Source organism: Pseudoramibacter alactolyticus ATCC 23263 (assembly GCF_000185505.1).
GTDB lineage: Bacteria > Bacillota > Clostridia > Eubacteriales > Eubacteriaceae > Pseudoramibacter > Pseudoramibacter alactolyticus.
In genome coordinates, this window is record NZ_GL622359.1 from 1,534,176 (window position 1) to 1,649,182 (window position 115,007).

Here is a 115,007-nt window from a genome sequence, read left to right on the forward strand (position 1 = left end):
TTTTTATTGGTGCATTTCTCTATCAGATCCGCCAAAATCGCCTTCAACAGACCTTTTCAACCCAGCCGAAGCTGTCTTCCACAATGCCGCGCTGAATGCCGCAGAGGGTGTCATAAACCTTCTGCGCGTAGGGACCGATCTGATCATCGTTAAAAACCATATCCTCGCCATTGTAGTTGAGTTTGCCGATAGGCGCCACAACGGCCGCCGTCCCCATGCCAAAGACTTCTTCAACTTTGCCCGCATGATAATCGGCTACCAGCTCTTCGATGGGCAGCACCCGTTCTTCGACGGTTTCGCCCCAGCTTCTGAGCAGTTCGATGATGGACTTGCGGGTGATCCCCGGCAGGATGGTGCCCGTCAGCTTGGGCGTAACAAACTTGCCGTCGATGCGGAACATCACGTTGCAGGAGCCGACTTCTTCGATGTTTTTGCGGGTGGCCCCGTCGAGCCACAGGGTTTCTTCATAGCCTTCGGCGTTGGCTTTTTCGGTCGCCGCCAGCGATCCGGCATAGTTGCCGCCGCATTTGGCTTCCCCGGTGCCGCCGACCACCGTCCGGGCATAAACCTGCTCGATATGCATCATCGCCGGTTTAAGGCCTTCTTCGTAATAGGCGCCGACCGGGCAAAGGATGATGAAAAATTTATAGCTATTGGACACGTGGACGCCGATGTATTCTTCCGTTGCAAATACAAAGGGGCGGATATAAAGCGCCGTGCCGGGAGCGGTTGGGATCCAGTCCTGGTCAAGCGCTACCAGCTGCTTGAGGGCATCAAGCACGAAAGCCTCGTCAATTTCCGGAATACACATCCGCTTGTTGGAACGGTTCATCCGCGCGAGATTTTCCGTCGGGCGAAACATCTGCACATGCCCTTCCGGCGTCTTATAGGCCTTCAGCCCTTCAAATACTTCCTGGGCGTAATGAAAAACGCAGGCGGACGGTTCCAGCGTGATCGGGCCGTAAGGCTCGATCTGGGCGTTGTGCCAGCCTTTTCCGGCATCATAATCCATTGTGAACATGTGGTCGGTAAAAATCCGGCCAAAGGGCAAATGATTTTGATCCGGCTTTTCTTTGGGATGGGTCGTTTTGGTAACCTTGATTTCCATGATGGTTCTCCTCTTCGTTTATCAGATTCGCCAAACGGCGACAGCTTGTCGCATGGTGATTTATACATTGTTTTTATTGTATCAATCATGTATACAATCGACAAGTCCTCCTTTGCATTTTTATGTATTTTTTGGCGTACATGATTTTCGATAAACTCATCTTAAAGATGCAATCATCAAAAAAACCATCGGACGATTTGATGAAAACCGATGGTTTTATGAGGCGGTGCCTGCCGGGTATTCCCCGAAATTTATATGGATATGGAGGTGTGATTCCTATCCGAACATCCGGCACGGTGGTGTGTGGACTGCGCCGGGTGATTCGCTAAGCACCATGTCAATATTATTTTTTCAAAAGGTCTGCAGCCGCTTGATGCAGCTGCAAAACCAAAATACGGTTTGTCATTGCCAGTCCGCCGGATAAACAAAATAGGCAAAACGCGCCTTGTCGGGCGAACGAAAATGAATATGGCTGCCTTTGGGGATATAAAGTATATCCCCGGCCTCTCCGCACACGACCCGTTCGTCGATCACAATTTCCAAGGTTCCTTCGAGAACCATGTCATATTCGTCGTAGCTTAATGTCCATTCAAAATCCGTATGGTCGACTTCCATGACGCCGGCCCCCATGCGCGGCGCCTCCTCAAGCGTCATCACGTCTTTTAAGCGCACATCTTCTCTGCCTTCAAAAGGTTCACATTTCACGGTTGATACTTGAATATGGGTTATCCCGCTGGGATCCCTTTCTTTCTTAAAGGGCTGATCGCCCTGAAGAAAATCGCCGGCTTCCATTACCCGATGCACAATATCTGCAATTAAGGCTTCTGTTACGTTCATTGGTCACCTCCCGTTTGTTCCGTTGCCGAGTCTGCTGTTTGACCGCCTTGAATTTTCCCCAAAAGTTTCGGCGCTAACATATTGGCCAGTATGAGCGCGGTGATCCCGGCAACAAGCTTGCCCACAATCACCGGAAAAATCATCTTCGGATTAACACCGGCTGTAAATCCCAAATGATCGCCGAAAACAAAGGCTGCCGACACGGCAAAAGCCACGTTGAGCAGTTTGCCTTTAGCGTTCATTTTATCCATGATATTAAACATCGCAATGTTATTGGCCAGATTGGCCACTAAGCCGGCGGAACTATTTTCGTCAATACCGAGTTTCTGGCCGACCTTCTGTAGCGCGCCGCCAAAAGTATCCGTAATCCATTTGACCATCGGAAAAGCGCCGATCAGCACAATGGCAATCGTCCCGCAGACCAATAGGCCCGATTCCAACGGAATCGTCCCATTCGCATCCGGTTTGACCATCAGATTCATCAGCGGGAAACGAATACCGGTTTCATATTCAAAGACGGCCACCGCCGTAAAAAATGTGATAATGATAGTCACGGCCTTACCAAAAACATTAAACCCGTTGATCATCTTGTCGGGCTTAAACCACAGCCCAATCACGATGAGTCCGGCGATGATAATAACTGGAATCAGATTAACCAAAATCGTTCCGATACTGATTTTATATTCTGTGAGGTTCATCACCAATCCCCCCGCAATACAGCCGATGGGAATCGTGATCAAGCCGGCTAAAATACCAGCGCCTAAATAAGGGCGATCCTGCTTTTTAATGATGGACAAAGCCACCGGAATGGTAAAAACAATGGTCGGTCCCATCATAGATCCCAGAATCAAACCTGAAAAATTTCCAAGCGTCGCATTTGCTGCCATCTTCATGGCTAATGGATATCCGCCCATATCACAGGCGAGCAAGGTTGTCGCGAACATCGACGCATCCGCCCCGAAAAACCGATAAATCGGCACGATGATGGGCTTGAGAATAATGGCCAGCACCGGGGCTGCCGCGACGACGCCCGCCATAGCCATCGCCAAAGGCCCCATCGCGTTGAACCCTTCTTCAAACTGTTCGCCGTAGCCAAGCTTGTTGCCCCGCATTTTGTCAACGGCGCCGATGATCATGAAAATCATCATGATCATGATGATCACCGCATTGATCGATAAGTGCGACACCCAATGGCTGACGCTTTTTGTGAAAACCGCCGTATTGGTCAGATTGCTCACTAACTCATTAAACATCTCTTTGTCCTCTTTCGTTCTCTATGTTATTTGCTTTCACGTCACATTAAGGCATCGGTTAAAGGCATGGCCGGCCGCGGAATCACGGTGGTTTCCACCAGCAGATCCCGATCGTCTTCAGCGGCAGACACCGCTGCCTTGACGGCTCCAACATCCCCTGTGAGGGTTACGAATCCCTTGCCGCCAATCGCGTAGCCGATGCGAACTTCTATCAACTGAATCTGAGCCGCTTTGGCTGCGGTATCCGCAGCGGTAATCGCCGATGCAATGGAATAAAATTCCAAAACGCCAAGGGCCTCGGGCTTAACGACTTGTGTCGTTCCCATCAACGCGGGCACCAGTTGCTCGTGGATATTCGGAATTAACAGTGTATTAACCGTGTATGCCGCCGCCAGTTGTTTGCCGGCTTTCATGGATGCTTCTACCTCACCGACCTCCCCGGCAATAATGACGATGTATTTACCGGGACATACGGTTAATGATCGCACCAGATCAACCTGAGACGCCTTGAGCATTTCGTCCGTCGCGCGGATTCCCCGAGCAATGCTGTTTAATTCGATCATACCAAGCGCTCGTCTCATCGGTCTTCTCCTTTTCTTCGCATCTCTTTTTCTTTGGTAATGGTTATGCGGCATTCATCGATGGCTGTCACGATGCCATCAATGCTGCTGTGAACATTGGCTGAAACGGCACCCGTCGCTTCGCCAATCAATGTTCCCCGAGCCACTTCTTCTCCCAAAATAACCACCGGTTTGGCCGGTGCGCCAATGTGGGTATTGAGCGGGATCCGCACTTCATTTGGCTTATGGTCCGCCACTTCGAGATTTTGTCCTTGGTATTCCGAAAGGCCCAGGCGCGCAATCAGCCGATTTGTCGGCACGCGTCTGAAATCAATCATCGGGCTGGCCTTCGGCGTCTGACTGAATTCCGGCGCTAATTTGCGTTCCCGCAGCTGGCCTTTGAAATAATCGTTGATGCGTTTGGGCGACAGCCCCATCGGGCAGGCAAACATCTCGCAGACGCCGCATCCGCAGCAATTGACCACGCTGCCGTAAGCCGACAAATAATCGGCATCAGCCGTCAGCGCCGCCTCTTTAAAAGCGTTGCGCATCACACGGTGAGGCGTCACCCGATGGCCGATCAATTGCCGCGGGCAAAGATCGGTGCACATCCGGCACTGAATGCACGCGGCCATCGCCTGTCGTTTCATCTGGCGAATAGAAAGTTGACGATGCGCCGCCAAAAAATGATTTTTCGGAAGCACCAGCAGGTTGCCCAGCGTTTTGCTTACCACTTCTTCAGCAAGGGCGTCTTCTTGCCAAATCATTCGCCCCATCATCGGGCCGCCGAGAATCACCGCGGCCCCTTTCGGCATCCCGCCGGCAAGGGCCAGACAATCCGTCACCGGTGTTCCGATCGGCACCGTTAAAATCAGCGGCTTGGGCACTGCGCCGATCACGGACAGCGTCTTTTGGGTGACCGGCGCTCCCGCGGCTGCCTGGGCAATCCCGCAAACAGTCCCCACATTATCGACTACCGCCCCGACAGCTGACGGCAATCCTCTTTCAGGGATGCTTTTTCCCGTTACCGCCTGAACGACAATCTGCTCATCTCCGGCCGGATAAAAGGGCGCCATCTTAAAAAGTTCAATCGACGCGCCGGCTGCATTAATCGCTGCCTGCAAGCTTTCGATTTCTCGCCGATAGGTTTTTTTGAGGGCGATCACAATGTGCTGGGCGTTCACAGCCGCTGCAGCTAAGAGGGTGCCCGCCACGATCTGTTCGCTTTGTTCGCGGCAGCAATATTTATCCACGGCAATAAGGGGCTCGCATTCGAGTGCGTTGACGATAAAATATTCGGCCGATGCCCCAAGCTTGACATGCGTCGGAAAGCCGGCCCCGCCGGCGCCGATCACGCCGGCCTGTTTAACTTTTTCCAGTAAATCCATGGTTTTTTTCCTTCCAGCAAGCCGCATCCACATCCATATCGTCAATAATGCCCACGACCGACGCGTCCACCGGCGTGCGATTGTCACCAGTCGCGCTTCGCGCCGAGCTGCCGGAAACGACAATCACCCATTCGCCGATGCCGGCGCCCACCATATCGGCGGCTACAAATGGAACCGCCGTCGGATTTTTTTCTGCCGACAGCATTGGCTGAACGAGCAAAAGCTTTAGCCCGGAGAGCCGCGGCTCTTTTTGCGTGGCCCAAACGCTGCCGATAATCTTGCCGACCTTCACTGTCTCACCCCCGTTTTACGATGGCGATATGATGATCCTCCAGCAATTCTTCGGCCATATCTGTCACGATTGCATTCGGGGCGATGATAACAGCGCGGATATCCCGCCGCTCTGTCAACGGAATGACCGCCTGCTCTGTAATAATGCGCCGCGCGATTATAATCTCGCCTTCTGCTGCGGCCTTTGCCGGTTCGTCGGCCGCCGGCGCTGCTTCTTTCTCCGGTGCCGGCGATACCCGTTTGCCCCGGGAGGCTTGCATCACGTCGCTTTCAAAAGTCGGCTGTTCCCCACCGAGTAAAACTGACGGCAAATCCTTCTTCGCACAGACGGTCACGCCGTTTTGCATCAGTCGATGATACGTTTCTTCAAAATGACGATAAAAATTAATCGGCGCGCTGGCCTGGTAGGTCATAAAGCCCACCCCTTCCTTCAATACGATGACGGGCTTGCCAGACAAAAGCGCATCGATCACCCGATTGGCAAGCGCGCTCCCGCCAATCCCATCAACAATGCGGCACATATCCGTCGGCGGCAGTTCTGCGACCACCAACCCCTGAGATGCATCCGAGGCTTCGCTAACCAAACGGTATGCCGCATTCAGTTCGGCATCCCCGGCCAATGCCGCCTGGAGGGATTCCGTCGCCCCGCACAATTCCCAAACGCAACGCGTATCCGACTGCCCGGATGCTTCAGCGGCCGTCGGCTCTTGAATGTCGACAAGCCTCGCCTGCACGCGTTCGGCAATTTGAGCGATCAGCCTTTCCATCTGCTCTGATTGTGCCGCAGATTTATCCTTTGCCATGCTTTCTTCCTTTCTCTAATCCGCCGGCGAATCATTATACCAGCCTGCCAGATAACGGCACATGATGATGTGCAAAACGCTGGACAGCCGATTAAGCCCTTCCACAATGTCACTTCGATTCATCCCGCCCCCTTCCCGATAGGCCGAGACCGCGGCAATTTCCGTTCGTCGGATCGCCGTCCTCAAATGATTGAGCCTGGCATAGTCGGCGCCAAGGCTCTTGTCCGGCAGAACCATCTGCTTAATGTTGTAATGGCGCATCGGATGGTGAGAATGCTCCCGAATCTCGTCGTGGTTTAACCCCAGGATGGTTTTCTTCTCGAAGGATTCGTCGAGCACGTCACAGCGCATCATCATCCGCAGCGTCTGAAGGACTTCCTCCAACGCCGAGGCGAGCTTTTCGCTTCCCCTTTTACTAATAATCTCTGTCTGCACCAGAATCACCTCGGCCTGCACCGCATCGAGCATGCCCCGAAATATAATTCTGGGATGGTCTTTTGATACCAGTTGATTGCCGAAAAGCTGGGTCATGTGTTCAGGTTTTCGGGTATAGAAAGCGCCGCTTTCAAAATCGATATAAGCGGCTTTTTCCGTAGCCGCCTCTTCTGCCCTTGGCATCGTCTTTTTTTGTTCATCCGGCGAGACGATCGGCCGCTCTTCTTCAGGCGGTTTGCCGGCCGTACGCTCCTGAACAATGGCAATTTTCCGATCTGTCAGAAATTCTCTTGCAGCCGGCGACAGGATTTTGTCCTTTTCAAGGACAAACCGGCGCGCATCACTTCGAATGATTCTTCGAAGCGATGCTTCCGTAATAACCTTCATTCCCGTTCACTTCCTGATTTTATTTAAGGCTTGGCAGGATTTGCTCGACTTCTTCGTGGGGTCTCGGAATGACATGAACCGAAACGACATTCCCGACTTTATCCGCTGCTGCCGCGCCGGCATCTACCGCCGCCTTCACCGCCCCCACGTCGCCGCGGACCATCGTGGTCACCAGCCCGCTGCCGATTTTTTCGACACCGATCAGCGTGACGTTGGCCGCCTTGACCATCGCATCCGACGCTTCCACAGTGCCCACAAATCCTTTGGTTTCAATCATACCGAGTGCCTGTTTTTCGTTAACTGCCATTATTTTGTTCCTCCTTTAGATGCCTGTTTAGGGGCCTGTTCTGCTTTCTTATCAAAGAATGGTAAAATTTGTTCAACCTCGGTGTGAGGTCTCGGAATCACGTGGACCGAAACGATTTGCCCGACCTTGTCGGCCGCCGCCGCGCCGGCATCCACCGCCGCCTTCACCGCCCCCACATCGCCGCGGACCATCGTGGTCACCAGCCCGCTGCCGATTTTTTCGACACCGATCAGCGTGACGTTGGCCGCCTTGACCATCGCATCCGACGCTTCCACGGTCCCGACATATCCTTTGGTTTCGATCATGCCCAATGCTTCTGAAGTACTCATCTTTATCTCCTCTTTCATCATTTCTCATACTGTTTACTGCGCCTTCAGCTGGCGGAGAACGGCCGCCGTGATTTTAGCCACCGTTTCCTGATTGATGTCTTGATCTTTAACGATCCGGCATTTTTGATCTGCCAGCTTCGCTTCTGCTTTAATCTCCGACAGATCCCTAATGCCGTAGGCCACTTTGCGCACGTTGATGAGATTCTGCGGTCCGACATTTTCCGAGGTGGCACTGCCGCCAATGGCCCCGCAGCCCAAGGTCAGCGATGGCATCAGTCCTGTGGTCGCCCCGATGCCCCCTAAGGCGCTGGGCGTATTCACAATAATGCGTGACGCCGGCACCCGGGCGGCAAAATAATCGACAATGGCATCGTCCTCCGTGTGAATGCTGAAAGTATGCCCGGCGCCCTCGTAATACAGAATTTCCTGGGCCAGTTTGCAAACCGCACGATAGTCCTTTGCCGTATAAAAGGCGAGAATCGGGCAGAGCTTCTCGTTGGAATAGGGGTGGCCGATGCCGACGCCGTCTTCTTTAGCCACCAGCACCTTGGTTCCTTCCGGGATGCTCAAGCCGGCAAGTTCCGCGATTTTCTGCGCCGAACGCCCAACTATCATCGGATTCATCGTGCCGTTAGCCCGGAGAATAAAGCGGCCGAGCTGTTTGTATTCCTGATCGTCCAAAAAGTAAGCGCCTTGTTTGATCATCTCGCGCTGGACTTCCGCTGCTATGTCGTCGTCGCAGACCACCGATTGTTCCGAAGCGCAAATGGTGCCGTTGTCGAAAGTTTCCGAGGCCATAATTTGTGCTACCGACGCTTGAATATCCGCCGTTTTCTCGATATAACACGGCCCGTTTCCCGGCCCGACACCGATGGCCGGCGTTCCGGAAGAATACGCCGCACGGACCATCGCCGAGCCCCCCGTTGCCAAAATCATGGACACGATGGGATGCTTCATCAGGGTATCTGTCGCCTGCATCGTGGGAATGGAAATGCACGACACCAGGTTTTCGTCACCGCCGGCTTCCGCAATGGCCTGGCGAATGACTTTAACCGTTTCTAAAATACAACGCAGGGCGTTGGGATGGGGCGAAAAGACAATCGCGTTCCCCGCTTTGATGGCAATTTCCGATTTATAAAGCACGGTAGAGGTCGGATTGGTGGATGGCACCAAACCAGCGATCACGCCGACGGGCACGCACCCGGCGTATCGGATCCCGGTCGATTTCTCCCATCATTTTGGCATCTTTGATATATTCATAAACGCCTCTGCTGGCGAAGATATTTTTAATAACTTTGTCGTCGACAACGCCAAACTCGGTGTCCTCATGAGCCATCTGAGCCAAACGGCGCGCGTTGCGCACCCCGGCTTCCGCGATGCTTTTGACAATTTTATCAGCGGTTTGCTGATCCGTCGCCGCAAGCTTTTGCTGTGCCTGCTTGGCATTTTCTAACAGCTTGCGTACCTCCTGCACCGACAACAGATCTTTATCGTATAATTGCATGGATTCTCCCTCGTGTTCTCAAATTTAATCAATCGGCCGCTCCGCCACATATTCAACAGCGCGGGCGAAGGCGTCGCACGCGGATTTGCACGCCGATTGGCTGCCGGTGAGCAAAGCCCCGCCAAAGTTGGTCTCGGACGGCGGCGCATAAAGCTCGCAAAGCGAAACGTCGGCTGCTTTCATGGCCGCATCCACCGCATACATCGCCTCGAGCGGCGGCGCGATCAAATAGGCCAGGGCTTCTCCTTCCTGGATCCCGGCGCCGGCAGAAAGATAGGAGCCGGTGCGCGAGATGCAGTGGGCATAATAAACGATACTGTCGTCCTCGTTGGCCGAGATAAAGTGCGCCACATTCTCGATCGTGTCGACGCAAGCGTCGAGTCCGCTTTTTACCTCCGCCGGATTCGGGCCGGCCAGAATGCCGATGATTTCTCCAGCCAGTTTGGTATTCGCGTTGTCCGCGCCGCCGTAAAAGCTTTTGGCATAAACCACTTCGACATCGGCCTTTTTCGTCGCTTCATCCAGTGCCGTATAGGTTACGTCGTCGCAATCCGCCGTGATAAGGGCGATGGCCTTCAGATGCTTCGGCAAGTTTAAAGAAGCCGCGAGGCCCGCGTCTACATTCGGAATAATTTTGGTAGCCAACACCTTAGTCTGTAAAATATCTCCCTTCATCGGGCGCCTCCTATAGCTTTAAATCCGTGCCGCTCTTCTTCTGGTCGAGCATCATTTTTAAGACGTCCGCAATATGGGCGCCGGCTTCGGCCGGGTTCGTCCCTTCCCTGTGAATATTGGAAACGACATTGCGCCGCGCCTCGGGCATGTTCTTTTCTGCGTGATAAGCCATATAGGCCGACATGGACTGCGCGGTAATGAGTCCCGGGCGTTCGCCGATGAGCACGCAAATGGCTTCCGGTTCCACGATTTCGGCAATCTCTTCCATAATGGCGACGCGGCCGTATTTCACGAAGAACGGTGTGCCGACATCAATCCCCTGACTTTCAAGCCCCTGCACAATCGCCGGATAAACCTCGCCGGCATTCGCTTCGATGGCCGCTGAGCTCAGGCCATCCGCGATAACGATCTGCACTTTGGGATGTTTCTTGCATTTTTCGGCAATGGTTTTTTTCGCTTCTTCCGAAAGCTGCCGTCCCAGATCCGGCCGGGTCAAATAAACGTCTTTATTTTCACAACGGGACTGCACGGTAAAAAATCCCAGTTGTTTTTCGATGAAATCCGCGTCGACATCGGTAAAAACGGCATCTTGCGCCGCGGAATGCGCCGCCCTGAACTGCAGTGTCGGTTCGGTTTTGTAGCGCGCGCCGGCCTTGCCAATGCCCAGCCGGCAGGGTGCTTTGCTTTTAATCGCCAGATAAGCTTCGCCATTATGCGGATTTTCAATCAGGTATTGCTGCCGCAGATCCACAGCCGCCACATCCGGAATTTCTCCTTCTTCAACCGCTTCACAGCCCGTCGGTTGCACTTCCGTCACTTCCTGCAAAGGCGCTTCGTTTAAAACAGCTCCCAGATCCATTTCCTGAATAATTTGTTTGACAATATCCTTAACGGCACTTTCTTGAATCACAATTTCACCCCCTTATTCACAAAAGACGGATGCATCGCCGGCCAGCGCGGTCAGCTTGCCGTCTTTGCTAAAGCCCATCTTTTCCATCCAGGCGTCAAACGCCGGCACCGGCCGCAGCCCAAAGGCTTCGCGCAGCGCCGGCGTATCGTGATAGCCCGTGCATTGGTACATCAGCATGCAGTCATCCCCCTGGGGAACGCCCATCACGTAATTACAGCCCGCCGCCACGAGCAATGCTGCCAGGTTTTCAATGTCGTTTTGATCCGCCTTCATATGATTCGTATAGCAGGCGTCGCAGCCCATGGGAATGCCCGAAAGCTTGCCCATAAAATGATCTTCAAGACCGGCACGGGTAACCTGCTTTGAATCGTAAAGGTATTCCGGTCCGATGAATCCCACCACCGTATTCACAAGAAATGGGGCATAGTGTCTGGCCAGACCATAACAGCGTGCTTCCATCGTCAGCTGATCCCAGCCGTTGTTGGCTTCGGCCGAAAGCTCGGATCCCTGCCCGGTTTCAAAATACATGAAATTGGGGCCGACGCTTTCCCCCTGAACGCGCATCAGGTCCCGGCCGTCCTGGAGCATTTGTATCGTTACGCCAAAAGCCTCATTCCCTTTTTGAGAGCCGGCAATGGATTGGAAAAGCAAATCCACAGGCGCATGCAGCTTTTCAATCGCGCCCATTTGCGTTTGAATATGCGCAAGCACGGAGCATTGGGTCGGAATTTTCCATTTTTCTTTAAACTCGTGAAACGCCTTCATAATGCGGGCGATATTTTCCATAGAATCATCCACCGGGTTCAGGCCGAGCACCGCATCGCCGACCCCGTAGCTGAAGCCTTCCATCGTCGACGCCATAATGCCGTCGATGTCGTCCGTGGTGTGGTTGGGCTGCAGTCTTGCCGAAAAGGTTCCCGGCAGCCCGATCGTGGTATTGCAATGGGCCGTGATCCGGATCTTCTTCGCAGCGTAAATCAAGTCGAGGTTCCCCATAAGCTTGGTCACCGCCGAAATCATTTCGCTGGTCAGCCCCCGGGACGCCCGGCGGATCATGTCTCCTGTCGTGTGCTGATCGAGCAGCCACTCCCGGAATTCCATGACGCTCATGTGCTTGAATTCGCTATAGATGCGCTCGTTGATATCATCCTGAATAATGCGCGTCACCTCGTCCTCTTCGTAGGGGACGGCTGGATAATTGCGCAAATCCTCCAGTGTCAAATGGGAAAGCACGACTTTAGCCGCAACGCGTTCTTCAGCCGAGTCAGCCGCAATCCCTGCCAATTTGTCTCCGGATTTTTCTTCATTGGCCTTGGCCATGACCTCCCGGATGGAACCAAACTGATAATGGTGTCCGAATAACTTCGTTTTTAAAATCATTTTTCCTCCTCAAAACATCTCTTTGATTTTAAGTATTAAAAATAATGGTTTTGACGATCACCGGGCAGACCCGTCCCCCAGCCACCGGTTCCCCGATATCGATATAATCGCCGTCCGCGGTATAAATCCCGTCCAACGAGATGATCGGCTTATCGGCCCTGACTCGAAGCGCCATCGCATTGCCAAGTGCCTTCCCAATGTCATTTTCCACAATGACAATGAGGGGAGAAGGCCCTTCGATAACGGCTTTCGCGCCATTGACAATGGCTTCGGCCAACGTCTGAATCGCGGCGAAGGTCGAAAAGGCCGTCCCCAACAGCCCAATAGCTACAGGGCTTTCACCATCTCCGAACAGCGACAGCTTGTTACGGATGGTCTCCGTGATCTTTTTGGGGTCTGTTGCTTCCTCCTCTCCAATTTTTAAGACTGGTATATTTTTGATGGGCAGCGTATTTGCTTCGTAATGAATCGTACTGCCGCTGACATTCACTGTATGGCTGCCGGCGCCGACCACTGTCGCCCGAATCGTCTCCCGGGCTTCACAAACCGGCGTTTCGCTTTTTTCAAACCGATGCTTCAGTGCCTTTGCCAGCAGGACGCCGATATCTCCATAAAGAAAGGGGTCTAACGCTTCACCGGCATTAAGCCTACGCATGTTCTCCGCCACGCCTCCCGAAAGGGTCAATGCATCCATGTGGAGCACCTGAGGCAGCGGCGCCCCGTCATTCGTGTAAAGGCTGCCATGATTCGGCGTGCGAGTCTGACGGTTAATCGCTTGAAACAAGTGATCGGCCATGATTTCGCAAAGCCTTTCGAGCTGCTGCAGATCTGCCGGCTCCCCAACGTGTAAAGGAATGCCCCGGCGTTCGGCCAACGCGGCAATTTTGGAAAAGACAGCTGTGATTCGGCCGCCTTCAACCCGCACCAAACGCCCACCGATATCCAAACAAGTCGTTCCGATCAGTTTTCCTCGGTCAAACACGGCGATATTGCTCGTCCCGCCGCCAATGTCGATATTGGCCATCACCTTTCGCTTTTTTCGAGAAAGGTTATCCGTCCCGGCACCCTTTGCCGAAAGCACGGATTCCAGACTTGGTCCCGCGGTTGCAACCACAAAATTGCCGGCCATATCGCTCAATGCCTGGAGCACGATGTCTGCGTTCTCCTTGCGCGCCGAATCCCCGGTGATAATGACCGCGCCCGTTTGCAAATCCGCCGGCGCCACGCCCGCTTTCGCATATTCTTTTCGCAGGATTTTTTCGATGGCCTCGGTATCGATCAACGCATCCCCTATGAGCGGCGTAAAGTAAATGGGCGACCTATAAACCACCCGCTTGTCGACAATGTGGATGCGCGGCACAACATAACTGCCCGCCGTATTGCAAATAGTCAGTTCACTGAAGATCATCTGCGTGGTCGATGTGCCGATATCAATGCCAACACTTTTGATCTTTTCTTCCATACTCATCTTTGTTAACATCCCTGCTTTCTTTTTGCTTTGCTATCATGAAACTTCCCTCTGGCAGCGCTGCAAGGCAACAAAAAAATCCGGGATACGAAAAATAACCTTTCGTTTCCCGGACTGCATCGTCTCGGATTCTCAGTCGATGCTGCACCGCATCGGCTGATTTGGTTGTATTTAGATTTTTGTTTCTTCCGTTGTCTCTATCGGCCAGCAAATAGCGGTTCGCGTTCCCGTTTCATCAGAATCAACCTGCACCTGACCGTGCAATTTATCTGAAATAATTGAACTGACGATGGATATGCCAAGACTGTCCTTATGCGGCTGATTGACATCGTAGCCGCATCCATCATCACAAATGTTCAGACCACAAATGGTCTGATCACAGACGATGGTGATTTTAATTTTCCCGTGACTCCTGCCGACAAAAGCGTGTTTAACCGAATTCTGCAGAATTTCATTAACCACAAGTGCGATATTTGTCGCCTTGTCTGATCTCAATTCAAAATCGTCACCTTCAATTTCAATCTTTAGCTCCAACTCCGGATCCACCGCGTTGAGAATATTCTGCCGAATGCTTTGAAGCACCCGTTTGATCTTAACATCGTTCAAACCACTTTTAGACAAAAGTTCATGGGTCGCCGCAATGGACATGATTCGCAATTCACATTTTTTCAGTGCTTCTCGGGTCTGCGTATTCCGGCTGCGTCTTCCCTGCAAATGCAAAATGGAGGCGACCATCTGGAGATTGTTTTTAACGCGATGGTGAATCTCCTGCATCGCAAGCGTTTTATAAGCCAGTTCACGCTCTTGTTCTTTTTCTGTTGTCACGTCTTTAATAAGAACCGCCGCCTCCCCCCCTCTTTCAAGGTTCAAATGAATATGGCGGATAATGAAATACTTATTGCTGATCTCTACCTCTTGGCTGGTAACTTTTTCCGATGTCGACGGATCCCAATTCACCAGACAAAAATCGCGATAGCTTTGTCCCGTCAAATGTTCACCAAATCCAAAACTCCGATAAATATCAGCCGCATATTGATTACAAAAGCGAATTCTTCCCTTTTCATCGACAATGAGCAATCCTTCTTCAATGTATTTTGTTAGATAAAGGGAATCTTTATAGCCGGCAAATGATGCCGGTTCTGCCTGCGGGATAAATTGATCCAAACCATCAAAGCCTAATACGTTTTCGGATTCCATTGATTTTTGAAAGCGCTGTTCTTGTATCAGCACCCCGATGAGCCGCGACTGGTTGTAAATCGGTTCGACTGACTGAACCACCGGATTCCCTTCCTGGGTAACTCCTCTCATCTTGCGCGTCGCCATTCCGGTTTTAAAAGTGAGGTCAACCCCGGGTTCATCCTTCGCCAAAGCATATTGTCCCACTACGGTCGAAGAATAAGCACTTGGCGCCGTCTCCGGTACCGCCATGGCCACTACTAAAACGCTATGATCTTTCGTTAAACAGTCAATAAAGACGTCGCATTCCGTCATGTTCGCAATGGACTGCAATAAATTCTCAACGGAAACCAGCAGTTTAATATCATCATTTGTCAATGTCGTATGCCGGCGCAACAGTGATTCCAATTTCATATCAGATCGACACCCGCTGCAAAATTACTGAGGCCACCTGTTCCATAGGAACATTCTTTTCGCGACTCAATTGTCTAATGATATGATATGCTTTATCTTCTGAGCATTTTCCTTTATCCATTAAATATCCTTTGGCTCGTTCAATTTGAATCCGATGTTTCAGACGATTTTCCACCTTCTGAATTTTCCGATTCAACTGTTTAATTTCCTGACTTCGTCGCAGGGCAATTTCTATCGCCGGCATCAGATCCCCTTCTGAAATGGGTTTTACCAAATATCCCCAAACACCGTTTTGTTTGGCTTGCTCTACATAATTAAGCGATGTAAATGCTGTCAGCATAATAATGGCATCGGCAAGGTGCCCTTCATTAATGACCTTGGCCGCCTCCAAGCCGCCTACAATCGGCATTTTGATATCGAGAAAAACCAAATCTGGATGTGTCTTCCGACAAATTTCAATGGCATCAAAACCGTCCGGCGCTTCACCGACCACTTCGTAGCCCTGATCCTCCAGCATTTCCCGTAAATCCATCCGTAAAATTGGTTCGTCATCCGCGATAACAAGCGATGCCTTTTTTAATCGATCCATGACTTTTCCCCTTTTGTTTTTGCTTTTGTAGCAAGCAAATCCATCTTTAAACTTTAGCAAAAAAGCCCTTTCAAGTTGCATTACAGCAGTATCGCTGTAAATCATTTGAAAGGGCTACATCACTCAATCATTTATTTAATTGTCATCTTTCGCAAATCGCCGCAACGTCTGTATTGTTATTTTCATATGTTAGGTCTGTAATTTACATGTAATAGTTTACCATCTCTCTCTTTTCTTGTCAACCATTTTTCTGAAGATTATCAGCGCTTATTTGCAACTTTTTGAGATGCATATCCCTATATCTATGCTAAACTAAAATCGTTCTTAATTGTACCGACCGCACGCATTCACAATCAAGGAAATTAACATGTCCACCGTCTCCCGTACTTCTGAAATTTTTGACGCGCCTGAGCGCGCTTCCATCGCCAAAGCACTCCTTACCTGGTTTGCCGAAAACAAGCGCAACCTGCCCTTCCGCCATGCCGACGGGCAGGGCCGCAAAGATCCTTATGCCATCTGGATCTCCGAGATCATGGCCCAGCAAACACAGATTGACACCCTGCTTCCCTATTACGAGCGTTTTATCCATCAATTTCCAGATGTCGCGGCTTTAGCCGCCGCCGAAGAAGATGCTGTGCTCAAAACCTGGGAGGGCCTGGGCTATTATTCCCGGGCGCGCAACCTGCGCAAGGCTGCCCAGACCATCCAAAGCAATTTTAACGGCCGTTTCCCGGCGGCCTACGCCGATATTCTCTCCCTTCCCGGCATCGGGCCCTACACCGCCGGCGCCATCGCGTCCATCGCCTTCGACTTGCCGGTTGCCGCGGTGGACGGCAACGTTATGCGGGTCATCACCCGACTGGCCGACTGGTCCATCGACATCGCGGGCAGCGACGCCAAAAAGAGAATCGGCGCCGTCGTCACGGATTTAATGCCCGAAGAAGCCCCCGGCGACTTTAATGAAGCCCTGATGGAGCTCGGCGCGCTGGTGTGCACGCCAAATGCCCCTGCCTGCCTGCTCTGCCCCTGGCGCGATCATTGCCGGGCACTGGCGGCCGGCCGCACCGAATCCCTGCCCGTTAAAACCAAAAGAGTCCGCCACCGCATCCTCAATGTGGCCGTAGGCCTCGTCACCGATAGGCGCGGCCGCCTGTTGATTGAAAAACGCCCGGCGAAAGGCCTTCTCGCCGGGCTGTGGGGCCTGCCCATTGTCGAAGCGAATGACAACGCCGCCCCCCTGGACGCCGCTCTCAGCGCGCAGCTGAACCGGCCGATGCAGGGGCATTATCTCGGCGAGGCCAAGCACGTCTTCACCCACCGCACCTGGCGCATGCGCGTTTATCGCTACACGGTCGGCGCCTTCCCCGACGGCTGCGTCGCCGCCGACCGCAACGCCTTGCACCGAACCTACGCCCTGCCCACGGCCTTTTCCAAACTGCTGCCGCTGCTCGAACAATCGTGACATCGCGCGCCCGCTGAGCGGGCGTTTTTTATCGCGTCGATTTTGGCGCTTTGATTTTGCTTTCAAAACCCCGGGTATTGGCGTATAATATTTAAAAATATCGAATTTTAAATGTTCTTTGCGGCCCTGCCGCATATTTGATGAAAAGAGGTCTCCCATGAAATCCCGTCTATCCCGATTAAACCCCAACCGCAAAATCGCCGGTGCGATTTTGCTCATCATCCTGATCGTCCTCGGCCTGCTGATGGCCGGCGACCGGTTTTACGTCGACTTTCTCTGGTTCCGCCAAATGGGCTATCTCAATGTTTTTTGGAAGGAACTTTTGACCAAGCTGGCCATCGGCACCCCTGTCTTTGCGATCCTGCTGGTGATCCTGCATTTCTATCTGCGCTATCTGCGGGCGCTGGCCGACCGGTATACCCGAAGATCGCCTCGGGTGCTCCAGCGTTCCGAGCGGCTGGGGCTGCGGCTGGTGATGGTCCTGGTCGCGCTTTTCATCGCACAGAAGGTGGCCGCCGGCACCTGGAATGAATGGCTGCTCTCCACCCATTCCTCCGGCTTTGGCAAGACCGACCCCCTTTACGGGCTGGACCTCTCCTTTTATTTCTTCACGCTGCCGATGCTCAAAGCGCTGCACACCGTTTTGCTGAGCTGCTTCGCCGTCCTTGCACTTTTCACCCTGCTTTACATCCTCTATGCGCTCTACCGCGACAGCGATCTGGATCCCGGCGCTTGGCGGCCCGGCCCGGCTCTCGGCGACGCGCTGCAGCGCGCCGGCAAATCCTTCCTGAACCTCGTCGCGGATCAGCTCGGACGCTTTGCGGGCATTTTCTTTTTACTCGCCGCCCTCGGCCTGCTTATCCGTCTGTTTGAAATGGTTTACGGCGGGACCGGCATGGTCTTCGGCGCCGGCGCTTCCGACATCGCCGTCGGCCGGCCGGTGCTTGTCATCGGCATCATGCTCTGTCTCTTCTTCGCCGTGTTTTCTGTCATCCACGGCCGAAAGGGGCAGCTGCGCCGCCTGGCAGTCGGCCCCGTCGTGCTCATCGCCGTGATGATCCTCGGCGGCATCACTCAAAGTGTTTATGAATACGCCGCGGTTGTGCCCAACCAATACAACCGCGAAAAACCCTATATTGAGAAAAATATCCAGGCCACCCGGGATGCCTACGGCCTTGGCGACGTGACCGTCAAAGAATACGCGCCCACCCAAAAAATCACCGCCGCCGATATTCAGAACAATCGCACCACCATCGCCAACATTCCTATCAACGACCAAAAGCCCACCCGGGATATGTACAACTCGCTGCAGGGCATTCGCAATTATTACAAATTCGACGATGTCGATGTGGACCGCTATCCCATCGCCGGCAGTCTCACCGAGGTTTTCGTGGGCGAGCGGGAAATGGACACGGGCGCCCTTGCAAGCGACGCCAAGACCTGGGTCAACCAGCATCTGAAATACACCCACGGCTTCGGTATGGCCGTGTCGCCGGCCAACAAGGTCAACGAAGTCGGCCAGCCGGAGCTCACGGTCAAAAACATCCCGCCCCAAAGCCGCGCCGCCGCGCTCAAAATCGCCCAGCCGCGGATTTATTTCGGCGAGGGGCACTACGAATACTGCGTGGTGAACGCGGCCTCCAAAGAGTTCGACTATCCCAAGGGCGACAACAACGCCGAAACGCGTTACACCGGCCGGGCCGGCATCCGGCTGAACTTCTTTAACCGGCTGGCCTTCGCCCTTTACGAGCGCTCGCCGGAAATACTCTTTTCTTCTGAAATCTCGGGCAACAGCCGCATTCTGATCCATCGGAACGTCATGGACCGCATCAAAACCATCGCGCCCTTCCTGGCCTATAACAACGATCCCTATATGACCATCGTGGGCGGCCGCCTGTATTGGATTGCCGACGCCTTTGTGAAAAGCGACCGCTATCCCTACGCCAAGCCCTATGACGACGCCGGCCATAATTACCTTAAAAATCCGGTGAAGGTGGTGGTCGATGCTTACAATGGCGACGTGACTTTCTACCAGGTGGCCGACGAACCGGTTCTGAACACCTATGCCAAAATCTTTCCGGGGCTCGTCAAAAGCATGCATCAGATGCCCCGGGGGCTGCGCGCGCACTTGCGCTATTCCAAAACGGTTTTCGACGTGCAGGCCAAAATCTACGCCACCTATCACATGACCAATCCCCAGGTGTTCTACAACAAAGAAGACGCCTGGAGCGCCGCCCATCAATTTTATGGCACCAGCAAAACCGAGCAGGCCATCGGCTCCAATTATCAAATCATGAAGCTGCCCGGCCGGAAGACCGAATTCATGCTGACCAAACCCTTCACGCCGCGCAATAAAGACAACGCCATCGCCTGGCTCGCCGGTGTCTCCGACGGGGATGACTACGGCCGGCTGCTGCTCTATCAATTCCCCAAATCCAGCCTGGTATACGGCCCGATGCAGGTGGAGCAGCGCATCGACCAGGACACCACCATCAGCCCGCAGCTCACCCTGCTGGGACAGCAGGGCTCCAATGTGATGCGGGGAAACTTGCTGATGATCCCCATCGAGCAGGGCCTGATCTATGTCAAGCCCATTTATATCCAGGCGGATTCCGGCGACAACAACCTGCCGGAGGTCAAAGAGGTGATCGTCTGCTACCAAAACAAAATCGTAATGGCCGGCACCCTCGATGACGCCCTGGCCAAAATATTCGACACAAATGCGGCGGCCGGCACCCCGACGGCCACCGAAACGCAAAGCCAGTCCGGCAAACAAAGCCAGAGCATCAAAACGCTGGTGAATCAGGCCAACACCCTGTACGGCGAGGCCATCAAAGCCCAGCAGGCTGGCGACTGGGCCACCTACGGCGAAAAAATCAAAGCGCTGAAATCGGTGCTGGCCAAGCTTTCCGAACAAGCCAAATAAATCCGGAAAAAATCCCATGCGGCGGCCATGTCGCATGGGATCTTTATTTATTTTTTATCTATGCAATTTCATCCCCATTTTTCGGCGGCAAAAGGATGCGCATGCGCTTCCATCTGATAGGCATAGGCCTGAAACGCCCGGCACATTGCCGGATGATTGAGCTGAAAAGTCACCAATGGCGGCGACTGACGCATCACCAGCGTCGTGTCCGAGCCGATCACCAGTTTCACCCGGCGAAAGGGCAACGCCGGCAGGATATACAAATAATAGTTGGCATGGGCCTTGAAGAATGCTTTCAGATGACGCAGATGTGCCTCGTATTGTGACGGCGTAATAAACCATCGATTCACCGTTTAACGGCGCCGCCACCCGTATTTGTCCGGCCGCAACCGCCGCATCGGACGGCCAAGGCCAATACTCGCAGACATAGCCTGCCTGAAGCCAATGCGCGTAATGCTTTTGCTGCTTTCGCCATGCCGCCATCAACGCCTCCGAGCCAAAGCTTGCGGCCAAATCCTCCGGCATGGTCGCCAGCGACGGCCCGCTTTGGATCACCGTCACCCCGCTTTCCGGCATCGGACACGCCGCCGTCTCGCCGATGCGCATCAATGGTTTCGCTTGTGCGAATAGCCCGCGATAGGCCCGTTCGACGGATACAAGGCTTGACGCCTCCTCGTGATAATGATAGAGACCTGTCGCCTCGCAGCCTGCCACATGGCAAGCCGTGACCGCGGCGACGCCCGGACAATAAAAGAAAGTGTGGGAAAAGGCGCCGTCCCCGGAACGGGTGCGGTAATAAGGCTCCATCATCCCGGACATATAAAGGGGCAGCCAGCTGCGAATGGCGGCCTGCATCTCGTTAAGACCCCGGTCGATGCTGTGGATCATTCGGATACGCGTGCCCCTTTTGACACAGGCCCGCATCAACGCGGTCCACTTTGTGTGGAAGGCCGAATCCGACACCAGCCAATCCATCGGCTGATCGGAATACAGCCAAAGCCTTTTAGCGTTTCGGTAAAGGGCCGTCCTCAAAAAGCAAAGAACCGCCGCCCGAAATCCTGATGCCCCGATATAAAACGTCGGCTGGGCGCCGTCCGCAACAGCGGGCATCACCGCGTCCAGCGGCGGCATTTGTCCCTCTCCGGCTTCGGAAAGATCCGCATCAAAGGCCGTTAATAACCGGTCTGCCGCCGCCGCCCAATCCGCTTCAAAGGTGTCAAAATCACAAAGCCAGCGGGAAAAATGGCCTTCGTCCGCCTCCGGCACTGTCACCCCCATCAGCCGAGCCAGGGCGGCTTGCCGGCCCATGGTTATCACCCGGCCGTAAAGCAGATGACACAGCCGTCCCGCCAGTGCCGAATTGGATTTTGGCGAACGCGCTCCGGAGCGAAACCGACTGATCAGCGACGCATCCACATTCAGTTTCTGGCTTAGCTTCACATTGGTCATCTCCACCAGCCCCATAATGGCATCCAACTTTTCGCCGAAATGATAAAAGGGGCCTGCCGTTCCAGTGGATGGCACCTGATTCCGGGAGATTTCTTCCCCTTCAAGCAGCCAATCCGCAAGACCCTGTTCGAAATCTGCCGCCTCGTCCTGATCTGTTACGGAAACCAACAGTGCCCGCTTCCCCTGATCTCTGGCCAATTGGCCGATCCCCTGCACCAATTTAGACAAGCTGGCACTCGTAGCTTTTGGCACCCTGGTCCCGCTGCGCATTCGGCTGATATTGGTGCGGTCGAATCCCGCGTATCTTGCCAGTTCGGAGTTATTCGTCCCGAGCGCGGCCATAAGTTGATTGAGTCTCTCGCTGAACATGACTTATCCTTTCCACGGTTGCTTCCCCGGCGCTGCCGTCTGTGCCAAATACTTGTCATTGACAGTCCTTTGGCACATCTTTCTTTTTCACGTTTTCATTATACAATAGAATGAACAGGATCGCTATCTCCGATATGCGGTCGCACAAAAGGTTTGCGTTCCGTCGTTCAAGAAATCCAAATTAAGAAATTAAGAAAGGAATGACCCACCATGATGCAAAAGAAAACAACCGCCCCAATAACCTGGCGCGTCCTGGCCGGACTGCTGCTCGCCTTGGTCTTGATCTTCTCTCTAACCGGCTGCGGTCCCGATCCCGAGGCCGAGGCCAAGGCCTCGCTGGACAAAACTTTGTCGGCTATGAAATCGGCAGATATCAAAAAAATCAGCAAGATCGGCGGCAAAAACAGCTTTTACGACGATGCCGATAAAATTTTCGGCTCAAAAGATGCCGCTCAGCAAATCATGAAGGCCATGCTTGGCCATTTCGACTACAAAATTCTCTCATCCAAGAAAGTCGACGACAATAACGTGACCCTCCGTGTCAAGATGACCAATGTGGACATGAATAAGGTTGTTCCCAAATGGTACAAAGATCTTATGAGTTACGCGGCGGCAAATCCTGCCGTTGCCTCCGACGAGAAGGCCATAATGGCAAAGACCTTCGACATTCTGAAAACCGATGTCGACCAAGCGGCCAAGGATAAAACCTTCACCAGCAAAACCGTGACGATCAAAATGAAAAAGGTTAAAGACAAATGGAAATTCAACGACGCAGACGATCAAATACTCGATGCGATGCTCGGCGGCTTCCAAAACGCTGTTAAAAACCTCTGATTAACTCCGACCGCGGCGACCATCCGAATCGCGACACCTAAAAAAGGCTGTGAAGTGACACAGCCTTTTTTGATTGCCTTGCTATTTCCCGGGTAATACCGTTTTATTTTTTAAAGGATGCCGCAAAATAGGGCACGGCCACCAAAACGATGCCGCCGATCATATTTCCCAGCGTCACCACGCCCAAATTAAACCAATAACCGGACCAGGTAACCGCCGCGCCGGCCGGATTGAACATCGCGACGCTCAGCAGGGTCATATTGGCCACGCTGTGTTCAAAGCCGGTGGTGATAAAGGCGAATAAACACCAGAAAATCATGATGAGCTTGCCGGATTCCGACTGACATTTTGTGCCGCACCACACGGCCAGGCAGACCAACATATTGCACAAAATGCCCCGCATCAAAAGCGGCACAAAACCGGCGCTCATTTTTGCCAGGGCGCCGCCCGCCATAAAGGCCGCCACGACGCCGGTTCCCAGGCCTGTCGCGCGATAAATCAGCGCCAACAGAAAGGAGCCTGCCAAATTCCCCGCCCAGCAGATGATCCAAAGGCGAATGACTTCCGCCAAGGTCACTTTTTTCTGCAGAAGCCCCGCGGACATCACGAGATTATTCCCGGTGAAAAGTTCTGCGCCAGCAATGACCACCAAACTCAGCGCCACCCCGAAAGCAAGGCCCATCACCGTTTTTGTATAAGATGCGCCGGCCAGCTGGCTGCCGATGGTAAAACTCAGCAGCACCCCGATCCCGATGTAAATCCCCGCCATCATCGCCATGATCCAATAGCCCAACGGATTCTTTTTTAAAAACTGGACTTTTCCCGCGGCGGTACGAGCTGTCGCGTCATAGGTCTCCGTAAACATGGTGTTCCTCCTTCAATTGCTTGCAATGCCCGCCTTTTTACGGATGACTGAGCGTCGCCTCATAACCGTTGTCGGCGCTGACTTCGTTGCTCCACGCCGAATAATATCGCGTGCCGTCAATTTCGATGTAGGCCCGCACCTTTCCTTTAAGCATATAACCGGCATCACTCGTCGTAACGGTCACCGCGGTGCTGTCGGCTTCCCGGTTTTCGCCCTGGATCACCTTGGATGTACCCGGCTGCAGCAGGGTGATGCTTGTGTCGTAGCCCGTTGCGCCGGAAACTTTGTTCCAGCTGAAGCTCTTGGCATCCATCCCGTTCACGTCTTCCACATCCTTCCAGGTCTGGGCCTTCGGCGCGGACAGAGCCCGAATGGTATAAACACCTTTGACCGTCCGGCTTTTGCGGCCGCTGCTATTGTATTCCACCGCACGGATCACCGTCGTATTTTCCGGCGGCAGCATAATGGCCCCGGTGTAGCGCGCGGATGCCTTGGTTGGCGCGTCCCCATTGGTCGTGTAATAAATGGTCTCTCCGGATTTCCCGGCTTTGATGCTCAGTTTAAATCCGGCGTTAAAAGTGCCGGACGCGTCTTTAAAGACCGGCTTGCCCACCAGCAGTGTTTCCCGGCGATCGATATAACTTGTGTCGCCGGTGGCTTTTGCGGCACGATCCAGCAAATCGCTGATGGCGTCATTGCTCTTATTGGCCGCCACATAAAGATCGATCAAGGTGTCATACAAATATTTTTTATCTTTTTTAGATGTCACGTTTTTCAAGGCCTTATTGACAATCTTGATCCCCGTGTTGTATTTCCCCAGGCGTTTGGCCGCGTCTCCGGCAGTCACACCGGCACGTCGGTTGATGTCATCGGCTTCTGCCACCTGATTGAGCTTAGCCACAGCTGCCCGCTTGCGGTTTGTCCGAGCCTCAAGAGCCGCCCACAGCGCCTTGCCATAGGTGGTGCTTTCGTGTTTGACTGCCGCGTTAAGCTGTTTTTTCGCACTCGGATATTGACCCAGACCAATATCTGCCGCGGCCTGTCCTTCATAACCGTCGGGCTTGCGCGCTTTAATCCGGGACGCCTGGGCATAACTTGCTTTCGCGTTTTTGTATTTGGCCGCATCCAGATAACTGTCACCGGCACGCATCGCATGTGTGTATTGGTTGTTTTGCAACCATAAAAACAAGCCGCCGGCCGCAGCTGCCACCAAAATCAGTCCCGCCACCACAGCAATAGCCTTCAGATTCGGCTTTTTCTTTTTAACCGGCGGCACAATCTTTTGCTCAGGCTTTGCTTCCTCGTCGCCGGACCGGGGCCCCGACACCTGCCGTGCGCTCACCCTTTTTCGCCAGCGACGTTTCCCGGCGGCTGTGTTTCCTTCCCTGGGTGCCGGACGCACAGCCGCTTCAGCTTCCGACAGATCGAGCGCCTTCCCCTGATCGCGATCCAGATCAGACGGCGCCGACTCGTCGGCATGAAATAATGCGTTGGGACTGCCGCAATGCTTACAAAAACGATCAGTTGCGATGATCGGTTTCCCACAATGTCTGCAGAACATTTTTTCTCTCCATTCTTGATTTAATTTATTTTATTATAGCACAAGTTCTTTTTTGCCATTTAAGAAAGCATTTAAAATCCGTTCGATCTGGCCGTGCCTTTTAACCTTTGTCGTTTTTTGGGACGTTTTTGATTTGACGGTTGACAATTTGATAACCCTATCGTACAATCAGAATGATGTTAGTTATTTCTAACTTAATATTTTTTATTTGGAGGTTTTCATGAAAAAGTTATTAGCCATCTGTGCGATCAGCATCACTCTTTTAGCTGTCGCCGCCTGCGGAATATCCGAAAAAAATCATCAACGCAACGAGCATCGGTCGAAAAAGACGGTTACTGTCACGACCTCCTTTTTGTACGATATGGTTGAACATCTCGCTGGTGAGAATGTCCGCCTCAAGCTTATTATTCCCGCCGGAGAAGATCCGCATCTGTATGTCGCCAAATCGGAGGACCTTCGGAAAATTCAAAGCGCGGACTTAGTTCTTTACCACGGGCTTCACTTTGAGGGAAAAATGCAGGATGCGCTCAAGGAAAAAGGCTATGCCGTGAGCAAAACCTTCGACCGCGAAAAAATCGGCAGCATGGAAGAAGGAGGAAAGCGCGTTCAGGATCCCCATTTCTGGTTCGACATTGACCTTTATAAAGAAGCGACTTCAAACGCCGCCGGCGCCTTGATCAAAACCATGCCAGAAAAGAAGGCGCAAATCGAAAAAAATCGGGATGCCTATCTCAAAACGCTAACGGCCCTCGACAAGGAAAATAAAGCGAAACTCGCACAAATTCCAAAATCACAGCGTTATCTTATCACGCCGCATGATGCCTTTAATTATTTCTCGAGACGCTATGCCATTCCTGTTCGCGCGCCCCAGGGCGTCAGCACAGACAGCGAGGTGGCCAACAAAGATATTGAGGACACCGCCGATTTTATCGTTGCCCACCGCATCAAAGCCATCTTTGCCGAGTCCACCACCGATCCTGCCCGGATGGAAAAGCTCAGAGAAGCCTGCAGGGCCAAAGGTTTTGATGTGAAAATGGCCAAGTCTGAGGGCGAACAGCTCTTCTCCGATTCTCTGGCCCCCAAGGGACAGGCGGGCGATACTTATGTGAGCATGTACCGCCACAATGTAGATTTAATAGTCCGCTACCTGAAATAACCGGCGGCTTTGAACGGCCTTGACTTGATAATGAAAGGAAATGCGATGAACAACAGCATCGTCACCATTGAAGATATGACCATGGCCTACCACGATGCGCCGGTCCTCTGGGATGTGGACATTCAGATTCCGGCCGGATCTCGGACGGCCATCATCGGGCCTAACGGCGCCGGAAAGTCCACCTTGCTCAGGGGCATTTTGGGACTTCAGCGTCCTTTATCGGGCAAGGTGTTGATCGACGGTCTGCCAGTCAAAAAAGCATTGAAAAAAATCGCCTATATCCCGCAGACCGGCACAGTCAACTGGCATTTCCCCACCAATGTTTTGGACGTCGTTTTGATGGGACGCTACAACCGCATCGGCTGGATCCGAAGGCCCGGCCGCCGGGACCGACAGGCCGCCTCCCGGGCCATTGAAATAATGGGCCTCACGGATCTTCGGCATCGACAAATTGCGCAGCTCAGCGGCGGCCAGCGGCAGCGCGTGTTTATCGCCCGGGCCATCGCCCAGGATGCCGGCATTTATTTAATGGATGAGCCCCTGGCCGGCGTCGACAAAAAAACCGAGGGTATCATCATTGATTTCATTAAAACCCTGCAAAAGGAGGGACGCACCACCATTGTCGTTCATCATGATTTAAACACCCTGGCGGATTATTTTGACCACGTCGTCATTCTTAACCGAAACGTTATCGCCCAAGGGCCTGTGAGCGATGTCTTGACGCCGGCCAACCTCGAGCGGGCGATGATGGTGGGAGGATCCTGTGCTCAACGTTAATGTTTTAACCAGTTATGCCTTTATCGTCGTGGCCCTGGGAACCTCTCTGCTCGCGGCGGCCGCCGGTGCCGTTGGCTGCATCAATGTTCTCAAGGGCGAATCTCTCATCGGGGATGCCATCGGCCATGCCACCTTTCCCGGTGTGGTTTTCGCTTTTATGCTGGCGTTGCAGCGCAGTCCCGCCGTGCTGCTCCTGGGCGCCCTCTTTACCGGTGCCGTCGCATACTTGCTTATTCAATTGCTGAACACACATTCCAAGCTTGATCTCGATGCGATTCTGGCCGTCGTGCTTTCCGCCTTTTTTGGCATGGGCATGGTTCTCAAAAGCTATATCCAGGGCAATTCCCGTTATGGCCGGGCTTCCCAGGCAGGACTTCAAAATTATATTTTCGGGCAGGCCGCATTCATCATGCGCGGCGATATCAAAGTCATCTTTGCCGTTGCTGCGGGAATCTTGCTGCTATTGCTCCTGTTTTATAAAGAAATAAAGGTTTCTATTTTCGACCGCGAATATGCTGCCGTCATCGGCCTGCCTTCCGGAATTATCTCAGGGATAACCGTGCTGATGACCCTGAGCGTGATCGCCACGGGATTAAAACTGATCGGCGCAATCTTGATTGCTTCGCTGCTTGTCATTCCGGCCATCATCGCCCTGCAGTGGAGCAGCCGCTTCGACCGCGTGATGATCATCGCCGCCCTTTCGGGCGGGATTTCTTCGCTCATCGGCACTTATATATCGACGATATGCAATGGCATGTCCACCGGACCCGTGATTATCGTGGTGATGAGCCTGATGGCGTTGATCTCTTTGGTCTTCGGGCCCCGGGGCGGCCTTGCCCGATTCAGAATCAGGAGGCGCTACCGATGATGACCGCCATCACCCTATTAAAAGATTTTTTGATGGCCAACGAAGCCCTGTGGGTTCTCTGGCTCACTGCCGTCACCTGTGCACTCATTGGCTCTTTTTTGGTCCTCAGGCACCTCTCGATGGTATCCGACGCCATCTCTCATTCGGTCCTGCTGGGCATTGTGCTGGCTTTTTTTGCGGTGCACGATCTGCGCTCGCCGTGGCTTGTCATCGGGGCCGCCGTTTTCGGCGTGTTAACCGTGATGGCCGTGGAGCAGCTTTCCAAAACCGGCCTGATCCGCAATCACGACGCCGTAGGCATCGTCTTCCCTTTGTTCTTTGCGTTCGCAGTAATCCTCATCACAAAATATGCCCGCAACGTCCACCTCGACACGGACATGGTGCTCATGGGGGAGGTCATCATGGCACCCCTGTACCGAATAACCGTGCTGGGCTATTCACTGCCCAAATCGCTGATCGCCATGGGGCTGATTTTTTGTGTCAACCTGGCCTTTATCCTGATCTTTTTTAAAGAGCTCAAGCTAACGGCCTTTGACCGGGAGTTTGCCATCACCCTCGGCTTTTCCTCTCCCTTTTTATTTTATGCCTTGATGACCCTCTCTTCCCTGACGGCCGTCATCGCCTTTGACGCGGTTGGGGCCATCCTGGTCGTCAGCTTTTTGATCGCGCCCAATGCCAGCGCCTACATGCTCAGCAAGGATCTCCGGCAGATGCTTCTCATCAGCGTGCTTTATGCCTCAGCCAATACGATCATCGGTTATCTGCTGGCCCTCGCGGCGAATGTATCTGTCTCCGGCATGACCGCCGCCGTGGCCGGCGGCACCACCCTGCTGACCTTCTTCCTCCACAAGGACGGTCTGGTCACCACCCTGCTTCGCAGGCGAAAACAGCGCCGCCGCTTTTATCTTGATTTATTGACGATACACATCGGCAATCATATGGGCACCCCCGACGCCTTCCGCGAAAACGGGGTCCTGACGATCAAACATCATTTGCATTGGCAGCCGTCGATGATCGAACGCCACGCCGGCATCCTCGCGGCCGACGGTCTGCTGACTGTCCAGAACCAGCAATATCTGCTGACGCCAAAGGGACTCTGCCGATACCGCAGGCTCCGGCAGAATCTCTGATCCCTTCAAAAGGCAAATCGCCGCTTTTCAATAACCGTTAATGCGTTTATTTTTTTCTTAACCTAAAATATATGTGCGCATTTTCATTATGAAACTGCTTGAAAAGCTTTCAGGTCTGTCGTAAAATTTAAATTGAAGTATGAATTGAATGTTGCTGATTTATTACTTCCGCCGGTGCGCCTACACTGGCATTTTTTATTGCCGTTTTTTCGTGCGCCTGCGCTCCGCCCGACGCGCTTTTCCCTTTTGCTATTTTTTCTCTGAATGCGGTTAAAAAATGCTCTTTCGTTTTCGTCTGCCGTCTCTCCCGTCAAATTCAAATCCGGAATTTCCACTTTTTCTAAAAACAGCGCATAATTTGACATTGTTTCCGCCACGCGCTTGTTCTATAATGAAAAAAGCATTGAAGGTGCCCCGGCAACGGGGAGAATAGGGAATCGGGTGTGAATCCCGAGCGAACCCATCACTGTGATCAGTTGAGATCCGCTGCGAACCACTGCCGACAGCACATCGCCGGCGGGAAGGGGCGGACCTGGCGTGCATAGCGCCGGCTGTCAGTCAGGAGACCTGCCTTGAATGATGATGCATGGATGACGGTAAAGTCCATAGTCGAACCTTTTTTCGGCTATGGGCTTTTTTAATGTCACGAAAGCCCGGCACTGGCCGAAACGGCACCAGCACTTCACAAATCAAAGGAGAAGCAGATGACATTACTTGAAAAAGCACGCGCCGGCGAAATCACCGACGAAATGCGCTTTTGTGCGGCGCACGAAGGCGTCGATCCCGAAGTGATCCGCCAGGGCATGGTCGATGGCACCATCGTCATTCTTCACAGTTCCAGAGAAAACATCCGCCCCGTCGCCGTGGGCAAGGGGCTGTTCACCAAGGTCTCGGCCTCGGTGGGCCTGTATGAGGCCGGCGACACCGTCGACGGCGAAATGGCCAAGGTCGCCGCCGCCGTTAAAGCCCATACCGACACCATTATGGATCTGTCTGTCCGCGGTCCCATCGAAGCCATGCGCAAAAAAGTCCTCGCCGCCGTGGACTGCCCCGTCGGCACCCTGCCGATGTATGAAACCCTGGCCGAAGCCGCCGACAAACACGGCACCGCCATGGCCATGACCGAAGACGACATATTCGAAATGATCGAACGCCAGGCCAGCCAAGGCGTGGCCTTTCTCGCCATGCATCCGGCGACCACCCGCGACGTCATCCGCCGCGCCAAAGAGGAAGGCCGCATCGACCCGCTGGTGTCCTATGGGGGCTCCCACCTCATCGGCTGGATGATTCATCATCAGAAAGAAAACCCGATGTACACCTATTTCGACCGGATCATCGACATCTGTCACCGCTACGACGTCGTGCTCAGCTTCGCCGACGGGATGCGTCCGGGCTGTGTCGCCGATTCCCTCGACGCTGCCCAGGTGGAAGAGCTCGTGCTCATCGGCACCCTGGTCCGCCGCGCCCGTGAAGCCGGCGTCCAGGTGATGGTCAAAGGGCCGGGCCACGTGGCGATGGACGAGATCGCCTGCACGGTGCAGCTTGAAAAGAAACTCTGCCACGGCGCACCCTACTTTATCTTCGGCATGCTGCCCACGGATACCGCCGCCGGCTTTGACCATATCACTTCGGCCATCGGCGGGGCCGTCGCCGCCTGGCAGGGCGCCGATTTCCTGTGCTATGTCACCCCGGCGGAGCACATCGGCATGCCCTCCGCCGACGACGTTTACCAGGGCGTTATCGCTTCGCGCATTGCCGGCCACGCAGGCGACGTGGCCAAGGGACACCCCGCCGCACTCGAATGGGACAAAAAAATGTCCGAAGCCCGGGTCGCCATGGATTTCTCGAAGCAATTCAAGCTGGCCATGGATCCGGAAACCGCCGAACGCATGTGGCGGGAACGCTCCGACGATTTTGCCAGCGAATGCACCATGTGCGGCAAACTTTGCGCCGCCCGCATCGTCGAAAAAGTGATGAACGGCGAAGACGCCGTGACCGTCAAATCCCAGGAGGCATAAAATGAGCACACAAATGTTAGAAGCCCGCGCCGGGCGCATCACCGAAGAAATGGAACGGGTCGCTCTCCAGGAAGGCGTGACGCCGGAATATATCCGAGAACGGGTGGCCGACAGCCGCATTGTCATCCCGAAAAATACCCGCCGCAGCCGCAGCAAGATCTGCGGCATCGGCGAAGGCCTCGACATCAAGGTCAACTCGCTGATGGGCACCTCCTCCGACCGCAACGACAAAGCCATGGAAAAGCGCAAGCTCCAGCTGATCGAAGAGGCCGGCGCCGACGCCTTCATGGATCTGTCCACCGGCGACGACATCGACGGCATGCGCCGCCAGTCCATCGCAAGCTCCAACATCGCGGCCGGCTGCGTGCCGGTTTATCAAGCGGCCAACGAAGCCATCGAAAAACACGGCTCCATGGTGGCCATGACCGGCCGGGACCTGCTGGACGTGATCGAAAAGGAATGCGAAGACGGCATGGATTTCATGGCGGTTCACAGCGCCTACAACCGGCAGCTGTTCGACATTTTGCGAAAGACCGGCCGGCTGGCCAATATCGTCTCCCGCGGCGGCTCGATCCTGACCGCCTGGATGCACTACAACCAAAAAGACAATCCCCTCTACGCCGAATTCGACAAAGTGCTCGAAATCCTCAAATCCACCGATACCGTGCTCTCCATCGGCGACGCCATCCGTCCGGGCTGCAATTTCGATTCCCTCGACGCAGCCCAGATGGCTGGGCTGATGGTCGCCGGGGATCTCGCCAAGCGCGCCATCGAAGCCGGCGTGCAGGTGATGATCGAAGGGCCGGGCCACGTGCCGCTCAACCACATCGCCACCACGATGCAGATGCAAAAGCGCCTCTGCCACAACGTGCCCTATTACATCCTCGGTTTCCTGGCGACGGACGTCGCGCCGGGCTACGACAACATCACCGGGGCCATCGGCGGCGCCTTTGCCGGAATGCACGGCGCGGATTTCCTGTGCAACCTTACCCCGGCCGAACACCTCGGCCTGCCGACGGAAGAAGACGTGGTGATGGGCGTGCGCACGGCCCGCATCGCCGCCGACTGTGCCAACGTGCTGCGCCGGGGCGGCCGCGCCTGGAACCGTTCGCTGGCCATGGCCAAAGCCAGAGTGAATAACGACGTTCAGGCGCAGATCGACAACGCCTTGATGCCGGAAGTCCTCCGCGAGCGCCTGGCCCGCGAGCCGAAACACGATCACTGCGCGGCCTGCTCGGACGGGCTGTGTCCGGCCGATGTGGCCTACGATTATTTCTTCGGCGATAACGCCTGACCATCCATTGCCGAACAGGCGGCGGCAAGGCCTTCTGCCTGTCCACGTTTTATCAAGCATAAAGCATAAAGGAGCAAAATCATGTCAAAATTATCCCTGAACGCCGTTCTCGCCGGCATCGAACCTTCCGACAAAAGCTGGGAAGCCCAAGCGAAACAACACGTGGAAGCACTGGCCGTACCGCCCTGGAGCCTCGGCCGCCTGTCCGAAATCGGCGTGCGGCTTTGCGGCATGCAGCGCACCCTCTCGCCGGACGTCTCGAAGAAGCTGGTCATCACCTGCGGCGCGGACGAAGGCGTCGCCGACGAGGGCGTCTCGGCCTTTCCCCAACAGGTCACCCAGGAAATGCTCGCCAATATCGCTGCCGGCGGCGCGTCCATCAACGTTCTCGCAGGTGCGGCCGGCGCTGATGTGCGTCTGGTCGATCTGGGCGTGAAGGGTGACTTCCCGGATCTCATCGAAAAGGGTGTGCTGGTCGACCATAAAATCGCCTACGGCTCGAGCAACATGCGCCGCGGCCCGGCCATGACCCGCGAGCAGGCCGTCGCCTCCCTGGAAGCCGGCATCAACGAAGCCAGTCAGGCCATCGCCACAGAAGGGGTGAGGCTTTTGGCCACCGGCGATCTGGGCATCGGCAACACCACCCCTTCCGCCGCCATTCTCGCCGTGATCGGCGGCTTTCCCGTCGCCGATGTCACCGGCCGGGGCACCGGTCTGGACGATCCCGGCCTGCAAAACAAAATCCGAGTGATCGAAGACGCCATTGCCCTCAACCGCCCCGACGCCACCGACGGCCTGGACGTATTGGCCAAGGTCGGCGGTTTGGATATCGGCGGCATCGCAGGGACCATCCTCGGTGCGGCCTATCACCGCACGCCGGTGCTGGTCGACGGCTTTATCTCCACCGCCGGTGCTCTCATTGCCAAAGCCCTGTGTCCCGCGGCGGCCGACTACATGATCGCCGCCCACAAATCCCAGGAGCCGGGCCACACGCTGATGTGGCAAACCCTGGGCATCCGGCCGCTGCTCGATCTCGACATGCGTCTGGGCGAAGGCACCGGGGCCGCGGTCGCCATGCACCTCGTGGAATGCGCCGCCCGCTCGATGACCGATATCCTCACCTTTGAGGAAGCGGCCGTGACCGAAAAGCACTGACGCCATGATGCATTACGATCCCCACGAAGACGCAGGCCAATACCTCGAAGACCTGGCGACCGCTTATTGGGCGTCCGAATCCCTGTTCGCCGCTTTGGGAGCAGGGCTTTTCACCTTTTTAGCCGACGCCGAATCCGCCGATGCCGGGGATATCGCCGCCCATTTCGGCTGGAAGCCGGACGCGGCCGAGCGTTTTCTTTGGCTTTTGCGGGAACTGGGCCTGGTCGATCATTACGACGGGCAGTGGTTTAACACCGTGCTCAGCCGCGACCACCTCATTGCCGGCGCACCGGCCGATCAGCGTGCCAACATCCACTGGCGCGAAGCCCTCAAAGCTGAATGGGCCACCCTGCCCGCCGTGCTCGCTGCCGGCACCCGCACCCATTTCCCCGAACCTGCCGTGAGCGACGCCGTCATGGATGTTCGCCGCCGGGACTATCTGCAGGCAATGGACGCCGTGATCGCCGGCAAGCTTCCGGAAATTCTGCCCATGGCGCTGCCCGCCCTGCCGAAAAACACCCGCATCCTCGACGTGGGCGCCGGCAGCGGGGCCTTCGGCTGCGCTTTTCTCAAGGCGCTGCCCGAGGCCCGTGCCGAGCTCATGGATATTCGGCAGATGCTGCCCATCACGGCCGCGATCAATGCCGGGCGCCCGAAAGCCCTTGCCCGCCGCGTGACCCTGCGGGAACAAAATATTCTGGATCGCCCCTGGGATGTCGGCCGCTACGATCTGATCATCCTCTCCAATATCGTTCACGCCACCGGCCGAGCCGAATCGGCAGCCGTCCTCGCAGAGGCGGCCCGCCACCTCACCCCCGGCGGGCTCCTCCTCGTTCACGACTTTTTCACCGAGCACCGCCCCCTCAAAAGCCGGCTCTCCGACATCAATATGATGGTCAACACCTATAACGGCCGGGCCTACAGCGCCGCCTGGGTCAAAGAACAGTGTGAAGCCGCAAGGCTTGCGGCCACTGCCCCCGTCCCGCTGTCCACCGATACGGCCGTGGTTTTCGCGGCGACAGATCCAAAAGTCCTTGCGCGGCTTGCCGTCGACCGTGCCGCCCAGCTCATCGCCCCCGTCAAAAGCTGCGGCTTTCTGGACGCAATCCCCTTCGATCCAAAGGATGTGGTCTTCGCCGATTTCGCCCGACACAAATGCGCTTTTGGCTGCAGTTCTGCCGGGGCAAAGACCTGCGCGGTCAACGACGCCATGAGCACCGCCGAGACGATGCGCCTGGTGCGTTCCTACCAAAAAGCGCTGCTGCTGCGCGGCGAGCCGCCCACCGGCGATTTTCAGCGCAGATGTCTTCAGGCCGAGGCCCTGGCTTTCAAGGCCGGCTTTTATAAAGCCTTTGTCTTCTGGGCCGGCCCCTGCAGCATCTGCCCCGACTGCGACCCCGACGCGCCCTGCGCCAACCCAAAACACCACCGCCCTTCGATGGAGGGCAGCGGCATCGATGTGTACGCCACGACGGCCAAGGCCGGCGAGGCCCTGCACACCCTCCGACAAAAGGGCGAGGTCGTCAAGTATTACGCTTTGCTTTTACTCGAATAATCCAAAAGAATTGGAAAAAAACCATGACCAACCTGACCCCCCGCAAAAAAATCCTGCTGATTCAGGCCATCTCGATGGAAGGGATGGATATTGAACGGGTGTATCCCATCGGCATCACCACCCTCGGCACCATCATCCGCCGCAGCGGCCGCTACGCTGTGCGCATCTTCGACATGAACATGGCGTTAAGTCCCTACGCCGAGCTTAGGCGCCTGATCGCCGAGTGGCAGCCCGACGTCCTCGGCATCTCCCTGCGCAACCTCGATCCGTTGGGCAACCGCACCACCTCCCTGATCGTCCCTTTTGCGCTGACCCTGCACTTTTTGCGGCAGTTCGCGCCCGACCTGCCGCTGATGGCCGGCGGCACCGCCTTCACCCTCTTCCCCGAGCGGCTGATGCGCGACTTTCCCGCCATCACCTGCGGCATCGTTGGCGAGGCGGAACACAACGCCGTCGCCGTGGTCGACGCCCTGGCGGAAGGCGCCGCCCCGCCGGATATCCCCGGCGTTATCCGCCGCACGGAAGCCGGGCTGCATCTCAACCCGCCCGCCAATGACTTCGACATGGGCGATTATCAAATGATCGACCGTGACCTCAACGATCCGATCCCCTATCTTGCGGTGAATAAATATGTGGAGAGCATCGGCGTCGAAACCAAGCGCGGCTGCTGCTACCGCTGCGGCTACTGCGCCTATCCCAAGCTTTCCGGCCGCTGCGTGCGCCTGCGGGATCCAAAGGACGTTGTCGACGAGATCATCATGTTAAAAAAGCGCTACGGCGTCACCCGCATCCATTTCACGGATTCCATCGTCAATTTCCCAACAAGCCATCTCGACGCCATCTGCGAAGAGCTGCTCCGTCGGAATGCGGGCATCCATTGGTCCGGCTTCTTCCGGGAGGACCTTTTCACCCCGGAGAACGCCCGACTTTATGCCGCCTCGGGCTGCGAATCCTTTTCCCTCTCGCCGGACGGCCTGTGCCAGCAGCATCTGGATCTGTTGGACAAGCACATCCGCGTCGAGCAGATTCTCACGACGGCGGAAATTCTCTCGCGGGTCGGCATCACTACCGTCTATCACTACCTGGTAAATCTGCCGGGGGAATCGCCCCGGACCATCCGCGAATCCAAGCAGATGATCGACGCGATTTACGACATCCACCGCGGCACCAAAAGTCTGGGGACCATCGTGCTCAATCTGGTGCGCATCATGCCGGATACCAAAATCGAACGCCTGGCCCTGGCCGGCGGAGAAATCACCCCGGATACCGATCTGCTCTACCCGGTGTATCACGATCCGGCGGCCTACCGCACCCTGCGCTACGAGCTCGAAATCTATCATCAGCAGAAAAACATCGCCATGTGGCACGGCTTTGCCCCGTAATCACGACCGTCAAGGAAGGAATCATGATGAAAATTTTATTACTCGAACATCCCCGCGTGCCCTCGAAGGAGCGCCGCAACGACATCGCCAACACCACCCTGGCCTCCTGCCTGAACTCCGGCTACATGGCGGCCGCTCTGCTCGCGCACGGCCACCAGGTGGAATTGGTCGAGGGTTATATGGAAAACCTGAGCTTCAAGGCCATTGAGGCCAAAATCGCCGCCTTTCGCCCGCAGCTGCTCGCCGTTCATCTGGTCTATAACTGGGAGGACAAACGCCGGCTTTTTGATTTCCTGACGCGGCTTAAGGCGCAATACGCCATCACCCATTTGAGCGCCTACGGCTATTACCCCACCTTTGCCTACGCGGAGGTGCTCACCCGCTGCCCGGCCATCGATTCGGCGATGCTCGGCGAAAACGAAATAACCGTCGTCGCCCTGGCCGAGCATCTGAACGACTGGCGCCCGCTGACCGGCCTCGCCTTCCGCGAAACCGACGGAAGCTTCGCCGCTTCCTTCGGCGAGCCGGTGCAGGATCTGGACGCCCTGCCCTTCCCCATTCGCAAAGCCACGGCTTATCCCGGCGGCGAGGTAAACATCTTCGGCAGCCGCGGGTGCTACAACAACTGCACCTTTTGCTATATCAATCCCTTTTACGGCGAAACGGCCGGCTGCCCGCGCTGGCGCGGCCGCTCTCCGGAAAACATCGCCGCCGAGATCGATATGATCATCGCCCAGACCGATCACCGCTATTTTTATTTTACCGATCCCAATTTCTTCGGCCCGGGGAAAGCCGGCCGGGACCGGGTGCTGCGCCTGGCGGCCCTTCTGGCCGAACGCCCCATCACCTTCGGCATTGAGGCCCGCGTCAACGATATTGACGATGCCGTGATCGCCGCTTTGGTGGATGCCGGCCTCACGGATATCCTCGTCGGGCTCGAGAGCGGCCGCCAGGCGGCCCTCGACCGGCTGAACAAACACACCACCGTCTCCCAGAACGAAGCCGCTCTGGCCGTTTTGCGCCGCCACGGCATCGAACCCAATGTCGGCTTTATCATGTTCGAGCCCGACTCCAGCTTCGACGATCTGCGGGAAAATTTTGCCTTCCTCAAACGCAACCGCCTGCTTGACCGGCTGGAAGTCGCCGTCAACGTGCTTTATCACCACCAGATCATCCTCGCCGGCAGCGCGGCCTATGCCGAGCTCGCCGCCCAAGGCCGGCTTAAAATCTCCGATCATTCGGTCTACGAAGCTGAAACGGAATACCTCAATCCGCAGGTCAGCCATTTCGCCGCCTTTATGCGAAACCTCACGGGTCACATCTTCGACCAGATGATGGACACCTGGCAGGCTTCCGCCCAAGGCGATCCCGCCGTACGCCGCCGCTACACCGAGATGAACCGAATTCTGGTGGCAAGCTTCGATGCCGTCTTGAACGATCCCGCGCTGCTGACGCCGGCCGACGCCCTGCTGGTCCGCCAGACGGCAGCCATCGACGCGGTCATGGCTTGAGCGATGCGGCCGGGACCGGACACGTTTTTGAAACATCTTGCGATTTTTTTATCTGCCGAAAGTCTTTTCAACGCCGGTAAAATTGACGGAACCGCCAAAATTCAATATAATAAAGAAGATTGAGCGATTGATCTGCTCATGCATTTCGCCATTTGAAGGAGGCTTTCATTTGAATAAATCCACCACGCCCGCCCAAAAGCGCCGGCGGCTCGGTCTGCTGCCCCGCCTGCTTATCGGCATTGTCGCTGGGATACTCATCGGCGGTGTCGGCGGCCTTTTCGGCATCGCCAAAACCGCGCCTTATATCAGTTTTATCCGCTTTATCGCAACGCTGACCGCCCTGTTTTCGACCTTCCTCAATTTTATCATCCCATTGCTCATCCTGGCCTTTGTGGCCGTCGGCCTCGCAGAACTGGGTAAAAAAGCCAACAAACTTTTCGGCATCACCCTTGCCCTGGCCTACCTGTCGACGATCGCCGCCGGTTTTATCTCGTTTATCCTCGGCAAGGCGCTGCTTCCGTCCCTCATCGCCCACATCACCGGCGGCGTGGTGAAAGGCACGGAATTTAAAGTGCTCTTTGCCGTCACGGTGGATCCGGTTTTTCCGATTATGACAGCCCTGATTTTCGCTTTTGTGCTCGGGCTAGCCATGGCCAACACCAACACCCCCACGATGATGAACCTGATGCAGGATTTTAAGGCCATCATCATCAAGGTACTCGAAGGCGTGATTATCCCGCTGATCCCCTATTACATCGCCGGCACCTTTGCCAAGATTGCCGCTTCCGGCGAATTGGTGCCCACCATCATCATGTTTGCAAAGCTTTATGCCATGATCCTCGCGCTGCAATGGGCCTATATCCTCGTGCAGTTCACCGCGGCGAGCCTCTACAACAAGGAAAACCGCTGGCGCGATCTGAAAAACATCATGCCGGCCTATTTCACCGCGCTGGGCACCCAATCCTCGGCGGCGACCATTCCCGTCAACCTCGAGAGCGCCAGGAACAACGGCATCGGCGGCGATGTGCGCAACTTTGTGATCCCGCTGTGCGCCACCATTCACCTGGCCGGCGACACCATTTGCCTGGTGCTCGGCTCCATGGGCATCCTCATCGCCACCGGCACCGCGCCCACCCTTGCGATGTATGCCCCGTTCATTTTCATGCTGGGCATCACGATGGTCGCCGCTCCCGGCGTCCCCGGCGGCGGCGTTATGGCGGCCCTCGGCATCATCAAATCCATGCTCGGCTTCACTTCCGGCATGGGGGAGCTCATCATCGCACTGCACCTGTCGCAGGATAGTTTCGGCACCGCCTGCAACATCACCGGCGATCAGGCCATCGCAGCGATCGTCAACCGCATCGATCAGCGTGACCGTCAAAAAACCCCTCGCCTTTCCGAGACGCCCGATGCCTGATCCGCACACAAAAACCGGCGCCCATTCGTTTTGAATGAGCGCCGGTTTTTGATTGCCTGCATTTTTGTTTAGAATTTTCGGCCGCGCCAGTAATTCTGCGATTGCTTTCGGCCGCCCCGCCGTCTGGCTGTCGCGATGAGGGCGATGATCACCGCCGCCAAAATCACCGCCAATGCGACGGCGCCATAGGTGAGCCAGCCGATGCGCGAGGGATTCCCCAGATAGCGCCGCACATTTGTCCCGGAATCCGCAATTTTCCCTTTGCGCACCTGATTGTAGGCCGCGGGCACCACCGGCTTGCCGGAAGCGTCCGGCGCCTGCGCCTTCAGATAAATCACAAGGCACTGCCAGTCTTTTACTTCCCGACCTTCCCGATCCGTCAGGACGGCATCCCGCAGCGACCGAATTTCCTTGCCCGTCTTGGTTTCAAAGGAAACGCTCACCAAACTTTTTGATTTGGCGGCCAGTCGGCTCAGCCGTTTGGCCAGCGTCCAGTTCATCGTCACGGCATAGCGCTTATGACCGCCCGCCGCCTGCCATCGGCCCGACGCGGTCTGCACCTGCACCCGCGTCACCTGATTCATCGGGGTGCGATTGCGGTCATAAGTATAACGCAAGCCGGAGAAGAAAAGCTGATGAGCCCCGCCGTTTTTCCCCTGGGTCAAGTCGAGTTCGCAGAGGTTGCGCAAATCTTCTCCGGTGAGATAGGCCACAATCATCGACGCGCCGACGCTGTGATCGCTGCCTTCTCCCGGCGCCGTGACCTGATACAGATCCGCCGCGGTGAGATCCCCCGCCGAAAGACTGCCGCGGGTCCCGCCGGCCTCCGCAATACCGATAACGTTCCGCCTTTTACCATTCTGCGCCTGATGGCGATAGGCATCCGTCAGCAGATTTTCGATATCTGCATCGCCGAATTGCCGCTTCATCCTGGCGACCGACGTGAAGCTTTTATTGCTCCGGGCGATCGCCGTGTCAAAATTCAACTGATGCGCGTCGAGCACCCGCTTTTGAACGGTCTTTTGATAATCGGCAATTTGCCCAGCCACTGTCTCGTCCGCTTTGATTTTTTCGGTCACCGGCACCAGCCCGTAAGCCTTGACGGCGCCGCTTTTTGCATTCAGATCCAGCACGCCGAGTTTTTCACCCCGGGTGCCCGCCGCAACGATGGCCGTGTTGTTTGCCGTCAGCGGATCCGCCAGCAATCGGCCTGTTCCGCCGAGCAAAATAGCATTGATGCCGTCGACCTTGTCGGCCAGCATTTCGGCTTCAGCTGTCGTGCTGCCGCCCTGAAACAGGCAGATAATGCAATCCACATTCTGTTTTTTCAAAGCAGCCACACAGCTTTTCGCGGTTTTAACCGGATCGGCAAAGCTCAGATCGCCGCTGTCGGCAATCTGGGCCGCGGCATTTTTGCCCATCAGCCCAAAGACGCCCACCTTTATTTTACCGGCATGGATCACTTTGGTCCTCTGCCCCACCGAAGCGTAGGCCTTTTTCAGCGCGCGGCTGCTCTTGCTTTTGCCAAAGGTTAAATTGGAAACCAGCACCGTCGGCGCGTGCGCAGTCGTGAGCCCTGGCGCCGTCCAGGCCTTTGCCAATGCCGAAACGCCCTGCGCCAATTCGTCGCCGCCCAGCGTTGTCGCGTCATAGCCCATCGTGCCCATCAGCTTAAGACCCGGATTATCCGTCGCGCCAATCGTGGCAAATAACGACCCCTGGGAATAATTCCCCGTGTCCAGCACGACGGCGCTGTCTGTTTTATTGGCCGCGATCAGGCTGGCCAGCCGGCTGTAGCCTCCAACACCGCCTCTGGCCTTGGCCGTTGACGTCAGCTGCGCCTGCAGATCCGTGGTAAAAATCACCCGCAGCGTTGCGGTCTCGGTTTTTGCCGCCGCCCAAACCGGCGCACCGCTGCCCCAACAAAGCATCAACGCCACCAAAATGCCAAGCCACCGTTTGATTCTTCGATCTTTCCCCATTGCACACCTCTCGTCCGCGGCTCGCTACCGCCGCTGTTCATGTCAAATATTATAGCAAAATCCGAACAATAAAAAAAGATCCCGCAACGTTCTATCCTCCCGGGCAGCTGCCCGCCAAGTACTTTCAACGCTAAAGAGCTTAACTGCTGTGTTCGGGATGGGAACAGGTGTGACCTCTTTGCCGTTGTCACGGAATCTGATATTTATATTAGCAAATAATTATTGCAAATGCAAGTTTTTTTAATCGTGAAAAAAATTTTTGCTTCATCGGCGCCAGCAATCGGAAGGAACGTCTCCAATATACCGATACCTGTCAAGCCTTGCGTTCCGGCGATATTCCAATGGCGTCACACCATAAGTATCCTTAAAGCGTTTGCCAAACTTTGCCTGACTCACATAGCCCACCGCAGTTGAAATCTCTGAAACTTTCTGGCTGGTTGTCACAAGCAGTCTCGCCGCCTGCTTCATGCGCTGGTTATGCTGATACGCTGCATAGCCGCACCCATAGACATGCCTGAAATACGTTTTGAGACTTGTCTCGCTCACTTTAAACCGCTGGGCGAGCTCCCGGGCCGTGTGGCGCTTGCTCAGATCCGCCATGATAATCTTTTGCGTGCCCTTCGCAATGGTCACCTGGGACTGCGTATAAACGGTTTTCTTTATCTTTATCAGATGTTTCTGGTGTTTTGCCAACATCATCAGCCATTCCGCTGCCTTCACTGCCACAATGTGACGGTCTTCATGGCGATCCATATAGGTCCGCAGGTCCCGCATCATCTTGACCATCGGCGAATCCACCTGGTAAGCGCAGGGCGGATTCCCATCCTTCACTTCGTCATAAAGCATCGTCGGGGCGCGAAAGTCTTCGCCCAGCAATCGAAAATCCGTGTCCCAATCCGCATCCATCTGAATCATCAGCCCCAGCCCTTCGTATTCCGAATACGGATAGTAAAAATCCGTTTTGACCGGACCAATATCGATGGATAACTCACCGTCGGAAAGATAGGTATAGCTGCCGTCCGTCAAGGGCACTTCGCAGCGGCCGCGAAAGCAATAGTTAATGATCAGTGCCCGGTCCCATGCCAAACTTGCGGCGATTTGAGGGATCTGCTCACTGCGGATATCAATATTCATGAGGTAAAAACCATCGGCCAGAAGATACGTCTGGATCCAGCCGTCCCGATCTTCGTCTCCCGGAATCGGAATCGTCACCGCCTTGCTTTTTGCATGCTGGCACGCGCCTGTTGTCTTTAATAAAGTTTGTTCATCACGAATATCAATTCTTTGATCACTCATTGCTTTTCTTTCTATCATCCGACACTACTATTCCCAATATTTTAAATGGTTTTTATTCTGCCGATGATCCGCCCGGCCGTTTATATCCGTTTGGTTTTTCATGCTTCTTGGCTTCGCGGGCCGCCACGTTAAAAGCCGCTGGTCTCTCGACGCAACAGCTTTAGTTCTCCGATTTCTCATCCATCTATTCAATTGTCGGCTGTTCTTCTTTGGTCAATCGCTTTTTGACGGCGCCAATCAACCGCCATAAGCGCCGCGGCCGCCGCCATCAGCAGGGTGCCCACCCACAGCGACGTGCGGGCAGCGTCCCCCGTTTTAACCCGGTGGGATTTCGGCGGACGGTGAGGTTTCGGCGGATTGACCGGCGGCGCCGTCTTGGGCACCACATCCGGTTTGGGAAGGCTCACCACCTGATATTGCCAGCTGTTGCCGCTATCTGTTTGAACCACTGCCGGCGCCATGATCAAATACGGCGCCAGCATTTCATAACCTCGGGCCGCGCCCTCGGCTCCCGTTTGCATCACCAAATAGATGCCCGGATCAAGGCCGGTAAACCGCGCCTGACCACCGGCATCCGTGGATGCCGCTGCCCGGGGGCTTTGCTTTTTCGCCAGTACCGCCAGTTTGGCCGCCGCCCTGTTCGAGGCTGCCGCGGTCATCCCTTCAAATTGAATGCCTGCCGAGGCATAAGCCGGTGTCGCCGTATAAACCGCGCCGCCCCCGCGTACCTGCAGACTTGCCACCTGATAAATCGCCATCTGCGCGCCGGCGATGGGCACGCTGCGGCTCCCGTCGACATAGCAAAACTTCACGGTGACGCTGCTCTTTTCGCCGGAAAGCGCCGGCACGCGGTTATCGGCCGCCGAGACGGGCGCTATCAGAAGCAGTGCACCCAGCACAAGGCTCACGATGGCTGCCGTTGCCATTTTAATAGAGATTGTCTTTTCGCGCATGCTTCTACTCCTTTGTTTCCCTTTTGTTTAGCGCCTGGCGATCGGCCATGCGCCGCTTCATGATGGTTGAAATCACCGCTGCACTCACCAACCCCACCAACAGCAATTTCCATGCCAGGCTGCGATCGATGAACGGGCCCTTTTCTGCCGCTTTGGTTTTAGGCACATAGGGCACGCGATGCCCCCGCACGAGCAGCCGCTCGGTGTTCACGCCATAGGGTGTGCATGTGAGCAGCGTTACCAGATCCCGCCCCGGTTCAATGGCCAGGGCATCCAGCGCATTCGGCTTCACCACGGAAATTTTGTCCACCCGGTAGGCCAGGGTCTGCCCCATGATCACCAGATAAAAATGATTGCCTTTTTTGATTTGATCCAAATCCGTAAACAATTTGGCGCTGGGCAACCCCCGATGGGCCGCGAGCACCGCATGGGTACCGCTGCTGCCGACCGGCAGGCTGGTGCCCTGCACATGGCCGACACCCTTTTCGAGCACGGCCGCCGAGGTGCCATGATAAATGGCCAGCCGCAGCCGAATCTTCGGAATCTCCAGCGAGCCCATGATGCCGTTGCGGGACGGATCGAGCACGGCGTTGTATCTTTCGTCCTTTGCCATCGACGATTTTTTTTGGGAAAAAACGTCCGTGACGGTATTCGTCGAATGATCCGCATTGTACTGCCAGGCTGCTTCCCAGATGTTCTTTCTTTGCTCTGAAGTCAACTGTTCTGCCTTTTCCTGATATTGATGAATGTTCTGCGTGTTAAATTGGCGATTCCACAAATCGCTGATTGTCGGATAAAACAACACGCCAATACCAACCACCGCCAGCAATAATGCAACAGCATTAATGCCGCGTCCCCTTCCGCCGCCCTTCGTTTTATTACTTGTCATCTATTATTATCATTTCCCTTTTTGCTTGACCTCATATGGAATTCGCAATTTTTTATTTTGATTCTTCTCCGGTATCTCTTTTCTGTCATTTATTCTGTATCTTTCGGTACAATTTAAACAAGAACCATGCGCCAATCATTCCCGCTGCGGCACTGAGCGCTTCCAGAATCCCGTGGCCGAATCCGAATTTTCTATTTCGATTCTCCCGATGTTCGAGCTTCGGCGAATAGGCCACCCGATGTCCCCGGACCAACAGCCGATGGGTGTTAACCCCGTAAGGCGTGCAGGTTACCAGTGTCGCATAATCCTTCCCTTTAACGGGCGCCAGAGATTTCACTTCCTCGGGCTTCACGGTCACGATACGGTCGACTTTGTAGGCCAGCACGCGGTCGAGGATATGCAGAAAGAAGTGATCTCCCTTTTTCAGAATATTCAAATCCGTGAACATCTTCGCAGAAGGCAGACCTCTGTGCGCGGATATCACGGCGTGCGTCCCTTTGCCGCCGACCGGCAGTGAGGAGCCCAGCAAATGCCCCGCGCCTTTCAGCATCACGGCCTTCGTCGTGTAATGATAAACCGGCAGTTTAACATGGATAGACGGAATGCTGATGTATCCCATAATGCCGTCGCGGTTGATGTTCAGTAATTTTTCATAGTAGGGATCCCGAATGCCGTCACGAATCGAAAAGGCATCCGGCACCGAGGGCTCATTCAAAGTGCCGTTATAGGCCTTGGCCTGTTCCCAGGCACGATCCAGATCCTTATGGTCCATCTTTTGAACACCGTGATTATAGGCCCCGATGGTCTGCTCGCTGATATAGGCATTCCAGCGGTTGCTGACGGTGGGATACAACAATATGGACAACCCTATCAAAAAAAGCAACAGCACCAGAAGATTGCTAAAATTGATTTGTCGCTTCTTCATAGGTCTCTCCATAATATTGTACCGGTGGCCGATCTTTCGGTCGGCCACCAAATTCTATTTGCCGTTTTAAAGTTCAATTTTAATTATTCAGACTGATGGTTTTTTCTTTTTTTCGAAAAGTACAAGCCTGCAGCGATCGCGATGATGGCGACACCAATAGCTGTGAAGATATAGGTCCCCATGGCCCCGGTGTTCGGCAGTGTGCCGATGGTCTTATTTTCGATCAATGTCGTCTTGTTTTCAGTCCCTTTGTCAATGGTCGTAACGGTCGTCCCCGTATAAGTGGCTGTGTATTCCGATGCATTCCCGTTAATGGTCACCTTGTAGGATTTCAGCAAGCCGGTTGCCGCATCGATATCCGCCGTGATTTCAGCCGGAATTTCCGTTTCATTCAGCGCGTAGCCGTCGGGAGCCTTTGTTTCAACAATCACATACTTGCCGGCATCCAAACCTTTAAAGCCGATCAGCCGCCCGGTGCTGTCTGATGTGGCGGTCATCAGGGCATTGCCTGTTTTATGGCCGTCAGCGCCTTGTTTGTAGATGGCAAATTGAGCGCCTGCCAGCGCATTGGCATCCCCGTATTTGGTTTCCGAGGTGATTTCGCTGGTGCTGATGACCGTCTTGTTGCCCTTGTCGTCAACCTTGATCACTTCCTGCGTGCGTTTTTCGTTCCAGGGTTCTTTTCCGCTTAACTTCCCGTTGATTTCAAAGGTATAGTGATGGGTAATGACTTCGTCAGAATCCTTTGTCGTGCTCGGAGAGTTGGAATAGGTCACTTTTGCCGTATTGTCGTTGGGATCGAAATTCACCACCGCATTATTGCCCAATTTGGCGTTATAAGTGATTGTGATCGCCTGATTGCCGTGGGCAGAAATATAATCCGCTTTAAAGTCAACAGTAAAACTGGTCCCGTTATTGGTTAACGTGTAGTCCGTATCTTTGGTCAACGTATCGCTGCCCGCCTTAACCACAACATCGTCAATGCCTTCCAGACCCTCTTTGACCGTATCGGATACGGTGAATTTCGGATTGGTATAGTTTCCTGCATAAGAAGGAATGGTCGTCCCGATTTCAAACTTCACGGTGTCGCCGATAGCGGCCGTATCGCCCTTGTCTTCCTTGCTGCTGTCGACGATCTTTTTGGTGATGGACGGTTCGGATTTCTTTGCATAGGCGTTTGCATCCCCGTAAAGATGCTCATCCTTGCCGGCTGTGACGGTGCCGTCGTGGCTATCGCCCTTCACGTTGACGCTGACCAGCATCGGATTGTAAACCGCAACCGGACTGCCGCTGCCGACGCCCTTCACCAATACCAGGTATTCCCCTGCATCCACACCGGATTTGGAATAGTCCGAACCGGAAGCGGTCAAATCGATCGGCGTGCCAAGATCGCCTGCATTGGCCGCAGCAACCAGGTCTTTAATTTCCGCTGCCGTCGGCTTGAAGGTTGTCTTATCGGCAATGGAGCCAGCCTTTACTTCTGAATATTTGACAAATTCCCCATTGCTGTATTCCGCTTTGACAATTTTATACGCCTGGACGGTCACGCCGGATTCCACGCCTTTAACGGTGATGGTGCCGGTAACTTCCGCCGCGAACGCCGGAACGGCCATCGCCAGCATCATGACCAGCGCGATCAAGATGGCACTGGTGTTCCTTTTGATATTCTGCATACTTGTTCTCCTTTTCGTTTGTTTTTCAGGTTCTGTCTTTTATATCTCATTCCTCTTTTTGTTCCCGTCTGTCCATCACGTCCCTTCTGTATTTATATTCTCTGAATGATTAAGTCATCGCTGACGCCCCGGCTGCCGCTTCTTTTTACTGTAAAGCATCAGCGCGCCGATGGTCATCATCATACTACCAAGCAGCGTCAGCACGTGGGTGCCGATGCCGCCGGCGTTCGGCAGTTCATAAATGGGGTTATTCCGCACGAAAACTTCGCCGTTGCTGGCATTCATCACAATATTGGCGTTGTCGGACGCGGGAATCACATGACCGTTGTCGTCGATCGTGATCATCATGGGTTTTTCAATCAGATAATAATCCTTCGGCGCCTTGGTCTCTTTCAGATAATAGACACCCGGCTTCAGGCCAAATACCTTCACATTTCCCTGTTGATCCGACGAAAAAGTGGTTACCTTGTCCCCCTGCATCTCTTTTGTGAGATACACTCCGACAATATCCTGACATGCTTCGTCTTTATAGAGCGAGAATTCTGCCCCCGCCAAATACTTATTGTCATCGGTGCTGTCCACCTTTGTAAATCCAAGCGGGAAATAATCCTTCACATTTTTAATGGTTACATTGCCGCTGGTGCCATCATTGCCTTCATAGGTCGTGGTGAAACCGGACGGACCGTCCACTTCCTTCACGTAATAGAAATAATAATAGGTTTTGCCATTATTTCCCGTCTCCTGCACCGGCAGATCACCAAATGTGTGTGACCAGCCGTTGGCTGTCAGTGTGGCTTCCCCGTTCGGATATGCCTTCAGATTCTCAGTATCCTGAATATCCGACATTTTTTTCGGCGGTGTCGGTTTGGTTGTAATGGTCGTCGTCCCCCCCGACGAAGATCCGGCGGTGGAGATCTCAATATAATCCATGCTGGCTTTCAGTGACGGCGTTCCCGAGACCCATTGCAACCAGCCGATCATATCCGTTTCAACGGTCGTCGCATTGCTGACATTGGAAAGCGTATAGGTCGCCTGCACGCGCATATTTTTCCATTGTCCCCCATCATAGTACCGATTGGTTATATCCGTATCCACCGGATTTGTCGCAGAAAGCGTCTGCCCGCCTGCTTTTACCTGATGGACACCAAATCCGGTTGATCGGCTCCAGACAGTAAAGGTAATGCTGCCGCCCTTTGGCACCTGATAAGTAAAATCGCCCAAGTCACCGCCCGTTAGGCCTAAGCTGGTGCTGTTGCCGCCGTTGCTTCCGACCGCGCCATGATATCTGGTCGTAAAGGTCACCGGCACCGTTTCCGTCGACGGCGGATTGGGGACCGTCGTCGTTTTCTCGGCCATTTTGTATTGGTAAAGCTGAACTTTTACCCTATCTGGCGGATTCTCCAAGGGCGATCCGTCGGCCTGCTGCCATTTCTTTTCCACCTTTACCTTGGTTTTCATCTCGTTTTTAATGGTTAGCGTGGTGCCCGATTGGCCGGTGCTTTCTGAATAGCTCACCACATAACCGTTTGGCACGGAAATTTCTTCCACTTCATAGGTATAACTATCCGTTCCGCTTTTGGCGATCAGCCCTTCAAAGGTTTTGCGCCAATTGCCTGCATTCAAGGTGAAAATCGTGTTGCCCTGGGCATCCCGATACGGCTCTTTGTGTTCGGTATCGCCGTTTTTAATCCGGTACAGCCGGAACCGGATGTTCGCCGGTCGATTGCTCTCGCTGTCGCCTTCCCACTTCTTCTCAACGGTAATGTTTTTCTTTTCTTCCCGGATCTTGTTCTTGAAATTCAGCACGTTGTCGCCGGTGCTGGCACTCACGCCGGCGCTGCTGGCCTCCAAATTACTGTGCCCGTCGGAAAGGGCGAGCGACTGCGTATCGCTGCCGCTGATGTCCACGCCGGAAAAATGACTGCCGTCCAGTCCCAGCTCGACGATTTTATATTTCCAGTTGGACTTCATATCCAGCAGTTTGGCGTTCTGGGTGGGCTTCAATTTGAATTTGCCGTCGGTCACATGCGTGGTAACCCCGTAAATTTCAACGTTGCCTTCGTAAGGCACATAGTTGCCGTTGCCCTTATCCACCAGCGCCTGGAACTGGAAGTCCTTGTTCAGATAATCCGCGCTTTGTTCACCCTCCACCGATTTGTTCACCGTCACGGTTTTGGTGATGGGAATATTCAGGGTGAGGGCCAGATTGGAATACTGACCGCCCCGTTCCAGGTAGAACATGTCGAATTGGTGGTTGGTGTCGTTGCGCCAGGTGATACCCTGTTCGGCAAAAATTTCCCGCAGGGTCGTCGTCTTCACATTGCCGGGATTGTTCTGCGGCCAGGTCTTCACCTCGCCGGTCGCAAAGTTGATGGTCCCGTGCACCGGCTCGTGGATGCCGCCGATATCCAGCACCAGCACCCCGTCGATATAAAGCCACATATCGTCATCGCCGCTGTACTCAAAGACCATGTCCTTTCCGTTAGGCAGCTTGCCGTTATGAGGCAGCGAAAAGTTCGCCTTCATCGTCATCCCGAAATGGTGGTTGTAGTATTGGTGATTGATAGGATTTCCATTCTGATTCGGCGTGTTATTATCAATGTACGTTTGGCTGTCGTTATAATCGGTAAACGGGAAAAATCCAATTTTATAGCTGCTGTTGTTCGATGTGCTGTATGTCCCGTTATAGACCTTAAAATTGCCGCCGCCACCTTGACTGGAATTGTAGTACGCATAATTTTTATTGCTGTCGTATTGATAGGTCCCCTGGTCGTCCCGGGTCATCAGATGATTGACATTGGCATAGGTATTCTTGGCATTAGGAATATTTTGGGTGTCAAACAGATATTTAAGACTCTCGCTCCCGCCGGCAAGCACCGGGTAACCGTCGTTTCCCAGCGTTTTCTTCACAATCCCTGTTCTGGCGGGATTATTCGCCCCGGTAAAGTTGTTAATGCCCGAGCCTTCCACGCCATAGGAAGTGAATTTTAAAGAATGATTTTGATTAATGCCCACATTAAAGGGATTCGGCGGGATATTGGCCCCATCGTCTAAAGTTTTTCCCTGATAATCTCTTCCCCAATAATCGAAGAGATTCATCGTGATGCCGTCTGCCTGGCTGTCGGCGGTGGTAATCTCTCCCGGGGCCGCCTCCACCCATAAGCTCTTGCTTCCCAGCAAAATGCAGAGCACCAGCGCGCAGACAAAGCCGGCCAGGGCCCAGCTTTTTTTATTCTTAATTGTGACAAGGTTCAATTTCATCCCATGTCTCCTTCGACAAACGTTCTGAATTTCCGATAACTTTTTTTCTAAACTTCATGGGTAAATTAACAGATCCTGAAAAGAATAGCAACCCTTACTCAAAAAACTTAATGAAGTTCCCTGAATCATATAACCCGAAATGAGGTTTTTTATCCATTTAGCGGTTGAAACTTGATGAAAGCAATCTTCCGATCGCCATCAACTGTCATGGTTCGTGCCCAAACTGTCATAATTTTCATCACTTTGACCTTTTTCTCTCCCATTTCTTCGACATTTCATTCAATGATGACCGTTTCTGATTGTATCGTTTTCAATCCTTGCCTTTAATCGCCGCTTTTTATTCCAGATAGCTTTTTCACCGCGCCCGTCTAAAATTAAAGTTTTTATTAAGATAAACTTGTCCGTCACGCGCCTTTGCCGTGACGATCCCCGCCGAAGGCGATTTTTGCCAATAAAAAATCCCCGTCATGCAACAGGGACCGATATTTGACTGGCTGCTATTCTGTTTTGGTTGCACGCAAAAATAATTTTTCCAGCTCCTGCCGGGGATCGGCGTCTTCCGCCACAATGGCCTGTATCGCCCGGGTGATAGGCAGCTCCACGCCCACTTGCGCCGACAGATCGAGCAGGGCCTTTGTCGTGTAAACCCCTTCCGCCAGCTTGTCAAAGGCTCTGCCCAAAATAAAATCCTCGCCGAAGCGTCGGTTATGGCTGTGTGCCGAAAACAGCGTCGCCTCGTAATCCCCCAGGTGGCTCAGTCCGTACACCGTCTGGGCATCGCCTCCCAGGGCTGCGATCAACACTGAAAGCTCGTGAGTCCCCCGCGCCATCAACGACCCCTTCAGACTCGACAAATGCAGGCCGTCCAGCATCCCCGCCGCGATCCCCATGACATTTTTGGCCGCCGCACCGACTTCAATTCCCAGAAGGTCCCGGCCGTAATAAAACCGAATGAGCGGGCCATCCAGCGCCGCCACCAGCTGACGCGTCAACGTCCCGTCTTCCGATGCCATCAGCATGCAGTTGGGCATCCCCTGCACAAAATCCTGCACGTGTCCCGGCCCAACCCAGACCGCCACACGGACCCGCGGCCCCAGCACCTCGCGCATGACTGTGGTCAGACGTTTGCCGCTGCCGATTTCCAGCCCCTTCATGCACAAAACAAAAGGCATCGCCAGCGAAACGCCGGTGCGCTTCAAATCCCCCGCGAAGGCGCGCAGCTGCTGCGCGCTGATGGCGATGATGCACAGGTCGCATCCCGACAGGGCCGTTGTCAGATCATCTGTCAACGTTACCGAAGGGGGCAGATCCAGATAATCGTTGTGCCGGGTGGCCCGCAATGCTTCAAGCCGCGCCGATCCCGGCCGCCCCCAGAGCAACGTCTCGTGTCCAAGGCGATCCGCATACCAGGCATGAAAGCTCCCCCATCGTCCACATCCTAAAACACTGATCTTCATTATTTAACACACTCCTCTCTCGTGTCTTCTCACTTGCTCCCATTATAACCGCGAATACCTGATCACATCACGCCGCGGCCATTTTTTCTGCCCGCGATTCAGATATTGGCCGGTCGTTCTTCACAGGTGACCACGCACGAAAAAACACCCGCCTTCCATCCGGAAAGCAGGTGTTTTTAGAAGACCGAATGGTCTTATTTGGTATAGTCGTAGAAACCGTGGCCTGTCTTAACGCCAAGCGCACCGGCGCGCACCATCTTGCGCAGTAACGGAGCCGGCGCGTATTTATCGGAGCCGGTTTCAGCCTGGAGCACCTCCATAACGGCCAACACAATGTCGAGGCCAACCAAATCGCCCAGAGCCAGCGGCCCCATCGGATGGTTTGCGCCAAGTTTCATCGCAGTGTCGATATCTTCCGCAGAAGCGGTTCCCGCCGCGTAGATTTCAATTCCTTCATTGATCATCGGCACCAGAATGCGGTTGACGACAAAGCCGGCCGCTTCCTGAACCTGAACCGGCACCTTGCCGATTTCTTCCGAAATCTTTTTGATTTTTTCGACGGTTTCGTCGGTCGTATTGTAACCGGCGATCACTTCGATCAGCTTCATAACCGGAGCCGGATTGAAGAAGTGCATGCCAATCACGTCGCGTTCGACGCCCTGACCGATTTCCGTGATGGAAAGCGAAGAGGTGTTGGATGCGAAAACACATTCCGGTTTGCAGATCTTATCCAGATTCTGGAACATTTCGTGTTTCAGATCCATCTTTTCGAGAATGGCTTCGACAATGAGGTCGCAGTCACCAACCAGATCCTTTTCAACCAGACCTGTGACGATCTTGCCCATGATTTCATCTTTTTTTGCCTGTTCCATGCGGCCTTTGGCGACGCTTCTGCTCAGGTTTTTGTCAATTTTGGCTTTTCCGCCATCGGCAAATTCCTGTTTGATATCGCAAAGAACAACTTCGTAACCATCTGTCTGGGCAAATGCCTGGGCAATGCCAGCTCCCATGGTGCCTGCACCAATAACGCCAACTTTCATTAACTTACCTCCAAATTCAAAATACCAAAGGCGAGGAAATCATTGTGATTTCCCCGCATTTTATCGTCGTGACGGATTACTTATTCTGGAACGGTTCGTGCTTTCTCTTTTCGAGGAATGCGGTCATGCCTTCCTTCTGGTCGGCTGTTTCAAAGCATTCGGAGAAACGATCGCATTCGATGCCGATCGCCTGATCCATATCCACTTCGATGCCTTCGTTCATAGCCGCTTTGGACATGCGGACGGCGATCGGAGCGTTCTTGGCGATTTTGCCAGCCAGTTTTTCAGCGGCGGGCATCAGTTCTTCCTGCGGATAAACCGCATTGACCAGTCCCCACTTCAAAGCGTCTTGCGCCTTGATATTGTTGCAGGCATAGATCATTTCCTTGGCCATGCCCACCGGGATGCGGCGCATTAAGCGCTGTGTGCCGCCAAAACCCGGCGTGATGCCGAGGCCGGTTTCCGGCTGCCCGAAAACGGCATTGTCCGCTGCCAGGCGAATATCGCAGGCCATCGAAAGTTCACAGCCGCCGCCCAGCGCAAAACCGTTGATCGCCGCGATCACCGGGATCGGCAGGGTTTCGATCTTCCGGAATAATTTGTTGCCGTGTTCGGCAAAGGCTCTGCCTTCGGCCTTATTATCGTCGGCCATTTCGGCAATGTCCGCCCCGGCGACAAAGGATTTGCTGCCAGCGCCGGTAATAATCAGGCAGCGGATGGCATCATAGTCGACCGCGTCCACCACGGCTTCCAGATCGTCCAGCACCTGAGAATTCAACGCGTTTAAAGCTTTTTCACGATCGATGGTGATAATCCCGATCAGATCCTTCGCTTCGTATTTAACAAAACTCATGATTCGCTTCTTTCCTGGTTAAAATGTGATTACTGTAGGTTTTCCCAAACAGAGGCAACGCCCATGCCGCCGCCGACACAGAGGGAAGCCAAGCCCTTCTTAGAGCTTCTCTTCGCCATTTCATACATCAGGGAGACAACGATTCTCGCGCCGGTGCAGCCTACCGGGTGACCCAGAGCAATCCCGGAACCATTGACGTTGCATTTATCCATCGGGACATTCAGATCGCGGATGCAGGCCAACGCCTGAGCGGAGAACGCTTCGTTCAGTTCGATCAGATCCATATCGTCCATGGAAAGACCGGTGCGTTCCCAAAGTTTGCGAACGGCATAGATCGGGCCTAAGCCCATGACTTCCGGTTCGCAGCCGGCAGATGTCCCGCCGATCCATTTCATCAGCGGTTTCACACCGAGTTCTTCCGCTTTTTCTGCAGACATGATGACCAAAGCCGCAGCCCCGTCGTTGATCCCGGAAGCGTTAGCCGCGGTGATCACACCGTCTTTTTTGAAAGCCGGACGCAAGCCGCTGATGCCTTCCAAAGTCACGCCGCGGCGCGGATGTTCGTCGGTATCGAAGACCACTTCTTTTCTCTTCTGTTTGATGGTAACCGGGACAATTTCATCTTTAAATCTGCCGGCGTCGATGGCGGCCACAGCTCTTTCCTGAGACATCACGGCGATTTCATCACATTCCTGACGGGTCAGGTTATATCTTTCAGCAATGTTTTCAGCTGTCATACCCATGTGATAGTGGTTGAAAGTGTCTTCCAAACCATCGCAAATCATGGTATCCAGGAATTCACCAGGTCCCATTCTGTAACCATAACGGCCATTCGGAACCACATAGGGCGCTCTGGTCATGTTTTCCATCCCGCCGACAACCAGGACATCGGCATCGCCGGCCATAATCATATCAGCAGCGAGATTGACGCACTTCATCCCGGAACCGCAAAGGTTATTCAGGGTCAAAGCCGGTTTTTCGACCGGAATGCCGGCGTAAACCGCTGCCTGACGCCCAACAGACTGCCCTTGGGCCGCCTGAAGAACACACCCCATCAGCACTTCATCGACATCTTCCGGCTTGATACCCGCGCGTTTGATCGCTTCTTTGATGACCGTCGATCCCAATTCGACAACCGGTGTGTTCTTTAAAGAACCGCCCATGGAACCAATCGCTGTACGGCAACCGCTAACAACAACAACTTCTTTAGCCATAAAATTTCCCTCCATCACTATTTTTGTGAATGCTAAAACCAATTAACAGGGCTGTGTTGATAACCTGTTAAATATATAACAATCATATCACATTTTTCTTTCTTGTCAAGAAGATAACAATATTATCCCCCTATCTGAATGGTCCTTTAAGGATTTTTTCAAAATTGGTCGGACCAACTTCACGCACACATTCCTCCTTTCGCCATTTCGATATGCTTTGCATCATAATTTGAAATAATTCAACAATATTGTGATAGTTTACATAATATCGTACTTTTATTTTATCATGTTTTCGCTGATTGTCTATCCGATTTTTGTTTTTTAAAACACTCAAGGCCATTCCCTTATACTCCTCCGCCGCCTTTTACTGCACGCATTGCCTTGAAACATAACATTATTAAAATAATTTTAAATTTTAATAGTTTTTTACTCTAAAACGCGATATAATTTAGCTGTTTGATTTGATCAATTGCATATTGAATCACGATGCAAGCTCTACTGCCATCGCTGATGAAAATCATTTTTTATATTGCTTTCATTTTTCGTTTGCCAAAGGCATAATAATTTATGAAAGGGTTAAAATTGCCACCAATAATTGCTGCTTGTGAAAATTTTTCACCAGTGATATAATGACTAAAAATTTTTAGCTAAGCTTTTCTGTCAGAGTAACGTGATGAGAAAGTGCACCTACATTTCGGAGGTTCTATGGAGTTAAAGGATATTTTAAATTTGATTGATCGTTTTGAGCAAAGTGCATCGGTATCAATGACGATCAAGCTGGGCGACGACGAATTGTCGCTCAAAAAGGCCGAAGCCTACGCGCCCAAAACTGAAACCATCGTCGCTCCGCAGCCGGCCCCCGCCGCTGCGGCACCGGCTGTCCAAAGTGCAGTACCGGCCGACGATCAAACATCCACTCCCGTGCGGGGCGACACCATCAACGCGCCACTAGTCGGCACTTTTTATCATGCCGCTTCTCCCGATGATCCGCCGTATGTCACCGTCGGCCAGTCGGTAAAAAAGAACGAAACCATCGGCCTGATTGAAGCGATGAAGATGATGAGCGAAGTTCCGGCCCCCTTTGACTGCGTAATCGAAGAAATCCTCGTGGATAACGGGCAGCTCGCCGCCTACGACGAACCCTTGATGCGTGTTAGAAAGCTGTAATCCATGTTTCGAAGAATTTTAATCGCCAACCGGGGAGAGATTGCCGTCCGCGTGATCCGCGCCTGCCGGGAAATGGAAATCGAAACCGTCGCGGTTTATTCCAGCGCCGACGCCGACGCGCTTCACGTGCAGCTGGCCACCCGCTCGGTTTGCATCGGCCCGCCCCAGGCCGGCCAAAGCTACCTTAATATGGACGCTATTTTGCAAGTGGCCATCGCCACCCGCTGCGACGCCATCCATCCGGGCTACGGCTTCCTGTCGGAAAACGACGTCTTCTCGGATCGCTGCGCGGCGGAAGGGATCAAGTTTATCGGGCCCACCGGCGACGTTATCCGCCAGATGGGCAACAAATCGGCAGCCCGCAGCCTGATGCAAAAAAGCGGCGTGCCGGTGGTTCCCGGCAGCGACGGCAATGTAGATATTGAAACCGGCGCGGTCATCGCGGCAAAAATCGGTTACCCCGTGCTCGTCAAAGCCAGTGCCGGCGGCGGCGGCCGGGGCATGCGCCGGGTCGACAAACCGGAGGATTTCGCCGCGCTCTTCGCCGAAGCCCAATCCGAAACCATGACCAACTTTGGCGACGACAAAATGTACGTCGAAAAGCTCATCGTTAATCCCCACCACATCGAATTTCAGGTGATGGCCGACAGCAAAGGCAACGTCGTTCATTTTGGCGAGCGCGAATGCTCCATTCAGCGCAAGAACCAAAAACTCATGGAAGAAAGCCCCTCTCATCTGCTGACGCCGGAAGTGCGCGCCGCCATGGGAGACGCCGCCGTGACAGCCGCCAGGGCCGCCGGCTACGAAGGCGCGGGCACCATCGAATTCGTGATGGACGATGACCTTCATTATTATTTCATCGAAATGAACACCCGGATTCAGGTGGAACACCCCGTGACCGAAATGGTCTGCGATGTCGATTTGGTGCGCGAGCAGATTCGCGTGGCCGCCGGGCTGACCCTTGCCTACAAGCAGGCGGATATCTGCCAGCGGGGCTGGGCCATCGAGTGCCGCATCAATGCCGAAGACCCGATGAACGGCTTTCGCCCCTCCCCGGGGAAAACCAACTTTCTGCACTTTCCCGGCGGCTGCGGCATCCGCGTCGAATCGGCGCTTTATGTGGGCTACAATCCCAGCCCTTTTTACGACAGCATGGTCGCCAAGGTCATCGCCCACGGGGCCAACCGCCTCGAGGCCATTCAGCGCATGCGCCGCGCCCTGGAAGAGATTGTCATCGACGGTTACCCCACCACGGTCGAGCTGTGCTATCTGATTCTGCACGATCCGGTTTTTGTGCGCGGCAATTACAACACCGGCTTTCTCGAAAGCGAAATGGATGAATTGATGAAATGGAACCGCGTCGGTGCCGGACTCGATCCCATCGAGGTGAATCAATGAGCAAGAATCCTTTCCAAAAACGCAAACAGGAAATCTTCAATCTAAAAGCGATGCGGGAACGCCGCAGCATCACCACGATGCCCGACGCCATCCCCGTCCAGCAGCAAACCACCCTCTGTCCCCAGTGCGGTCACGCCCTGACCCTCGACGAATTGGAAAAGAATCTGCACGTTTGCCGTTGCGGTTACCATTTTCCCATCGGCTCCCATTATCGGCTCCAGCTCGTGCTCGACCCCGGAACCATCCGGGAGTTCGGCCGCAGCATCAAGCCTTTTGACTGGCTGCACTTCCCCGGTTATCCGGATAAGCTCAAGGCGCAGCGCCAAAAATCCGGCTCCACCGAGGCCGTTGCCACGGCCCAGGGCAAAATCGACGGCGTCAGCGTCGTCGTCGCGGTGATGGATACCCGCTTTTTTATGGGGAGCATGGGCTCCGCCGTCGGCGAGCGCATCACCCAGGCCATCGAGTACGCCACGAAAAAGAAATGGCCGCTGATTCTCTTTTGCGCCAGCGGCGGCGCCCGCATGCAGGAGGGAATCATCTCGCTGATGCAGATGGCCAAAACCTCGGCGGCGATGGAACGCTTTTCCCAAAAAGGCGGTCTGACTATCGTCTGCCTCACCCATCCGACCACCGGCGGCGTCACGGCGAGTTTTGCCATGCTCGGCGACATCACCCTGGCGGAGCCCGGCGCCCTCATCGGCTTTGCCGGCCCCCAGGTGATCGAGCAGACCATCGGCGAACAGCTGCCGGAAGGTTTTCAGCGCGCGGAATTTCAGCAGGCGCACGGTTTTGTGGATCAGATCGTTCCTCGGGATGCCATGCGCGACACGTTAAGCCAGCTGCTGGGATTGCATAAAACCTGAGGAGGAATCACGGTTGAAATCAACAAGCACGGATAAATCCAAAATCAGCCTGCGGGAGCTGGAAAGCCGCATCGATCACCTCGATCAGCGCCTCGCCGACATTGGCGACCCCATCACGCCGGCTCAGGTCATCCAGCGCCGGCAGTTTGAACGGGATCGCGCCGAGCTTCTCCACCTCTGCGCCCATCCCGATCCCGCCGATCGGGTTTTCCTCGCGCGTCACACCGGGCGTCCCGGCGTCGTGGACTACGTCGATCATCTGTTCACCGATTTTTTTGAACAGCGCGGCGACCGCCTCTTTCGGGAAGATCCGAGCATCTACGGCGGCATCGCCCGCTTTCACGGGCAACCGGTTACCGTCATCGGCACCCGCAAGGGTAAAACCCTCGACGAAAACCTGGCCTGCCATTTCGGCATGCCTTGCCCCGAGGGCTATCGCAAGGCCCTGCGTTTGATGCGCCAGGCCGCCAAATTTAAGCGGCCGATCATCACTTTCATCGACACGGCAGGGGCCTATCCCGGCAAAGAAGCCGAGGAAAACGGACAAGGCGAGGCCATCGCGAAAAACCTGGCCGTCATGAGCCGATTGCCGGTGCCCATCATCGCCGTCTTCACCGGTGAGGGCGGCAGCGGCGGTGCCCTGGCTCTCGGCGTGGGCAATCGCGTCATCATGCTCGAAAACGCCATCTACTCCATCCTGAGTCCCGAGGGCTTCGCCAGCATCCTGTGGAAGGATCCCGACCGCAGTGACGAGGCGTGCTCGGTAATGAAGCTCACCGCCCGGGATCTGAAGGATCTCAAGGTGGCCGACCGCATTATCCGCGAACCTTTGGGCGGCGCCCACCGCAACCCCGGCGCGGTTTATACCGCCCTCGACAGGGTATTAGCCGAAGAACTGAAGGGACTGAATAAAATGAGCGCTTCGGAATTAATAAACAAACGCTACGCCCGGTTTCGCGCCTACGGAGCAACGACGCCCAAAACGGCATCCAAGAAAGGAGACGCATGAACGGCATCAACATCATTGCGACCGGCTCGGCCACCCCAGTGAAGGTGGTCACCAACGACGACATGGCCCGGTTGGTCGACACCAGCGACGAGTGGATCACCGAACGCACCGGCATCCGCCGCCGCCGCTTCATCTCCGGAGACGAAAGCACCACCAGCCTGTCCATCACGGCCGGCTGGCGTGCCCTTCAGGCTTCGGGCATCCCGCCGGATCAAATCGGGGCCTGCATCGTCGCCACCATCACCCCGGACACCATGACCCCGAGCACGGCCAACAAAGTCGCCGCGGCGCTGGAACTGCCGACGGACATGCCCAGCCTCGATATCGGTGCGGCCTGTACCGGATTTATTTATGCCCTGCGCGTGGCCCAGGGGCTCGTCACCGCCGGCAGCGACCGACCTTACGCTCTGGTGATCGGCGCAGAATCGCTCTCGCGCTCCGCGGACATGACCGACCGCACCACCTGCGTGCTCTTTGCCGACGGGGCCGGCGCGGCGATCGTTAAAGCCGATCCCGACGCGGTTTTTCATAGCTGGCTCGGCGCCGAATACGCAGAGGCCATCGGCGTGCCCGGCGCGGGCAATCCCGACGGCCACATCACGATGGACGGCCGGCCGGTATTCCGTTTTGCCGTGCGCATCATTCCGAGGATCATCCGCCACATGCTCGCCATGAGCGGTCAGACGCTGGACGATATCGACCAGGTGATCTGCCACCAGGCCAACAGCCGGATCATCAATCACGCGGTGAAAAAACTCAAGGCCGATCCCGCAAAGTTTTATCAGAATCTGGACCATTTCGGCAACACCAGCGGTGCGAGCATTCCGCTGGCGCTGGACGAATTGGTCCAGATAGGGCGCATTGCACCCGGCGCGAGGCTGCTGCTCGCCGGCTTCGGCGGCGGCCTGACCTACGGCGGCACCGCCATCACCTACCGCGGCCCGGAAGGATGACCGCCAAACCCTCGCTTTTCGCATCACACACATGATGCCCATCGACTGCACTTGAAAGGAATTTTATGGAACGAATCAATACGCTGCTGCACACGCGCTATCCCTTTATTCAAGGGGGCATGGCCAATATCGCCACCGGGCGCTTTGCCGCTGCATCCTCCAATGCGGGAGGGCTCGGCCTTATCGCTTCCGGCGGGCTCGACGCCGAAACCATCCGCAAAGAAGTCCGGAAATGCCGCTCTCTGACGGATAATCCCTTCGGTCTGAACCTGATGCTCATGAACCCTGACGCGGACAACATCGCCCGCATGGCCATCGAGGAAAAAATTCCCGTCATTACCACCGGCGCCGGCAACCCCGGCAAATACATGGCCGATTGGAAAGCCGCCGGCATTCTGGTGGTCCCGGTGGTGGCCTCCGCCACGCTGGCCCGCCGCCTTGTTGCCGAAGGCGCAGACGCCGTCGTCGCCGAAGGCACCGAAAGCGGCGGTCACGTCGGCGACATCACCACGATGGCCCTGGTGCCCCAGGTGGCTGACGCGGTGGATGTCCCGGTGATCGCCGCCGGCGGCATTGCCGACGGCCGGGGCGTTGCCGCGGCCTATGCGCTGGGCGCGGCCGGGGTGCAGTTGGGCACCGTTCTGCTCGCCTCCGAGGAATGCCCGATTCACGAGCATTACAAACAGGCCGTGCTCAAGGCCAAGGATCGCAGCACCGTCGTCACCGGGCGAAGCTCCGGCGCCCCGGTGCGCGTTCTCAAAAATCAGATGACCAAGGCCTATCTGAAGGAAGAAGCCGCCGGCGCTGATTTGATAGCGCTGGAAAAATTTACCCTGGGCAGCCTGCGCAGGGCCGTGCGCGACGGCGACGTGAAAAACGGCAGCTTGATGGCCGGGCAGATCGCCGGCCTGGTGCACGAAATCCGCCCGCTGGCCGACATCTTCGAATCCTTAGACCGCGAGTCCCGGGATGTGATCGCCCGGCTGCAAACCCTTGTTTAAATCGTTAAATCCCAAGGAGAACTTATGACCATCGCATTTTTATACGCCGGCCAAGGCGCACAGCACGTCGGCATGGGCGCCGATCTTTACGAACGCTATCCGGCTTTTGCCAAAGTTTTTGATGAAGCGAAACTGCCCTTCGACTTGAAGGCCCTCTGCTTTAACGGCCCGGCCGAAAAGCTCAATCAAACGGCCTATACCCAGCCCGCCATGGTCGCCTTTGCCATCGGTGTAACCAATGTGCTGCGGGAAGTCGGCATTGTGCCCGACATGGCTGCAGGGCTTTCCCTCGGCGAATACTCGGCGCTCTACGCCGCCGGCGTCTGGGACGCCGCCACCACCCTCGACCTCATTGCCTTCCGCGGACAGGCCATGGCCAAGGCTTCTGAAGGGCTCGATGTGGGCATGGCCGCCGTGATGAATCTCGACCGCGATGCCCTCGCCGCTGTCTGCGCCGAAGCCGCCTCGGCCGGCGTGGTGGAAATGGCCAATTTCAACTGTCCGGGGCAGGTCGTCATCTCCGGCGACAAAGCTGCCGTCGACCGCGCCTGCGAACTCGCCAAGGCCGCCGGCGCGCGCCGCTGTGTGCCGCTGGCCGTATCCGGCCCCTTCCACACGAGCTTTATGAAGCCGGCCGGCGACGCCTTGGCCCAGAAATTCCGGGCGATCCCCTTTAACGAACCCCGCATCCCGGTGCTCTTCAACACCCTCGGCGACGTCAAACCCGAGGGTGTGAGCATCCCCGAGCTGCTCGAAAAACAAGTGCAAAGCCCGGTCTATCTGGAAGAGACCATCCGCAAGATGGCCGACCTGGGCGTCGATACTTTTGTGGAGATCGGTCCGGGCAAAGCCCTTTCTGGCTTTGTCAAGAAAACCCTGCGCGGCACCAAGCCCCTGCGGGTGGAAACCGCGGATGATATCGAAGCGTTGAAAACTGTTTTAGCTTAATCGGCCGCTGGCCAAAGGAGAATTTATGAGCGAACATCAAACAGAAATCCGCACGGCCCTGGTGACCGGCGGCAGCCGGGGCATCGGCCGAGCCGTTTGCCTGGCGCTGGCCGCCAAAGGACTCAACGTCGTCGTCAACTACGCCGGCAACGAAACCGCCGCCGCCGAAACCGTCATCGCCTGCCGGGACACCAACCCCGGCGTTGTAGCAATAGCCATTCAGGCCGATGTCGCCGACGCGGATGCCGTCACCGCTATGGTGGCCCGCATCAAGAAAGAATTCGGCCGCATCGATGTGCTGGTCAACAACGCGGGCATCACCCGGGACAACCTCATCATGATGACGAAGCCCGAGGATTTTGACGCCGTGATCACCACCAATCTGCGCGGGGCCTTTTTATGCACCAAAGCGGTTTCCCGCCTGATGATGAAGCAGCGCTACGGGCGCATCGTCAATCTGAGCTCCGTCGTCGGGCTGCGGGGCAATGCCGGCCAGACGGCTTATGCCGCCTCAAAAGCCGGCATCATCGGCCTGACCAAATCCGTCGCCAAAGAACTGGCCAGCCGGGGCATCACCGCCAACGCCGTGGCACCGGGCTTTATCGAGACGGACATGACCGACGCCTTAAACGACGAACAAAAGGCCGACGCCGCTGGGGACATCCCCCTGAAGCGCCTGGGTGCCCCGGAGGACGTGGCCCACGCGGTAGCCTTCCTCGCAGACGAGGACAGCGGTTATATCACCGGTCAGATTTTGGCGGTGGACGGCGGCATGGCCGTTTAAGCATTCAAGACGAAAGGACTTTTTATGAATCAAAGACGTGTTGTCATCACCGGGATGGGGACGGTCAACCCGCTGGGCAATGACACGGCGGCCAGCTGGGCCGCGGCCAAAGCCGGACAAAACGGCATCGCCCCCATCACCCAATTCAACGCCGGCGATTTGAAGGTGCAGATTGCCGGTGAAGTGAAAGACCTGGACATCAATCCGGTTATCAGCCGCAAGGATGCCCGTCACATGGATCGCTTCACCCAGTTTGCCATGGTAGCCGCCCACGAAGCCATGACAGCTGCCGGACTCGATATGGCCCGCGAGGCCGATCCCACCCGCTGCGGGGTGATTTTTTCCAGCGGCATCGGCGGCATCGGCACCATCGCCGACTCCCAGGACCGAGGGCGCGACAAAGGCTTCGACCGGGTTTCCCCCTTCTTCGTACCGTCGAGCATCGCCAATATGGCCGCCGGACAAATCGCCATCGCCTACGGCTTTCAGGGCTACAGCACCTGCGTCGTCACCGCCTGCGCCTCGAGCAACAACGCCATCGGCGACGCCTTCCGCCAGATCCGCGACGGCTATGCCGACGTGATGATGGCCGGCGGGGCAGAGGCCAGCGTCACACCGCTGTGCATCGGGGGCTTCACCAGCATGAAGGCCCTGTGCACCACCAACGATCCGGACCGCGCCTCCATGCCCTTTGACGCCGATCGCTCGGGCTTCGTTATGGGCGAGGGCGCCGGCGCGCTGATCCTCGAATCCCTGGAACATGCCGAAGCCCGGGGCGCCGCCATCCTCGGCGAGGTTGTGGGCTACGGCACATCCACCGACGCCTACCACATCACCGCTCCCCAGCCGGAAGGCCGCGGCGCCATCGTCGCCATGCAAAAGGCCCTGAGCGATGCGGACATCGCACCGGACGCCATCGACTACATCAACGCCCATGGCACCAGCACCAGCATGAACGATGCCATTGAAACCAAAGCCGTCAAAGGCGTCTTCGGCGATCATGCCAAGGCCCTGGCCATAAGCTCCACCAAAAGCATGACAGGCCATTTGCTGGGGGCCACCGGCGCGATTGAAGCGATCTTTACCCTTTGCGCGCTGCGCGACGGCTTTATCCCGCCGACCATCGGCTACCGCACGCCGGATCCCGAATGCGATCTCGATATCGTGCCGAACAAAGGCCGCGCGGCCGATCTGCGCTACGCCCTGTCCAACGGGCTGGGCTTCGGCGGACACAACGCCGTCGTCGTTATGAAAAAATGGGGGGACTGACATGACCGAACCCCGTCCGTTAACCATCGACGAAATCATGCAGATCCTGCCCCACCGCTATCCCTTTCTGCTGGTGGACCGCATCACCGATCACATCCCCGGCGAGCGGGCCTGCGGCATCAAGTGCGTCTCCGCCAATGAAATGCAGTTTCTCGGCCACTTCCCGGGTTATCCGGTGATGCCCGGCGTGCTCATCGTGGAGGCGATGGCTCAGGTCGGTGCCATCGCCCTGCTTTCGATGCCGGAGAACCGCGGCAAACTCGCCTTCTTCGGCGGTATTAAGAACGCCCGCTTCAAAAAACAAGTGACGCCCGGCGACGTGATGACCATCGAAACCGAAATCACCGGCATGCGCGGGTCGGTCGGCACCGGTCAGGGCACCGTGCGCGTCGACGGCAAACTCGCCTGCCGCGCCGAAATTACCTTCGCCCTTTCCGATCCGGCCTAATCGACACATTTTTTCTGCACTTTTTTTCTTTTACAATTTTTAGAGGTAGCACGACAATGAACGCATTTGAAAAACCTTTGGATGAAATTTACCGCAAACTCAAATTGTATTTTTACCGGGAAATGGCCCTGCACACCAACCGCGAGGACAATGGTCTGTCCATCACCGAATCCTTTTGCATGGAGTCCATCTATACGCTGGATCATCCCACCATTGCCCAGTTTGCCAATTTCATGAATATCTCTTCCCCCAACGCGACCTATAAAATCCATCACCTGATCGCCAAGGGCTATCTCGAGAAAATTCAATCCCCCAGGGATAAACGGGAATACTATCTGCAGCCCACCGAAAAATACATGCGCTATCACGCGATGAACAGGAGCGGCTATGACGAAACCATGAAGCGCATCGGCGAGCATTTCCCGACCCACGAACTCGAAAAGCTCAACGAGCTTTTAACCACGATCAACGAAGAATTGGTCAAGCCTTTTCCCGCCAAATAATTCACTAAAAAACGGCGCTGAGCGAATCAGCGCTGTTTTTTAGTTTTCCGAAGACTTATTTTTCGCCGCATCAAGCCGCAAAATTTCCGCCGCCAGGGACTTGTCGATATACAGATAATCAGCCATCCCGCCGTGCAGGCAGGCCAGCACTGCGGCGGCCTTTTCCGTTCCGGCTGCCACCACCAGCTTGCTCGGGACACGCCGGATCGTCGCCAGCGGCGTTGCGACCACCCGAGCGTCCAGCGCCCGATCCGCCACTTGGCCGGCCGCATCCACAAAATGAGAGCAAATATCGCCAACCGCGCGCCTGCACAGGCGATCGTAGGCCGCAGGCGCAAAATAGCCCATCTGATAGAGCGCCGTGCCCTGCCCCATCGCCCCCACCGAATACACCGCCACATCACAGCGAGCCGCCAGCGTTAGGATACGGTTGACCGACGAATCGCTTTTAATCGCGCCAGCGATGGCCGGGGTATCCACCAGCGCCGGTGCCGGCAGCAAATATCCCTCGGCGTTTAAGGCGTCCACAAAATCCCGGACCACCGCCGCCGTCCCGGTTTCATAAAGCGCCTTCGATAAGCCGCCGTTGAGCTGGATCACCGAGACGCCTTGGTGGTCCGTCTTAGACAGCACCTTCCCCAAAGTCGACATCGTGTTGCCCCAGGCAACCCCCACCACCGAGCCGTTTGCCACCACGCGGCCCAGATCCTCCGCTAACGCCGCACAAATATCCCGGCGCAGAATATCCCGATTGCCCACCACATCGGGGAGCACCGTCGCTTTTTTAAGCCCAAAACGCGCAGTCAGGGCATCCTCGATGGCCGTGAAGCTGTGCTTCGGCTCCACAATCGCAATCTGCACCATCCCCCTGTCTGACGCGGCCTTAATCAACCGGCTCACCGTCGACTTGGACAAATGCTCCCGCCGGGCGATTTCAATCTGGCTCAAATGCAGTTCGTAATGCAGTTTGGCCACCCGCAGAATTTGATTCGCCCGATATTGATCTTTCCTGTCGGCATCTTCCACCTCTCGTTTATCCCTGCAAAATAATCCGCGCATCGTGATTTCACTGAACCAAAATTCATCGTTTTGGGATTTCTCCCATAATATGAAATTTATTTGACACCGTTCACCGCGCCTCCTATAATACCATTAACGGCGATCGCAAACGATCGACAAACCGCACCCCTTTTTTGATTTCAAATGCTTTCAGGAGGCAAATTTATGGCAACCATCACTTTTATCGGCGCCGGTCAAATGGCATCTGCCCTCACGTTTCCCGCTTTCGAAAACGGCCATGAAGTCCGGCTTGTCGGCACGCCCCTCGACCGCGACATCATCGACGGCCTGCGGCGCGACAATTTCCACATCACCTTAAAGCGCACCCTGCACAACGGCATCCACTATTATCAGGTTGAAGAAATGCGCGACGCCATCGACGGCGCCGACGCGATTCTCGGCGGCGTCTCGAGCTTCGGCGTCGACTGGTTCGCCGAAGAAGTGCTCCCCAACATCCCGCAGAACGTGCCGCTGATCTCCGTGACCAAGGGCATGATCGACCAGGAAGACGGCTCCATGCAGACCTATCCCGAATTCTGGGAAAGCACCGAAGCCGGCAGCAAGCTGAACATCAACGCCATCGGCGGCCCCTGCACCAGCTACGAGCTGGCCGATAAGGACGACTCCGCCGTGACCTTCTGCGGCCGCGACATCGAAACCCTGCGCTACCTGAAAGGCCTGTTCACCACCGATTATTATCACGTCAGCCTCTCCACAGACGTCGTCGGCGTGGAGTGTGCCGTCGCTCTGAAAAACGCCTATGCGCTGGGCGTCTCCCTGGCTGTCGGCCTGGCCGAAAAACGCGAGGGCATCGGCGTTCTGCACTACAACTCCCAGGCGGCCCTCTTTGGCCAGGGCGTGCGCGAAATGCGCAAACTCCTGAACCTGGTCGGCGGCGGGGACGACAATATCGTTTTGGGCGCCGGCGACCTTTACGTCACCGTCTTCGGCGGGCGCACCCGTAAAATCGGCACCCTGCTCGGCCAGGGCCTGAGCTTTGAAGACGCCATGGCCGAACTGGCCGGAGTCACCCTCGAATCCATCGTCATCGCTACCCGCACGGCCCGTGCCGTGAAAAAGCTGGTGACCGCCGGCAAGGTGAACGCGGCCGACTTCCCCCTGCTTCTCCACGTCGACGCCATCATCAACGGCGGCGAACCCGTCAACATCCCGTGGAAGGCCTTCGAAACGGAAACCGTGCTTTAAGCCTAAACCGCTTATAAAAAAAGCAGCTCGTGAGAGCTGCTTTTTTGCGCCCAATCGGCCATCACGGACCGATGGTAAAGCTGTCCACCGTTTTCATATCATAACCAAACCCCGAACCGACATCATCAACCGTCCCCTTCACAGTAATGGGCTTCCCGACCTGACTTTTCGCGATCGCGTCGCGGTCTTCCCGCTTGGTCAGCCAGCAGGTAATGTCCGCCCCGTATTGGAAATCACTGGCCGTCACCTTGAAATTGGACCCGTAGGGATCGATGGATTTGATCACCCCGGTAATCTCGAGGGGCTTGCCTTCGTATTGTTTTTCAGCAGCGGTCGCATCGTTCAGCCATTGTTTAAGCAAATCACCGGCCGTCACCTTGGTGTAGGTTGGTTCCGTTTGGGTGACTTTCTTTTTCTTGGGCGTCGCCGCTTTTTTCTGCCCCAGAACACCGTCGAGCAGACCGATCTGCCAGGCCGCAAACGCGGCGGCGGCGATCACCACCAATACGATCAGCGGGTAGATCCAGTTATGAGAACGTTTGGGCTGATCGCCTGCACCCGACACCGGCTTTAGTTTTTCCGCCGTTACCCGGGCTTTATCCTCCACCACCACTTCTTTGGGCGGGGCTGCCGGAACCACCAGCGCGTCGCCTCTCGGCTGAGCAGATCCATCTGATGCCGTTTCATCCCAAGCGAGCAGATCTGGCGGATCCGATTCCATCGACACGTCATTACCCGTATCCGCAGCAGTCGCCTGTGAATCGGAGTCTCCCTGTCCTTCAGCCATCACCTGATCCGGCTCCGAAAGGCCGGAAAACTGTTTCGTCACCGGCTGCCCGGCAAAAACCCGGGCCACCGCCTTTTTGTAAACAGCCATTCCCCGTTCGGAGCCCATCATTAAAATTTCCGTTCGATCGCCTGCGGCTGCAATGTGCATCTCGATAGGTTCTCCTTCGGCGGCGGCTGTGATTACCCCCCGGCTGCGATCCGCCATGATCTCGTCAAAGCCCGCTGATTCCAGAGCAGCCAGACTATTGGTCATCCAGAGTTCTGCAGATCCTCTGGCCTTTAAACGTTTTTTCATGCGGTTCCCCTCTATTAATTTTATCTTTTTAATCATATCATCGATAATGTTTTCAAACAATAGTTTTAGCAACTTTTCTTATCTTCGGCTCCTTTTTTAACCAAAAAACGCAAAAGGTGCCGGCAGGTGAACCCCGGCATCTTTTGCGCTTATTAGGATCCCGATCGCTCGGGATGGATCGTGTGCTTCAGCACATTACCATTATACCTATAGGGGTATTGGATGTCAATAAAATCTGTATTCTTTCTCTGATAAACAGATGTAATTTTTGCATTCCAAATTCATCTTTATTTTTACAAAAATAAACATATTTATTATTTATCGAGATATTTTATCTTTATTTCGATTATTTCTATTAGGTTTAAGAATATTTGTAAAAATCAGCTTGACATCCACTTGCAATCCTCCTATAATGAAATTGTCTTAAAATGTTTTCATCTATTATCTTTCCAAGCAAACAACGATTTTCAGATACGGAGAAATTCATGAAAAAAATAGTCGATGACGAACGTCTCATGATTAAAATCTGTGACATGTACTACAATCAGGATATGAATCAAAAGACCATTTCGTCCAAATTGGGCCTATCCCGCCCGACCATTTCCCGTATCATTAGCAATGCCAAGGACAGCGGCATTGTGACCATTTCCATTAAAAATCTCGAATCGACCAATTATGTCGAACTTGAACACGCCATCGAAACCATCTACAACCTCAAAGAAGTGATCGTCGTCGATCACAAAAGCAATCCCGAGACCCAAAAGAAAGAGCTGGGCCGCGTGGCCGCCGATTATCTCACCCGCATCATCAAAGACCACAACGTCGTCGGCGTTTCGATGGGCTCTACCCTTTTTGAAGTCGCCGAACATATTCACGATGCCACAGCCAAAAACGTTTTTTTCGTGCCGCTGATCGGCGGCATGGGACATCTGCGCAGCGAACTCCACTCCAACTCCCTGGTCGAGGCGCTGGCCCGCAAGTTCGACGGCAAATTCATTCCCATGCACGCGCCGGCGCGCGTTGCCAACCGCACCATCCGCAGTGAATTCCAAAATGAAGCCAGCATTTCCCGGGTCATTCGGGAGTGCGACGATCTGGACGTGGCCATCGTCGGCATCGGCACCCCCAATAAAAGCTCCGCCATCATGGCGACGGGCTATTACACCGACGCCGAGATGAAACACATGCAGTCTGTCGGCGTCATCGGCGACATCTGTATGCAGTTTTACGACGCGGGCGGCAGCACGACCCCTTTCAAAAAGCAGAACACCGTCATCGGCATCGAAATCAAGAAACTGCGCAAAGTGCCCCACGCCATCGGCATCGCCACCGGCCTCGAAAAAGTCCCTGCCATCAAGGGAGCCATCAACGGGCGTTACATCAACACCCTCATCACCGATATTGACTGCGCCAAAGAGCTGGCGCAGAACAATTAATATATTTTTTCCATTCGTCTTTTCAATTTTTAGTATTTTTAGCTCAAAGGAGAAACCCATGAACGAAATCCTGAATCTGCCCATTAACGACATGGCGCGCACGGAATTTGACTGCTCGTGCGGCAAGCACCACAATTTTTCCATCCACGACGTGGCCATCGGCAGCAGCGCCATCGAAAAATTGCCGGAAATCGCGGCACCCTTCAAGGAAGGACAAATCCTGATGGTGTATGACAATAACACCTACGCAGCCGCCGGTAAAAAGGCTCATCAACTGATGGCCGATGCGGGATTTAACGTCAAGGAGCTCCTCTTTGACCGCGGCGACGACGTGCTCGTTCCGGATGAATCTGTCGTCGGGCGCATCCTGCAGGAGCTCTCCGGCCCCACCCCGGAAGACACCAGACTGATTGTCGGCGTCGGCTCTGGCTCGATCAACGACTCCTGCAAATACGTTTCTTTCCACTGCCACCTGCCCTACATCATCGTCGGCACCGCGCCCTCAATGGACGGCTATGTGTCTGACGGCGCGCCGCTGATGGCCGCCGGCCGCAAAATTTCCTATCCGGCCCATCTGGCCTACGGCGTCATCGGCGACACCGATATCATGAAGGATGCCCCCCAGGAACTGATCGCCGCCGGCTTCGGTGACGTGGTGGGCAAGATCACCGCCATCGCCGACTGGGATCTGGCCGTGAAGGTCAAAGGGGATTACCGCTGCGACACCTGTGTCGAGCTGGTGAACCGCGCGCTGGAAAAATGCTTCGCCAAAGCGGATCTGCTGCCCAAGCGCGATGAAGAGGCCATCAAATATCTGATTGAAGCGCTGACCTTAACCGGGGTGGCCATGGCGCTCATTAAAATCTCCCGCCCGGCCTCCGGCGCCGAACACATGCTCTCCCATTTCTGGGAAATGGACTACATCGCCCGCGGTCTCAACCCGATCCACCACGGCCTGCAAGTCGGCGTCGCCACACCGGTCATCGCCCGCTTCTTTGAAGAACTCGCGGATATCCTGCCGGAAGGCACCGGCGCCCTCTGCCCATCCCACGAAGAAATTGAAAAGCTGCTGGCCAGCGGCGGCGCGCCGGTCACCCCGAAAGACATCGGCCTGTCCCGGGAACTCTTCCGCGCCAGCCTCATCGGCGGCTACAAGGTGCGCCCGCGCTATTCCGTGATGGAATTCGCCGCAGAGCACGGCCGCCTCGAAACCATCGCCGACAAAATCACCGCCGAATACTACGACTAAGACTAAAATTCACGATCCAATCGCCTAAATTTTCTGCCCGCTGTGGCCAATCCGCCGCAGTGGGTGTACGATTACATTGAGCTGTAAACGTCATTCTTAATAACCAAAGGAGAAACCATGCTACCCAAGAATCAGGCCCTTGACGGCGTCAAATTGTTCGTTTTGGATATGGACGGCACCGTTTATCTCGGCAACAATCTCATCGACGGCTCTCTGGACTTTATCCGCCAGGTCGATGCCGATCCGGACCGCGATTTTATCTTCTTCACCAACAATGCTTCCCGGGTTCCGGAGGTCTATGTGGACAAGCTGGCCAAAATGGGCCTGACGGTCACCAAAGATAAAATCGTCACCGCCGGGGATGTCTGCGCCGAATTCCTTGAGGAAAACTATCCCGGCGCGAAGATTTACCTCAACGGAACGCCGCTGCTCGAAAACAACTGGCGCGAGCGCGGTCTCAACCTCGTCGACGACGATCCGGACGTAGCCGTGCAAAGCTTCGACACGACCCTGACCTACGACAAGCTGGACAAGATCTGCCGTTATGTGCGAAACGGGGTGCCCTTTATCGCCACCCACATGGACACCAACTGTCCGACGGAAGACGGTTATATGCCCGACTGCGGCGCCATGTGCACCCTGATCACCGATTCCACCGGCGTACGTCCCCGTTTCCTCGGCAAACCGTGGAAGGAAACCGTCGACATGATCACCGCCATTACCGGCTACCCGAAGGAAACCATCGCCTTCGTGGGCGACCGGCTTTATACCGATGTGGCCACCGGCGTGAACAACGGCGCCCGGGGCTTCCTCGTGCTCACCGGTGAAGCCGACATGCAAACCGTCGCCGAATCCGACGTCGAGCCCACCTGCATTTACAATTCCCTGAAGGAAATGCGCGAATATCTTTAGGCCCGCGCCCCTTCCAAATTTTAGTATTCAAGGAGAGAGTTATGGCAAAATACATTATTGGTGTCGACTTTGGCACCCTGTCCGCCCGGGCGATTCTGGTCGATGTGGCCACCGGCGAAGAGTGCAAAAACAGCGCGGTGCACGAATACCGCCACGCCGTCATGGAAACGACCCTACCCGACGGCACCCCCCTGCCCGTGGACTATGCCCTGCAGGATCCCCGGGACTACCGCGAATCCCTGGGCGCCGTCACCCGGGATGTCATGGTGCGCAACAACGTCCGGCCGGCGGACGTCATCGGCCTGGGCATCGACTTCACCGCCTGCACCGTGCTGCCCATCGACGCCGAAGGCGAACCCCTGTGCTACCGGGACAGATACAAAAGCGATCCCATGGCCTATGTGCAGCTGTGGAAGCACCACGGCGCCCAGGAATATGCCAACCGCCTGACGGAAGTGGCCGCCATCCGCGGCGAAACCTTCCTCGCGCGCTACGGCGGCAAGGCCTCCTCGGAAACCCTCTTTCCCCGGCTGTGGAAAATTTGCATGGAAGATCCCGAGCTTTATGCCGATATGGACGAATACGTCGAAGCCGGCGACTGGATCGTCGGCCAGATCACCGGGCGCTATCTGCGCAACTCCTGCGCGGCGGGCTACAAGGCGCTTTACAGCGCCAGCGAAGGTTATCCAAGCAAGGAATTCTTCGCCGCCCTCGACCCGGAATTTGAAAATGTGGTCGCCGAAAAGCTCAAAACGCCCGTGGCACCCATCGGCAGCAAGGCCGGCGAAATCAACGCAGCCGGCGCCAAGCTCACCGGGCTGAATGTCGGCACGGCTGTGGCCGTTCCCATCATCGACGCTCACTCCGGCGTGCCCGGCACCCTGAAAGAAGCCGCCGAAAATCAAATGGTGATGATCATGGGAACATCGGGCTGCCACATGCTGATCAGCAAGGAGGAACACGTGGTGCCCGGCTGCTTCGGCGTGGTGAAAGACGGGATGCTCCCCGGCTTTTACGGCTACGAATGCGGCCAAAGCGGCTTCGGCGATCACATGGATTGGTTCGTGAAAAACGGCGTGCCCGAGGCCTACGCCCAGGCGGCCCGCGATGCCGGCATGGACATTCAACAATACCTGACCGCCAAAGCTGAAAAGCTGACTCCCGGGGAAAGCGGCCTGCTCGCCCTCGACTGGTGGAACGGCAACCGATCGATCCTCGTGGACAACGACCTCACCGGCCTGATGCTCGGCCTGCGGCTGACCACCAAACCGGAAGAAATTTACCGCGCGCTGATCGAAGCCATCGCCTTTGGCTCCCGGGTCATTATCGATAACTTTGAAAAATCCGGCGTCGCCGTCGAAAAAGTCTTTGCCACCGGCGGCATCAGCCAGAAAAACCCGATGCTCATGCAGATTTTTGCCGACATCACAGACCGGCCCTACCGCATCGCCGGCAGCGAGTACGGCGGGGCTTTGGGCGCGGCGGTGCTCGGCTCCCTGGCGGCCGGCTCCGAACGCGGCGGCTACGACAATATTTTTGACGCCACCCGGGTCATGGCCAACCTCGCCGATGTGGAATACACGCCGATTCCGGAAAATGTCGCGGTCTACGACAAGCTCTACCGGGAATTCATCCGGCTCCACGACACCTTTGGCCGGGGCGACAACGACGTGATGAAACGCCTGAAAAAAATCCAGCTCGACGCAATCGCCGGGAAATAACGTCTTAAAAAATAAAAACCCAGTCCTTTAAATGACGCTGGGCTTTCCATTAATCTTTCAACTCTCCTCCTGCAGGAGAGTTTTTTTTATTTCCTCAAACCATCCCCAAAAAACTTTTTAAACCATTTGACTCTCCGGCCGCTGGAGCCGTTACTTTAAATTTAACGGACTGAAAAGCACGCGCATCCGCCGTTGCGGGCATCAGCAAAACCAAAGGAGAGTGGAAAACAATGAGTGTAATTCTAACAGAAGACGAAAAAATGATTGTGGAATTGGCCGCGGACTTCGCCAAACAGGCCATCGCTCCCACCGCCGACGAGATGGAAGCGGCCGGCAAGATCCCGAAGGCCGTCATCGCGCAGATGGCGGAGCTCGGCTTTATGGGCATCAATATCCCCGAGGCCTACGGCGGCATCGGCATGGGCGAAGAAGTGAAGGCGCTGGTGATCGAAGAGATCGCCAAGGCGGACGCCAGCGTGGCCGAGCTGCTTTCGGTGCACACCTTAAGTTCCGACATCATCAACCGGCACGGCACCGAAGAACAAAAAGAAAAATATCTGGCCCGGGCCTGCAGCGGCCAGGTGGGCGCTTTCGCGCTGACGGAGCCCGGGGCCGGATCTGACGCGGCCGCCGCCAAAACCAAGGCCGTCCCCGACGGCGACGATTACGTGATCAACGGCACGAAATGCTTTATCAGCAACATGGGCAAAGACGAAGGGGATTATGTGATCCTCATCGCGCTGACCGATCCGGAAAAGAAAACCCGCGGCATGTCCGCCATTATCGTGGACCGGGGCACGCCGGGCTTTAGCGTCGGCAAGGCCGAGGACAAAATGGGCCTGCGCGCCGCGCCGGTTTCTGAGCTCATCTTTGAAGACTGCCGTGTGCCCAAAACGCAGCTGCTCGGCGAAGCGGGCAAGGGCTTCGGTCTTGCCATGGCCGGCCTTGACGGCGGGCGCATCGGAATGGCCGCCCAAGCCGTCGGCCTGGCGGAAGGCGCCCTGACTGCCGCCGTTCAATACGCCGGCGAACGGGTGCAGTTCGGCAAGCCCATCAGCGCGAATCAGGGCATCCAGTGGTATCTGGCGGACATGGCCACCCGGACCGAAGCGGCCAAACTGCTCACGCTCAACGCGGCCAAGCTGCGGGAGGCCGGCCTGCCGGTGAGCAAGGAAGCCGCCATGGCCAAATATTACGCATCGGAAGCGGCGGTTTATGTGGCCGATAAAGCGCTTCAGATCCACGGCGGCTATGGTTACATGAAGGATTATGCCATCGAGCGGGTTTATCGCGACGCGCGCATCATTCCCCTTTATGAGGGCACTTCCGAAGTGCAGAAGATGGTTATCTCCCGCGCGGTGATCGCCGGCCGATAAGCCCGCTGCCGCCGGCCGATACGCACATGGCCGCCGCGTCCCGCCGGCGGACGGTTACCGCCAGGGCGGGCTTCAGGCGCGCTTTTCGATTTTGGGATATCATGAACCCAAACCAACGTGGCGCGCCCATTTTGAAGCGCCCATTGAAACAGGAGGCGCTTATGAAAAAAATCTTTCTTTGGATCGCAGGCATTCTGGCCGCCTGCGCATTGATCGTTACGGCCACCATCCTGATTGATATCCGGCAATACGGCGCCGGGAAAGTCCATCTCAGGCAGGTAATGGCGGTTAACCTGCGCCACAACACGCTTCTCCTTGAAAAACACGGCCAGAAAGAACTATTCCTGACCGATCACGACTGGACCGGCGACGAGGTTCTGAAGCGCGGATGCAAAGAAGTGGATCGCATGGGATCAATGGGATTTTATGTTACCCCGGATGGAACAAAATTCACGGTGCTCGACACGGATGAATGGTGTCCCTGGTTTCGCTTGCATCGCATTGAAGGCATTTCGCTGAAGCAGCTTGGACTCGGATCATAGCCTGCATGATAAAATAGCAAAAAACGTCTTCAAGAAATTGAAACCGTCTGCCATCATATCCGTCCATTCAACCCATCAAAGGTCAAGACGCACAAAGGCCATAACGTCAAAAACTGTGTTCTCCACCACCAAACCGGAAATGGCCTTGCAAAAGTCTCTCATCAAAAAGAGATCTCTTATAAAACAATTTTCGCTTGTTAATTTCAGGCGCTAAAAAAGGCATTGCCGAATGGCAATGCCTTTTAAAATGGGGGTTTTATCAATCTTCTTTTTCAGTTGCTTTGGCATTGGTGTGATCCACCGTCTTGTGGACAATTTCGCGCATCTGCGGCCAGGTCTCCATGTAGCGTTCCATATAGAACTGATATTCTTTGTGATTTTCCATATTCGGGCGATAGGTCTTGTCGATGCGGACCATGGTCTTCGCCGCTTCTTCAAAGGAATCGAAGAGACCTGCACCCACGCCGGCAATAATGGCGTCGCCCAGGCAGCCGGCACTCTGGTTTTCCACGGTAGTGTGCATCGGCACGCCGATGATATCCGCGTGCATCTGCATCCAAAAGTCCGAGGTCGCGATGCCCCCGCAGGCATAAATTTCGTTCACATCGTAGCCGGCTTCATTCATGCTGACGATGCAATGGTTGGCCCCGTAAGCCACCCCTTCGTACACGGCACGGGCCATGTCCGACGTGGAGGTCCCGATAGAAAGCCCCCAGAACATGCCGCGGGCTTTGGAGTCCGAATACGGAGCGCGGTTTCCCTGAAAATAGTCCATCATCACGACGCCGCCGGAACCGATGGGCGATTCCTTGGCTTTTTCGGTGATATAGTCATAAATATTCATGTCACGGCTCACAGCCTCTTCCAGCCAGGAGCCCGGCACCAGGTTGTTTTTAAACCAGGTGAGAATCGCGCCGGCCGCCGTCTGGCCGCCTTCGAGCAGACTCGTGCCGTCATACATACAGTCGGGATACGTCCCGTTAACGCCGTCCACGTGGAAATCCTCCTTTGAAAGGCCGAGCAGACAGGTGGATGTCCCGCCGATGAGGGTCATGCCGTTGGGCAGCACCCCGCCGACACCGAACATGCAGGCGTTGCAGTCCGCCGTCCCTTCGACGACGACGGTATCGGTGGACAGGCCAAAGGCCTTGGCCGCTTTTTCCGAAACGTGACCGACAATGTCCCCGACTTTGAGAATTTCCTCCGGCACTTTCTCAAGCACGTCATCCAAACCGACCGCGTTGAGCAGATCCACCGGGAAGCCGCCGTTCTTATCGTCATAATTCCAACGGAAGGCCGCCACCGACATCGACAGCGTTTTCTTATCGGTCAAAATCCAGTTCAGCCAGTCTTCAAATTCGAACATGGTTTTGGTCTTTTGCCAATTTTCCGGCTCGTTCTTTTTGACCCACATGTTCTTCGGAATCATGGTGTCGGCGCGAAAGCTCGGTTTATAGAACTTGGTCGCATCGTACTGGTCGCGGATTTCGTCGATTTCCGCCGCTTCACCGGCCGCACGAACGTCCATCCACAAAATCGGTTTGCGTACGGAATGGTCGTTTTCATCCAGATAGACCAACGTATTGGTGGTGGCATCACAGGTGATGGCAACAATCTCTTCCGGTGCAACGCCGGCCTTGCGGATACAGGCAGGAATCGCTTCTCCCAAAGCCATCAGCCATTCCTGATCGTCCTGTTCGGCCCAGCCGTTGTTCGGATAAGTGGTGCCGTATTCCTGGATATCGTAGGCGCGGTTGCGGCCCTGCAGATCAAACAGCGCAACGCGAACACTCCCGGTCCCGGCATCAATCCCCATTAAATACTTAGACATAATCTCTCCCTTTCTCCTTTTGGATTTAATTGGTAACAATGATGGATTCGCGGCCCCCGTGCCGCTGTGCTTTATTGCGCTTCGCTTTCGAAATCGACGATGCGCTGCACCTTGTTTTTGGAACGGCTTTCCGGATCAAAGGTACAGGACAGATATTCTTTAACCATGCATTTAGCCAGCTCAATGCCGACCACCTGGGCGCCCATCGTGATGATATTGGCGTGATTGGAGAGCTCGGCCCGCTGTGCCTGATAGACATCGTGGATGCAGGCCGCATAAGCGCCTTTGACCTTATTGGCCGCAATAGACACGCCGATCCCCGTACCGCAGACCACGATACCGCGATCAAATTCGCCGGCAGCCACGGCCTTGGCGCATTTAATCGCCACGTTGGCATAAATCGGATCGTCCGAACCGAAATCGGTCACTTCGTGGCCCAATTCCTTCACATAAGCCATCAGCTGTTCTTTAAAATCCGATGCATTCGGATCGCATCCAAAAACAATTTTCATTCGTAGCCTCCTGTTTTTGTTATCGCGGTTGATAATCCTTTACATCTTCTATTCTACCTTCGTGCTGAAATTGTGTCAATTTAATCCGATTTCTTTTCCATAATTTCAAAATCGCCGGATGAATATCCGATTTTACATTTTTTACAAAAATAATTTCCAAATCCCGCCCGGTCTCAATTTGGAGCATAATAAAAAGACCATTGGCACCTCAATGGTCTTTTTAATTGATTTTACTGCCAATCCGCTTATGCTGCGCGATGGCTCCGCGCACCTTGTTTTCGCGTTCAGTTTTTTCAATTTCTGACCGCTTCCGCCGCCGTATGACTTTTGATGATGCCGGAGCGATGTCTCAGCGGCCAAAGCAAGCGACTCCAAAGAACCGTTTGCTAAAATCACCGCGTTTTTCGTCGCTCACCCCAGCTTCCACCCCACGGCCTGCTCCCTTGCCGCCACAAAGCGACGGTAGATGCCGTCCTCTTGCATCAGGGTCTCGTGACGGCCGCGCTGCACAATACGCCCTTGATCCACCACCAGAATCTGATCTGCATGGCGCACGGTCTTCAGACGATGGGCAATCATCAGAATGGTCTTTTCCCGGGTGAGCGCCGCGACGGCGGCCATCAATTCCTTCTCGTTTTCCGGATCGACATTAGCCGTGGCCTCATCGAGAATAATGACGGGCGCGTCCTTCATGATGGCCCGGGCGATGGCAATGCGCTGGCGCTCTCCGCCGGAAAGGCTGGCGCCGCCCTCACCGACGACGGTCTCATAGCCGTTGGGCAATGCCATAATAAAATCGTGACAGCAGGCCGCCTTCGCCGCGGCAATCACCTGATCCATCGGCGCGTCAGGCTGACCGAAGCGGATGTTGCCCGCGATGGTGTCCCGGAACAAATAAACGCTTTGAAACACGAAGCTGAAATTTTCCATCAGACTGTCCATGCTGTAATCGCGCACATCCACGCGGTCGAGCGTAACGCTGCCGCTGTCGACGTCCCAAAAGCGGGCGATGAGATGACACAGCGTTGTCTTGCCGCCGCCGGAGGGACCGACGATGGCCGTCGTGGTCTTTTCGGGAATCGTCACGCTGATCCCGTCGATGATGGTCTGCTTATCATAGGCGAAGCGGATATCGTTCGCCGCGATGTCGTGGGTCGCCGGCGTGCGGTCCGCCCCGTCGATATCCATGGGTTCAAGATCCAAAATAGCCTGAGCCTTGTCCACACAGACATCCACATTGCGCAGCAGCGACGAATAATTGCCGGCACTTTCCAGACTCGCGTAAATCATAAAAGCGCAGATGAGCATCACGATGCAGACAAGCAGATCCATGGTGCCGCCCAGGTAAAAACGAATGGCCAGCACGCTCATGGCGACGCCGGTAAGCTTGGCAACGGCACTCTGCAGCGTTATATAGGGAATAAAGCGGAACTCGCAGGCCGTATTGACCGCGGCATTGTCGTCGATGGCGGCGTTGAGCCTGCGGCTCGCACGGCCGGTCAGCTGATAGCTTTTAACCTCCGCCATCCCCTGAATGTATTCGAGAACCTTGGTCACCAACTCTGTATCCGACGCGTTCTTCTTAGGCGCCATAACCTTGCCCTGGCGCTGCAGCAGCGCGTTGGCCCCAAAGAACACGGCGATGCCCGCCAACGTCACCAGGCCGATGCGCCAGTCGTAAAACAGAAGCATCAGCGCGATGAGCAGCGTGGTCAGAACGCCCTGGGTCGTCATCATCACCACGCGGGTCGCGATATTGGCCAGGGCCTCCATGGTGTTGGTCGTCACCGAGGTGATGGTGCCCAAACTGTTGTCATTAAAATAACCCATGGGCAGATAACGCAGATGCTCGGCGATTTCGATGCGCTTGTTGGCGCAGGTTTCATAGCCCGCCTCCGTCTGGAGCATGGTGGCCTTATTCTTAACCGCGGCCTGCCCGGAGATGCTCACCACCATGATGCCGAAGCCCGCAGCCACCGTCATAAGGCTCACCCGCCCTTCAAGCACCGCGCTGAGCATCACCGCCACCGCCGGAATCTTGAGCGCTTCAAAGAACGCCTGGATCACCCCGCAGGCAATGGACCTATGAAACTTGCGGCGATTCTTCTCGCCGCAGAATGCGAAAAACTTGCGAAAAATTTTAAGCATGGGCTCCGTCTCCTTCCTGATTGTCTCCGTCATCCAGCCGGTCGCGCACCGAAATGTGTGCCTCCCACATCTGACGATACAATCCGTTTTCGGCCAAAAGCTCGGCGTGGGTGCCGCTGCTGTCGAGCCGGCCGTCTTCGATGACGAAAATCTGATCGCTGTCGGCAATGGTGCTGAGCCTGTGGGCAATCACGATGAGGGTCTTGCCTTTCACGAGCCTTCCCACCGCCGCCTGAATCACCGCTTCGTTTTCCGGATCGGTGTAGGCCGTGGCCTCGTCGAGGATCACGATGGGCGCGTCCTTGAGCATGGCCCGGGCAATGGCGATGCGCTGGCGTTCTCCGCCGGAAAGCGCGCCGCCCGCGTCGCCGACCACGGTGTCGTAGCCGTGCTCAAGCCCCGTGATAAAGTCGTGACAGCCGCTGGCCTTGGCCACGGCGATCACCTCGTCATCCGTCGCGCCGACGCGTCCCATGCGGATATTCTCGCGGATGGTGTCGTTAAAAAGGAAATTGTCCTGCGACACATAGGCCACAAGCCGATGATAATCCGCCGGGGGAATGGCGCGGATATCCACCCCGCCGATGGCGATGCGCCCGCCGTCCACATCCCAAAGGGACGCGATGAGCTTGGCCAGCGTGGACTTGCCGGAGCCGGACGGCCCGACGATCGCGTTGACCGTGCCCGCAGCCATGGTCATGCTGATGCCGTGAAGCACTTCCGCGTCGTGATAGCCGAAGGTCACATCGGTGAGCACCACGTCCCGCCCGTCGAGCGGCGTGGTCAGCACCGCCGGCCGATGCTGCTCGTCCTGCTCGAGAATGGCGCTGACCTCGCCGACGATGGTGCCCATCTGGGCCAAATCGTCGCTGTAAGACAGCACGGTGATGAGCGGCGTCAGCGTGCCAAAGGACAGAATGATGATCAAAATAAAATCCGCCGGAGGAAGACTCCCCGCGTGAACGAGCAGTCCGCCCACGGGCAGAATCGCCACCAAAGACGCCGGCATAATGGCCATCGCTGCGGTGAAATAGCCGTTGCAGCGGCGCATCCAGTCCACAAAGCAGCTGGCCCCTTCCCGGGCAGCCACCACAAAACGATCGTAAGATTGCTCGGCCTTGCCGAAGGCCTTGATCACCTCGATGCCGCCGATGTATTCCACCGCCGTGTCGTTAAGCGCCTTGGTTTTATCCACCGTGTTTTTAAAATCGGCCTCATAGCCGCGCATCATCCCGGCGTAACAAATCAGTCCGACCGGGATCGTCAGCAGCGACGTCAGCCCCATGCGCCAGTCGATCACAAAGATCGCGACGGCCAGCACCAGCGGCGACACCAGATTCGCCGTGAACTCTGGCACGATGTGCGCCAGCACGGTTTCGATACTGTCGATGCGCTCGACCACCGTATTTTTCAGGCTGCCCGACGACAGATCCTGCACCGTGCCCAGGGGCAGGCGCGCCAGCTTGTCGCACACCCGCTTGCGCACTTCTCCCAGCACGGCAAAGGTCGTCTTATGAGACAGCGTGGTGGACAGCGCGTGACAAAGCACCCGCCCGATCCAAAACAGCGCCATGATGCCGCAAATCCGGCCGTACGCCGCGAAATCGCGGTTGCCGTCCATCAAAAGCCGCACGATGCGCGCGATGCACACGTAGGGCGCCAGCCCCAAAAGCACGCCCAAAACCGCCACAAGCACACTGGCAAGATAATGCCCGCGGTGCCCCGCGGCAAATTCTCCAAGCCATTGCCAGGTGCTTTTTCTCCGTTCGGCCGTTGCCTGTCGTTCATTCTTCAAGTGAATGTTCCCCTTTCTCCGCGAGCCCTTCTGCCGTCACGCTCTGCTTCATCAGGCGCAGCCGCTCCTGCTTGCGATAGGTCAGCGGGCTCACGCCATAAACTTTTTTAAACATGCTGCCGAATTTTGTCTGACTGGCATAGCCCACGGACGCCGCGATATCCGCCACCCTTTCCCGGGTGCCCGACAGCAGTTTGGCCGCCCGCTTCATCCGCTGCATTCGTTGATAGACCGCATAGCCGCAGCCGTAAACATTGCAGAAATAATTTTTCAGACTTGACGCACTGATGCCAAATCGCGCTGCCAGCTCTGCCGCCGGGTGGCGCACCTGCAGATCCGACACGATGATTTGCTGCACGGCCTTAGCAATTTCCACCTGGGTTTTGGGATAGTAAATCTTCCCCGCCTCCACCAATGCCGTCTCACGCTCGGCCAAGAGCAGCAGCCACTCCATGATCTTCACCGCGATGAGCTGCCGGCTTTTTCCCTGCGTCAGATAGTCCCGCAGCACCTTTGCCGTCCGGGCGAGCGGCACATCGGCCAGGTAAATGCGCGGCGCGTCAACCGACTCACAGCGTTCAAATAATTGCCGGGGCGCCGCGAAGGATTCCCCCAGCACCAAAAAGGCTCTTTGCCAATCGCCGTCCAGCCGGATTGCCAACTCGATCCCTTCGTAATCCGCCTCGGGATAATAGAAGCTTCCCGTCGATTTGCCGTTATCCACCACCAGTTCTCCGCCCGATAAATAGGTCGTCTCGCCGCTGCGCAGCGCCACTTCACAGCGGCCGCAAAAACAGTGGTTCACGGTGAGCGAAGGCGCGTCTGCCGCCTTGAATGTGAATCTGGGAATGCGCGTGCTGTGGATGTCAATATCAAAAATCCAGAAGCCCGGCGCCAAGGTCAATGCCCGAAGCAGGCCGGCCTCGCCGCCATCCCCCGGCAGCGGGATGAGCGCGGCTCCGGTCCGCCTGTCTTCGCGCACCCCGGGAAGTCGCAAAAGGGTGCGCGGATTTAAATCAATAGCCGCAGCCATCCACCGCCACCTTTCTGTCGCAGCAAACCTGCATCCACTCGGCATCATGGGTCGCCACGATAATGGTCTTCCCCATCGCCTTAAGCCGCGTCATCAAAGCCGCCATCTGGCGCATATGCCGATCATCCAAACCGCTGGTGGGCTCATCAAAGAGCAGGATTTCCCGCCCGGAAGCGATGGCGCAGGCCACTGCAAGACGCTGCTTTTGCCCGCCGGACAACGACATGGGATGCTTGTCGCGATACGGCAGGAGATCCACCGATTCCAGAATAGCCGCCGCGCGCTCATTCGGTGCAGACGCACGCGCCGGCAGTCCGAGGCACACTTCCTCCAGCACGCTTTCCGCAAAAAGCTGATGATCCGCGTCCTGCATGACCAGGAAAATCATCTGCTGCCGCTGACGCCGGCCGAAGGATCGGCCGCAGTAATGCATGACGCCCTTGCATCGCCGTTCCAAGCCGCACAAACAGTGCAGAAAGGTGGTCTTGCCCGCGCCATTGGCCCCAACCAGCGCCGTGATCTGTCCGACCGCAATGTGCAGCTCATTCACCGCCAGCACCGGCTTGCGGGCACTGTGGCGCCGTTCAAAAAATCCGCTTCGATAATCAAAATGAAAATTTTGAAGCGTCAGGCAGTTCTCTTCCGGCAGGACCGCCGGCAGCGCAACAGCCCGGGGCGAAATCAGCCGCATGGTCCGCAGACCGGCCGTCCCATCGCCGCCGGCCGCCAGGCGGTCGCAGGCCGCCCGGTCGAGTACCTGCACAATGCGCCCCGCCTCGAGCACCACCGCCCGGTCAATCAAATCCCAAAGATAAGCCAGGCGATGCTCCGCCGCCACAATGGTTTTGCCGGCGTCCCGCCAAATTTGAATCAAAGCGCGCAGCTGCATCGTCACCTCGAAATCCAAATTCGCCGAAGGCTCATCCAGCAGGATGACCGCCGGCCGGGCCACGTCCACCGAAGCACAGGCAATCTTTTGTTTTTCGCCCCCAGACAGATGAAAAATGTTGCGGTCGATCAGTTTCTCGATATGAAAGCGGGCGGTCGTCTCTTCGATGCGCTTTAAAATCTCGGCTTCAGCCATGCCCCGATTCTCGCAGGCAAACGCCAGCTCGCTGGTGGTGTCCACATTAAAAAACTGCGCCCGGGGATTTTGAAAAACCGTCCCCGACGCCGCCGCGATCTCATCCAGGCTCCTGCCGGCGAGGGATTCGCCGTTTACACGGATTGTTCCGGTCAGTCGCCCCGGATAATAATGGGGGATCAGCCCGTTGATCAACCGCAAAAGCGTCGTCTTGCCGCAGCCCGACGGGCCGGTCAGCAGCACGAATTCCCCCGGCTGAATCCTCAAGCTCACATGATCAAGCCGTCCGTCGCCGTCTCTTTCCGGGATCGGCGCCTCGAGCAGCGCCGCGCTTTCCGAAGCATATTCAAAACAAACATCCTCCAGCGTTACCATAAAGCCACCCCCAGCGCACTGAGCAGCCAACAGCCGAAGGCCGCCGCACAGATGGCCAGCAGGATCCCATCCTGCAGATGAAAGCCGATGCGGCAGATATTCGTCCGCGGGCCGCCGGCACCCAAGCCGCGGATTAGCGCCGAGGCCGAAAGCTCATCGCCAATACGCAGGCAGCACATCAGCACTGGGATGATACGATATTCCAGCATCTTCACCGGGCCGGTGTTCCCCATGCGAAGGCCCCGCATGCGCATGGCGTTATTCACTGCAGTCACCTCTTCGCCGACGGTCGGAAAGAAGCGAAACATCACCGAGAGCGGGATGGTGATGAGATCGGGAATGTGCAGCCTCGAGAGCGCAGCAATAAACGCGCTGACCGTGGTTGTCGTCACGGCATAAACCGCCATCAGCACGCAGGGAATAAGCCCCATCACAATGCCGTATAAAATGAAGCACAGCAGATAAACACCCCCGGAAAGGTACAGCCCCGCCAAACGCCACAGCCCCCAAACGCCAAAAAACACCACGACGCCGAAAAGCGCCTGGCGGATGCGGCGGGCCTGCAGCAAAAGCACCAGCGGAATGAGCGGCAGGATCACCAAAAACGGGCCGGCCGATGCACCGCCGGCCCCGCCCATCAGAAAGGTGGGCAGGGTAACCAGCAGCGCAAGCTTGGTTCTTGGATCTAAAAAGCGATTCATCAAACAATGCCCGCTTTAACAAAATGTTTTTTCATCAGTTTGACCCCGATCCATCCGCCGAGCAAGCCGAAAACAAAACAGCAAATCAAAAGCACCGGCGCTGTCCACAGCTGAAAAATGCTTTTTGCCGCGGCGATATAATCCGCTCCATAAGACGATTTCTCCCAGTACTGATCTGCCTTAAAGATCAACGGGATAAAGCTGCCAAATACCCAGCAGCTGAAAAAGCCGTAGCCGATGATATCTTTTTTGATACTTTGGTATCCTCCGCTTCTCACCACCCATTCGGCGATAAGGCCGACCACGATATTAAGCGGCATCGCATACCACCCCATGCCTGTAAGCATCAGGATGATCCCGAGCAAAATCTCCATGATAAGAATCATCCCGAATTTTTGTACTTTCGTAACAAAAAGCATCCACGGAATGCCGATACAAACCGGCATCAGAACACAATACAGCGGCATGAGAAAGGGAATAAACCCGATAAACGAAATCACCATTTCAATCACAAAAATAATGGCTGTAAAAAGGCCGACATGGATAAGATCTTTCCCCCCGATGCGGGTCGCTTTCCTTGATTCCATAATTCCTCAATTCCTCCTGTTAGGCTGTTAGGCGTTATCATGCACATTTCACATTCGTTAACAGCTTTATGTTAGCATCTTCTAACTCAAATGTCTATGCCCTTTTGCCTTTTTTAGTCCTTTTGACAATCAATTCCTGCCGAAAAGCGGCGCCTTTTTCAGGGTGCACTTACGCCCTTTGACCGCCCAAATGCGGCAGGCTCAAAAAAGACCCCTTCCGGGGTCTGGCATTCAGATATTTAGGCGGAGCACAGTGATGCCGACACCGCTATTATTTTTTAATCAGGACCCTCTCCATTAAATCATTGTTTGCCTTCCGCGGGAACAACACGCACTTGACGCGATAACCACTTTTTCACTTCACTTTCAATTAAAGAAGCTATTCAAAAATAAAATAATCCATTTCCGATTATCACAGGATCTTTGATCCATGCCGCTGACGTTTCATTCTTTTTTAATTGACGCCGATTGCGCATTGTTATACAATTATATTAAAATATTCTAATCAATTAACAACATAGGGAAACGTTCCCTGCAATAACGGCGACAAAGTTTATTCGGGAGCTCCACACCGCCATCAAATCGGGTTCCCATTTTTGGAGAGCAAAATGAATTGGAACAAATTTTTCAGAATAATTGGCATCGCCATCCTGACGCTGCTTGCCGTCATGCTTGTCCTTGCCATTATCGGCTTTATTAGCTACCATCATGTCCCTATCGCGTAGCCGGCGATGGCATTCATCCGTACAAAAAAGAAAACCACGCGTTACACGCGTGGTTTTTCTTTTAATGCTTCTTAAATCCGTCCGGATGTTGAATCTGCCGCTTCACCGCATCGCTTTTTTCCCTGCCGCAAAGCAGCGCTACCAGGGTCAATCCCAGGTCGACACAAAAGCCAAGGCCGATCCCGGTAACTACGGCCCCGTCCACCGTGATGCCCTCGCCCGTACAGACCGCGCCCAGAAGTTGTTCTTCAAAACCGGGATAACAGGTAGCCCGCTTTCCCTTTAACAATCCAAGACGCCCCAGAACACTGGGACCGGCACAGACCGCGCCCAGATATTTGCTTTCGGCCCCTTTGCTTTCCGCCGGAAAATTAACAAGCAAACGGCACAAATCCTGATGGGCATAAAGATGCTTCACGCCATCGCCGCCTCCCGGCAGGAACAGCAATTCGGCATCCGCCGCTGCATCTGCGTCAAACAAGGCGTCCGCCTCGATGCGCACCCCGTGAGAACCGGTAACCGTTTTATCCGGCATCACCGAAAAGGTGGTCACCGCCACGCCGCCGCGCCGCAGCAAATCCACAATCGTCAAACATTCCGTTTCTTCCATGCCGTCTGCCATGAAGACGGACGCTTTTTTCATCACCATTATTCTTTCCTTTCCTGTGTTCTTGACACAAATCTTAATTTTTCCGAAACTTCCAATTTTTTGTTTGCTTTTTTATTGTTTTCAATTGAATTTTTCATTTTTACTGTTATAATGAATCTAAATTAAAGCATTTGCTGTGCCCCCACAGCATTGCTCATAGGAGGATATTAACATGAAAAAAGAAATTTCTGCTTTATTAAATGAACAAATTACCAAAGAATTTTATTCCGCGTATCTTTACCTCGCCATCTCTGCTTACTATCAGGAAGCCGGGCTGACCGGCTTCGCGTCCTGGTATGAAGTGCAGGCCAAAGAAGAAGAAGAACACGCGATGAAGATTTACGGCTACCTGCACGACAACGGCGAAACCGTCGAACTCGGCGCGCTGGATGCGCCGAAAGTTTCTTTCAGCGACTTTGTCGAACCGGTGAAGGCGGCCCTCGAACACGAAGAATACATCACCGATGCCATCAACAACATCGTCGCCGCGGCGATCAAAGCCAATGATTACCGCACGGTCAGCTTCCTGCAGTGGTTCGTCGACGAACAGGCCGAAGAAGAAACCAACGCCAACGACATGCTCCAGGCTGTTGAATTCGTTCAGGACGACAAGGCCGCTCTCTTCAGCCTCAACAAAAGCGTAGGCAAACGCAACGACTAATATTCTGCCATCCAGCAAGCTTTATGCCATCAAAAAAGCAGCTCGCATAGCGAGCTGCTTTTTGTTTGCCAGCTTTTTACTCCCCGAATGAAGGCAACCAATCACTTGACTTTAATTTCCCGAACGGAAAACCCCGCGTTTTTTTGAAATGCCTTGATGGCGCCGGCCGTCACATAAACCCTTTGATTTTGGTCCACCAAAATCGCATCAAACATTTGGTGGTGCGCCCGCCAATAGGCAATCGCCTTGTCCTTGCCCATCACGAAAAGCGCGGTAGAGAGTGCATCGGCGGTGGTGCCGTCCTTGCAGACAATGGTCACCGAGGCAAGGCCGCTTTCCGCCGGATAACCGGTATTCGGATCGATGATGTGATGATATTTCCTGCCGGTGCTGTCCGTGATATAGCGTTCGTAGCTGCCGGATGTGATCACCGCGCAGCTTTTGGTCAGATTGAGAGTCCCCACCATTTTTTCCCGATTTTTCGGATTAGCAATGCCCACCCGCCAGGGCGAACCGTCGGGCTTTTGGCCATAAACCTGCACATTGCCGCCCAATTCCACCATCGCCGCCGTCACGCCATCCTTTTTCATGATGTCGATCAGACGCTGAGAGGTGTAGCCCTTGGCAATGCCGCCGAAATCAATCTGCATATCCGCCGGCAAATCGAGGGTTTTCGTCTTTGCATCGTAGCGAATTTTTGACGCGTCGACTTTGGTCAGCGTCTGAGCGATGGCCGACGACGACGGGATGTGCTTTACTTTGGTGCTCGTCTTCGGATCAGACTCATCATAAACCTCCGTAAAACCCCAAAGCTTCATGATGGGGTAAATCGAAATGTCAAAGGCGCCGTCGGTGCTGCGATAAATATCGAGCGCCTTTTGCATCAGCGTCGCCACATCGCCGGACACCACGCCCCCGCCGGCCGCATTGAGCTTCGACACTTCGCTGTCGCTGTTCCCCACGGAAAGCCGCGCGTCGATCCGGTGGATCTCCTTTTCACCGTCGTTTAATGCGCGGTCGCTCTTTTTGCCGTAAACGCGCAGATTCATAATAGTGGTCATCGCAATAACCTGCCTGGTCTTTGGTTCCTCCGAAGCCGTGCCCAAGCTGCAGCCGCAAAGCGTCATCCCCAAAACCACGCACAGCATCATCGCCGGCCATCTTCTTTTTCGCCGCGTTTGCCGCGTTTGATTAAAAATCTCGTTCATAGTCCCTTCGCTTTCTCTCCACACATCATTCACCGCCGCATCGCCGGACATCATGCGGTCCGCACGCAAAGCAACGCTGAATGCCGCATCAGTTTGAATGGGCTCGACTCGTCTGCCGTCTGGCGTAAAACAAATATTGCTGCATGACTCCGGCGTAGGGGGCATAGCGCGCCGGATCGAAGCCCGCTTTGCCATAGCCGTCCTTCAATGCGCGCTTCACCCAGACATCCACCGGAAAGGCATTCATCCGGTGAAAACCGAAGAGCATCACGCAGGCAGCCACCTTGACGCCGACGCCCTTAATCTGCATCAGCGCCGTTTCCAGGGAACCGTCATCCAACGCGTCAAGCGCCGCTGCGTCATGAGCTATCATCCACCGCGCCGCCGCCCGCACATAGGGCATGCGGTAACCCAGCGAACAATTGCCCACCCCCGTGTCCTGAAAGCTGCAGCGGTCGCTGCCCGTTTTGCGGCAATCGAGGGCCATCACCTGTGCCGGGCTGGGAAAAGCATATAGGGGCTCGCCCGCCGCTGCCCCAATCGAATCCCCAGCGGCCGCACACAGCTTTTCAACGCAGCTGCGAATCGCGGGAATGCTTTTGCGCTGGGAAATGATAAAGGTCACCAGCGTTTCCCAAGGATCCTGGCGCAAAATGCGGATGCCCCGGCCCAACCTCGCCGCAGCTTGCAAATAGGCATCACCGGGATCAATGCGATCGCGGATTGCCGCGTAATGCGTCGTCATGTCGAAATACTGCCGCCAGATGCTTCGATACGCTTCCTCTGGGCAATCAAGCGTCAGCCGATGCCCCTCCTGCCGTGCCGTCACTGCCCGGCGAAAGGCGCAGATGCGATACCCGCCGTCCGGCAGCGGATACCAGCGAAAGCATTGGCCGCTTTCCGCCATCTTATCGAGGTCAAAATCGTCGGTTAACGTTATCTGCATAGATGCACCTTCTTTCCCGCAGGCTTTAAATGTCATCGCATCAAAGCCTGAATGTTTTGGATGTCCGTCTTTTGGGGCGCCGTTTTTCTTTATAAATTGACGTTTTATTTTAAAATACAAGCTTTAAAGCCCATCTGTCAAGCGACTGGCAACGATTTTTTCGCATTAAAAAACCACCGACGCTGCGGTGGCGTGCATTCAAATGGTGATCCCTACAGGGCTCGAACCTGTGACCTCCACCACGTCAAGGTGGCGCTCTTCCAGCTGAGCTAAGGGATCGTTCTTGATTACTTGCCCATTATACACAAGGGCTCTTGCTTTGTAAAGCTCTTTTTGATTTTTTTCACCATCAACACAGCACATCCCGTTCAACAGTCTGATCCGTTCGCATTGGCAATACGCCGCCGGCCATGCTACAATGGCATCACGACCAAATAATGATTCAGGAGCCTTTATGCACATCAGACCAAAACCCTGGGCCCGGCCGGAGCTCGAGGCCAGCCCCATCTTTGTTCCCAGGCCTTGGGAAGAAAAAAATCATTGGCGCATGCGCTTCGCGCATCCCGAACGCCCGCTCTTTGGCGAGTTCGGCTGCGGCAAGGGACAATTCATGGCGCAAATGGCCGCCGCGCATCCGAAAACGAATTTCATTGCCGTCGATATGATCGACACGATGCTGGGCATGGCCCGGCGAAAAATTACCATCGCCCAAAATACCGAACGCCCCGACAACGTGCTGCTCACCGCCTGGGATGTCGAACGCATCGATCACATTTTCGGGCCGGGCGAGCACTTTGACGGCCTCTTTATCAATTTTTGCAATCCCTGGCCCAAACGGCAAAAGCATAAAAAACGACTGACCCATATCCGTCAGCTCGAAAAGTACAAGGTCTTTCTTGCAGCGCAGGCTGTCATTCATTTTAAAACGGACGACGACGGTTTGTTTGAAGACTCCCTTGGCTATTTCGCAGCGGCCGGTTTTGCAATTGCAGATATTCGCCGGGACCTCACCGCAGCTCCTATTGAAGATTATGCTGTTACAGAACACGAAGCCATGTTCAGCGCCAGGAGCATTCCGATTAAATATGTCAGGGCTGTTTTGAAAAAATAAGCCGAAAAAAATCTGCTGCATGATTGCAGCAGATTTTTATTTTTGATTCTACAACGCCCCGTAAAAGCCATCGTTTAAAATCTCCACCTCGAGGTGTGCGTCCCCCATAAAACGGTAAAGCCGCGGCACCCGTTTATTCACCATGCACACCAATTCATAATTGATGGTGCCCAGCTTTTCCGCCAGCTCCTCGACGGGCAGGTGTTCACCGAAAAGTTCCACCTCGTCAAACAACGCCGCTTCCGGCACGTCTGTCACATCGACCATGCATTGGTCCATGCAGATATTGCCGACCACCGGGGCCCGACGCCCATGGATCCACACCTCGGCCCCCTTGCCGGAGAGCATCCGCGTGTAGCCGTCGGCGTATCCCACCGCCAAGGTCGCGATCTTACGGTCGCCTTCGGCGATAAACCGCCGGCCATAGCCGCAGGAATCCCCGGCGTGCACCGTCTTCAAGTGGATGATCCGCGTTTTGAACGTCATTACCGGGCGCAGGGGAAGCTGTGCTTTCTTCACCTCGTCAGAGGGATAAAGCCCGTAAAGAATGATCCCCGGGCGCACCGCGTTAAACGCGGTCTTCCCGAAGTCGATGATGCTCGCCGAGTTCTCGACGTGCTTCAGCGGAATCTGAATGCCTCGAGCGTTCAATGCCCGGGTCACGTCCAGGTAGCGTTTCATCTGCAGTTGGGTAAAGGTCTTGTCCGCCTCGTCGGCCGTCGCAAAATGGGTGAACAACCCCAACAGATTGATGCCGGGCAGCTCGGCCATGGCCGCGATCGCCTCGGCCGCTTCATCCCAGCGAAAGCCAATGCGCCCCATGCCCGTGTCCACCTTCACATGCACGTTCACCACGACATCGTTTTTCACCGCGTATTCCGAAAGGGCCCGGGCAAAATCCAGAGAATCCACGGTGGGCTCGATATCCCACTCCACGATCTCCGGAATCTGATCCGTCAGCGTCACGCCAAGCAGCATGATGTCGCAGCGGTCGATACCTTTCTGCCGCAGGGCAATGGCCTCGTCCAGAAAAGCCACTGCCATGCGCCCAACCCCTTCATCCTGAAGGGTCTGCACCAACTCAATCCCATGGCCATAGGCGTCGGCCTTGACCACTGCGATAAGCGCCGCACCGGGGCCCACATGCTTTTGAATCGCGTGCAGATTGCTCACCACATTGTCCAGATTGATTTCTGCCCAGGTCGGGCGATGAGCCGGCACCGGCACCTTGATGCCCAGTTCGTCAAAATCAAATGCCTCTGCCACAAAAGCGGTCATGTCACTTTCATCCACAAAAAACCGATGGTTCTTTTCGCTTATTTCACTCATTGCAATTGTCTTTCCATTCCTCAATTATCTAATGCACCGGCATCAGCGCGATCATCGCGGCGGCCACCAGTCCGGCGCTGACCGCCGCCCGGGCGTAATGCGTTTGATAAGCCTCGTTCAGCGCTTCATCCGCCAAATCTGAAATGCCCCGGATCACGGCGAAGGGGACCTGATTCACCGCGGCGACCTGTCCGACGGCTGCCCCTTCCATCTCGGCGCAAAGCCCGCCGAAATGATCGGCCAGTGCCTGCTTGAGCGCGGCAGAAGCCACAACGCGATCACCTGTCAACACCCGGCCGATCCGAGTCGTCACGTTAAGTTTGTGCGCAACCGCTTCGGCCAGCGCAACGAGATTCGGCGCCGCTGTGTACGCCACTTGGCGCATCCCGGGCACTTCCCCCAGGTCAAAGCCCGCCGCCGTCGCATCCACATCGTACTGCACGCAGTCTTTGGCAACCACCAGCTGGCCCGCGGTGAGCCGCCTGTCGAGCGCTCCCGCGACCCCCACGTTAATCACGCAGTCCACCGCGTACACGCTGATCAGCGCCTGTGCGCAGAGTGCCGCGTTCACCTTGCCGACGCCGGACTGGGCGAGCACCACCTCCCGGCCGCCGATGATGCCGCATGTCACGGCGACCCCGGCGGACCTGGATGCCCGGCTTTCCCGCATCGCCCCGGCGATAACGGCCGCTTCCTCCGGAAGCGCTGCAATCACGCCGATCATCGGCGGTACAGGCACGCAACCGCCTTGGCCGCAATGCCTTCCTCCCGTCCGGTAAAGCCCAGATGCTCCTCGGTCGTCGCCTTCACATTGATCTGCGACGCTTCCGTGCAGAGGATGTTTGCGATATTTTGACGCATCCCGGGAATGTATGGGCCCATCTTCGGGGCCTGCGCCACAATGATGCTGTCGATATTGCCGACGCGATAGCCCTCCCGGCGCATCATCGCCGCCACCTCGGCCAAAAGATCCCGGCTGTCGGCCCCAGCGTAACGCGGATCCGTGTCCGGAAAATGAGCACCGATATCCCCCAGGCCGAGCGCGCCGAGAATCGCATCCATGATCGCGTGAAGCAGCACGTCGGCATCCGAATGGCCGAGCAGTCCCTTCTCGCAGGGGATGGCCATCCCGCCGATAAAAAGCGGTCGATCGGCCGCCAATCGGTGCACGTCGTAGCCGATCCCCACTCGCAAAAGATCCATCGTCTTTTCCCTTCTATGAATCATCCATGACGAATCGGCGTCTTCAAGGCGCATCGCGCAGCCCCTTTCCGCTTCATTCGCCGGCGGCCGTTATCGATTGCCAAAACGCGCACACAGTCCGTTTCGCGTTACCGGCAATCCATTGTTGTTATGCTTTATTATACGCTCTAAGCGGCGGCGCATCAAGCAACGATTGTGCCATTGCCCATCGAAAACGCATTTAAAAAACGCAATGCGTTTTTTAGCGCGCGATTAAAGGCAGCCATGCACCTAATTCACACAGCGAGCACTTAAAGGGCCATCGCGCCATGCCTTCTGCCCCTTTAACCATCGCCTCCTTTAGGCCGGCATTTTCACCGAGCGTCAAAACCGTTAATTATAATAATTTAAAAGTTTGATATTTTTTTCACTTTCCAAGCAAAAAGTCCTTTACGGCGCTTCATTTTCTATGCTATAATCAGAATCAGTCGATGGTTGGATGTAAACCTATACCCAACCGCAACTATGATATAAGGAGGCTACGTAATATCATGAACATTCTCGTGTGTGTTAAACAAGTGCCAGACACCACCGAAATCCGCATTGATCCGGAAACAAACCGGTTGATCCGCGACGGTGTGCCGAGCATTGTCAATCCTTTTGATGGGTATGCCCTGGAAATGGCTGCTCGCATTAAGGATGAAAGAGACGATGTCAAAATTGTCGTCGTTTCAATGGGGCCAGAACAAGCCAAGGAAGCGCTCAAAAACTGCCTGGCTGTCGGCGGTGACGCCGCTTATCTGATCTCCGGCCGCAAATTCGGCGGATCCGATACTTTAGCGACCAGCTACATTCTTTCCAGAGGGATTGCTAAAATTGAAGAAACCGAAGGCAAGTTTGACGCCATCTTCTGCGGGAAACAGGCAATCGACGGCGATACCGCCCAGGTGGGTCCGGAACTGGCGGAACACCTCGGTCTGCCCCAGGTGACCTACGGCTTAACCGCCGAAATCGTCGATGACGAAATCCAGATCACCCGCGAAACCGAAGACGGCCAGGAAATTCTCGCCATGGATTTCCCATGCCTGGTCACCGCGACTAAACCAAATTTTGATCCTCGCCTGCCGAAGATCAAAGACAAGCTGGCTGCCAGAAAGAAAGAAATCACCGTTCTCTCTGAAGACGATCTGGACTGCGATTTTTCACTCTGCGGTCTTGGCGGATCCCCGACCAAGGTTAAAAAGACTTTCGTTCCCCCGGTCAAACAGGGCGGCATGAAAATCGAAGCAGAAACCGGTGAAGAAGCCGCTCAGAAACTGGCTGAATTGCTCGACAAAGATAACGTGCTTTAAGAGAGAAGATCAGAAATGGAACCAAAAACAAAAGACCTTTGGGTATTTATTGAAACCAACCCTGATGGCTCCGCTCAAAACGTGGGCCTTGAATTATTAAATCCCGGCCGCGAATTGGCTGACAAACAAGGCGGCAAGCTCGTCGGTTTGGTTGTCGGCAGCAACGTCGACGCCGCGGTGAAAGCGGCCGCCGAACACGGTGCCGATCAGCTGATCGTCGTCGACGGTCCGGAATACGCCCATTTCACCACCGACGCTTATGCCAATGCCATTTGCGAAATGCTCACCAAATACGCACCGACCACCATGCTCATCGGCGCCACCAACAATGGCCGCGATGTCGGGCCGCGCGTATCCTGCCGTCTGCAGACGGGCTTAACCGCTGACTGTACGCGTCTGGCCATCGACGAAGAAACCGGCAACATCGCCTGGACTCGTCCGGCTTTCGGCGGCAACCTGATGGCCACGATCCTCTGCCCGGATCACCGGCCGCAGCTCGGGACCGTTCGCCCCGGCGTCTTTAAAGCAGCAGCGCCGGAAGAAGGCCGCACCTGTGAAGTCATCAAGGAAGACTTCCACGTCGCTCCGGAAGACATCCACACGCGCCTGATTAAAGAAATTCAGGAAGATGCTTCCGAACTCGTCGATCTGGTCGGCGCCGACATCATCGTCGCCGGCGGCCGCGGTGTCGGCGGACCGGAAGGTTTTGAACCGCTGAAAGAACTCTGCGAAGTCCTCGGTGCCACCCTCGGGACCTCCCGTGCCTGCGTTGACTCCGGCTGGATCTCCCATTCCCATCAGGTTGGGCAGACCGGCAAAACTGTCGGTCCGAAACTTTACATCGCCTGCGGAATTTCCGGCGCCATTCAGCACGTGGCCGGAATGAGCAGCTCGGATGTGATCGTCGCGATCAACAAAGATCCCGATGCGCCTATTTTCGATATCGCAGACTACGGCATTGTCGGCGACCTCTTTACCGTCGTTCCCGCTTTGACCGAAGCGATTAAACAAGTCAAAGCTTAAGCATTCGGCATAGCCTTTAGAACAATCCCCTTTCGAACCTTTTCGGCAGGGGATTTTTTTATCGTTTTCTTGGCTCAAAAAAGGAACCCCCGAAGGAGGTTCCTTTTAATTGGAGGATCCCTTATTTTTTTCTTCCTCTATCTCTTTATAAATCCGATACGGTTTGGTGATCACCCGGAAGGGCAGTGATTTTAAAAAGCCGTTGAGATCTTCCTGCATTTCCTGTGTCATGCGCGCCGGCTTGGACATCACCCGCTTCACAAATTCCTCTTTATAATGGCGGTTAATATAATGCTGATCCATCTGCAAAGACATGCCGCATTCGGAGCAAGTGACCTTGTGAATCTGATCATTACGATATTCCACTTCGTGGAGCGTCTCCCGGTCACAATTGACACAATATAAATAGGCTTCCATCGTGTTTTTTCGTTTTGCTTTCATCGCCAAAAGGCCTCCTGATTCTCATTTCGTCGTTATTATACCACAGGAACGCCGCCTCTTTATGTCACGAAATAAAAAAAGAACTCCGAACATCAATTAAGGGGGGAGGCGTTCGGAGTTCTATGGAGAGAGGGGGGTAATATTATGATTCCTCACTGAGTTCTCGCCGCTCAGCAGGAAGAACATCAAACCATCCAATCGGGTGTGTGATCAACTGAATGATTATCTTTGATGTGATTACAGTATAAACCCTTATGTAAAAAACGTCAAGTGATGAAACAATGTAATTTTAATTCAATCTATTGTAATCTGTTTCATCCCGTTGAAAACGATATTATTTTCGCTTTTTATTAAGAATTTATTCAGTCTTTTGATGCTTGCCGGCTTTGTCTGGTCTTATTCTGGCGGTCCACTTCCATGATGACGCGTTTGGTTCGCACGGATTGCATCATCGTCTGCAGACCGGCTTCGTCAGACGCCTCAATCAGCTGACGCATGGCCTTCAGACTTTGTTCAAAGCTGTCAATTTGCTCGAGCAACGGCGCTTTATTGGTGACAAACAACTCAGACCACATCGGCGCATTAATCATAGCGATGCGGGTCAAATCGCAGAAACTTCCTCCTTCAAAATCGGAAATATGCCGGTCCTCCTTGCAGTCGATCAAGGCACAGGCGATCACATGGCACAGCTGTGACGTAAAGGCAATCTTGCTGTCGTGACCTTCAGGGCTTGTCTCCACAATATTATTAAAGCCCAAGCCACGGATGACGGTTTTGAGCCAGGCGATGTTTTCCGGTTTGTTCTGCGGCGTCGGCACCAGAATATAATTGTGATCCACAAAAATATCGGCCGTCGCTCCGCCGAAGCCTTCTTTTTCGCTGCCAGCCATGGGATGCCCCATAATAAAATCCAGGTCTCCCCGGAGATTGGGCAGCACCCGATCGACCAAAACGCCTTTAACGCCCGTGATGTCGGTAATCACCGAACCGCTTTTAAAATTGGCCATATGTTCGTCAAAAAAGGCGACGGTCTGCCGCGGATACAAACAAAAGACCACCAGATCCGCCGTGCCGAGCAAATCCGCCGCCCCTTCCGGGTCGTTCTCCCCGCGGTCGATCACACCCGCCTCCAGCGCGCGCTCAAGCACTTCCCCATCGAGGTCATAAGCACCGATCATCGCCGGTTCCTGCCGGCGCAGCCCCATGGCAAGTGCCCCGCCCATCAGTCCCAGGCCGATAATCGCGATATTTTTTCCTTCTAACATCAATCCTGCTCCTTATTCATTTGCTAAAGTGACTATTGGTATTATAGGCTTTTTCCCAGGGGCACGCAAGGATCGCCGACAGGCCGCGAAATGTGATTGATTTTGATTTTTTACTTCTATTTTTGATTATTTTTGATCGTTTATGATTTTTATGACGATATCGATTGTCAATCGCCGCAAAAAAGGATATAATAAAGCCAATTAATGGATGGAGGTCTCTCACATGTTAGTATCCGCAAAAGATATGCTCGTCAAAGCACGCGCCGGCCACTACGGCATCGGTGCCTTTAATATCAACAACCTCGAATGGACCAAGGCCATTCTCGAAACCGCCCAGGAAAACAACTCCCCGGTCATTCTGGCCGTTTCCGAAGGCGCCGGCAAATACATGACCGGTTTTAAAACCGTCAGCGCCATGGTCAAGGCGATGATCGAATCGCTAAACATCACCGTGCCGGTCGCCCTGCACCTGGATCACGGCTCCTACGAAGGGGCTAAGGCCTGCATCAACGCCGGTTTTTCGTCCATCATGTTCGACGGCTCCCACCTGCCCTTTGAAGAAAATGTCGCCAAAACCCGCGAGCTCGTCGCGGCCGCCCATATCCTCGGGCTGTCCATCGAAGCCGAAGTCGGCACCATCGGCGGCGCAGAAGACGGCGTCATCGGTGCCGGCGAATTCGCCGATCCCAAAGAATGCAAACAAATTGCCGATCTGGGCATCGATTTCCTCGCGGCCGGCATCGGCAACATCCACGGCGTTTATCCGGAAGGCTGGCCGGGGCTGAATTTTGACGTACTTGCCAAAATTCAACAAGAAATCGGCGAGCTGCCGATGGTGCTTCACGGCGGCACCGGCATTCCGGATGCCATGGTTCAAAAGGCCGTCAGCCTCGGCATTGCCAAGATCAACGTCAACACCGAATGCCAGCTGGTCTTCGCCGATGCGACCCGCCGCTACATTGAAGCCGGCAAGGACAAAGCCGGCAAAGGCTTCGACCCCCGCAAACTGCTGGCTCCCGGCACCGAGGCCATCAAAGCCAAGGTCGCCGAAAAAATGAAAGTCTTCGGCTCCATCGGCAAAGCCTGAGCATTCAGCCTGGATCCTCACAAAAACGGACACCGCGGTGTCCGTTTTTTATTGCCATCTTTTCTTTTTATCGGCCTGCCATCAATGCCGTTGCGCCAACCCCAATCGGGACCTTCCAGCACGGCGCCGCATCAAATCCGCCGCCTGATTGGTCGCCATCGGGGCCAGCACCAAGTGATTGGCCAACTGCAAGCCGATTGATGGCGATCTCCTTTCGATACTGCATCAATGCCGCCTTTCCTTTAGTGCGAAACTGCCCCCCGACGCTGGTAGCTCTGGCGTTTTCCCGTCGCCTGATCCACTAACGTCAGGTGATTGCCCCTGATGCGGTACCGCCGGCGATCCGTTCGCCCCCCATAAGCCGAATCGAATTGCAGGGTGACCATTGACTTGGATTGACTGACCTGATACGTGCCGACTTTTTCGTCCATCACGCGCAGTATCCCCCCTTTGCCGAAGGCAAGAACGGCCTGACTTTGCTGTTCGACCCAGTTGCCCCGCAGTGCTTTTCCCGATGCCTTGACACTTTGCTTTGACGACCGATGGATATTCGGCGCCCGATGGCGAATCGTGCGGCTGACGGTCACCAGTCCGATGGCCCCCGTCAGGCTGACGATGAGCCACAACACAAGAATACGCCGCATCACCTTACGGCGGCGCATGGCTCTTCTTTTGGATGTGCGCATGGCTCTCCTTTCATTCCCATGGGTTTACGTAAAAATAGGCGATGCCCAAACATCGCCTATCATTTTTATCTCGCCGCTTTTATCAGCGTTTTTTGCCAAAGAGACCGCGCCGACGCGGTTTTTTCGCCGTTTCTTCATCCGGCAGGTCGGCGTCATCGTCGCTGAAAAGATCGTCATACACCGCCTGCTCAGATGGCTTCAGTTTTTCGTGAATGGCCCGGCGATCGATGGCCTTCGTGAGTTCATCATCCGCCTCAGATTCATCGAAAAGATCGTCAAAGGCATCCTTCGCTGCCGTCTTCGTCTCACCGGCCTTATCCTTTGCCGAATCAAACAGCCCATCGGCTGCTTCCGGCTCGATTTCCACTGATTCGAAAAGGTCGTCTGCTGCCTCTGCCGCCGGTGCCGCCGCATCCGTTTCGATCGTTTCGACATCTTCAAATAAATCGTCAAAATCCTCCGGCGCTGCTTCTGTTTTTGTTTCGGCCACGTTCACGGCACCTTCAGCCTGAGCTTCCTCAGCCTTTTCGTCAAGAATGGACGGAACCTCATCATCGGATTCGGACATCGCGAAGAAATGATCGATCGCCTCGCTGTCTAATACCTGGGTGTCCTCAATTGCAAAACCTTCGACAATTTCATCCGTTCTCGCCGAAATATCTGCTGTTTTTTCCTTTGTCGATGCTTCTTCGGCAACATCTGCCGATGCCGGCGCCGCATCGTTCCAAAGGTCGTCTTGATCCGAAGTTGCAACAACGCCCGTCGCTTCGGGTGCCTCTGTTTCCCAGAAATCCGGTGTTTCTTCGGTCGTCTCAATCGCGTCGGTCGCCGGTTCGGATTCGGCCTGCCAGAAATCGTCTTTTTCCGGCTCTGCCGGCACATCGGCCGACGCTTCTGATTCTACTGTTTCGACCGCCTTTTCATCCGGCAGTATTTCCGTTTCAAACAATTCGGATTCGGTTGCCGTGTCCGTTTCCGGCAAAATCTCGTCTTCCTCAAAAAGCCAATCTGCAACGGCCGCATCGGTCGACTGTGCATCCGTATCCGCAACGCCGGTTTCACTCTGGACGGGCTTGGCGTTGGCGAGCCTTCGCAACACATCCAGGACATCGCGGTCTTCTTCGGTTTTGCGGTCTATCGGCTCCGCTTCTGCTGGCGGTGCTTCTGCCGCCTGGGGCGTTTCCGTTTCATCTTGGTCTTCTGCTTCAAGCCAATCCAGCCGTCTTTCGCGGCGCTTTTCAGATATACTCGGCGAAATCCAGGGGATGTCTTCACTCAGCGCCACCGCATCCTGCGGCTGATGGGTCCTGAACGCCGCATGATCCGTCACCAGATCTACGTTAGGCGATTCCGCCGTTTGGGACATCCTCTCCGCAGCTGCTTTGCTTTTCGCGGCTTCTTCAGTTTCTTCCGGCAGGGATTCGCTTTCGAAAAGCCCTGCCTCATCGTCTTCCCAGGAATCAGAAGGTTCAGCGCTTTTCGGCGCTTGAACCGCTTTCTGACGGCCATCTGCGGCGATCCCTGCCGATGCCGGCGCTTTTTCAATGGCTTCCGCTGCGCTTTCTGTCGCCACAGGAGAAGCTTGCAGCGACTCCGGAATCGCGAATGCATCCGCATCATCTGCCGGCGTTTCCTCAGCCGCATTGGCCAACTTGGCTCTTTCGGCCTCGAGGGCTGCAAGTCGGGCTTCATTTTCTTCTAAACGCGCCCGAAGAGCAGCCAGTGCTTCATCCTGAGCCTTAGCCCGGGCTTCGGCTTCAGCGCGGGCCATTTCCCACGCCTTGGTTTCCGCTTCGGCTTTTTCTTCCGCCGCTTGCTTTTCAGTTTCCATGGCCGACAGCTGTTCATCCTTTTCGGATAACTGCGCTTCCAAATCTGCCCGAGTTTCGGCTTCGCTTTGGGCTTTGGCCTCCGTCGCCTCCTTGAACGCGGCCATTTCCTTCTCGACAGCCTCGCGGTTCTGGGTTTCTTCGGCAATTTTGGCTTCAGTTTCGGCACGAAGGGCTTCCAAATCCGCCCGAGCTTCGGCTTCGCTTTGAGCTTTGGCCTCCGCTGCTTCCTTGAACGCGGCCATTTCCTTCTCGACAGCCTCGCGGCTTTGGGTTTCTTCGGCAATTTTGGCTTCGGTTTCGGCACGAAGAGCTTCCGTCCGGGCTTCATGTTCCTGCATCAACGCCGCTTTTTCTTTTTCCACCCGGGCTGTCACCGCTTCTTCCACCAATTCCTTTCGGGATTTTTGACTGCGGTCGACGGCCTGTGCAAAAAGATCGGCCACGGCCTGTCGCTTATCGGAAGCTTGATGGACCGATGCCGACGGAATGTGCAGCGGGCGCTTCGGCGCTGTTGTTTCTTTCGATACTGCTCGATCGGCCGCCGCCTGGGTTGTCCCCGATGCATCGGCTTCCGGCATTGCCGTTTTATGATCTGACAGCAGAGACTTCAAACTCTCCGCTTTTTCAACGATTTTAGCCAAATCGTTGTCGTTATATTTTTTGTCATCCATGTTTCCACCAGCTTTCTGAATCCGGCTTAGGATTGGTGCCCAATTGCATGTAATCGGCAACAATCATCTGCTGTACTTATTTAGCATTATAACAAAAATAGAACCTTTAAAAAAGGATTATCACTAAAAAGTTCCCATTTTCCACATAAAATATGATAAAATTAGCATAATTTTCAAGCTTTTCGGCACAGCTGTGGATAAAACCTGTTGATAATGCTTTCCCAGTCCCTCGTTTATCCACAATTTTATCCACCCGCCTGTTTACAGGTTTTTCCCGCCTTGTTTATCTGCAAAGGCCCAAAACAACCCATTTGGACTTATCCACAAGGTGTGCATAATTTTTGATCACGGAGACCCCATGACCCCTTCTATTCCCATTCATCCCGATGAACAGCTTGAAGATCTCGGCATCGCCGGCCTTCAGATCTTGCAAAGTCCCCACTATTTTAAATTCAACATCGACGCGGTGCTTCTGGCCTGGTTTGCCGCCTCTGCCGTTCACCCTTCCTCCAAAGTGGTGGATTTGGGCACGGGCACGGGCATTTTGCCCCTGCTGCTCCACGGCCGCACCGGTGTGCGCCACATTGACGCGCTGGAGCTTCAGCCCGTCGTCGCCGATATGGCCGCCCGATCCGTCGCCATCAATCATTTAACCGATGTGATCCACATCCACTGCGGTGACCTGCGGCAGCCCGGAACGGCCTTTCACGCTTCGGCCTACGATGCGGTGATCTCCAACCCGCCGTTTCTGCCGGTGGGCCACGGCGGCGTTAATCCCGACGACGCCCTGGCCATTGCCCGCCACGAAATCACCTGCACCCTCGAAGACATTGCTCGCTTTGCCAGAACCATGCTCAAAGACCGGGGCAAGCTCTTTCTCGTGCACCGCGCCGACCGTCTGACGGATATCGCCGTAACCCTGCGCGCGCACGGTCTCGAGCTCAAACGGCTGCGCGCCGTCCATCCTAGACCGGATAAACCCGCCAACCTCGTGCTCTGCGAAGCGATGAAAAAAGGCCGCCCGGGCCTGACCATTGCGCCGCCGCTCACCATTTACCGCGAAGACGGCCGCTATTCCGATACCGTCAACACCATTTACGGCACCGATGCTCCCCGTGCCTGCCGACCGCGCAAAAAAAGCTGATCCCAAAGGATCAGCTTTTTGGATACCTGTTTTTAAACCATTTTATGATAACAAGCGTCACAGATGCGCTTGGGATCATTCCAGGGAAGCTTTTTCCCGCAAATCCGGCAGCGTTTATAGACGCGCTTCGCTTTTTTCAGCCGCCTGACGATCGCCGCAGACACCGCCTGCTTGCAGTCGAGAATATCCTTCTTCTCCAGATCGGCATAAAGTTCCCGATCGCCAAAGCTGCGCTGCAAATAATAATACAAATCGAGGAGACGGTGCTTTTTCTCCAGGGCATCCAGCCCGTCTCCGGGCTGACAGACTACCCGGGAAAGCCGGCCGAGCACCGGCCGACCGACCTGCACGTTGCGCATCGCCTGCTGCCAAATGGCGAGCATATCCTCGTCATCTTCGGCAAAGGGAATGGTGATCGCCCGCAGCATCGAGATCTTGTCGAGGGGGCAGTGCTGCTCCAGCCACAGGCAGAGGGCAATCGCCCGGCTCATATCCGTCTTCTGATAGATGCCTTCGTCGGGCAGGCCCTGCCAATCCTGCATCGTCTCCGACAAAGGGCGGTCCATCTTCGCCAAAAACCGCGGCATGGTCGTGCGCGCCGTCGCGATGGCCGGCGTTTCCCCGGCGAGCTGGCCCGCAATGCGCTCCCGGTCAAAACTCGCGTTGACCCAGCCCTTTTCGGCATAGCCCCGGCGCCCGGCCCGACCGGCAATCTGCTTGACCTCGGGGATCGTCAGTTCGCGCTTTTCCACCCCGTCAAACTTGCGGGTCTCCAGGAAGACAATGCGTTTCACCGGCAGATTCATGCCCATGCCGATCGCGTCCGTCGCGACCACCATATCCGTTTCTCCGCTCAGAAATTTATGGGTTTCCGCCCGGCGCGCCGCATAAGGCAACGCCCCGTAAATCACCGAGACACGCCGGCCCGCATCCTCGAGCATCGATGCTGCCTGCAATACCGAACGGCGAGAGAACACCACCAAGGCATCCCCAGGACGCACATCCTCCGGAAAGGCAACATCCCCCGGCTCCATCGCCAGGGGCGTCGCCCGCTCATGGGGCACCACCTCGAAACTGTCCCCGCATTCTGTGACCAGCGCCCGCATCAGGGGCAGGGCCTCCGGCGCCATGCAGGCGTGCACCGTCGCCGCCGCGATGCCGAGCACCGCCTGGGTCCAGGCCCAACCCCGTTCCCGATCGGCAATAAGCTGGCATTCGTCGATCACCGCCACATCATACACCTGTTCTTCCGACATCATCTCGATGGTGCTCGCCATGTGATTCGCGCCCGGGATGCGGTTCTCCTCCTCCCCGGTGACCATACTGCAGGCCACGCCGTCAGCATTCATCCGCTCCGCGATTTCCATCGCAAGCAGGCGCAGCGGCGCCAGATATACCCCGCGCAGCGCCGATTCGCAGGCCACGATCGCGTCGTGGGTTTTGCCGGAATTGGTGGGCCCCACGTGAAAAATAAAATGCCGGTTTAACTCCCGGGCCAGCGGAAAGAGATCCGGAATATGATCAGGAATGCGCCGAAGCAGCGCCTGCCGGGCCTGAAGCCGCTGGTGCACAAAGGGATAATGGGGATTTTTTCCCAGCTGCGCCAGAATATGCGCGACGCTGAACCCGCCGAAGATATCCGTCTCCAGCACCGTCTTCCACAGCCGGTCCAGGCGGCGGTCAACCGTTTCTGTCACATCGACCCAATGCCCCCGGTCCGACACGAATTTTTTCTTGCCGACCAGCGCCGGATTCTGCTCGTCAAACAGCCGACGCAGCCGCTGATGCCCCAGCTCCCGCCGGCCGTCAAAATAAAAATAGGCAAGGGGATCCCGCCCCCTGGCCTCCCAGCGGCGCAGTTCAAACTCCACCTGCTCGTCGATCGGACGGCGATGGCGAAAGGAGCCGGCAAACAGCCGCTGCGTGCTCAGCCTTTGGTCGTACACCGCCGCCGCAAGCCGCCGCACCGCTTCCCGCGTGGGATAAACGGCGGCACGCATCGCCCGCTTGATCCGTCCGTTTTCTTCGCTTTGGGCAAATTGCCGGCGCTTGGCCTTGCGCTGCTGACTGCTGTTGCACCGGCGGTGATGGCGGCGTTTCTTTGGTTTTGCCGCCTCAGCCGGCGTGGCTGTACCTTGTTGCTTTGTACTGTTTTGATGTTGATCCGGCATCCCGTCCCTCCCATCATTTGTCTTGCTGCGCGTTGATGCGCCCTATTATACCACATGCTTTCGGATTCGCCCGGGCTATTCTGCCTGCTGTCTCGAAAGCACATCAAAAAACCGTGCCCCAATGGACACGGTCTCTATTTGATCGCCTTTAAGCGATATTGCTGTCTTCTTCCGCAAGCTCAGCCTGACGCGCGGCCGAAGCCTTTTCAAGGCGTTCTTTTTTCGCCTTGTAGCGGGCTTCTTCCGGACTGCCATCCCACATATCAGAAGCCACCGGTGCCCAATTTTCAGCGTATTCCTGGGTCTTGGCTACCAGATGGTCCACATCTTCCGGCGCTTCCAGATCGGTGGAGCGCGCCCCTGTCTTTTTGACCATTTCCGGCAGAATTTCCGGATTTTCGAGCATCGGGCAGGGCCTCAGCATGTTTTCATTGAAAGGCTGACCATCGTGATACGCCATGAACAGCGGAGACGTCAGCGCCTCAAGCAGGGTCTTTTCGTGGATATTCGAATCCGAATAATGGATAAATACGCAGGGATCGATGTCGCCATTGGCATTGATGTGCAGGTAACGGCGGCCGCCGGCAATACACCCGCCGACGTATTCCGCATCGTTCTGAAAATCCATGGCAAACAGCGGTTTGCGGTTGCGGTAGTCGCGGATGCGGCGATGCATTTCGATGCGCTGCTCCGGGGTGACCATCAGTTCCGGCGTCGCATTCATGCCAGTGGGCATGAAATGGAAATACCAGACAAAGAGCGCTCCCAAATCGATCATCTTATCGTAATACGCTTCCGAGGTGATCGATTCAAAATTCTGCTTGGTATAGCAGCAGGAGAAGCCAAAGGGCAGATTTCTTTCCTTCAGACGCTTGGTCGCCGCAATCACCTTCTCGTAAACACCGTTGCCGCGGCGGCCGTCGGTGGCTTCTTCAAAACCCTCCAGGGAAATGGCCGGAATAAAATTGCCGACGCGCTTCATTTCATCCGCAAAATGGTCATCGAGCAAGGTGCCGTTGGTAAAGGACAGGAAGGTGCAATCGCTGTGCTTTTCGCAGAGCTTGATCAGATCATCCCGGCGCACCAGCGGTTCTCCACCGGTATAGATATACATAAACACGCCGAGTTGCTTACCCTGCTCAATGATATCGTCAATTTCATCGAAGGTCAGGTTGAGTTTGTTGCCGTATTCCGCTGCCCAGCAGCCGGTGCAGTGCAGGTTGCAGGCCGATGTCGGGTCCAGCAGAATGGCCCAAGGCACATTACAGCCGTATTTATTGCGGTAATATTCCTGACGGTCCCAGCCGACCAGATTGGCATTCATGAAGAAATTCACAAAAGCCTTTTTCAGAACGTTGTTATCCATCGTCACCACGCGGTTCACCAAAGAATGATAGGGATGGTTCGGGTCGTTAATCGCCGCTCTGATCGCGTTGCGCTGACCGACAAATTCGCCATGGGCAAATTTATCGACCCAGTTCATCACTTTCGGTAAATTCTTTTCCGGATTCTTGCCGAGCCAGCCAACGACTCGTTCAATCCCAAATTTTTGAAGATTGTACTTAAATGTTGCCATAATTCATCACTTCTTTCGTTACATAATTCCATGATTTCAACACGTTCAAATAATACCGCACAATCGATTCATTTTGGCATAATTTTACCAAAATTTTAATTGTTTCTGTATTTTAACACTATAAATTTTCAAATGCAAGCAATCGCATCTGTTACTTTCCTTTTCTTAATGCCCCAAAGCCCTTATTCTTGACACTTTCACAGAATTCAACTATAATTTATTATCAATTCAGAAAACTTAAACTTCACCACCAGGAGGCTTCTTATGCGTGAATACAACTTAGAAGGTCGCAAGATGACCGATAAAACCCGAACCCACGAACACTTGGCCCACCGCCTTGAACTGCCGGACAGCTACGGCAGAAATCTCGACGCCCTTTGGGATGCACTGATGGCTATCCGCAAAACCAGCGTCATCAATTTTAACAATCCGGACGCCGCCGTCGAAAATCTGGGGCAATATGGAGAATTGCTGCTTCAGACCTTTAAAGACGCTGCCAGGGCCAATCACAAGGTCGTCCTGGAATTAGATGAAGATTAGTGCCGGTCTTATCCGCGCCTGTCAAAAAGAGGATCACATCAAAATGTGATCCTCTTTTTTCATGCCCCCGCCTCAAGATCACTCATTGCATCAATTCACAAATGCGGTTGGAAAAAGCGACCGGATCTTCGATGGGCATCCCTTCGATGAGCAATGCCTGATCGTAAAGCAATTCCGCATAGGCTTTCAGACGCTCTTGATCGTCCGCGTCAAAGGCGTGCTTAAGCCCTTCGAATACTTTGTGGTCTCCGTTGATTTCGAGCACCTTCTGCGCTTTCATATTGGCGTCCGGCTGCTGCCCCAAGGCCTTCGCCTGTTCCGTCAGCACCTTTTCCATTTCGAGGGAAAGACCCTCGCTGGATGCAAAGCACACCGGATGGCTCTTAAGCCGGGCCGACAGGCGCACATCCGCGACCTTATCGCCCAATGCTTCTTTAATGGCCGTCATCAAGTCTTTCGAAGCGTTAGTCTTTTCCTCGATGGCCTGTTTTTCATCGTCGCTCATTTCGATGCCGAGATCGTCTTCCGCTGTGGATTTAAAGGCTTTCCCGTCGTATTCCTGAAGCACCTTCAGCGCAAACTCATCCACCTCTTCGGTGCAGAAGAGCACCTCATAGCCCCTATCCATGAGCATTTCGTTCTGGGGCATCTTCTTGATCTTATCGATGGATTCCCCGACCGCATAATAAATATATTGCTGATCGTCCTTCATCCGGTCAGCATATTCCTTAAAGGTCACGGGCTTGTCTTCCGTCGAGCTGTGGAACATCACCAGATCTTTAAGCTTATCCTTGTTGCTGCCAAACTGATCGTAGATGCCGAATTTCAGGCGCAGGCCGAAGTTCTTGAAAAATTTTTCGTAGCCTTCCCGGTCCTTGAGCTGCATATCCTTGAGCTCGGCGATGATTTTCTTTTCGAGACGCTGGGCGATGGCCTTCAGCTGGCGGTCCTGCTGGAGCATTTCCCGGGAAATGTTGAGCGACAGATCCTGAGAATCCACCAGGCCGTGCACAAATCCGAAGTAATCCGGCAGCAGATCCTCGCACTTGTCCATGATCAGCACGCCGGAGGAATAAAGCTGCAGGCCGCGCTTATAATCCTTGGCGTAAAAATTATAGGGCACCCGGGACGGAATGAAGAGCAGCGCGTTATAGGACAGCAGCCCTTCCACGCTCGTGGTGATGATCTTCTGCGGATCCTCCCAGTCCAGGAATTTATCCTTGTAGAACTGATTGTATTCTTCGGTGGTGACGTCCGATTTCTTGCGTTTCCAGATCGGCACCATCGAGTTGATGGTTTCATCTTCATGGGTCACGTTGTACTGCGGTTCGTAATCCTCCTGCTGCTTTTCTTCCTCGGTGGCCTCGATCAGCTCCCGCTTTTCCACCTTCATCACGATGGGGTAGCGAATATAATCCGAATACCGTTTGATCAAATCGCGCAGGCGCCATTCTTCCAGGTATTCGCCGTATTTTTCGTCGTCGGTGTCGTCCATCAGATACAAGGTGATGGTCGTCCCGACTTCCTCCTTTTCCGCCGGCTCGATGTCGTAGCCGTCGACCCCCTCCGATTCCCAGAGATAGGCCTGATCCGCGCCGTCGGCCCTGGTGAGCACGGTGATCTTCTTACTGACCATGAATGCGGAATAAAAGCCCACGCCGAACTGCCCGATGATGTCCAGCGCGTCGGTGCCGTCCGCCTCGGCGTTTTCGGTTTTAAATTCAAAGCTGCCGCTCTGGGCGATTACCCCGAGGTTATCCTCCAGCTCGTCGGCCGTCATGCCGATGCCGTTGTCTGCGATGGTCAGCGTCCGGGCGTCTTTGTCCGGCGTCACGCGAATCGTGTAGTCATTGCGGTTTAAGCCCGTCTGTCCGGCGCTGCTCGCCTTAAAATAACGCTTATCGATGGCGTCGCTCGCGTTGGAAATGATTTCCCGCAGAAAAATCTCCTTGTTGGTGTAAATCGAATGGATCATCAGATCCAAAAGCCGTTTGGATTCCGCCTGAAATGCTTTTTTAGCCATAGTCCCACTCACTTTCCTTTTATATTGATTTGACCGCCGACCATCTCAGCTTATTAGCAATCTCTCTCTTTGAGTGCTAAACCCATTATAACTATTCACCGCCAAAAAGCAATACGGATTGCCAATTTTTTCACCGATCACCCAATTTGTTTATCATTTTTTCAGCTTTTCAGCCGGCAGATTTTTTAATGCCGCCCAACCGCCGGCTTCCAGTGCTATAATAATAAAAAAGCGCCGGATCAGGCACTTATTGCAAGAAGATCTTTTATGCGTAAGGAGGTTTTTATGAAAATCGCGATTATTACCGGTGCATCCAGCGGTTTGGGACGGGCTTTTGTCCGCCGGCTGGGCCGGGACACCGCCCTCGACGCCATTTGGGCCATCGCCCGGAACGAAGCCAACCTGCACGCCCTTGCCGCCCTCTCGGCGGTGCCCGTACGGGCGCTCCCCATGGATTTGACGGATGCCGACGCCACTGCTCGGCTGACGGCCCTCCTCGCTGCCGAAAAACCAGTCGTCGACGTGCTGATCTGCGCGGCGGGCTTCGGCAAAATCGCCAAAACCGCCGAGCTTCTCCTCGCCGAGCAGACCAATATGATCGATCTGAACTGCCGCGCCGCCGTCGCCGTCACCGCCGCCTGTCTGCCCTATGTGCGAAAAGGCAGCCGCATCCTCGAAATCTGCTCCACTGCGGCTTTCCAGCCCATGCCCCGCCTCGGCGTTTATGCCGCGTCCAAGGCTTTTCTGCAAAGCTACACCAAAACCCTGCACCACGAGCTGCTGTGCTCGGGCGTTCACGTCACCGCGGTCTGCCCCTACTGGATCAAGGACACGGGGTTCATCCCCCGGGCGCAGGGGGATGACCGTCACAGCTACGGACGTTTTTTCCTCGCCAGCCGCGCCGACACTATCGCCCGCTGGGCCCTCGTCGACAGCCGGCTGAATCTCTGGGTGTCCACCCCCGGACCGGTTTGCGCCATCCATCGGCTCATCGCCAAGTTTGTACCCCACTTTATCATGGTGCCGTTGATGGAACTACTGCGCCACGTGATTTAACGGGTGGGCTTCCGGTCATCGATAATGCTGCCGTCCGCCACATGCGGCGCAATCATCGTCGCGTAGCAGTAATCCCAAAGAACCTGCGAACCTTCCGCGACTCGGGCGTTGCGCGCCATGATTTGGGAGCGCTTCACACCCCGGCGACGCCAGCTTTTTCCGGCCACCGCATGGTTGAGCAGTGTTGGCTGCAGGCAGTCCAGAGTGTGAGCAAATTTGGCTTCCGGCGTCTCCCCCGCTTCAAATTCTTCCCACAGGCCGCGCAGCTGGATTCCTTGATCCGGCGGCAGCATCGCAAAAAGCCGGTCGGCTGCCGCCCGTTCCCGGGCCGCCTGGGTCCTCTTGGCCGCCTCGTCGTAAGCATAGGTATCTCCGGCGTCGATTTCCACCAGATCGTGACAGAGCACCATGGCCATGGTCCGCGTCACATCAATCGCCTCTTCGGCATATTCGCTCAGCACCAGCACCATCATGGCCAGATGCCAGGCATGCTCCGCATCGGTTTCCCGACGGGAATCATCCGCGAGCCAGGTTTGACGCCGAATTGCCTTTTCCCGGTCGATGGCCAATACAAAATCCATCTGTTGCTGCAGGCGGTTGGTGATTTGTTTCGTCTTTTCCATTTTTTTCTCCCAATTAAACGATCCTTTTATCATCTTCAGACATAAAAAAATTCTGTTTTCGGCAGGCTTTGCTGCTGAAAACAGAATATTAACGGCGCACCATGCACGTTAGAGAACCATATTCAGGAAATTTTGTGTTCTTTCGTTCTGCGGATTCCCAAAAACATCTTCCGGTTTGCCTTCTTCCACAATCACGCCCCCGTCAATAAAGATCACGCGGTCCGCCACTTCGCGAGCAAAACCCATCTCGTGGGTCACAACGACCATTGTCATCCCCTCCTGGGCGAGCTTTTTCATCACATTAAGCACTTCGCCGACCATTTCCGGATCAAGGGCTGAAGTCGGTTCGTCAAAGAGCATCACATCCGGATTCATGGCCAGTGCCCGGGCAATGGCCACACGCTGCTGCTGTCCGCCGGACAGTTGCTTCGGATAGGCATCGGCCTTGTCGAGCATTCCAACGCGTTCGAGCAGTTTTTCCGCCGTCTTGTCGGCCTCTTCCTGATTCATGAGTTTTAAAGAAACCGGCGCAAAGGTGACGTTCTTTTTAACCGTCATAAACGGAAAAAGATTGAACTGCTGGAAGACCATGCCGATATTGCGTCTGGCCTTGTTGATATCCACCTGCGGGTTGGTGATTTCCTGTTCGTCCACGACAATGGTACCGCCGGTCGCATCTTCCAGCGCGTTGATGCAGCGCAGCATGGTGCTCTTTCCGGAGCCGGAAGGGCCGATCACACAGACCACTTCACCCTCTTCCACCGTCATATCGATATTTTTAAGCACCTCCAGATCGTCAAAATGCTTCTTCAGATTTTTAATTTCAATCTTAGCCATTCTGCAACCTCTTTTCGATGCGCTTGGAAACCCAAGACAAAATCATAATGATGATGAAATACATGATGCCGACGATCAGCCACATTCTGAAGGATTCTAAATTATTGGCAATGATCAGTTTCCCGACTTGCGTCAATTCCGCCATCCCGATAACCGAAAGGATCGAGCTGTCCTTTAAAGTGATAATGCACTGATTCACAATGGCCGGAATCATCGTGCGGATTGCCTGGGGCAAAATGACTTTGCGCATGGCCATCCCATGGGGCAGGCCGAGGCTTCTGGCTGCTTCCATCTGACCTTTATCGACCGACTGGATTCCACCGCGAAAAATTTCCGCCAGATAGGCACCTGCATTGAGCGTCAGAGTAATCACCCCTGCTGTCATGGGCTCCATGCGCATATTGAGCGCACTGGTCACCCCAAAATAAATAAAAAACGCCTGAACGATAATTGGCGTTCCCCGAATAATATCAACATACACACGCGCAATCGCCCGCGACACTTTGTTTCTCGAGACTGACAGAAGTCCAAAGAGCAACCCCACTACCGCCGCCAAAACGAGCGATAGCAGGGTTGATTCTAACGTGACTGCCAAACCTTGCAAGAGTCGGGGGAATGTCTGTGCGAGCAACTCAGTAAAACTCACATTGACCTCCATAGCTCATCCATTGTTTGAATCCAAACGATGAGGTTTATTTTTTCTTAACGTATTTATTCACAATTTTATCGTATTCACCGCTGTCTTTCAAGTTTTTCAAACCCTTGTTAAATTTCTTAAGCAGTTCTGCATTTTTGCCTTTATGAACAGCGAAACCATAGGAATTGCCCGCCTGCAGTTTGCCGACCAGCTTTAAAGGCTGACCCTTGGCAATCGCATAGCCCAAAACCGGATAATCTTCGAAACAAGCCGCGGAATTGCCGGATTTAACATCCTCGTACATATTCGCGGAGTCTTCAAATGTTTTGATGGAATAGCCATATTTGGCTTTGTTTTCGTTGGCAAAAGTGGCGCCCTCTGTTCCCGTCTTAACCGCGACCGTTTTGCCCTTCAGATCGCTGTAATCTTTAATGGCAGTGTTGTTGGCTTTAACCGCCATGCCAACCCCGGAATCAAAATAGGGGTCAGAGAAATCAAATTTCTTTTTACGCTCTGAGGTAATGCTCATCCCGGCAATAACCGCATCGCTCTGATCTGATTCGAGAGACTGCACCGCTGCATTAAAGCCCAGCGCCTTCACGGTGTAATCGAAGTGCTGATCCTTCGCAATGGCCTTTAACAAATCCATGTCAATCCCGACGCGCTTCCCATTTTTGTCTTCAAATTCGAAGGGAGCAAAAGTGGTGTCTGTCGCAATGATATACTTCTTGTCTGAACTGCCGGATGAAGAGTTACCGGAACCACAAGCGGTAAACGCCATGACCATTGCCAATGCCATGGCGATAACCAAACCAAATTTTAATCCTTTTTTCATTACTTGATCCTCCAAATACTCACATGCATAAATTTTTTATTATTTTACCATTTATTAAGATTGGGTGCAAATTAATTCATTAAAAATCAGGTGACGATTTTCCTATGGCCATCCTTTTCGATCCCTCTAATTTATAGATAAAATTTGGAATAAAGACAGGATATTTTTTCATATTCATTCTTTTTTCTGAATATTTTTCCGCTTCTCTACAATTTTCAAACGAGATTTTTTCATCGATTCTCCCGCTTTGCTTCAAGCGTCGTTTCGGCATTTTACATTTTCTCTTGCATGTTTTGATTTAGCTTTAAAAAATGCATAAAAATTGACAGCTTTTTGAGAATCCGATATAATAATTCCAATATTGTATACAACCTCTACAAATCGTTTGTTCAACATCTTCTTTCTGTTAACCTGGGTCAAAATTTTGATCAATTTGCACGGCTTGTATCAACGAGGAGAAAATTATGATGCATCCCCACCCGATTATCGAATATACCAAACACTACGCTGATATCTGCAAAAACAAAGACCAGATCCCAGAAGAACGCTTTCAGGAATACCATGTCAATCGCGGATTAAGAGACCAAAAGGGAAACGGTGTGCTCGTCGGGCTCACCAATATCTCCCGCGTCGATGGTTTTGATATAACCGACGGCAAGCGCGTCCCCTGCGAGGGGAAACTTTGGTACCGCGGTTACAATGCCATCGAGCTCATCAAGGGCCTCGGTGACAGCCGCTACGGCTTCGAAGAGGCCGCCTATCTTTTGCTCTTCGGCGATTTGCCCAACGCCGAACAATTGCGCACATTCAACGAAATGCTCGTCGACGTGCGCACCCTGCCCAGCAACTTTGCCCGCGATATCATCATGAAAGCGCCTTCCAGGGATCTGATGAATTCCATCACCCGCAGCGTGCTGACCCTCGCCTCCTACGATCCCTGGATCGGCGATCCGAGCCTCGGCAATGTGCTGCGTCAATGCATGGCACTCATCAGCGCCTTCCCCATGCTTGCAGTTTACGGCTACCACGCCTACAATCACTATATCAATGATGGCAGCCTCTATATCCACCGGCCGCGGCCCGAGCTTTCCACCGCGGAAAACCTGCTGATGATGCTGCGCCCGGACAAGCAATACACCGAGCTCGAAGCCCATGTGCTCGATATCGCACTGATCCTCCACATGGAACATGGCGGCGGGAACAATTCTACCTTTACCACCCGGGCTGTCACCTCGGCCGGCTCCGATACGTATTCCGTCGTTGCCGCGGCCCTCAGCTCCCTAAAGGGCTCCAAGCATGGCGGCGCCAACCTGA

105 protein-coding genes, 1 tRNA gene, 1 rRNA gene and 1 riboswitch (1 of these 108 only partly in view) are annotated in these 115,007 nt (G+C 54.9%); of the genes, 41 read left to right on the forward strand and 66 right to left on the reverse strand.

The features are described from left to right. Nucleotides 1-43: 43 nt before the first annotated feature. The 18 genes from HMPREF0721_RS07360 to HMPREF0721_RS07445 form a co-directional block, all read right to left on the reverse strand. Nucleotides 44-1,108, reverse strand: a complete 1,065-nt coding sequence (locus HMPREF0721_RS07360) for a branched-chain amino acid aminotransferase (RefSeq protein ID WP_006599041.1) — start codon at nt 1,106-1,108, stop codon at nt 44-46. A 402-nt stretch (nt 1,109-1,510) separates the two neighbouring features. Beyond that, nucleotides 1,511-1,945: a cupin domain-containing protein gene (locus HMPREF0721_RS07365; protein WP_006599043.1), complete on the reverse strand. Its 435-nt coding sequence runs from the start codon at nt 1,943-1,945 to the stop codon at nt 1,511-1,513. After that, the gene (locus HMPREF0721_RS07370) at nt 1,942-3,198 is read right to left on the reverse strand and encodes an ethanolamine utilization protein EutH (RefSeq protein ID WP_006599044.1); all 1,257 of its coding nucleotides are present in this window, start codon (nt 3,196-3,198) and stop codon (nt 1,942-1,944) included. Before HMPREF0721_RS07370 ends, HMPREF0721_RS07365 begins: the two co-directional genes overlap by 4 nt. 41 nt (nt 3,199-3,239) lie before the next feature. Next, entirely contained in the window at nt 3,240-3,779 is a 540-nt protein-coding gene (locus HMPREF0721_RS07375; protein WP_006599045.1) for a BMC domain-containing protein, read from the reverse strand. After that, nucleotides 3,776-5,146: a 4Fe-4S dicluster domain-containing protein gene (locus HMPREF0721_RS07380; RefSeq protein WP_006599046.1), complete on the reverse strand. Its 1,371-nt coding sequence runs from the start codon at nt 5,144-5,146 to the stop codon at nt 3,776-3,778. Before HMPREF0721_RS07380 ends, HMPREF0721_RS07375 begins: the two co-directional genes overlap by 4 nt. Then, complete coding sequence (locus tag HMPREF0721_RS07385; RefSeq protein ID WP_006599047.1) at nt 5,124-5,438, reverse strand: EutN/CcmL family microcompartment protein; 315 nt, start codon at nt 5,436-5,438, stop codon at nt 5,124-5,126. Before HMPREF0721_RS07385 ends, HMPREF0721_RS07380 begins: the two co-directional genes overlap by 23 nt. 4 nt (nt 5,439-5,442) lie before the next feature. Continuing rightward, nucleotides 5,443-6,240: a hypothetical protein gene (locus HMPREF0721_RS07390; protein WP_006599048.1), complete on the reverse strand. Its 798-nt coding sequence runs from the start codon at nt 6,238-6,240 to the stop codon at nt 5,443-5,445. A 15-nt stretch (nt 6,241-6,255) separates the two neighbouring features. Next, nucleotides 6,256-7,062: a cob(I)yrinic acid a,c-diamide adenosyltransferase gene (locus HMPREF0721_RS07395; protein WP_006599049.1), complete on the reverse strand. Its 807-nt coding sequence runs from the start codon at nt 7,060-7,062 to the stop codon at nt 6,256-6,258. A 19-nt stretch (nt 7,063-7,081) separates the two neighbouring features. Continuing rightward, nucleotides 7,082-7,369, reverse strand: a complete 288-nt coding sequence (locus HMPREF0721_RS07400) for a BMC domain-containing protein (protein WP_006599050.1) — start codon at nt 7,367-7,369, stop codon at nt 7,082-7,084. Continuing rightward, nucleotides 7,369-7,698 (reverse strand): BMC domain-containing protein, encoded by a 330-nt coding sequence (locus tag HMPREF0721_RS07405; RefSeq protein ID WP_006599051.1) that lies wholly within the window; start codon nt 7,696-7,698, stop codon nt 7,369-7,371. The genes HMPREF0721_RS07400 and HMPREF0721_RS07405 overlap by 1 nt, the downstream gene beginning before the upstream one ends. 33 nt (nt 7,699-7,731) lie before the next feature. After that, the gene (locus HMPREF0721_RS07410) at nt 7,732-8,883 is read right to left on the reverse strand and encodes an aldehyde dehydrogenase family protein (protein WP_341349322.1); all 1,152 of its coding nucleotides are present in this window, start codon (nt 8,881-8,883) and stop codon (nt 7,732-7,734) included. Then, complete coding sequence (locus HMPREF0721_RS12720) at nt 8,831-9,202, reverse strand: hypothetical protein (protein ID WP_006599053.1); 372 nt, start codon at nt 9,200-9,202, stop codon at nt 8,831-8,833. The genes HMPREF0721_RS07410 and HMPREF0721_RS12720 overlap by 53 nt, the downstream gene beginning before the upstream one ends. 24 nt (nt 9,203-9,226) lie before the next feature. Further along, nucleotides 9,227-9,877, reverse strand: a complete 651-nt coding sequence (eutL, locus tag HMPREF0721_RS07420; protein ID WP_006599054.1) for an ethanolamine utilization microcompartment protein EutL — start codon at nt 9,875-9,877, stop codon at nt 9,227-9,229. A 10-nt stretch (nt 9,878-9,887) separates the two neighbouring features. Next, entirely contained in the window at nt 9,888-10,784 is an 897-nt protein-coding gene (gene eutC / locus HMPREF0721_RS07425; RefSeq protein WP_242821889.1) for an ethanolamine ammonia-lyase subunit EutC, read from the reverse strand. 15 nt (nt 10,785-10,799) lie between these two features. Next, nucleotides 10,800-12,167 (reverse strand): ethanolamine ammonia-lyase subunit EutB, encoded by a 1,368-nt coding sequence (locus HMPREF0721_RS07430; RefSeq protein WP_006599056.1) that lies wholly within the window; start codon nt 12,165-12,167, stop codon nt 10,800-10,802. Nucleotides 12,168-12,195: 28 nt separating this feature from the next. Further along, nucleotides 12,196-13,647, reverse strand: a complete 1,452-nt coding sequence (locus tag HMPREF0721_RS07435; RefSeq protein WP_006599057.1) for an ethanolamine ammonia-lyase reactivating factor EutA — start codon at nt 13,645-13,647, stop codon at nt 12,196-12,198. A 159-nt stretch (nt 13,648-13,806) separates the two neighbouring features. Then, on the reverse strand, nt 13,807-15,225 hold the full coding sequence (locus tag HMPREF0721_RS07440; protein WP_006599059.1) for a sensor histidine kinase: 1,419 nt from the start codon (nt 15,223-15,225) through the stop codon (nt 13,807-13,809). 1 nt (nt 15,226) lies between these two features. Further along, nucleotides 15,227-15,814, reverse strand: coding sequence for an ANTAR domain-containing response regulator (locus HMPREF0721_RS07445; RefSeq protein WP_040639981.1), 588 nt, complete (start codon nt 15,812-15,814; stop codon nt 15,227-15,229). A 367-nt stretch (nt 15,815-16,181) separates the two neighbouring features. Here HMPREF0721_RS07445 and mutY point away from each other — a divergent pair, with 367 nt between their 5' ends. Together mutY and HMPREF0721_RS07455 are read left to right on the forward strand one after the other, a co-directional pair. Further along, nucleotides 16,182-17,276 carry an A/G-specific adenine glycosylase gene (mutY, locus tag HMPREF0721_RS07450; RefSeq protein WP_083798156.1) on the forward strand — a complete coding sequence of 365 codons (1,095 nt, stop codon included), beginning with the start codon at nt 16,182-16,184 and terminating at the stop codon, nt 17,274-17,276. A gap of 157 nt (nt 17,277-17,433) precedes the next feature. Then, nucleotides 17,434-20,202, forward strand: a complete 2,769-nt coding sequence (locus HMPREF0721_RS07455) for a UPF0182 family membrane protein (protein ID WP_006599062.1) — start codon at nt 17,434-17,436, stop codon at nt 20,200-20,202. A gap of 54 nt (nt 20,203-20,256) precedes the next feature. Here the strand turns inward: HMPREF0721_RS07455 and HMPREF0721_RS07460 are convergent, their stop codons facing one another. Then, nucleotides 20,257-22,020, reverse strand: a complete 1,764-nt coding sequence (locus HMPREF0721_RS07460) for a helix-turn-helix domain-containing protein (protein ID WP_006599063.1) — start codon at nt 22,018-22,020, stop codon at nt 20,257-20,259. Between the two features lie 210 nt (nt 22,021-22,230). Here HMPREF0721_RS07460 and HMPREF0721_RS07465 point away from each other — a divergent pair, with 210 nt between their 5' ends. After that, on the forward strand, nt 22,231-22,854 hold the full coding sequence (locus tag HMPREF0721_RS07465) for a hypothetical protein (RefSeq protein ID WP_006599064.1): 624 nt from the start codon (nt 22,231-22,233) through the stop codon (nt 22,852-22,854). A 103-nt stretch (nt 22,855-22,957) separates the two neighbouring features. Here the strand turns inward: HMPREF0721_RS07465 and HMPREF0721_RS07470 are convergent, their stop codons facing one another. Beyond that, the gene (locus tag HMPREF0721_RS07470; RefSeq protein WP_006599065.1) at nt 22,958-23,719 is read right to left on the reverse strand and encodes a formate/nitrite transporter family protein; all 762 of its coding nucleotides are present in this window, start codon (nt 23,717-23,719) and stop codon (nt 22,958-22,960) included. Between the two features lie 37 nt (nt 23,720-23,756). Beyond that, nucleotides 23,757-25,280 carry a chitobiase/beta-hexosaminidase C-terminal domain-containing protein gene (locus HMPREF0721_RS07475; RefSeq protein WP_006599066.1) on the reverse strand — a complete coding sequence of 508 codons (1,524 nt, stop codon included), beginning with the start codon at nt 25,278-25,280 and terminating at the stop codon, nt 23,757-23,759. 220 nt (nt 25,281-25,500) lie between these two features. On the opposite strand from HMPREF0721_RS07475, the gene HMPREF0721_RS07480 reads away from it, so the two are divergent. Genes HMPREF0721_RS07480 through HMPREF0721_RS07495 form a run of 4 tightly spaced genes read left to right on the forward strand, consistent with a single transcriptional unit; the run spans nt 25,501 to nt 29,211 of the window. Further along, nucleotides 25,501-26,436: a metal ABC transporter solute-binding protein, Zn/Mn family gene (locus tag HMPREF0721_RS07480; protein WP_006599067.1), complete on the forward strand. Its 936-nt coding sequence runs from the start codon at nt 25,501-25,503 to the stop codon at nt 26,434-26,436. A gap of 45 nt (nt 26,437-26,481) precedes the next feature. Then, the gene (locus HMPREF0721_RS07485) at nt 26,482-27,213 is read left to right on the forward strand and encodes a metal ABC transporter ATP-binding protein (RefSeq protein ID WP_040639982.1); all 732 of its coding nucleotides are present in this window, start codon (nt 26,482-26,484) and stop codon (nt 27,211-27,213) included. Next, nucleotides 27,200-28,081: a metal ABC transporter permease gene (locus HMPREF0721_RS07490; protein ID WP_006599069.1), complete on the forward strand. Its 882-nt coding sequence runs from the start codon at nt 27,200-27,202 to the stop codon at nt 28,079-28,081. Before HMPREF0721_RS07485 ends, HMPREF0721_RS07490 begins: the two co-directional genes overlap by 14 nt. Continuing rightward, entirely contained in the window at nt 28,078-29,211 is a 1,134-nt protein-coding gene (locus HMPREF0721_RS07495) for a metal ABC transporter permease (RefSeq protein WP_006599070.1), read from the forward strand. The genes HMPREF0721_RS07490 and HMPREF0721_RS07495 overlap by 4 nt, the downstream gene beginning before the upstream one ends. An 86-nt stretch (nt 29,212-29,297) precedes the next feature. On the opposite strand, the gene HMPREF0721_RS07500 is transcribed toward HMPREF0721_RS07495, so the two are convergent. Further along, nucleotides 29,298-29,576, reverse strand: coding sequence for a hypothetical protein (locus tag HMPREF0721_RS07500; RefSeq protein WP_006599071.1), 279 nt, complete (start codon nt 29,574-29,576; stop codon nt 29,298-29,300). A 25-nt stretch (nt 29,577-29,601) separates the two neighbouring features. Beyond that, a riboswitch (cobalamin riboswitch) is annotated at nt 29,602-29,800 on the forward strand. A 115-nt stretch (nt 29,801-29,915) separates the two neighbouring features. Here HMPREF0721_RS07500 and thiC point away from each other — a divergent pair. The 7 genes from thiC (at nt 29,916) to HMPREF0721_RS07535 (ending at nt 39,543) form a co-directional block, all read left to right on the forward strand. Then, nucleotides 29,916-31,229: a phosphomethylpyrimidine synthase ThiC gene (gene thiC / locus HMPREF0721_RS07505; RefSeq protein WP_006599072.1), complete on the forward strand. Its 1,314-nt coding sequence runs from the start codon at nt 29,916-29,918 to the stop codon at nt 31,227-31,229. 1 nt (nt 31,230) lies between these two features. Beyond that, entirely contained in the window at nt 31,231-32,523 is a 1,293-nt protein-coding gene (bzaB, locus tag HMPREF0721_RS07510) for a B12 lower ligand biosynthesis ThiC-like protein BzaB (RefSeq protein WP_006599073.1), read from the forward strand. An 81-nt stretch (nt 32,524-32,604) separates the two neighbouring features. Beyond that, a complete protein-coding gene (cobT, locus tag HMPREF0721_RS07515; protein WP_006599074.1) occupies nt 32,605-33,678 on the forward strand; it encodes a nicotinate-nucleotide--dimethylbenzimidazole phosphoribosyltransferase in 1,074 nt (357 codons plus the stop codon). A 4-nt stretch (nt 33,679-33,682) separates the two neighbouring features. Continuing rightward, nucleotides 33,683-35,233, forward strand: a complete 1,551-nt coding sequence (locus HMPREF0721_RS07520) for a DUF2284 domain-containing protein (protein ID WP_006599075.1) — start codon at nt 33,683-33,685, stop codon at nt 35,231-35,233. A gap of 23 nt (nt 35,234-35,256) precedes the next feature. After that, nucleotides 35,257-36,615 (forward strand): B12 lower ligand biosynthesis radical SAM protein BzaD, encoded by a 1,359-nt coding sequence (gene bzaD, locus HMPREF0721_RS07525; protein WP_006599076.1) that lies wholly within the window; start codon nt 35,257-35,259, stop codon nt 36,613-36,615. Between the two features lie 23 nt (nt 36,616-36,638). Further along, nucleotides 36,639-38,126, forward strand: a complete 1,488-nt coding sequence (locus HMPREF0721_RS07530) for a B12-binding domain-containing radical SAM protein (RefSeq protein ID WP_006599077.1) — start codon at nt 36,639-36,641, stop codon at nt 38,124-38,126. Nucleotides 38,127-38,295: 169 nt separating this feature from the next. Next, a complete protein-coding gene (locus HMPREF0721_RS07535; protein ID WP_040639983.1) occupies nt 38,296-39,543 on the forward strand; it encodes a dicarboxylate/amino acid:cation symporter in 1,248 nt (415 codons plus the stop codon). 68 nt (nt 39,544-39,611) lie between these two features. Here the strand turns inward: HMPREF0721_RS07535 and HMPREF0721_RS07540 are convergent, their stop codons facing one another. From HMPREF0721_RS07540 to HMPREF0721_RS07595, 12 genes are all read right to left on the reverse strand, one after another. After that, nucleotides 39,612-41,525 carry a bifunctional metallophosphatase/5'-nucleotidase gene (locus tag HMPREF0721_RS07540; protein WP_006599079.1) on the reverse strand — a complete coding sequence of 638 codons (1,914 nt, stop codon included), beginning with the start codon at nt 41,523-41,525 and terminating at the stop codon, nt 39,612-39,614. A 78-nt stretch (nt 41,526-41,603) separates the two neighbouring features. Then, nucleotides 41,604-41,720: ribosomal RNA gene (rrf, locus tag HMPREF0721_RS07545) — 5S ribosomal RNA — on the reverse strand. Between the two features lie 69 nt (nt 41,721-41,789). Beyond that, nucleotides 41,790-42,821 (reverse strand): helix-turn-helix domain-containing protein, encoded by a 1,032-nt coding sequence (locus tag HMPREF0721_RS07550; RefSeq protein WP_040639984.1) that lies wholly within the window; start codon nt 42,819-42,821, stop codon nt 41,790-41,792. 188 nt (nt 42,822-43,009) lie between these two features. After that, nucleotides 43,010-43,774, reverse strand: coding sequence for a hypothetical protein (locus HMPREF0721_RS07555; RefSeq protein ID WP_006599081.1), 765 nt, complete (start codon nt 43,772-43,774; stop codon nt 43,010-43,012). 4 nt (nt 43,775-43,778) lie between these two features. Further along, complete coding sequence (locus tag HMPREF0721_RS07560) at nt 43,779-44,663, reverse strand: class C sortase (RefSeq protein ID WP_006599082.1); 885 nt, start codon at nt 44,661-44,663, stop codon at nt 43,779-43,781. An 85-nt stretch (nt 44,664-44,748) separates the two neighbouring features. Further along, nucleotides 44,749-45,588 carry a class C sortase gene (locus tag HMPREF0721_RS07565; RefSeq protein WP_040639985.1) on the reverse strand — a complete coding sequence of 280 codons (840 nt, stop codon included), beginning with the start codon at nt 45,586-45,588 and terminating at the stop codon, nt 44,749-44,751. Nucleotides 45,589-45,671: 83 nt separating this feature from the next. Beyond that, on the reverse strand, nt 45,672-47,261 hold the full coding sequence (locus tag HMPREF0721_RS07570) for an isopeptide-forming domain-containing fimbrial protein (protein WP_006599084.1): 1,590 nt from the start codon (nt 47,259-47,261) through the stop codon (nt 45,672-45,674). Between the two features lie 114 nt (nt 47,262-47,375). Then, nucleotides 47,376-50,522 carry a SpaA isopeptide-forming pilin-related protein gene (locus HMPREF0721_RS07575; RefSeq protein ID WP_006599085.1) on the reverse strand — a complete coding sequence of 1,049 codons (3,147 nt, stop codon included), beginning with the start codon at nt 50,520-50,522 and terminating at the stop codon, nt 47,376-47,378. 497 nt (nt 50,523-51,019) lie between these two features. Then, complete coding sequence (locus HMPREF0721_RS07580; protein ID WP_006599086.1) at nt 51,020-51,979, reverse strand: NAD(P)H-dependent glycerol-3-phosphate dehydrogenase; 960 nt, start codon at nt 51,977-51,979, stop codon at nt 51,020-51,022. A gap of 194 nt (nt 51,980-52,173) precedes the next feature. Further along, complete coding sequence (locus HMPREF0721_RS07585) at nt 52,174-53,019, reverse strand: 3-hydroxyacyl-CoA dehydrogenase family protein (protein ID WP_006599087.1); 846 nt, start codon at nt 53,017-53,019, stop codon at nt 52,174-52,176. Nucleotides 53,020-53,095: 76 nt separating this feature from the next. Further along, nucleotides 53,096-53,872: an enoyl-CoA hydratase-related protein gene (locus HMPREF0721_RS07590; protein WP_006599088.1), complete on the reverse strand. Its 777-nt coding sequence runs from the start codon at nt 53,870-53,872 to the stop codon at nt 53,096-53,098. Between the two features lie 29 nt (nt 53,873-53,901). Beyond that, nucleotides 53,902-55,086 (reverse strand): acetyl-CoA C-acetyltransferase, encoded by a 1,185-nt coding sequence (locus HMPREF0721_RS07595; protein ID WP_040639986.1) that lies wholly within the window; start codon nt 55,084-55,086, stop codon nt 53,902-53,904. 705 nt (nt 55,087-55,791) lie between these two features. On the opposite strand from HMPREF0721_RS07595, the gene accB reads away from it, so the two are divergent. The 11 genes from accB (at nt 55,792) to HMPREF0721_RS07655 (ending at nt 65,432) form a co-directional block, all read left to right on the forward strand. Continuing rightward, nucleotides 55,792-56,253 (forward strand): acetyl-CoA carboxylase biotin carboxyl carrier protein, encoded by a 462-nt coding sequence (gene accB, locus HMPREF0721_RS07605; protein ID WP_006599092.1) that lies wholly within the window; start codon nt 55,792-55,794, stop codon nt 56,251-56,253. A 3-nt stretch (nt 56,254-56,256) separates the two neighbouring features. Continuing rightward, complete coding sequence (accC, locus tag HMPREF0721_RS07610; protein WP_006599093.1) at nt 56,257-57,651, forward strand: acetyl-CoA carboxylase biotin carboxylase subunit; 1,395 nt, start codon at nt 56,257-56,259, stop codon at nt 57,649-57,651. Further along, nucleotides 57,648-58,517: an acetyl-CoA carboxylase, carboxyltransferase subunit beta gene (accD, locus tag HMPREF0721_RS07615; protein ID WP_006599094.1), complete on the forward strand. Its 870-nt coding sequence runs from the start codon at nt 57,648-57,650 to the stop codon at nt 58,515-58,517. Before accC ends, accD begins: the two co-directional genes overlap by 4 nt. Nucleotides 58,518-58,530: 13 nt before the next feature. After that, on the forward strand, nt 58,531-59,526 hold the full coding sequence (locus tag HMPREF0721_RS07620) for an acetyl-CoA carboxylase carboxyltransferase subunit alpha (RefSeq protein ID WP_006599095.1): 996 nt from the start codon (nt 58,531-58,533) through the stop codon (nt 59,524-59,526). Next, entirely contained in the window at nt 59,523-60,479 is a 957-nt protein-coding gene (locus tag HMPREF0721_RS07625; RefSeq protein WP_006599096.1) for a beta-ketoacyl-ACP synthase 3, read from the forward strand. The genes HMPREF0721_RS07620 and HMPREF0721_RS07625 overlap by 4 nt, the downstream gene beginning before the upstream one ends. A 65-nt stretch (nt 60,480-60,544) precedes the next feature. Beyond that, nucleotides 60,545-61,480, forward strand: coding sequence for a nitronate monooxygenase (locus HMPREF0721_RS07630; RefSeq protein ID WP_006599097.1), 936 nt, complete (start codon nt 60,545-60,547; stop codon nt 61,478-61,480). A 24-nt stretch (nt 61,481-61,504) separates the two neighbouring features. After that, complete coding sequence (gene fabD, locus HMPREF0721_RS07635; RefSeq protein ID WP_006599098.1) at nt 61,505-62,428, forward strand: ACP S-malonyltransferase; 924 nt, start codon at nt 61,505-61,507, stop codon at nt 62,426-62,428. Nucleotides 62,429-62,453: 25 nt separating this feature from the next. Then, a complete protein-coding gene (gene fabG, locus HMPREF0721_RS07640; RefSeq protein ID WP_006599099.1) occupies nt 62,454-63,212 on the forward strand; it encodes a 3-oxoacyl-[acyl-carrier-protein] reductase in 759 nt (252 codons plus the stop codon). A gap of 24 nt (nt 63,213-63,236) precedes the next feature. Continuing rightward, nucleotides 63,237-64,481: a beta-ketoacyl-ACP synthase II gene (gene fabF, locus HMPREF0721_RS07645; protein WP_006599100.1), complete on the forward strand. Its 1,245-nt coding sequence runs from the start codon at nt 63,237-63,239 to the stop codon at nt 64,479-64,481. Between the two features lies 1 nt (nt 64,482). Continuing rightward, nucleotides 64,483-64,929 (forward strand): 3-hydroxyacyl-ACP dehydratase FabZ, encoded by a 447-nt coding sequence (gene fabZ / locus HMPREF0721_RS07650; protein WP_006599101.1) that lies wholly within the window; start codon nt 64,483-64,485, stop codon nt 64,927-64,929. Between the two features lie 56 nt (nt 64,930-64,985). Then, a complete protein-coding gene (locus HMPREF0721_RS07655; protein WP_006599102.1) occupies nt 64,986-65,432 on the forward strand; it encodes a MarR family transcriptional regulator in 447 nt (148 codons plus the stop codon). Nucleotides 65,433-65,471: 39 nt separating this feature from the next. Here HMPREF0721_RS07655 and HMPREF0721_RS07660 read toward each other — a convergent pair whose 3' ends face one another. Beyond that, entirely contained in the window at nt 65,472-66,491 is a 1,020-nt protein-coding gene (locus HMPREF0721_RS07660; protein WP_006599103.1) for a sugar-binding transcriptional regulator, read from the reverse strand. A gap of 165 nt (nt 66,492-66,656) precedes the next feature. Between HMPREF0721_RS07660 and HMPREF0721_RS07665 the strand changes: the two genes are divergently transcribed. Beyond that, entirely contained in the window at nt 66,657-67,697 is a 1,041-nt protein-coding gene (locus HMPREF0721_RS07665; protein ID WP_040639987.1) for an NAD(P)H-dependent glycerol-3-phosphate dehydrogenase, read from the forward strand. A gap of 61 nt (nt 67,698-67,758) precedes the next feature. Here the strand turns inward: HMPREF0721_RS07665 and HMPREF0721_RS07670 are convergent, their stop codons facing one another. Then, nucleotides 67,759-68,781: an OB-fold protein gene (locus HMPREF0721_RS07670; RefSeq protein ID WP_156788718.1), complete on the reverse strand. Its 1,023-nt coding sequence runs from the start codon at nt 68,779-68,781 to the stop codon at nt 67,759-67,761. Nucleotides 68,782-69,266: 485 nt separating this feature from the next. Between HMPREF0721_RS07670 and HMPREF0721_RS07675 the strand changes: the two genes are divergently transcribed. From HMPREF0721_RS07675 to HMPREF0721_RS07700, 6 genes are all read left to right on the forward strand, one after another. Continuing rightward, nucleotides 69,267-70,217: a sugar-binding transcriptional regulator gene (locus HMPREF0721_RS07675; protein ID WP_040639988.1), complete on the forward strand. Its 951-nt coding sequence runs from the start codon at nt 69,267-69,269 to the stop codon at nt 70,215-70,217. 58 nt (nt 70,218-70,275) lie between these two features. Beyond that, nucleotides 70,276-71,466 (forward strand): sn-glycerol-1-phosphate dehydrogenase, encoded by a 1,191-nt coding sequence (locus HMPREF0721_RS07680; protein WP_006599107.1) that lies wholly within the window; start codon nt 70,276-70,278, stop codon nt 71,464-71,466. A gap of 117 nt (nt 71,467-71,583) precedes the next feature. Continuing rightward, on the forward strand, nt 71,584-72,378 hold the full coding sequence (locus HMPREF0721_RS07685) for an HAD-IIA family hydrolase (RefSeq protein ID WP_006599108.1): 795 nt from the start codon (nt 71,584-71,586) through the stop codon (nt 72,376-72,378). Nucleotides 72,379-72,419: 41 nt separating this feature from the next. After that, a complete protein-coding gene (locus tag HMPREF0721_RS07690; protein ID WP_006599109.1) occupies nt 72,420-74,099 on the forward strand; it encodes a ribulokinase in 1,680 nt (559 codons plus the stop codon). A 230-nt stretch (nt 74,100-74,329) separates the two neighbouring features. Next, nucleotides 74,330-75,475, forward strand: a complete 1,146-nt coding sequence (locus HMPREF0721_RS07695) for an acyl-CoA dehydrogenase family protein (RefSeq protein WP_006599111.1) — start codon at nt 74,330-74,332, stop codon at nt 75,473-75,475. A gap of 161 nt (nt 75,476-75,636) precedes the next feature. Next, nucleotides 75,637-76,017 carry a hypothetical protein gene (locus HMPREF0721_RS07700; protein WP_040639989.1) on the forward strand — a complete coding sequence of 127 codons (381 nt, stop codon included), beginning with the start codon at nt 75,637-75,639 and terminating at the stop codon, nt 76,015-76,017. A gap of 259 nt (nt 76,018-76,276) precedes the next feature. On the opposite strand, the gene HMPREF0721_RS07705 is transcribed toward HMPREF0721_RS07700, so the two are convergent. The 11 genes from HMPREF0721_RS07705 to HMPREF0721_RS07750 all read right to left on the reverse strand — a co-directional run bounded on the left by HMPREF0721_RS07705 (nt 76,277) and on the right by HMPREF0721_RS07750 (nt 87,457). Beyond that, nucleotides 76,277-77,848, reverse strand: a complete 1,572-nt coding sequence (locus tag HMPREF0721_RS07705) for an FGGY-family carbohydrate kinase (RefSeq protein WP_006599113.1) — start codon at nt 77,846-77,848, stop codon at nt 76,277-76,279. 71 nt (nt 77,849-77,919) lie between these two features. Next, on the reverse strand, nt 77,920-78,360 hold the full coding sequence (locus HMPREF0721_RS07710; RefSeq protein ID WP_006599114.1) for an RpiB/LacA/LacB family sugar-phosphate isomerase: 441 nt from the start codon (nt 78,358-78,360) through the stop codon (nt 77,920-77,922). Between the two features lie 141 nt (nt 78,361-78,501). Next, complete coding sequence (locus HMPREF0721_RS12115) at nt 78,502-78,756, reverse strand: hypothetical protein (protein WP_169310227.1); 255 nt, start codon at nt 78,754-78,756, stop codon at nt 78,502-78,504. Nucleotides 78,757-78,771: 15 nt separating this feature from the next. After that, on the reverse strand, nt 78,772-80,508 hold the full coding sequence (locus HMPREF0721_RS07720; protein ID WP_040639990.1) for an ABC transporter ATP-binding protein: 1,737 nt from the start codon (nt 80,506-80,508) through the stop codon (nt 78,772-78,774). Further along, on the reverse strand, nt 80,501-82,303 hold the full coding sequence (locus HMPREF0721_RS07725) for an ABC transporter ATP-binding protein (RefSeq protein WP_006599118.1): 1,803 nt from the start codon (nt 82,301-82,303) through the stop codon (nt 80,501-80,503). The genes HMPREF0721_RS07720 and HMPREF0721_RS07725 overlap by 8 nt, the downstream gene beginning before the upstream one ends. Further along, nucleotides 82,293-83,336, reverse strand: a complete 1,044-nt coding sequence (locus HMPREF0721_RS07730; RefSeq protein ID WP_006599119.1) for a helix-turn-helix domain-containing protein — start codon at nt 83,334-83,336, stop codon at nt 82,293-82,295. The genes HMPREF0721_RS07725 and HMPREF0721_RS07730 overlap by 11 nt, the downstream gene beginning before the upstream one ends. Next, nucleotides 83,320-84,795: an ABC transporter ATP-binding protein gene (locus HMPREF0721_RS07735; RefSeq protein WP_006599120.1), complete on the reverse strand. Its 1,476-nt coding sequence runs from the start codon at nt 84,793-84,795 to the stop codon at nt 83,320-83,322. The genes HMPREF0721_RS07730 and HMPREF0721_RS07735 overlap by 17 nt, the downstream gene beginning before the upstream one ends. Further along, nucleotides 84,789-85,496 (reverse strand): energy-coupling factor transporter transmembrane component T, encoded by a 708-nt coding sequence (locus HMPREF0721_RS07740; protein WP_006599121.1) that lies wholly within the window; start codon nt 85,494-85,496, stop codon nt 84,789-84,791. The genes HMPREF0721_RS07735 and HMPREF0721_RS07740 overlap by 7 nt, the downstream gene beginning before the upstream one ends. Next, nucleotides 85,496-86,083, reverse strand: a complete 588-nt coding sequence (locus HMPREF0721_RS07745; RefSeq protein ID WP_006599122.1) for an MptD family putative ECF transporter S component — start codon at nt 86,081-86,083, stop codon at nt 85,496-85,498. Before HMPREF0721_RS07745 ends, HMPREF0721_RS07740 begins: the two co-directional genes overlap by 1 nt. Before the next feature lie 509 nt (nt 86,084-86,592). Further along, nucleotides 86,593-86,793 carry a hypothetical protein gene (locus tag HMPREF0721_RS11865; RefSeq protein ID WP_006599123.1) on the reverse strand — a complete coding sequence of 67 codons (201 nt, stop codon included), beginning with the start codon at nt 86,791-86,793 and terminating at the stop codon, nt 86,593-86,595. Between the two features lie 76 nt (nt 86,794-86,869). After that, complete coding sequence (locus HMPREF0721_RS07750) at nt 86,870-87,457, reverse strand: DJ-1/PfpI family protein (RefSeq protein WP_006599124.1); 588 nt, start codon at nt 87,455-87,457, stop codon at nt 86,870-86,872. A gap of 172 nt (nt 87,458-87,629) precedes the next feature. Between HMPREF0721_RS07750 and HMPREF0721_RS07755 the strand changes: the two genes are divergently transcribed. Next, nucleotides 87,630-88,118 carry a ferritin gene (locus HMPREF0721_RS07755; protein ID WP_006599125.1) on the forward strand — a complete coding sequence of 163 codons (489 nt, stop codon included), beginning with the start codon at nt 87,630-87,632 and terminating at the stop codon, nt 88,116-88,118. A 101-nt stretch (nt 88,119-88,219) separates the two neighbouring features. On the opposite strand, the gene HMPREF0721_RS07760 is transcribed toward HMPREF0721_RS07755, so the two are convergent. The 3 genes from HMPREF0721_RS07760 to HMPREF0721_RS07770 form a co-directional block, all read right to left on the reverse strand. After that, nucleotides 88,220-89,521, reverse strand: coding sequence for an FAD:protein FMN transferase (locus HMPREF0721_RS07760; protein WP_156788719.1), 1,302 nt, complete (start codon nt 89,519-89,521; stop codon nt 88,220-88,222). Continuing rightward, entirely contained in the window at nt 89,415-90,272 is an 858-nt protein-coding gene (locus tag HMPREF0721_RS07765) for a DNA-3-methyladenine glycosylase family protein (protein WP_040639993.1), read from the reverse strand. Before HMPREF0721_RS07765 ends, HMPREF0721_RS07760 begins: the two co-directional genes overlap by 107 nt. A 203-nt stretch (nt 90,273-90,475) precedes the next feature. Beyond that, nucleotides 90,476-90,551, reverse strand: a tRNA-Val gene (locus tag HMPREF0721_RS07770). A 175-nt stretch (nt 90,552-90,726) separates the two neighbouring features. Here HMPREF0721_RS07770 and trmB point away from each other — a divergent pair. Then, nucleotides 90,727-91,383 carry a tRNA (guanosine(46)-N7)-methyltransferase TrmB gene (gene trmB / locus HMPREF0721_RS07775; RefSeq protein ID WP_006599128.1) on the forward strand — a complete coding sequence of 219 codons (657 nt, stop codon included), beginning with the start codon at nt 90,727-90,729 and terminating at the stop codon, nt 91,381-91,383. Between the two features lie 48 nt (nt 91,384-91,431). Here trmB and alr read toward each other — a convergent pair whose 3' ends face one another. Genes alr through ispF form a run of 3 tightly spaced genes read right to left on the reverse strand, consistent with a single transcriptional unit; the run spans nt 91,432 to nt 93,915 of the window. Next, nucleotides 91,432-92,712: an alanine racemase gene (alr, locus tag HMPREF0721_RS07780; protein WP_006599129.1), complete on the reverse strand. Its 1,281-nt coding sequence runs from the start codon at nt 92,710-92,712 to the stop codon at nt 91,432-91,434. A gap of 28 nt (nt 92,713-92,740) precedes the next feature. Next, nucleotides 92,741-93,451 carry a 5'-methylthioadenosine/adenosylhomocysteine nucleosidase gene (locus tag HMPREF0721_RS07785; protein ID WP_156788720.1) on the reverse strand — a complete coding sequence of 237 codons (711 nt, stop codon included), beginning with the start codon at nt 93,449-93,451 and terminating at the stop codon, nt 92,741-92,743. Next, entirely contained in the window at nt 93,433-93,915 is a 483-nt protein-coding gene (gene ispF / locus HMPREF0721_RS07790; RefSeq protein ID WP_040639994.1) for a 2-C-methyl-D-erythritol 2,4-cyclodiphosphate synthase, read from the reverse strand. The genes HMPREF0721_RS07785 and ispF overlap by 19 nt, the downstream gene beginning before the upstream one ends. 530 nt (nt 93,916-94,445) lie before the next feature. Between ispF and HMPREF0721_RS07795 the strand changes: the two genes are divergently transcribed. Then, nucleotides 94,446-95,246, forward strand: coding sequence for an electron transfer flavoprotein subunit beta/FixA family protein (locus tag HMPREF0721_RS07795; RefSeq protein ID WP_006599133.1), 801 nt, complete (start codon nt 94,446-94,448; stop codon nt 95,244-95,246). A 15-nt stretch (nt 95,247-95,261) separates the two neighbouring features. Then, nucleotides 95,262-96,269, forward strand: coding sequence for an electron transfer flavoprotein subunit alpha/FixB family protein (locus HMPREF0721_RS07800; RefSeq protein WP_006599134.1), 1,008 nt, complete (start codon nt 95,262-95,264; stop codon nt 96,267-96,269). A gap of 105 nt (nt 96,270-96,374) precedes the next feature. Here HMPREF0721_RS07800 and HMPREF0721_RS07805 read toward each other — a convergent pair whose 3' ends face one another. Next, nucleotides 96,375-96,710 (reverse strand): hypothetical protein, encoded by a 336-nt coding sequence (locus HMPREF0721_RS07805; RefSeq protein WP_006599135.1) that lies wholly within the window; start codon nt 96,708-96,710, stop codon nt 96,375-96,377. Between the two features lie 362 nt (nt 96,711-97,072). Then, nucleotides 97,073-97,975, reverse strand: coding sequence for a prephenate dehydrogenase (locus HMPREF0721_RS07810; RefSeq protein WP_006599136.1), 903 nt, complete (start codon nt 97,973-97,975; stop codon nt 97,073-97,075). Between the two features lie 223 nt (nt 97,976-98,198). Between HMPREF0721_RS07810 and fba the strand changes: the two genes are divergently transcribed. Beyond that, nucleotides 98,199-99,062 carry a class II fructose-1,6-bisphosphate aldolase gene (gene fba, locus HMPREF0721_RS07815; protein ID WP_040639995.1) on the forward strand — a complete coding sequence of 288 codons (864 nt, stop codon included), beginning with the start codon at nt 98,199-98,201 and terminating at the stop codon, nt 99,060-99,062. 67 nt (nt 99,063-99,129) lie between these two features. Here fba and HMPREF0721_RS11870 read toward each other — a convergent pair whose 3' ends face one another. From HMPREF0721_RS11870 to HMPREF0721_RS07825, 3 genes are all read right to left on the reverse strand, one after another. Next, nucleotides 99,130-99,288 carry a hypothetical protein gene (locus HMPREF0721_RS11870; protein ID WP_006599139.1) on the reverse strand — a complete coding sequence of 53 codons (159 nt, stop codon included), beginning with the start codon at nt 99,286-99,288 and terminating at the stop codon, nt 99,130-99,132. Nucleotides 99,289-99,304: 16 nt separating this feature from the next. Beyond that, nucleotides 99,305-99,748 (reverse strand): hypothetical protein, encoded by a 444-nt coding sequence (locus tag HMPREF0721_RS07820; protein ID WP_040639996.1) that lies wholly within the window; start codon nt 99,746-99,748, stop codon nt 99,305-99,307. A gap of 82 nt (nt 99,749-99,830) precedes the next feature. Then, entirely contained in the window at nt 99,831-102,251 is a 2,421-nt protein-coding gene (locus HMPREF0721_RS07825) for a hypothetical protein (RefSeq protein ID WP_006599141.1), read from the reverse strand. A 358-nt stretch (nt 102,252-102,609) separates the two neighbouring features. Between HMPREF0721_RS07825 and HMPREF0721_RS07830 the strand changes: the two genes are divergently transcribed. Further along, entirely contained in the window at nt 102,610-103,395 is a 786-nt protein-coding gene (locus HMPREF0721_RS07830) for a tRNA1(Val) (adenine(37)-N6)-methyltransferase (RefSeq protein ID WP_006599143.1), read from the forward strand. A 32-nt stretch (nt 103,396-103,427) separates the two neighbouring features. Here the strand turns inward: HMPREF0721_RS07830 and HMPREF0721_RS07835 are convergent, their stop codons facing one another. Next, nucleotides 103,428-105,566, reverse strand: coding sequence for a helicase-related protein (locus HMPREF0721_RS07835; protein ID WP_006599144.1), 2,139 nt, complete (start codon nt 105,564-105,566; stop codon nt 103,428-103,430). A 148-nt stretch (nt 105,567-105,714) separates the two neighbouring features. After that, nucleotides 105,715-107,142 carry a radical SAM/SPASM domain-containing protein gene (locus HMPREF0721_RS07840; RefSeq protein ID WP_006599145.1) on the reverse strand — a complete coding sequence of 476 codons (1,428 nt, stop codon included), beginning with the start codon at nt 107,140-107,142 and terminating at the stop codon, nt 105,715-105,717. Between the two features lie 264 nt (nt 107,143-107,406). Here HMPREF0721_RS07840 and HMPREF0721_RS07845 point away from each other — a divergent pair, with 264 nt between their 5' ends. After that, nucleotides 107,407-107,682: a barstar family protein gene (locus HMPREF0721_RS07845; protein ID WP_006599146.1), complete on the forward strand. Its 276-nt coding sequence runs from the start codon at nt 107,407-107,409 to the stop codon at nt 107,680-107,682. 82 nt (nt 107,683-107,764) lie between these two features. Here the strand turns inward: HMPREF0721_RS07845 and htpG are convergent, their stop codons facing one another. Further along, a complete protein-coding gene (htpG, locus tag HMPREF0721_RS07850) occupies nt 107,765-109,705 on the reverse strand; it encodes a molecular chaperone HtpG (protein ID WP_006599147.1) in 1,941 nt (646 codons plus the stop codon). Between the two features lie 285 nt (nt 109,706-109,990). Between htpG and HMPREF0721_RS07855 the strand changes: the two genes are divergently transcribed. Then, complete coding sequence (locus tag HMPREF0721_RS07855) at nt 109,991-110,761, forward strand: SDR family NAD(P)-dependent oxidoreductase (protein ID WP_006599148.1); 771 nt, start codon at nt 109,991-109,993, stop codon at nt 110,759-110,761. Here HMPREF0721_RS07855 and HMPREF0721_RS07860 read toward each other — a convergent pair. The 5 genes from HMPREF0721_RS07860 to HMPREF0721_RS07880 all read right to left on the reverse strand — a co-directional run bounded on the left by HMPREF0721_RS07860 (nt 110,758) and on the right by HMPREF0721_RS07880 (nt 113,964). Next, the gene (locus HMPREF0721_RS07860; protein WP_040639997.1) at nt 110,758-111,384 is read right to left on the reverse strand and encodes an HD domain-containing protein; all 627 of its coding nucleotides are present in this window, start codon (nt 111,382-111,384) and stop codon (nt 110,758-110,760) included. The two genes, HMPREF0721_RS07855 and HMPREF0721_RS07860, sit on opposite strands and share 4 nt — an antisense overlap. Before the next feature lie 108 nt (nt 111,385-111,492). Further along, nucleotides 111,493-112,221 (reverse strand): amino acid ABC transporter ATP-binding protein, encoded by a 729-nt coding sequence (locus tag HMPREF0721_RS07865; RefSeq protein WP_006599150.1) that lies wholly within the window; start codon nt 112,219-112,221, stop codon nt 111,493-111,495. After that, nucleotides 112,214-112,879 carry an amino acid ABC transporter permease gene (locus HMPREF0721_RS12270; RefSeq protein WP_006599151.1) on the reverse strand — a complete coding sequence of 222 codons (666 nt, stop codon included), beginning with the start codon at nt 112,877-112,879 and terminating at the stop codon, nt 112,214-112,216. The genes HMPREF0721_RS07865 and HMPREF0721_RS12270 overlap by 8 nt, the downstream gene beginning before the upstream one ends. Nucleotides 112,880-112,913: 34 nt before the next feature. After that, a complete protein-coding gene (locus HMPREF0721_RS12275) occupies nt 112,914-113,693 on the reverse strand; it encodes a transporter substrate-binding domain-containing protein (RefSeq protein ID WP_006599152.1) in 780 nt (259 codons plus the stop codon). Between the two features lie 79 nt (nt 113,694-113,772). Next, nucleotides 113,773-113,964, reverse strand: coding sequence for a hypothetical protein (locus HMPREF0721_RS07880; RefSeq protein WP_006599153.1), 192 nt, complete (start codon nt 113,962-113,964; stop codon nt 113,773-113,775). 193 nt (nt 113,965-114,157) lie between these two features. Between HMPREF0721_RS07880 and HMPREF0721_RS07885 the strand changes: the two genes are divergently transcribed. Continuing rightward, on the forward strand, nt 114,158-115,007 hold the 5' portion of the coding sequence (locus HMPREF0721_RS07885) for a citrate/2-methylcitrate synthase (RefSeq protein ID WP_006599155.1). The gene runs 512 nt beyond the window's last position; the window shows 850 of its 1,362 coding nt (coding positions 1-850); its start codon is at nt 114,158-114,160; the stop codon falls past the right edge of the window.

Excerpts from the sequence above, each read along its gene's own strand:
- mutY (WP_083798156.1), top strand. The coding sequence starts at position 16,182 with ATGTCCACCGTCTCCCGTACTTCTGAAATTTTTGACGCGCCTGAGCGC.
- HMPREF0721_RS12720 (WP_006599053.1), bottom strand. The coding sequence starts at position 9,202 with ATGCAATTATACGATAAAGATCTGTTGTCGGTGCAGGAGGTACGCAAG.
- fba (WP_040639995.1), top strand. The coding sequence starts at position 98,199 with ATGTTAGTATCCGCAAAAGATATGCTCGTCAAAGCACGCGCCGGCCAC.
- HMPREF0721_RS07395 (WP_006599049.1), bottom strand. The coding sequence starts at position 7,062 with ATGAAGGTTATTACGGAAGCATCGCTTCGAAGAATCATTCGAAGTGAT.
- HMPREF0721_RS07820 (WP_040639996.1), bottom strand. The coding sequence starts at position 99,748 with ATGCGCACATCCAAAAGAAGAGCCATGCGCCGCCGTAAGGTGATGCGG.
- HMPREF0721_RS07825 (WP_006599141.1), bottom strand. The coding sequence starts at position 102,251 with ATGGATGACAAAAAATATAACGACAACGATTTGGCTAAAATCGTTGAA.
- HMPREF0721_RS07440 (WP_006599059.1), bottom strand. The coding sequence starts at position 15,225 with ATGAAATTGGAATCACTGTTGCGCCGGCATACGACATTGACAAATGAT.
- HMPREF0721_RS07680 (WP_006599107.1), top strand. The coding sequence starts at position 70,276 with ATGAACGAAATCCTGAATCTGCCCATTAACGACATGGCGCGCACGGAA.
- HMPREF0721_RS07655 (WP_006599102.1), top strand. The coding sequence starts at position 64,986 with ATGAACGCATTTGAAAAACCTTTGGATGAAATTTACCGCAAACTCAAA.
- HMPREF0721_RS07405 (WP_006599051.1), bottom strand. The coding sequence starts at position 7,698 with ATGAGTACTTCAGAAGCATTGGGCATGATCGAAACCAAAGGATATGTC.
- HMPREF0721_RS07555 (WP_006599081.1), bottom strand. The coding sequence starts at position 43,774 with ATGCGCGAAAAGACAATCTCTATTAAAATGGCAACGGCAGCCATCGTG.
- HMPREF0721_RS07865 (WP_006599150.1), bottom strand. The coding sequence starts at position 112,221 with ATGGCTAAGATTGAAATTAAAAATCTGAAGAAGCATTTTGACGATCTG.
- HMPREF0721_RS07835 (WP_006599144.1), bottom strand. The coding sequence starts at position 105,566 with ATGCCGGATCAACATCAAAACAGTACAAAGCAACAAGGTACAGCCACG.
- HMPREF0721_RS07360 (WP_006599041.1), bottom strand. The coding sequence starts at position 1,108 with ATGGAAATCAAGGTTACCAAAACGACCCATCCCAAAGAAAAGCCGGAT.
- HMPREF0721_RS07630 (WP_006599097.1), top strand. The coding sequence starts at position 60,545 with ATGGAACGAATCAATACGCTGCTGCACACGCGCTATCCCTTTATTCAA.
- HMPREF0721_RS07765 (WP_040639993.1), bottom strand. The coding sequence starts at position 90,272 with ATGCAGATAACGTTAACCGACGATTTTGACCTCGATAAGATGGCGGAA.
- HMPREF0721_RS07580 (WP_006599086.1), bottom strand. The coding sequence starts at position 51,979 with ATGAAGATCAGTGTTTTAGGATGTGGACGATGGGGGAGCTTTCATGCC.
- HMPREF0721_RS07810 (WP_006599136.1), bottom strand. The coding sequence starts at position 97,975 with ATGTTAGAAGGAAAAAATATCGCGATTATCGGCCTGGGACTGATGGGC.
- HMPREF0721_RS07720 (WP_040639990.1), bottom strand. The coding sequence starts at position 80,508 with ATGCTTAAAATTTTTCGCAAGTTTTTCGCATTCTGCGGCGAGAAGAAT.
- HMPREF0721_RS07660 (WP_006599103.1), bottom strand. The coding sequence starts at position 66,491 with ATGCGCGGATTATTTTGCAGGGATAAACGAGAGGTGGAAGATGCCGAC.
- HMPREF0721_RS12270 (WP_006599151.1), bottom strand. The coding sequence starts at position 112,879 with ATGGAGGTCAATGTGAGTTTTACTGAGTTGCTCGCACAGACATTCCCC.
- HMPREF0721_RS07860 (WP_040639997.1), bottom strand. The coding sequence starts at position 111,384 with ATGGAAAAGACGAAACAAATCACCAACCGCCTGCAGCAACAGATGGAT.
- HMPREF0721_RS07390 (WP_006599048.1), bottom strand. The coding sequence starts at position 6,240 with ATGGCAAAGGATAAATCTGCGGCACAATCAGAGCAGATGGAAAGGCTG.
- HMPREF0721_RS07760 (WP_156788719.1), bottom strand. The coding sequence starts at position 89,521 with ATGGCAAAGCGGGCTTCGATCCGGCGCGCTATGCCCCCTACGCCGGAG.
- HMPREF0721_RS07485 (WP_040639982.1), top strand. The coding sequence starts at position 26,482 with ATGAACAACAGCATCGTCACCATTGAAGATATGACCATGGCCTACCAC.
- HMPREF0721_RS07470 (WP_006599065.1), bottom strand. The coding sequence starts at position 23,719 with ATGTTTACGGAGACCTATGACGCGACAGCTCGTACCGCCGCGGGAAAA.
- HMPREF0721_RS07575 (WP_006599085.1), bottom strand. The coding sequence starts at position 50,522 with ATGAAATTGAACCTTGTCACAATTAAGAATAAAAAAAGCTGGGCCCTG.
- HMPREF0721_RS07675 (WP_040639988.1), top strand. The coding sequence starts at position 69,267 with ATGAAAAAAATAGTCGATGACGAACGTCTCATGATTAAAATCTGTGAC.
- HMPREF0721_RS07540 (WP_006599079.1), bottom strand. The coding sequence starts at position 41,525 with ATGGGGAAAGATCGAAGAATCAAACGGTGGCTTGGCATTTTGGTGGCG.
- HMPREF0721_RS07685 (WP_006599108.1), top strand. The coding sequence starts at position 71,584 with ATGCTACCCAAGAATCAGGCCCTTGACGGCGTCAAATTGTTCGTTTTG.
- HMPREF0721_RS07700 (WP_040639989.1), top strand. The coding sequence starts at position 75,637 with ATGAAAAAAATCTTTCTTTGGATCGCAGGCATTCTGGCCGCCTGCGCA.
- trmB (WP_006599128.1), top strand. The coding sequence starts at position 90,727 with ATGCACATCAGACCAAAACCCTGGGCCCGGCCGGAGCTCGAGGCCAGC.
- HMPREF0721_RS07625 (WP_006599096.1), top strand. The coding sequence starts at position 59,523 with ATGAACGGCATCAACATCATTGCGACCGGCTCGGCCACCCCAGTGAAG.
- HMPREF0721_RS07840 (WP_006599145.1), bottom strand. The coding sequence starts at position 107,142 with ATGGCAACATTTAAGTACAATCTTCAAAAATTTGGGATTGAACGAGTC.
- htpG (WP_006599147.1), bottom strand. The coding sequence starts at position 109,705 with ATGGCTAAAAAAGCATTTCAGGCGGAATCCAAACGGCTTTTGGATCTG.
- HMPREF0721_RS07595 (WP_040639986.1), bottom strand. The coding sequence starts at position 55,086 with ATGGCTAAAGAAGTTGTTGTTGTTAGCGGTTGCCGTACAGCGATTGGT.
- HMPREF0721_RS07435 (WP_006599057.1), bottom strand. The coding sequence starts at position 13,647 with ATGTTAACAAAGATGAGTATGGAAGAAAAGATCAAAAGTGTTGGCATT.
- HMPREF0721_RS07740 (WP_006599121.1), bottom strand. The coding sequence starts at position 85,496 with ATGAATCGCTTTTTAGATCCAAGAACCAAGCTTGCGCTGCTGGTTACC.
- HMPREF0721_RS07480 (WP_006599067.1), top strand. The coding sequence starts at position 25,501 with ATGAAAAAGTTATTAGCCATCTGTGCGATCAGCATCACTCTTTTAGCT.
- HMPREF0721_RS07665 (WP_040639987.1), top strand. The coding sequence starts at position 66,657 with ATGGCAACCATCACTTTTATCGGCGCCGGTCAAATGGCATCTGCCCTC.
- HMPREF0721_RS07730 (WP_006599119.1), bottom strand. The coding sequence starts at position 83,336 with ATGGCTGCGGCTATTGATTTAAATCCGCGCACCCTTTTGCGACTTCCC.
- HMPREF0721_RS12275 (WP_006599152.1), bottom strand. The coding sequence starts at position 113,693 with ATGAAAAAAGGATTAAAATTTGGTTTGGTTATCGCCATGGCATTGGCA.
- fabG (WP_006599099.1), top strand. The coding sequence starts at position 62,454 with ATGAGCGAACATCAAACAGAAATCCGCACGGCCCTGGTGACCGGCGGC.
- HMPREF0721_RS07745 (WP_006599122.1), bottom strand. The coding sequence starts at position 86,083 with ATGGAATCAAGGAAAGCGACCCGCATCGGGGGGAAAGATCTTATCCAT.
- HMPREF0721_RS07530 (WP_006599077.1), top strand. The coding sequence starts at position 36,639 with ATGATGAAAATTTTATTACTCGAACATCCCCGCGTGCCCTCGAAGGAG.
- HMPREF0721_RS07560 (WP_006599082.1), bottom strand. The coding sequence starts at position 44,663 with ATGACAAGTAATAAAACGAAGGGCGGCGGAAGGGGACGCGGCATTAAT.
- fabZ (WP_006599101.1), top strand. The coding sequence starts at position 64,483 with ATGACCGAACCCCGTCCGTTAACCATCGACGAAATCATGCAGATCCTG.
- HMPREF0721_RS07855 (WP_006599148.1), top strand. The coding sequence starts at position 109,991 with ATGAAAATCGCGATTATTACCGGTGCATCCAGCGGTTTGGGACGGGCT.
- HMPREF0721_RS07570 (WP_006599084.1), bottom strand. The coding sequence starts at position 47,261 with ATGCAGAATATCAAAAGGAACACCAGTGCCATCTTGATCGCGCTGGTC.
- HMPREF0721_RS07455 (WP_006599062.1), top strand. The coding sequence starts at position 17,434 with ATGAAATCCCGTCTATCCCGATTAAACCCCAACCGCAAAATCGCCGGT.
- HMPREF0721_RS07795 (WP_006599133.1), top strand. The coding sequence starts at position 94,446 with ATGAACATTCTCGTGTGTGTTAAACAAGTGCCAGACACCACCGAAATC.
- HMPREF0721_RS07445 (WP_040639981.1), bottom strand. The coding sequence starts at position 15,814 with ATGGATCGATTAAAAAAGGCATCGCTTGTTATCGCGGATGACGAACCA.
- HMPREF0721_RS07495 (WP_006599070.1), top strand. The coding sequence starts at position 28,078 with ATGATGACCGCCATCACCCTATTAAAAGATTTTTTGATGGCCAACGAA.
- HMPREF0721_RS07750 (WP_006599124.1), bottom strand. The coding sequence starts at position 87,457 with ATGGTGATGAAAAAAGCGTCCGTCTTCATGGCAGACGGCATGGAAGAA.
- HMPREF0721_RS11865 (WP_006599123.1), bottom strand. The coding sequence starts at position 86,793 with ATGATGGTAGCTAATAAAGCCGATAATGGCAAGGACAAGCATGACGGC.
- HMPREF0721_RS07830 (WP_006599143.1), top strand. The coding sequence starts at position 102,610 with ATGACCCCTTCTATTCCCATTCATCCCGATGAACAGCTTGAAGATCTC.
- HMPREF0721_RS07695 (WP_006599111.1), top strand. The coding sequence starts at position 74,330 with ATGAGTGTAATTCTAACAGAAGACGAAAAAATGATTGTGGAATTGGCC.
- eutL (WP_006599054.1), bottom strand. The coding sequence starts at position 9,877 with ATGAAGGGAGATATTTTACAGACTAAGGTGTTGGCTACCAAAATTATT.
- accD (WP_006599094.1), top strand. The coding sequence starts at position 57,648 with ATGAGCAAGAATCCTTTCCAAAAACGCAAACAGGAAATCTTCAATCTA.
- HMPREF0721_RS07460 (WP_006599063.1), bottom strand. The coding sequence starts at position 22,020 with ATGTTCAGCGAGAGACTCAATCAACTTATGGCCGCGCTCGGGACGAAT.
- accB (WP_006599092.1), top strand. The coding sequence starts at position 55,792 with ATGGAGTTAAAGGATATTTTAAATTTGATTGATCGTTTTGAGCAAAGT.
- HMPREF0721_RS07800 (WP_006599134.1), top strand. The coding sequence starts at position 95,262 with ATGGAACCAAAAACAAAAGACCTTTGGGTATTTATTGAAACCAACCCT.
- HMPREF0721_RS07670 (WP_156788718.1), bottom strand. The coding sequence starts at position 68,781 with ATGAAAAAACGTTTAAAGGCCAGAGGATCTGCAGAACTCTGGATGACC.
- accC (WP_006599093.1), top strand. The coding sequence starts at position 56,257 with ATGTTTCGAAGAATTTTAATCGCCAACCGGGGAGAGATTGCCGTCCGC.
- cobT (WP_006599074.1), top strand. The coding sequence starts at position 32,605 with ATGTCAAAATTATCCCTGAACGCCGTTCTCGCCGGCATCGAACCTTCC.
- thiC (WP_006599072.1), top strand. The coding sequence starts at position 29,916 with ATGACATTACTTGAAAAAGCACGCGCCGGCGAAATCACCGACGAAATG.
- bzaB (WP_006599073.1), top strand. The coding sequence starts at position 31,231 with ATGAGCACACAAATGTTAGAAGCCCGCGCCGGGCGCATCACCGAAGAA.
- fabD (WP_006599098.1), top strand. The coding sequence starts at position 61,505 with ATGACCATCGCATTTTTATACGCCGGCCAAGGCGCACAGCACGTCGGC.
- HMPREF0721_RS07565 (WP_040639985.1), bottom strand. The coding sequence starts at position 45,588 with ATGAAGAAGCGACAAATCAATTTTAGCAATCTTCTGGTGCTGTTGCTT.
- HMPREF0721_RS07550 (WP_040639984.1), bottom strand. The coding sequence starts at position 42,821 with ATGAGTGATCAAAGAATTGATATTCGTGATGAACAAACTTTATTAAAG.
- HMPREF0721_RS07845 (WP_006599146.1), top strand. The coding sequence starts at position 107,407 with ATGCGTGAATACAACTTAGAAGGTCGCAAGATGACCGATAAAACCCGA.
- HMPREF0721_RS07375 (WP_006599045.1), bottom strand. The coding sequence starts at position 3,779 with ATGAGACGAGCGCTTGGTATGATCGAATTAAACAGCATTGCTCGGGGA.
- HMPREF0721_RS11870 (WP_006599139.1), bottom strand. The coding sequence starts at position 99,288 with ATGCAGTATCGAAAGGAGATCGCCATCAATCGGCTTGCAGTTGGCCAA.
- HMPREF0721_RS07735 (WP_006599120.1), bottom strand. The coding sequence starts at position 84,795 with ATGGTAACGCTGGAGGATGTTTGTTTTGAATATGCTTCGGAAAGCGCG.
- HMPREF0721_RS07705 (WP_006599113.1), bottom strand. The coding sequence starts at position 77,848 with ATGTCTAAGTATTTAATGGGGATTGATGCCGGGACCGGGAGTGTTCGC.
- HMPREF0721_RS07380 (WP_006599046.1), bottom strand. The coding sequence starts at position 5,146 with ATGGATTTACTGGAAAAAGTTAAACAGGCCGGCGTGATCGGCGCCGGC.
- HMPREF0721_RS07590 (WP_006599088.1), bottom strand. The coding sequence starts at position 53,872 with ATGAGTTTTGTTAAATACGAAGCGAAGGATCTGATCGGGATTATCACC.
- HMPREF0721_RS07805 (WP_006599135.1), bottom strand. The coding sequence starts at position 96,710 with ATGAAAGCAAAACGAAAAAACACGATGGAAGCCTATTTATATTGTGTC.
- HMPREF0721_RS07880 (WP_006599153.1), bottom strand. The coding sequence starts at position 113,964 with ATGCCGAAACGACGCTTGAAGCAAAGCGGGAGAATCGATGAAAAAATC.
- bzaD (WP_006599076.1), top strand. The coding sequence starts at position 35,257 with ATGACCAACCTGACCCCCCGCAAAAAAATCCTGCTGATTCAGGCCATC.
- HMPREF0721_RS07520 (WP_006599075.1), top strand. The coding sequence starts at position 33,683 with ATGATGCATTACGATCCCCACGAAGACGCAGGCCAATACCTCGAAGAC.
- alr (WP_006599129.1), bottom strand. The coding sequence starts at position 92,712 with ATGAGTGAAATAAGCGAAAAGAACCATCGGTTTTTTGTGGATGAAAGT.
- HMPREF0721_RS07400 (WP_006599050.1), bottom strand. The coding sequence starts at position 7,369 with ATGGCAGTTAACGAAAAACAGGCACTCGGTATGATTGAAACCAAAGGA.
- HMPREF0721_RS07475 (WP_006599066.1), bottom strand. The coding sequence starts at position 25,280 with ATGTTCTGCAGACATTGTGGGAAACCGATCATCGCAACTGATCGTTTT.
- fabF (WP_006599100.1), top strand. The coding sequence starts at position 63,237 with ATGAATCAAAGACGTGTTGTCATCACCGGGATGGGGACGGTCAACCCG.
- HMPREF0721_RS07500 (WP_006599071.1), bottom strand. The coding sequence starts at position 29,576 with ATGTCAAATTATGCGCTGTTTTTAGAAAAAGTGGAAATTCCGGATTTG.
- HMPREF0721_RS07690 (WP_006599109.1), top strand. The coding sequence starts at position 72,420 with ATGGCAAAATACATTATTGGTGTCGACTTTGGCACCCTGTCCGCCCGG.
- HMPREF0721_RS07430 (WP_006599056.1), bottom strand. The coding sequence starts at position 12,167 with ATGATTTTAAAAACGAAGTTATTCGGACACCATTATCAGTTTGGTTCC.
- HMPREF0721_RS07370 (WP_006599044.1), bottom strand. The coding sequence starts at position 3,198 with ATGTTTAATGAGTTAGTGAGCAATCTGACCAATACGGCGGTTTTCACA.
- HMPREF0721_RS07585 (WP_006599087.1), bottom strand. The coding sequence starts at position 53,019 with ATGAAAGTTGGCGTTATTGGTGCAGGCACCATGGGAGCTGGCATTGCC.
- ispF (WP_040639994.1), bottom strand. The coding sequence starts at position 93,915 with ATGGATCTTTTGCGAGTGGGGATCGGCTACGACGTGCACCGATTGGCG.
- HMPREF0721_RS07465 (WP_006599064.1), top strand. The coding sequence starts at position 22,231 with ATGATGCAAAAGAAAACAACCGCCCCAATAACCTGGCGCGTCCTGGCC.
- HMPREF0721_RS07755 (WP_006599125.1), top strand. The coding sequence starts at position 87,630 with ATGAAAAAAGAAATTTCTGCTTTATTAAATGAACAAATTACCAAAGAA.
- HMPREF0721_RS07365 (WP_006599043.1), bottom strand. The coding sequence starts at position 1,945 with ATGAACGTAACAGAAGCCTTAATTGCAGATATTGTGCATCGGGTAATG.
- HMPREF0721_RS07710 (WP_006599114.1), bottom strand. The coding sequence starts at position 78,360 with ATGAAAATTGTTTTTGGATGCGATCCGAATGCATCGGATTTTAAAGAA.